At 68.3% G+C, this 115343-nt stretch carries 99 protein-coding genes, 1 tRNA gene and 3 pseudogenes (2 of these 103 only partly in view); 53 read left to right on the forward strand and 50 right to left on the reverse strand.

The window, feature by feature from the left end; all coding sequences use genetic code 11:
- Positions 1–313 carry the final stretch of an IS4 family transposase gene (locus C3K08_RS02895; protein WP_104991882.1) on the forward strand. Its footprint begins 650 nt before the window's first position, so 313 of the gene's 963 nt are visible here — the last part of the coding sequence; its start codon lies beyond the left edge, outside the window; the stop codon is at positions 311–313.
- 96 nt (positions 314–409) lie between these two features.
- Positions 410–1039 (forward strand): extracellular solute-binding protein, encoded by a 630-nt coding sequence (locus C3K08_RS02900; protein ID WP_234009214.1) that lies wholly within the window; start codon positions 410–412, stop codon positions 1037–1039.
- Here the strand turns inward: C3K08_RS02900 and C3K08_RS02905 are convergent.
- From C3K08_RS02905 to C3K08_RS02930, 6 genes and pseudogenes are all read right to left on the reverse strand, one after another.
- Positions 961–1185 (reverse strand): annotated as a pseudogene (locus C3K08_RS02905) (ATP-binding protein); the annotation flags it as partial. The gene C3K08_RS02900 and the pseudogene C3K08_RS02905 overlap by 79 nt on opposite strands.
- 2 nt (positions 1186–1187) lie before the next feature.
- Positions 1188–2171 carry a transposase gene (locus tag C3K08_RS18365; RefSeq protein ID WP_234009215.1) on the reverse strand — a complete coding sequence of 328 codons (984 nt, stop codon included), beginning with the start codon at positions 2169–2171 and terminating at the stop codon, positions 1188–1190.
- Complete coding sequence (locus C3K08_RS02915) at positions 2105–2875, reverse strand: ATP-binding protein (RefSeq protein ID WP_199776976.1); 771 nt, start codon at positions 2873–2875, stop codon at positions 2105–2107. Before C3K08_RS02915 ends, C3K08_RS18365 begins: the two co-directional genes overlap by 67 nt.
- Positions 2876–2882: 7 nt before the next feature.
- Positions 2883–3854: a hypothetical protein gene (locus C3K08_RS02920; protein ID WP_104989956.1), complete on the reverse strand. Its 972-nt coding sequence runs from the start codon at positions 3852–3854 to the stop codon at positions 2883–2885.
- Positions 3855–3858: 4 nt separating this feature from the next.
- Positions 3859–4922: pseudogene (locus C3K08_RS02925) on the reverse strand (IS4 family transposase).
- A gap of 39 nt (positions 4923–4961) precedes the next feature.
- On the reverse strand, positions 4962–5609 hold the full coding sequence (locus C3K08_RS02930) for a hypothetical protein (RefSeq protein WP_158679823.1): 648 nt from the start codon (positions 5607–5609) through the stop codon (positions 4962–4964).
- A 362-nt stretch (positions 5610–5971) separates the two neighbouring features.
- Between C3K08_RS02930 and C3K08_RS02940 the strand changes: the two genes are divergently transcribed.
- Entirely contained in the window at positions 5972–7270 is a 1299-nt protein-coding gene (locus C3K08_RS02940; RefSeq protein ID WP_104989851.1) for an IS701 family transposase, read from the forward strand.
- Between the two features lie 82 nt (positions 7271–7352).
- Entirely contained in the window at positions 7353–8150 is a 798-nt protein-coding gene (locus C3K08_RS02945) for an IS5 family transposase (protein ID WP_104989958.1), read from the forward strand.
- 36 nt (positions 8151–8186) lie between these two features.
- Here C3K08_RS02945 and C3K08_RS02950 read toward each other — a convergent pair whose 3' ends face one another.
- A complete protein-coding gene (locus C3K08_RS02950; protein ID WP_104989959.1) occupies positions 8187–9485 on the reverse strand; it encodes an IS701 family transposase in 1299 nt (432 codons plus the stop codon).
- A 122-nt stretch (positions 9486–9607) separates the two neighbouring features.
- On the opposite strand from C3K08_RS02950, the gene C3K08_RS02955 reads away from it, so the two are divergent.
- The 3 genes from C3K08_RS02955 (at position 9608) to C3K08_RS02965 (ending at position 12113) form a co-directional block, all read left to right on the forward strand.
- The gene (locus tag C3K08_RS02955) at positions 9608–10192 is read left to right on the forward strand and encodes a hypothetical protein (RefSeq protein WP_199776977.1); all 585 of its coding nucleotides are present in this window, start codon (positions 9608–9610) and stop codon (positions 10190–10192) included.
- A 158-nt stretch (positions 10193–10350) separates the two neighbouring features.
- On the forward strand, positions 10351–11277 hold the full coding sequence (locus C3K08_RS02960) for a carbohydrate ABC transporter permease (protein ID WP_104989960.1): 927 nt from the start codon (positions 10351–10353) through the stop codon (positions 11275–11277).
- A 17-nt stretch (positions 11278–11294) separates the two neighbouring features.
- The gene (locus C3K08_RS02965) at positions 11295–12113 is read left to right on the forward strand and encodes a carbohydrate ABC transporter permease (protein WP_234009141.1); all 819 of its coding nucleotides are present in this window, start codon (positions 11295–11297) and stop codon (positions 12111–12113) included.
- A 58-nt stretch (positions 12114–12171) separates the two neighbouring features.
- Here the strand turns inward: C3K08_RS02965 and C3K08_RS02970 are convergent, their stop codons facing one another.
- The 3 genes from C3K08_RS02970 to C3K08_RS02980 all read right to left on the reverse strand — a co-directional run bounded on the left by C3K08_RS02970 (position 12172) and on the right by C3K08_RS02980 (position 16115).
- A complete protein-coding gene (locus C3K08_RS02970; protein WP_104989962.1) occupies positions 12172–13623 on the reverse strand; it encodes a glycoside hydrolase family 13 protein in 1452 nt (483 codons plus the stop codon).
- A gap of 29 nt (positions 13624–13652) precedes the next feature.
- Positions 13653–14717 carry an IS4 family transposase gene (locus C3K08_RS02975; RefSeq protein WP_104989963.1) on the reverse strand — a complete coding sequence of 355 codons (1065 nt, stop codon included), beginning with the start codon at positions 14715–14717 and terminating at the stop codon, positions 13653–13655.
- 87 nt (positions 14718–14804) lie between these two features.
- Positions 14805–16115 (reverse strand): HDIG domain-containing metalloprotein, encoded by a 1311-nt coding sequence (locus C3K08_RS02980; RefSeq protein ID WP_104989964.1) that lies wholly within the window; start codon positions 16113–16115, stop codon positions 14805–14807.
- 62 nt (positions 16116–16177) lie between these two features.
- Here C3K08_RS02980 and C3K08_RS02985 point away from each other — a divergent pair.
- A tRNA-Ala gene (locus C3K08_RS02985) sits at positions 16178–16252 on the forward strand.
- 89 nt (positions 16253–16341) lie between these two features.
- Here the strand turns inward: C3K08_RS02985 and C3K08_RS02990 are convergent.
- The 5 genes from C3K08_RS02990 to C3K08_RS17810 all read right to left on the reverse strand — a co-directional run bounded on the left by C3K08_RS02990 (position 16342) and on the right by C3K08_RS17810 (position 19706).
- Positions 16342–17682, reverse strand: coding sequence for a site-specific integrase (locus tag C3K08_RS02990; RefSeq protein ID WP_158679825.1), 1341 nt, complete (start codon positions 17680–17682; stop codon positions 16342–16344).
- A 49-nt stretch (positions 17683–17731) separates the two neighbouring features.
- Positions 17732–17998: a helix-turn-helix domain-containing protein gene (locus tag C3K08_RS17805; RefSeq protein WP_158679826.1), complete on the reverse strand. Its 267-nt coding sequence runs from the start codon at positions 17996–17998 to the stop codon at positions 17732–17734.
- A 55-nt stretch (positions 17999–18053) separates the two neighbouring features.
- On the reverse strand, positions 18054–18299 hold the full coding sequence (locus C3K08_RS02995; protein ID WP_104989966.1) for a helix-turn-helix domain-containing protein: 246 nt from the start codon (positions 18297–18299) through the stop codon (positions 18054–18056).
- A gap of 283 nt (positions 18300–18582) precedes the next feature.
- Positions 18583–19071, reverse strand: coding sequence for an HNH endonuclease (locus tag C3K08_RS03000; RefSeq protein WP_158679827.1), 489 nt, complete (start codon positions 19069–19071; stop codon positions 18583–18585).
- Between the two features lie 65 nt (positions 19072–19136).
- Positions 19137–19706, reverse strand: coding sequence for a hypothetical protein (locus tag C3K08_RS17810; protein WP_158679828.1), 570 nt, complete (start codon positions 19704–19706; stop codon positions 19137–19139).
- A 187-nt stretch (positions 19707–19893) separates the two neighbouring features.
- On the opposite strand from C3K08_RS17810, the gene C3K08_RS03005 reads away from it, so the two are divergent.
- The gene (locus C3K08_RS03005) at positions 19894–20136 is read left to right on the forward strand and encodes a helix-turn-helix transcriptional regulator (RefSeq protein WP_104989968.1); all 243 of its coding nucleotides are present in this window, start codon (positions 19894–19896) and stop codon (positions 20134–20136) included.
- 477 nt (positions 20137–20613) lie between these two features.
- Here the strand turns inward: C3K08_RS03005 and istB are convergent, their stop codons facing one another.
- The gene (istB, locus tag C3K08_RS03010; RefSeq protein ID WP_104989849.1) at positions 20614–21372 is read right to left on the reverse strand and encodes an IS21-like element helper ATPase IstB; all 759 of its coding nucleotides are present in this window, start codon (positions 21370–21372) and stop codon (positions 20614–20616) included.
- Between the two features lie 7 nt (positions 21373–21379).
- Positions 21380–22944, reverse strand: a pseudogene (istA, locus tag C3K08_RS03015) (IS21 family transposase).
- 314 nt (positions 22945–23258) lie between these two features.
- Between istA and C3K08_RS03020 the strand changes: the two are divergent.
- A complete protein-coding gene (locus C3K08_RS03020; protein ID WP_104989969.1) occupies positions 23259–23519 on the forward strand; it encodes a helix-turn-helix domain-containing protein in 261 nt (86 codons plus the stop codon).
- Here the strand turns inward: C3K08_RS03020 and C3K08_RS03025 are convergent.
- Positions 23516–23989: a hypothetical protein gene (locus C3K08_RS03025; RefSeq protein ID WP_104989970.1), complete on the reverse strand. Its 474-nt coding sequence runs from the start codon at positions 23987–23989 to the stop codon at positions 23516–23518. The two genes, C3K08_RS03020 and C3K08_RS03025, sit on opposite strands and share 4 nt — an antisense overlap.
- Before the next feature lie 140 nt (positions 23990–24129).
- On the opposite strand from C3K08_RS03025, the gene C3K08_RS18880 reads away from it, so the two are divergent.
- Both C3K08_RS18880 and C3K08_RS03035 read left to right on the forward strand, forming a co-directional pair.
- Positions 24130–24300, forward strand: coding sequence for a helix-turn-helix domain-containing protein (locus C3K08_RS18880; RefSeq protein ID WP_104989971.1), 171 nt, complete (start codon positions 24130–24132; stop codon positions 24298–24300).
- A 46-nt stretch (positions 24301–24346) separates the two neighbouring features.
- Entirely contained in the window at positions 24347–25342 is a 996-nt protein-coding gene (locus C3K08_RS03035) for a hypothetical protein (RefSeq protein WP_104989972.1), read from the forward strand.
- Positions 25343–25775: 433 nt separating this feature from the next.
- On the opposite strand, the gene C3K08_RS03040 is transcribed toward C3K08_RS03035, so the two are convergent.
- The 7 genes from C3K08_RS03040 to hsdR form a co-directional block, all read right to left on the reverse strand.
- Positions 25776–26330, reverse strand: a complete 555-nt coding sequence (locus tag C3K08_RS03040; RefSeq protein ID WP_104989973.1) for a hypothetical protein — start codon at positions 26328–26330, stop codon at positions 25776–25778.
- On the reverse strand, positions 26327–26866 hold the full coding sequence (locus C3K08_RS17815; protein WP_158679829.1) for a restriction endonuclease subunit S: 540 nt from the start codon (positions 26864–26866) through the stop codon (positions 26327–26329). Before C3K08_RS17815 ends, C3K08_RS03040 begins: the two co-directional genes overlap by 4 nt.
- On the reverse strand, positions 26854–27945 hold the full coding sequence (locus C3K08_RS03045; protein ID WP_102128614.1) for a transposase: 1092 nt from the start codon (positions 27943–27945) through the stop codon (positions 26854–26856). Before C3K08_RS03045 ends, C3K08_RS17815 begins: the two co-directional genes overlap by 13 nt.
- A 350-nt stretch (positions 27946–28295) precedes the next feature.
- The gene (locus C3K08_RS17820) at positions 28296–28622 is read right to left on the reverse strand and encodes a hypothetical protein (protein WP_158679830.1); all 327 of its coding nucleotides are present in this window, start codon (positions 28620–28622) and stop codon (positions 28296–28298) included.
- Complete coding sequence (locus C3K08_RS03050; RefSeq protein ID WP_104989974.1) at positions 28615–30180, reverse strand: class I SAM-dependent DNA methyltransferase; 1566 nt, start codon at positions 30178–30180, stop codon at positions 28615–28617. The genes C3K08_RS17820 and C3K08_RS03050 overlap by 8 nt, the downstream gene beginning before the upstream one ends.
- Before the next feature lie 104 nt (positions 30181–30284).
- A complete protein-coding gene (locus C3K08_RS17825) occupies positions 30285–31079 on the reverse strand; it encodes a hypothetical protein (RefSeq protein ID WP_158679831.1) in 795 nt (264 codons plus the stop codon).
- Between the two features lie 77 nt (positions 31080–31156).
- Positions 31157–33526 (reverse strand): EcoAI/FtnUII family type I restriction enzme subunit R, encoded by a 2370-nt coding sequence (gene hsdR / locus C3K08_RS03055; protein ID WP_104989975.1) that lies wholly within the window; start codon positions 33524–33526, stop codon positions 31157–31159.
- Positions 33527–33727: 201 nt separating this feature from the next.
- Here hsdR and C3K08_RS03060 point away from each other — a divergent pair, with 201 nt between their 5' ends.
- From C3K08_RS03060 to C3K08_RS03085, 5 genes are all read left to right on the forward strand, one after another.
- Positions 33728–34558: a hypothetical protein gene (locus tag C3K08_RS03060; protein ID WP_104989976.1), complete on the forward strand. Its 831-nt coding sequence runs from the start codon at positions 33728–33730 to the stop codon at positions 34556–34558.
- Positions 34559–34831: 273 nt separating this feature from the next.
- Positions 34832–35503, forward strand: coding sequence for a VWA domain-containing protein (locus tag C3K08_RS03070; RefSeq protein WP_104989978.1), 672 nt, complete (start codon positions 34832–34834; stop codon positions 35501–35503).
- A 2-nt stretch (positions 35504–35505) separates the two neighbouring features.
- Positions 35506–36363, forward strand: a complete 858-nt coding sequence (locus C3K08_RS03075) for a PP2C family serine/threonine-protein phosphatase (protein ID WP_158679832.1) — start codon at positions 35506–35508, stop codon at positions 36361–36363.
- Positions 36360–38549 (forward strand): protein kinase, encoded by a 2190-nt coding sequence (locus tag C3K08_RS03080; RefSeq protein ID WP_104989980.1) that lies wholly within the window; start codon positions 36360–36362, stop codon positions 38547–38549. The genes C3K08_RS03075 and C3K08_RS03080 overlap by 4 nt, the downstream gene beginning before the upstream one ends.
- A 6-nt stretch (positions 38550–38555) precedes the next feature.
- On the forward strand, positions 38556–39050 hold the full coding sequence (locus C3K08_RS03085) for a hypothetical protein (RefSeq protein WP_158679833.1): 495 nt from the start codon (positions 38556–38558) through the stop codon (positions 39048–39050).
- Positions 39051–39405: 355 nt separating this feature from the next.
- Here the strand turns inward: C3K08_RS03085 and C3K08_RS03090 are convergent, their stop codons facing one another.
- From C3K08_RS03090 to C3K08_RS03100, 3 genes are all read right to left on the reverse strand, one after another.
- Complete coding sequence (locus C3K08_RS03090) at positions 39406–40683, reverse strand: site-specific integrase (protein ID WP_104989982.1); 1278 nt, start codon at positions 40681–40683, stop codon at positions 39406–39408.
- A 68-nt stretch (positions 40684–40751) separates the two neighbouring features.
- Entirely contained in the window at positions 40752–41327 is a 576-nt protein-coding gene (locus C3K08_RS03095; protein WP_104989983.1) for a helix-turn-helix transcriptional regulator, read from the reverse strand.
- 209 nt (positions 41328–41536) lie between these two features.
- Positions 41537–43021 carry a transposase gene (locus C3K08_RS03100; protein ID WP_104989984.1) on the reverse strand — a complete coding sequence of 495 codons (1485 nt, stop codon included), beginning with the start codon at positions 43019–43021 and terminating at the stop codon, positions 41537–41539.
- Positions 43022–43104: 83 nt separating this feature from the next.
- Between C3K08_RS03100 and C3K08_RS03105 the strand changes: the two genes are divergently transcribed.
- Positions 43105–44190: a zinc ribbon domain-containing protein gene (locus C3K08_RS03105; protein ID WP_104989985.1), complete on the forward strand. Its 1086-nt coding sequence runs from the start codon at positions 43105–43107 to the stop codon at positions 44188–44190.
- An 18-nt stretch (positions 44191–44208) separates the two neighbouring features.
- Here the strand turns inward: C3K08_RS03105 and C3K08_RS03110 are convergent, their stop codons facing one another.
- Positions 44209–44802, reverse strand: coding sequence for a recombinase family protein (locus tag C3K08_RS03110; RefSeq protein ID WP_104989986.1), 594 nt, complete (start codon positions 44800–44802; stop codon positions 44209–44211).
- Between the two features lie 1006 nt (positions 44803–45808).
- Between C3K08_RS03110 and C3K08_RS03115 the strand changes: the two genes are divergently transcribed.
- The 3 genes from C3K08_RS03115 (at position 45809) to C3K08_RS03125 (ending at position 47684) form a co-directional block, all read left to right on the forward strand.
- A complete protein-coding gene (locus C3K08_RS03115) occupies positions 45809–46666 on the forward strand; it encodes a hypothetical protein (RefSeq protein ID WP_104989987.1) in 858 nt (285 codons plus the stop codon).
- The gene (locus C3K08_RS03120) at positions 46663–47157 is read left to right on the forward strand and encodes a hypothetical protein (RefSeq protein WP_104989988.1); all 495 of its coding nucleotides are present in this window, start codon (positions 46663–46665) and stop codon (positions 47155–47157) included. The genes C3K08_RS03115 and C3K08_RS03120 overlap by 4 nt, the downstream gene beginning before the upstream one ends.
- A 170-nt stretch (positions 47158–47327) precedes the next feature.
- Complete coding sequence (locus C3K08_RS03125) at positions 47328–47684, forward strand: hypothetical protein (protein ID WP_158679834.1); 357 nt, start codon at positions 47328–47330, stop codon at positions 47682–47684.
- On the opposite strand, the gene C3K08_RS03130 is transcribed toward C3K08_RS03125, so the two are convergent.
- The 9 genes from C3K08_RS03130 to C3K08_RS03170 form a co-directional block, all read right to left on the reverse strand.
- Positions 47666–48826: a cysteine desulfurase family protein gene (locus C3K08_RS03130; protein WP_104989990.1), complete on the reverse strand. Its 1161-nt coding sequence runs from the start codon at positions 48824–48826 to the stop codon at positions 47666–47668. The two genes, C3K08_RS03125 and C3K08_RS03130, sit on opposite strands and share 19 nt — an antisense overlap.
- Positions 48823–50292: a BREX system Lon protease-like protein BrxL gene (brxL, locus tag C3K08_RS03135; protein ID WP_104989991.1), complete on the reverse strand. Its 1470-nt coding sequence runs from the start codon at positions 50290–50292 to the stop codon at positions 48823–48825. Before brxL ends, C3K08_RS03130 begins: the two co-directional genes overlap by 4 nt.
- Complete coding sequence (locus C3K08_RS03140; RefSeq protein WP_104989992.1) at positions 50289–52433, reverse strand: hypothetical protein; 2145 nt, start codon at positions 52431–52433, stop codon at positions 50289–50291. The genes brxL and C3K08_RS03140 overlap by 4 nt, the downstream gene beginning before the upstream one ends.
- Positions 52430–57676: a hypothetical protein gene (locus C3K08_RS03145; RefSeq protein ID WP_104989993.1), complete on the reverse strand. Its 5247-nt coding sequence runs from the start codon at positions 57674–57676 to the stop codon at positions 52430–52432. Before C3K08_RS03145 ends, C3K08_RS03140 begins: the two co-directional genes overlap by 4 nt.
- An 11-nt stretch (positions 57677–57687) precedes the next feature.
- Positions 57688–58179 carry a hypothetical protein gene (locus C3K08_RS03150; protein ID WP_158679835.1) on the reverse strand — a complete coding sequence of 164 codons (492 nt, stop codon included), beginning with the start codon at positions 58177–58179 and terminating at the stop codon, positions 57688–57690.
- Entirely contained in the window at positions 58169–59446 is a 1278-nt protein-coding gene (locus tag C3K08_RS03155; RefSeq protein WP_158679836.1) for a DUF4007 family protein, read from the reverse strand. The genes C3K08_RS03150 and C3K08_RS03155 overlap by 11 nt, the downstream gene beginning before the upstream one ends.
- Positions 59447–59460: 14 nt before the next feature.
- Entirely contained in the window at positions 59461–60315 is an 855-nt protein-coding gene (locus tag C3K08_RS03160; RefSeq protein WP_199776978.1) for a phosphoadenosine phosphosulfate reductase family protein, read from the reverse strand.
- A 98-nt stretch (positions 60316–60413) separates the two neighbouring features.
- Positions 60414–63770, reverse strand: a complete 3357-nt coding sequence (locus C3K08_RS03165) for a hypothetical protein (protein WP_104989997.1) — start codon at positions 63768–63770, stop codon at positions 60414–60416.
- A complete protein-coding gene (locus C3K08_RS03170) occupies positions 63767–64666 on the reverse strand; it encodes a DUF4007 family protein (RefSeq protein WP_199776979.1) in 900 nt (299 codons plus the stop codon). Before C3K08_RS03170 ends, C3K08_RS03165 begins: the two co-directional genes overlap by 4 nt.
- A gap of 159 nt (positions 64667–64825) precedes the next feature.
- Between C3K08_RS03170 and C3K08_RS03175 the strand changes: the two genes are divergently transcribed.
- The 6 genes from C3K08_RS03175 to C3K08_RS03200 are packed head-to-tail and all read left to right on the forward strand — an operon-like array spanning position 64826 to position 74215.
- A complete protein-coding gene (locus tag C3K08_RS03175; RefSeq protein WP_104989999.1) occupies positions 64826–66208 on the forward strand; it encodes a VWA domain-containing protein in 1383 nt (460 codons plus the stop codon).
- On the forward strand, positions 66208–67746 hold the full coding sequence (locus C3K08_RS03180; RefSeq protein WP_199776980.1) for a serine/threonine-protein kinase: 1539 nt from the start codon (positions 66208–66210) through the stop codon (positions 67744–67746). The genes C3K08_RS03175 and C3K08_RS03180 overlap by 1 nt, the downstream gene beginning before the upstream one ends.
- Before the next feature lie 29 nt (positions 67747–67775).
- Complete coding sequence (locus tag C3K08_RS03185) at positions 67776–68429, forward strand: FHA domain-containing protein (protein ID WP_104990000.1); 654 nt, start codon at positions 67776–67778, stop codon at positions 68427–68429.
- Between the two features lie 20 nt (positions 68430–68449).
- The gene (locus tag C3K08_RS03190; RefSeq protein ID WP_104990001.1) at positions 68450–70072 is read left to right on the forward strand and encodes a protein phosphatase 2C domain-containing protein; all 1623 of its coding nucleotides are present in this window, start codon (positions 68450–68452) and stop codon (positions 70070–70072) included.
- Positions 70073–70091: 19 nt separating this feature from the next.
- Positions 70092–73028 (forward strand): right-handed parallel beta-helix repeat-containing protein, encoded by a 2937-nt coding sequence (locus C3K08_RS18795; protein ID WP_104990002.1) that lies wholly within the window; start codon positions 70092–70094, stop codon positions 73026–73028.
- Positions 73028–74215 (forward strand): FHA domain-containing protein, encoded by a 1188-nt coding sequence (locus tag C3K08_RS03200; RefSeq protein ID WP_104990003.1) that lies wholly within the window; start codon positions 73028–73030, stop codon positions 74213–74215. The genes C3K08_RS18795 and C3K08_RS03200 overlap by 1 nt, the downstream gene beginning before the upstream one ends.
- 524 nt (positions 74216–74739) lie before the next feature.
- Here the strand turns inward: C3K08_RS03200 and C3K08_RS03205 are convergent.
- From C3K08_RS03205 to C3K08_RS03215, 3 genes are all read right to left on the reverse strand, one after another.
- Positions 74740–76146: a hypothetical protein gene (locus C3K08_RS03205; RefSeq protein WP_104990004.1), complete on the reverse strand. Its 1407-nt coding sequence runs from the start codon at positions 76144–76146 to the stop codon at positions 74740–74742.
- A gap of 129 nt (positions 76147–76275) precedes the next feature.
- Positions 76276–78033: an ABC transporter substrate-binding protein gene (locus tag C3K08_RS03210; protein ID WP_104990005.1), complete on the reverse strand. Its 1758-nt coding sequence runs from the start codon at positions 78031–78033 to the stop codon at positions 76276–76278.
- A gap of 284 nt (positions 78034–78317) precedes the next feature.
- On the reverse strand, positions 78318–79295 hold the full coding sequence (locus tag C3K08_RS03215) for a homoserine dehydrogenase (protein WP_234009142.1): 978 nt from the start codon (positions 79293–79295) through the stop codon (positions 78318–78320).
- Positions 79296–79444: 149 nt separating this feature from the next.
- Between C3K08_RS03215 and prfA the strand changes: the two genes are divergently transcribed.
- The 6 genes from prfA to C3K08_RS03245 all read left to right on the forward strand — a co-directional run bounded on the left by prfA (position 79445) and on the right by C3K08_RS03245 (position 85145).
- A complete protein-coding gene (gene prfA, locus C3K08_RS03220) occupies positions 79445–80551 on the forward strand; it encodes a peptide chain release factor 1 (RefSeq protein WP_234009143.1) in 1107 nt (368 codons plus the stop codon).
- The gene (locus tag C3K08_RS03225) at positions 80538–81038 is read left to right on the forward strand and encodes an NUDIX hydrolase (RefSeq protein WP_104990007.1); all 501 of its coding nucleotides are present in this window, start codon (positions 80538–80540) and stop codon (positions 81036–81038) included. Before prfA ends, C3K08_RS03225 begins: the two co-directional genes overlap by 14 nt.
- Complete coding sequence (locus C3K08_RS03230; protein WP_104990008.1) at positions 81035–81706, forward strand: diphthine--ammonia ligase; 672 nt, start codon at positions 81035–81037, stop codon at positions 81704–81706. Before C3K08_RS03225 ends, C3K08_RS03230 begins: the two co-directional genes overlap by 4 nt.
- The gene (locus tag C3K08_RS03235) at positions 81691–82173 is read left to right on the forward strand and encodes an AAA family ATPase (protein WP_104990009.1); all 483 of its coding nucleotides are present in this window, start codon (positions 81691–81693) and stop codon (positions 82171–82173) included. Before C3K08_RS03230 ends, C3K08_RS03235 begins: the two co-directional genes overlap by 16 nt.
- Before the next feature lie 18 nt (positions 82174–82191).
- Entirely contained in the window at positions 82192–83169 is a 978-nt protein-coding gene (locus tag C3K08_RS03240; RefSeq protein WP_104990010.1) for an RluA family pseudouridine synthase, read from the forward strand.
- 155 nt (positions 83170–83324) lie between these two features.
- Positions 83325–85145, forward strand: a complete 1821-nt coding sequence (locus C3K08_RS03245; protein WP_104990011.1) for a DEAD/DEAH box helicase — start codon at positions 83325–83327, stop codon at positions 85143–85145.
- A 76-nt stretch (positions 85146–85221) separates the two neighbouring features.
- Here C3K08_RS03245 and guaA read toward each other — a convergent pair whose 3' ends face one another.
- The 3 genes from guaA to C3K08_RS03260 form a co-directional block, all read right to left on the reverse strand.
- Positions 85222–86757 carry a glutamine-hydrolyzing GMP synthase gene (gene guaA / locus C3K08_RS03250; protein ID WP_104990012.1) on the reverse strand — a complete coding sequence of 512 codons (1536 nt, stop codon included), beginning with the start codon at positions 86755–86757 and terminating at the stop codon, positions 85222–85224.
- Between the two features lie 83 nt (positions 86758–86840).
- Positions 86841–87023, reverse strand: coding sequence for a PEGA domain-containing protein (locus C3K08_RS03255; protein WP_158679838.1), 183 nt, complete (start codon positions 87021–87023; stop codon positions 86841–86843).
- On the reverse strand, positions 86996–88063 hold the full coding sequence (locus tag C3K08_RS03260) for a hypothetical protein (protein WP_104990014.1): 1068 nt from the start codon (positions 88061–88063) through the stop codon (positions 86996–86998). The genes C3K08_RS03255 and C3K08_RS03260 overlap by 28 nt, the downstream gene beginning before the upstream one ends.
- 173 nt (positions 88064–88236) lie before the next feature.
- Here C3K08_RS03260 and C3K08_RS03265 point away from each other — a divergent pair, with 173 nt between their 5' ends.
- From C3K08_RS03265 to C3K08_RS03285, 5 genes are all read left to right on the forward strand, one after another.
- Positions 88237–88794, forward strand: a complete 558-nt coding sequence (locus C3K08_RS03265; protein WP_104990015.1) for a molybdenum cofactor biosynthesis protein B — start codon at positions 88237–88239, stop codon at positions 88792–88794.
- The gene (locus tag C3K08_RS03270) at positions 88791–89573 is read left to right on the forward strand and encodes a hypothetical protein (RefSeq protein ID WP_104990016.1); all 783 of its coding nucleotides are present in this window, start codon (positions 88791–88793) and stop codon (positions 89571–89573) included. The genes C3K08_RS03265 and C3K08_RS03270 overlap by 4 nt, the downstream gene beginning before the upstream one ends.
- 178 nt (positions 89574–89751) lie before the next feature.
- Positions 89752–90813 (forward strand): tRNA pseudouridine(13) synthase TruD, encoded by a 1062-nt coding sequence (truD, locus tag C3K08_RS03275; protein WP_104990017.1) that lies wholly within the window; start codon positions 89752–89754, stop codon positions 90811–90813.
- Entirely contained in the window at positions 90810–91187 is a 378-nt protein-coding gene (locus tag C3K08_RS03280; RefSeq protein ID WP_234009144.1) for a hypothetical protein, read from the forward strand. The genes truD and C3K08_RS03280 overlap by 4 nt, the downstream gene beginning before the upstream one ends.
- Positions 91184–91609: a DUF3293 domain-containing protein gene (locus C3K08_RS03285; RefSeq protein ID WP_104990018.1), complete on the forward strand. Its 426-nt coding sequence runs from the start codon at positions 91184–91186 to the stop codon at positions 91607–91609. Before C3K08_RS03280 ends, C3K08_RS03285 begins: the two co-directional genes overlap by 4 nt.
- A 67-nt stretch (positions 91610–91676) precedes the next feature.
- Here the strand turns inward: C3K08_RS03285 and C3K08_RS03290 are convergent, their stop codons facing one another.
- From C3K08_RS03290 to C3K08_RS03300, 3 genes are read right to left on the reverse strand one after another with little or no spacing between them, the layout of a single operon-like run.
- The gene (locus tag C3K08_RS03290; RefSeq protein WP_104990019.1) at positions 91677–92897 is read right to left on the reverse strand and encodes a zinc-dependent alcohol dehydrogenase; all 1221 of its coding nucleotides are present in this window, start codon (positions 92895–92897) and stop codon (positions 91677–91679) included.
- Positions 92894–93649, reverse strand: a complete 756-nt coding sequence (locus C3K08_RS03295; RefSeq protein WP_104990020.1) for an SRPBCC family protein — start codon at positions 93647–93649, stop codon at positions 92894–92896. Before C3K08_RS03295 ends, C3K08_RS03290 begins: the two co-directional genes overlap by 4 nt.
- Positions 93650–94066: a hypothetical protein gene (locus tag C3K08_RS03300; RefSeq protein ID WP_104990021.1), complete on the reverse strand. Its 417-nt coding sequence runs from the start codon at positions 94064–94066 to the stop codon at positions 93650–93652.
- Positions 94067–94212: 146 nt separating this feature from the next.
- Between C3K08_RS03300 and C3K08_RS03305 the strand changes: the two genes are divergently transcribed.
- The 8 genes from C3K08_RS03305 to C3K08_RS03340 all read left to right on the forward strand — a co-directional run bounded on the left by C3K08_RS03305 (position 94213) and on the right by C3K08_RS03340 (position 103007).
- Complete coding sequence (locus tag C3K08_RS03305) at positions 94213–94968, forward strand: SDR family NAD(P)-dependent oxidoreductase (RefSeq protein WP_104990022.1); 756 nt, start codon at positions 94213–94215, stop codon at positions 94966–94968.
- Positions 94969–95001: 33 nt separating this feature from the next.
- The gene (locus C3K08_RS03310) at positions 95002–95751 is read left to right on the forward strand and encodes a sulfite exporter TauE/SafE family protein (protein WP_104990023.1); all 750 of its coding nucleotides are present in this window, start codon (positions 95002–95004) and stop codon (positions 95749–95751) included.
- An 11-nt stretch (positions 95752–95762) separates the two neighbouring features.
- Entirely contained in the window at positions 95763–96638 is an 876-nt protein-coding gene (locus C3K08_RS03315; protein ID WP_104990024.1) for a hypothetical protein, read from the forward strand.
- Positions 96635–96913, forward strand: coding sequence for a hypothetical protein (locus C3K08_RS03320; protein ID WP_104990025.1), 279 nt, complete (start codon positions 96635–96637; stop codon positions 96911–96913). Before C3K08_RS03315 ends, C3K08_RS03320 begins: the two co-directional genes overlap by 4 nt.
- Before the next feature lie 17 nt (positions 96914–96930).
- The gene (locus C3K08_RS03325) at positions 96931–98013 is read left to right on the forward strand and encodes a hypothetical protein (protein ID WP_104990026.1); all 1083 of its coding nucleotides are present in this window, start codon (positions 96931–96933) and stop codon (positions 98011–98013) included.
- A 235-nt stretch (positions 98014–98248) separates the two neighbouring features.
- Positions 98249–100597 carry a 3-hydroxyacyl-CoA dehydrogenase/enoyl-CoA hydratase family protein gene (locus C3K08_RS03330; protein ID WP_104990027.1) on the forward strand — a complete coding sequence of 783 codons (2349 nt, stop codon included), beginning with the start codon at positions 98249–98251 and terminating at the stop codon, positions 100595–100597.
- Positions 100598–100603: 6 nt separating this feature from the next.
- Entirely contained in the window at positions 100604–101809 is a 1206-nt protein-coding gene (locus C3K08_RS03335) for a S9 family peptidase (protein ID WP_104990028.1), read from the forward strand.
- Positions 101802–103007, forward strand: coding sequence for a thiolase family protein (locus C3K08_RS03340; protein ID WP_104990029.1), 1206 nt, complete (start codon positions 101802–101804; stop codon positions 103005–103007). The genes C3K08_RS03335 and C3K08_RS03340 overlap by 8 nt, the downstream gene beginning before the upstream one ends.
- Before the next feature lie 57 nt (positions 103008–103064).
- Here the strand turns inward: C3K08_RS03340 and C3K08_RS03345 are convergent, their stop codons facing one another.
- Positions 103065–103970: an Ig-like domain-containing protein gene (locus C3K08_RS03345; protein ID WP_104990030.1), complete on the reverse strand. Its 906-nt coding sequence runs from the start codon at positions 103968–103970 to the stop codon at positions 103065–103067.
- Positions 103971–104068: 98 nt separating this feature from the next.
- On the opposite strand from C3K08_RS03345, the gene C3K08_RS03350 reads away from it, so the two are divergent.
- On the forward strand, positions 104069–105277 hold the full coding sequence (locus C3K08_RS03350) for a 23S rRNA (cytosine(2499)-C(5))-methyltransferase (protein ID WP_104990031.1): 1209 nt from the start codon (positions 104069–104071) through the stop codon (positions 105275–105277).
- A gap of 16 nt (positions 105278–105293) precedes the next feature.
- On the forward strand, positions 105294–106370 hold the full coding sequence (dinB, locus tag C3K08_RS03355) for a DNA polymerase IV (RefSeq protein WP_104990032.1): 1077 nt from the start codon (positions 105294–105296) through the stop codon (positions 106368–106370).
- Positions 106371–106420: 50 nt separating this feature from the next.
- Here the strand turns inward: dinB and ppsA are convergent, their stop codons facing one another.
- Entirely contained in the window at positions 106421–108790 is a 2370-nt protein-coding gene (ppsA, locus tag C3K08_RS03360; protein ID WP_104990033.1) for a phosphoenolpyruvate synthase, read from the reverse strand.
- Positions 108791–108939: 149 nt separating this feature from the next.
- Between ppsA and C3K08_RS03365 the strand changes: the two genes are divergently transcribed.
- The 4 genes from C3K08_RS03365 (at position 108940) to C3K08_RS03380 (ending at position 113450) form a co-directional block, all read left to right on the forward strand.
- Positions 108940–109749, forward strand: a complete 810-nt coding sequence (locus C3K08_RS03365) for a pyruvate, water dikinase regulatory protein (RefSeq protein WP_104990034.1) — start codon at positions 108940–108942, stop codon at positions 109747–109749.
- A gap of 96 nt (positions 109750–109845) precedes the next feature.
- Positions 109846–111123: a glycolate oxidase subunit GlcF gene (glcF, locus tag C3K08_RS03370; protein ID WP_104990035.1), complete on the forward strand. Its 1278-nt coding sequence runs from the start codon at positions 109846–109848 to the stop codon at positions 111121–111123.
- A gap of 235 nt (positions 111124–111358) precedes the next feature.
- Entirely contained in the window at positions 111359–112804 is a 1446-nt protein-coding gene (locus tag C3K08_RS03375) for an FAD-binding oxidoreductase (protein ID WP_104990036.1), read from the forward strand.
- Positions 112791–113450: an FAD-binding oxidoreductase gene (locus C3K08_RS03380; protein ID WP_104990037.1), complete on the forward strand. Its 660-nt coding sequence runs from the start codon at positions 112791–112793 to the stop codon at positions 113448–113450. Before C3K08_RS03375 ends, C3K08_RS03380 begins: the two co-directional genes overlap by 14 nt.
- Here C3K08_RS03380 and C3K08_RS03385 read toward each other — a convergent pair whose 3' ends face one another.
- Positions 113451–114863 (reverse strand): cyclopropane-fatty-acyl-phospholipid synthase family protein, encoded by a 1413-nt coding sequence (locus tag C3K08_RS03385; protein ID WP_234009145.1) that lies wholly within the window; start codon positions 114861–114863, stop codon positions 113451–113453. It abuts the gene before it with no gap.
- A gap of 131 nt (positions 114864–114994) precedes the next feature.
- Between C3K08_RS03385 and C3K08_RS03390 the strand changes: the two genes are divergently transcribed.
- Positions 114995–115343, forward strand: the 5' portion of a protein-coding gene (locus C3K08_RS03390; RefSeq protein WP_104990038.1) for an alpha-hydroxy-acid oxidizing protein. The gene runs 956 nt beyond the window's last position; 349 of the gene's 1305 nt are visible here — the first part of the coding sequence; the start codon lies at positions 114995–114997; its stop codon lies beyond the right edge, outside the window.

Consider the following 115343-nt stretch of genomic DNA (forward strand, 5'->3'; position numbering starts at 1 on the left):
CTGGTCGGTGGAGTGCACGTTCGCCAGCCTCAAGGTGCGCGGGTTTGACCTGGAGCGGACCGGTATCACTCGACCAGACCGACTAGAACGGCTGTTCGGGCTGGTCATCCTGGCCTGGGTCAGTTGCCTGCGGGTGGGCGTATGGCTCCAAGCGCACGTCCCGATCAAGGTGAAGGCTCATGGCCGCCCGGCCATGAGCCTGGTGCGGTACGGCGCAGAGCAGCTGTGCAATGCCCTGCGGTGGAATCTGCCCGAATTACCAGGGCTGATCAGGCTGCTGAGCATGCCGTTTCACGTGCCAGGCGCAGTTTAAAGGCAAGATGTCCGGTACAGAGCTGGTCAGGCCAAACCGCTCAAGGTCTTTCAACAGATCGCCGCCGAGTACGAGAAGAAGTACCCCGGCATCAAGATCAGGTTCCACACTGAGCCGATCCCCGATACCAACACCATGATCCGGGTCAAGGCGGCGGCGGGCGACCTCTTTGACATCTACTGGGCGCAGGCGTACAGCCTGAACTCCACCCTGCCCAAGGGCGTGGCGACCGACCTCGCGCCGTATTTCCGGCAGCCCAACCCCTATATTCCCGGCAACAAGGCCTGGCAGGATGCGATGGACAAAGCGCAGCTCGCGGAAAGCCGCAGCGCGAGCGGGGCTGTGTACACGCTGAGCGGCGACAAGGTCGTCTACGGCATCTATTACAACAAGAACCTGTTCAAAAAGGCCGGGATCACCAAGGTGCCCACGAGCTGGACCGAGCTGATCGCCGCCTCTAAGAAGCTCAACGCGGTGGGGGTCTACCCTATGCACGCCGTGCCCGCCTATCCGTGGTGGAGCCGCCACTTCCTCTCGGACCTGTATGCTGCGTATGCTGGCCAATCCGGCACCCGCTGCTGGAGTTATCCGGCCTCCAGGAATGGAGTTATCCGGCACCCTCCCAGCCAACGGACGAGCTGTCCCCATTATGAAAGGCTGACCGTCTCCGGGGTCAACTTCCTGCTCTTCTTTCTGAGGCTTTCTCCCCGAAGTTCGATCCGGTAGGCGTGATGCAGGACGCGATCCAAGATCGCGTCCGCCAGCGTGGGATCTCCCAGATTCGCGTGCCAGGCCGGGGTCGGGAACTGACTGGTAATGATCGTCGAAGCCCGTTCATAGCGGTCATCCAGAATCTCCAGCAAAATCCTTCGACTCAGGAGTTGCACCTCGCATAGCGCAGTGAATAGCCGTGCTGGCGGAGAAATTCCGAGTTTCTGCTGAACGTCAGGAGCAGGCGGTTCAAATGAACGTCTGGCATGACCGTCATCAGTGCCAGAGCAGCACACGCCTCCAGGGTCATCCCGGTCTCTCGGTGCAGGATGGCCAGTGTCCAGGCCAGGAACACCAGCAGGACCCAGCGATCCAGGCCCACAGCAGTTCGCAATGCGAACTGCGCCAGACCAAACTGGTGCTTGCCCTCCTTGAAGAACGATTCCTCACTCCACCGCTTTGCCCCCTCGGCGACCACCTCGTCGCCTTCCATCAGTTCCGAAGAAACCGCGTGAAACACCCGGTCTCCACGGTCGACGCGACCCAGCACCAGCGGGTCATGCGGCCAGTTCTTCAATTCGATGTAGCCTCCATGCGGACAGTCAGCCACCGTGACCTCGCCTGGGTGCATCGTCCGCCGGGTTGACCGAACGCCCACCACAAACTCGAAGCCCAGCTGCCTGACTTCATCCAGGAAGACAGCGGATTCGAATCCGCTGTCTGCTAACACGCGAATCCGGAATCGACGACGGATCGCGTCTGGGACGGTTCGCAGAAGTTCTCGTGCCAGAGTCACTGGGGTCGCTGTCCCCTTGCCCCGGTAGACCCGGTACCCCACGGGAAACTTCACCGCTCCGTATTCGGCGAACAACACGACCAGATGGATGCCGTGAACCTCGTTGTAGACGCGAACGAAGGGCAGCGTGCTGCCCTTTTTTTCGATGCTGGTCAGGTCGACACTCAGCCGCAGGAGTGGGCGGTGTTTTCGTCGGGCCGCGACAAGCAGCGCGTCCCACTGGGCGCGCTGCAAGATGGCCCAACCCTGTGCCGTATCCCAGGGGTACTCGTTCAGGAGGCGGCTCAGCGCACTTTTGCTGACCAACTCAGCGCGGTGCAACGCCGTTTTGGTGGCAGTGTCCAGGAACATCGACAGCGCAGCCTCCAGGCTGCGCTGTTGGTAGGACGTGGTTGGAACGGCCAGGAACTCATCTGCCAGAATGCGGACGCGCTCCCCCAGAATCTGTGACGTAGACACTCCCAGATTTTCTCGGCTGGGAGCGCTTCCCCGTCGTTATGCAGGTGCAACTCCTGAGTTCGACCTTCCGCTGTGGGCACATCCAGCCCCCAGTCATCCAGAATCAGGACGTTCACCCTGGCGATGCTCGCCAGGAGCTTCAGATACCGTCCATCCCCTTTCGCCAGGGTCAGTTCCTGCAACAGTCGCCCGGTTTGCGCATACAACGCCGTGAAGCCCTGACGGCAAGCCTGGTGCGCCAGGGCACACCCGATGAACGTCTTCCCGACGCCCGTGGGGCCGGTGATGATGACCCCCCTTTTTTCGGCGAGCCACTGACCCTGGGCCAGTGAACGCAGCAACCGGGCATCCAGCCCCCTCGGGTGTTTCACATCCACCTCTTCCAGGCTCGCATTGACCTTCAAACGCGCCGCCGTCAGGCGGCGCTGCAAGCCCCGGGTATCCCGGCAGGCCCGCTCACGGTCGACCAGCAAGGTGAGTCGTTCCTCGAAGCTCAGCTCGCGGAGACCAGGTTGTTCCTGTTGTTCTTGCAAAGCGAGCGCCATGCCATCGAGCTTCAGGGCGCGCAACTGTTGAATCACCGGATGGGGCAACATGTCAACCTCAATTCAGGGTGCGCTCGGCACCCGGTTCGTCGATCTCTGCGAAGTACCCAGGACCACGCAGATTGCTGTGGTCGGCTACAGGGAGTGCGGTGGGGGCATCGGGGAGTGGCGCTTCGTCCAGACGGTGCTTCAGGATGGATTTCACGCTCTGCAAGCTGTGCGCTTGCAGAGCCAACGCCCGCCGACAGGCCGCTTCCAGCCGCTCCCCGTACTCGCGGTGCAGGCGAAGCAGACCCGTCACGACGCGCTTTCTCTGTTCAGGATGTTGATCTCCGTCGAAGATGGCGCGCACCAGGGTCGTCGTGGCCTCCCCAATCTGCTGAGCCTGACCCAGGAGTTGGTCCGGACCCACCTCGCGGTAGTACCGGTGGTGGGCGGGCATGTGGTCCGGCACCGTGGTCTGTTGCCGGGCCGACGTCAGCGCGTCGGGGACCCGGTGATGAACCGCGATCCGTACGCCTGAACGGTAGATCTCGATCAACCGCGCGGTGAGTCGCAGATCCACCCGGGTCTTGACGTGGTGATGGGGCACGCTGTACGCGTGCCCCTGGACGACGACGTGGTAGTCCAGACCGACCGTGGCGTGCTTCCACTCGGCCACCTCGAAGGGCTGGGCGGGCAAGGGGCGCAGCAGGGGTTGATCCAGGGTTTCGAACTCACTGCGGCGACTGCCTGGCCTCTTCTGAAAGGGTTGCCCATTGAGGGTGTTCAGCAGTTCCCAGACCGCTTCGTTCGCCTCGGACAGGCTGAAGAACACCCGGTCGCGCAGCGGGGCGAGAATGCGGCGTTCCACGATCTGCACGTGCACTTCCACCAGGGCCTTGTCTTTGGGTTTGCGGACCCGGGCAGGGATGACGGCGACGTCGTAGTGCTGTGCGAATTGCTGATAGGTGCGGTTCAGCTCGGGTTCGTAGCGGCTGGCGTGGGTCACGCCAGCCTTGAGGTTGTCCGGGACGATGATCTCGGGCACCTGACTACCCTTCAAAACGCGGCATGAGAGTCGCGAGGGTGTGCCAAGACGACCGAGAGGGATGCAGCAGCAGATCTTGAAGATGGTCGAGGCCAAGCCGGAACACGGACACCGCACGGTGTCCGTGTTTCTTGATCCGTACGCCTTTCTCGGTTACCAGCAGCTCCCCAGTTACACAGGCCCAGATAAACGCCACACCGACCACCGTCAGCAGGGTGGAGACCCGTTCAGCACGGGTTAGCCCGGTGTCTTCCAGATTGAAGCCCCTCGTTTTGAGCGCGGAGTGCAAGTTTTCTGCCTGCCAACGCTGGGCATACCGTCGGAGATTCGGTCCCACGTGCCCCCGATAAGCGAGGTACAGCGTCTCCCCGGCCGCGTTCTTCGTCGCGGCCACCCGGAGTGACACACCGTAGATCAGGGTCTGGCGTCGCCAGACCCTGACTTCGCCCACTTGGAGCTTGTTGAACACAGCCCACACGGGCAGACGGTGTTGGCCGATGGTGGCGCGTGCAGGCAAGCGAATACAGGGAGCGATGCTGTGCTGATCGAGGAAACGAAACCAGTGCTGGCCGATGAATTCTCGGTCTGCCAGCAGGCACCGGACCTGCCGATCCGGGCAAAACGTCAGGAAGCGCAACACGAGTGATTCCCGAGTACGGGAATCACTCGCCCCACCATGTGGGAGCAATGCCCACATGAGGGGCAGACTGAACCCGTTCCACACAGCAGAAAGCAGCAGGATGTTCACGTCCTGCTGGCCGAGTCGCCAGTTGGTCCGGTCGAGGATCAGATCGACGGGACCGTCCGGCAGGAAGGACAGCGCAAATCTGGGAAACAAACCCTCGGGAAAGGAAATTGGACGAAGCGACAGAGTCGCTGGTAGCGAGCTGTGAGCGTACCTGGCAACGGAACATGGGTCTTGAGGGTGTAGAGGACGACCGTGCGAGCCTGAATGACCGCCAGGACCAAGGCGGTGAAGACCATCAAGCGGCGGGCATCAAGGGGGAAGGCAGACCGCAGAACGGTCTGCAAGGTATCGTGAGGGGGTCGGCTCTTGGGTGCTTTCATCGCAGAAACACCGTATAGGAGCCGACTTTCTGCTGCCTGTCATCCGTTTTGAAGAGTAGTCAGCTCGGGCACTCCACCGAAGAAGTCCAGCGCCCGGACATGCGACGCGATCCAATCGTGAATGCCCTGGGTTCGGGTCACTTCGGCGTAGGTGTAGTCGCTGGCACCCAGGGTGGCCACGAACACCTGGCCAGCCTGGACGACCCCATTCCTCGGGTCGGTCAAGGGCAACGTCAGTCCGGCGTAGTCGACGAAGAGCTTCTCACCTGCCCGGTGGGTCTGGCGCATGGTCAGGCCCGTTGTGGCCTTCCACTTCCGGTAATTCTCGTTGAAGGTTGCGTATTGCCAGCCGTCCGGATGGTGCCGACGGTACTCTTCCCACAGCAGTTGACGAGTGACGCCTTTGCGCCGCAGTTCCCGGTCAATGGCGGCCCAGTCGGGCTGGTGGGTGACACTGACGGCAGCCTGCTCACGGGTACGAAAGAGCAGCACTTCGAGCTGGACATCGTCCAGCTCTGGGGGGAGAGGCCAGCTCAGCCCCGCTTGCTGAGCGCGTGCGACGTAATCCTGCACGGTGCTGCGGGCGAGTTGGACGCTTTGTCCAATGAGGCGGTCACTGAGCTTCAGTTCCAGTTTCAACCGCAAGACTTCCCTGATTTTTCGCATGGACGCTCGCTTTCTGGTCATCCTGCAAGGATGACCAGGGGAGTCTCGTCCGCGACCGGAGGGTGCCGGAATCAACCAGCGCAGGGTGCCGGATTAGACCAGCGGAAGGTGCCGGATAACTCCAGCGACCCCCGCCGGATTACGCCAGCGTACGCATATGCCAAGGACTACGCGAAACTCACGGGGTATGACGGGCTGCCGGGCCAGTCCCCGCTGGACGAGGCGGTCGCCATCTCCAAGGGCATCCTGACGCCGAAAGACCCGCGCTTCATGTCGTGGTGGCCGGTGATGAAGCAGTTCACCGATACCTGGCCTAGCTGTACTTCGGGAATATTCAGGGAGGGGACACAGGGGCCAGCATCCGAGATGCTGGCCCCTGTGCTATGGCTCGTTCTCTGCCTCGCTGGACCCGACATTTCCCTACCTGGTTTGCGCCCTTTCTGGTGCATTTTCGCCACCGAGCCCAGCGGACCTGGGCGCCTCTGTACGTCCGTGGATTGTGCAGCACGGTCCACCGAAAAAGCATGCAGCCCTTGGCTGCCGTCGTGGCGCCCGGGAAAGAGGACCATCTCCAGCAGTTCATCACCGACAGCCCCTGGCTGACCGAACCCCTGGAAACCCTGCTCGCTCAGCGGGCTCAGCAGATGCTGGGTGGCAAAGACGCCGTGCTGATCATCGACGACACCTGCTTGACAAAGTTCGGCACCAAGTCTGTCGGCGTCGCCCGTCAGTATTCCGGGCAGGTCGGGAAGATCACCCCCTGTCAATGCCTCGTCTCCCTGACGTTGGCCCAGCACGACTTGCCGGTTCCGCTCGCCCTACGGCTCTTCTTGCCACAGGAGTGGACCAACGATCCCGCTCGGCTCAGGGCGGCTGGTGTTCCGTTGGAACACCAGCCGCCACAGACCAAGTGCGAACTGGCGCTGAAAGAGTTGGACCGGGTGCGTCCACACGTCACCTTCGGCATGGTTCTGGCGGATGCGGGGTACGGCGTGAACGCCCGGTTCCGGCAGGCACTCACCGAGCGAGGACTGCTGTGGTCGGTCGGCATCACCCGCACGCAGACGGTCTATCCCAGGGACGTTCGCTTGATCCCCATCCCTCGGATCTTCCGGGGCAGGAAACCGACGCACCCAACCCCATCCGAGGACCGACTGTCGGTAGAAGAAGTGCTGGCGGGTGCTGCATGGCAGCACCTGGTATGGCGACATGGAACCAAAGGCCCGCTCTCCGGACGCTTCGCGGCTGAATACGTTCGCCTGGCAGACGGGGAGGAGTACGCTCGCAGTCAACATCTGCCGGGTCAAGCCGCCTGGATCATCGGAGAACAGCGACGAGGTGAGGAGCGCAAATACTACGTCTGCAATCTGCCCCCTGACACGCCGTTGTCGCGGTTGGTGGAAGTCACCAAGCGCCGCTGGGCGTGTGAGCTGAGCCACCGGGAGCTGAAGGACGAAGTCGGGCTGGACCACTTCGAGGGCCGGTCCTGGCAAGGTCTGCATCACCACGCCGTGCTGTGTATGGTGGCCCTGACCTTCCTGCAATGGCTTCGCCTCACCCAGCCCGACGACCTCAGAGGCGACACCATTCCGGCCATTCGAGCGGAGGTGGCAGGGGACTTGCCCCTGCCACCTCCTTGCCGCCGATGTCACACCTGCACCGCCTTATTCAGCGGCCCCTGAATATCCCCGAAGTACAGCTAGAGGCTGCCAAGAACAGGGACGAACTCGAGGGGCGTGGCTCTGAGAACAGCAGAATGGGTGGGTGACGCGGCGAGGCTACCCCAGCGACGTTGACGACGACACCTACTTGTTCCTGCTCCCGTACCTGCTGCTCAGCCGTGCGGATGCAGGTCAACGGAAGTACCCCATCCGGGATGTCCTGAACGCCTTGCTGTGGATGGCCCGCACGGGGGCGCAGTGGAGCTATCTTCCAAACGACTTTCCTCCTGCGGAGACGGTGCGCCAACAGGCGCACCGTTGGTTCGTGGCAGGCTGCTTCGAGAATGCCGCCCACGACCTGCGAATCCTGGCCCGGGTGGAGCAAGGTCGAGATCCCGAGCCGTCCGCGGTGGTCATGGACAGCCGAACCCTCCAAAGCACACCTGAAAGCGGTCACCGTGCGGGCTATGACGGGGCCAAGAAGCGCAAGGGCACCAAGGTTCACCTCGCCGTGGACACCCTGGGACACGTGCTGGCTATCCTCACTTCCCCAGCCAACGAACAGGACAGGGCACAGGTCAAAGACCTGTGCCTAGAGGTGCAGGAAGCCACCGGAGCACAGGTGGAAGTCGCCTTCGTGGATCAAGGGTATACGGGAGTCCAGACCGCGTTAGACGCGACGGATGCGGGCGTCGAGCTGGTCGTCGTGAAGCGTCCAGAAGCGACCAAGGGGTTCATCCTGCTTCCGAAACGCTGGGTGGTTGAACGTTCGTTTGCGTGGCTGGCACGCTTCCGGAGGCTGAGCCGAGATCTGGAACGCCTTCCCTCCACATTGGTTGGGTTCCACTTCCTCGCCGCCTGCATTCTGCTCTGCCACAACCTCACGCCACTTTTTGCTTAGGGTTCTTGGCAGCCTCTAACTGTACTTCGGGGATATTCAGGGGCCGCTGAATAAGGCGGTGCAGGTGTGACATCGGCGGCAAGGAGGTGGCAGGGGCAAGTCCCCTGCCACCTCCGCTCGAATGGCCGGAATGGTGTCGCCTCTGAGGTCGTCGGGCTGGGTGAGGCGAAGCCATTGCAGGAAGGTCAGGGCCACCATACACAGCACGGCGTGGTGATGCAGACCTTGCCAGGACCGGCCCTCGAAGTGGTCCAGCCCGACTTCGTCCTTCAGCTCCCGGTGGCTCAGCTCACACGCCCAGCGGCGCTTGGTGACTTCCACCAACCGCGACAACGGCGTGTCAGGGGGCAGATTGCAGACGTAGTATTTGCGCTCCTCACCTCGTCGCTGTTCTCCGATGATCCAGGCGGCTTGACCCGGCAGATGTTGACTGCGAGCGTACTCCTCCCCGTCTGCCAGGCGAACGTATTCAGCCGCGAAGCGTCCGGAGAGCGGGCCTTTGGTTCCATGTCGCCATACCAGGTGCTGCCATGCAGCACCCGCCAGCACTTCTTCTACCGACAGTCGGTCCTCGGATGGGGTTGGGTGCGTCGGTTTCCTGCCCCGGAAGATCCGAGGGATGGGGATCAAGCGAACGTCCCTGGGATAGACCGTCTGCGTGCGGGTGATGCCGACCGACCACAGCAGTCCTCGCTCGGTGAGTGCCTGCCGGAACCGGGCGTTCACGCCGTACCCCGCATCCGCCAGAACCATGCCGAAGGTGACGTGTGGACGCACCCGGTCCAACTCTTTCAGCGCCAGTTCGCACTTGGTCTGTGGCGGCTGGTGTTCCAACGGAACACCAGCCGCCCTGAGCCGAGCGGGATCGTTGGTCCACTCCTGTGGCAAGAAGAGCCGTAGGGCGAGCGGAACCGGCAAGTCGTGCTGGGCCAACGTCAGGGAGACGAGGCATTGACAGGGGGTGATCTTCCCGACCTGCCCGGAATACTGACGGGCGACGCCGACAGACTTGGTGCCGAACTTTGTCAAGCAGGTGTCGTCGATGATCAGCACGGCGTCTTTGCCACCCAGCATCTGCTGAGCCCGCTGAGCGAGCAGGGTTTCCAGGGGTTCGGTCAGCCAGGGGCTGTCGGTGATGAACTGCTGGAGATGGTTCTCTTTCCCGGGCGCCACGACGGCAGCCAAGGGCTGCATGCTTTTTCGGTGGACCGTGCTGCACAATCCACGGACGTACAGAGGCGCCCAGGTCCGCTGGGCTCGGTGGCGAAAATGCACCAGAAAGGGCGCAAACCAGGTAGGGAAATGTCGGGTCCAGCGAGGCAGAGAACGAGCCATAGCACAGGGGCCAGCATCCGAGATGCTGGCCCCTGTGTCCCCTCCCTGAATATTCCCGAAGTACAGCTAAGGACTACCTGACCGCCGACCCGGCCAAGAACTACGACGCCTTTCAGGATTTCGTGGGGCAGAAGGAAGCGATGCTCTACGAGGGCAGCTACAAGGCCCGCGAGATGCAGGACGCTGGAATCAAGTTCCCGGTCGGGACTTTCAACTTTCCCAAGCTGACCAAGAAGGAAAGCCCCTACGCGACAGGGGCAAACACCGCCAACGCATATGCGGGCACGGGCGGCTTCCAGTACGCGATGAGCACTCCGCAGTCCAACAAGTCCCTGCGCGAAAAGGGCAAGCAGCAGGCAGTGCTGGACTGGATGCGCTACTTCGGGACGCCCAAGAACCTCCAGCGCCTGACCGCCGAGCAGGGCACCTACGTCCCGACCTGGCCGGGCACGAGCGCCAAGCTGGGGGGCCTAGGCAACTTTGACAGCGGAGCGCTTGCCGCGCAGGTGAAGCTGCCCGAGCGGTCCATCGGGGTGCAGACGGCCACCGCCAACCTGGGTTGGGTGGACATGCAGCGCATCTTCGGGCTCTACCTCAGCGGCAACATCACGCTGGATCAGGCCAAGAAGCAGGTGCAGACCACCCTGGACCGCGCTGCCGCCGACTTTGCCCGCAAGAACAACGTCGACCTGTCCAAGTACAAGTGAGCCGCGCCGTGGGAGAAACAGCGCCGTGAGTGACCGTCCCTACCTGCTGACCACCCTCAGTCACACCTGGCCCATAGGCCGGGCCGCCTGATGCCTGGGCCGGAAGCCTGCCGCCGCGCACGTTTCCGGCCCAGGCCTATTGCTCCCGGAGGACCCCCATGACTGCCCTGCCCGGCACCCGCTCTGCCCCTCCAGCCTCCCGGCGCGGTCCCCTCGCCCGGCTGCGGGAGGGGTGGCCCGCGTACCTCTTTCTGCTGCCCACCTTGCTCGTCATGGGTTACTTCTCGTACTACCCGGCTTACGTGGCCGTCACGCGGGCCTTTACCGACTGGGACGGGCTGAACCCGCCCAACTTCACGGGCCTGGAGAACTTTCAGCGGGCGCTGACCGACCCGGTGATGGGGCAGGCCGCCCTGAACCTGGCGATCTGGGTGGGGGCCGGGCTGCTGCTGGCGGTGGTGCCGCCCCTCCTGATCGCGGAGCTGATCTTTCACCTGCGCGGGCGGCGGCGGCAGTACGCCTACCGGACCCTCTTCGTGCTGCCCATCGTGATTCCGTCCTTGGTACTGCTGCTGGTGTGGGGGAGCTTCTACCGCAGCGACGGCCTGCTGAACACCCTGCTGAGCGCGGTGGGGCTGGAGGGGCTACGGCATGACTGGCTCAGTGATCCGGGGACGGCGCTGCCCAGCCTGATCTTCCTGGGGTTCCCCTACATCGACGCCTTCAACTTCCTGCTGATCTACGCCGGGCTCCAGAACATCCCCGACGAGGTCTTTGACGCCGCGCGGCTCGACGGGGCGACGGGGTGGCGGCGGGTGTTGCGGATTGACCTGCCGCTGCTGCGTCCGCAACTGGCGCTGATCGCGGTGCTGGCGATTATCGGGAACGTGCAGTACTTCATCAGCCCGCTGGTGCTGACCTCGGGCGGGCCGGGCTTTGCGACGACCGTGCCCGCGCTGCTGATGTACTACACGGCCACCCGCGACGGCGAGTACGGGTACGCGATGGCGATTGCCGTCCTGCTGATGGTGCTGGTGGTCGTCCTGACCGCCCTTTCGCGCCTGCTGAGCCGGGGGAGCCGGTGAAGCGGGGCGGCCTAACCGTGGGCGAGGTGATACGGCAAGGGCTGCTGCTGCTGTTCGGCCTGCTCGCCCTTTTCCCGCTGTATTTCAGCGTCGTCAACTCATTTAAGGACCGGGTGCAGTACGCCGAGAACCTGCTGAACCTGCCCTTCCCGGCCCACCCGGAGAATTACACGTTGGCCTGGGCACAGATTCAGGGGCCGCTGCTGAACTCGGTGGTCGTGACCCTGGCGAGCGTGCTGGCGACGCTGGTGTTCGCCAGCCTCAGCGCCTACGCCTTCGCGCTGATGGACTTTCCGGGGCGGCACCTGCTGTTCGGGGTCACCTTCGCGCTGCTGCTGGTGCCCGAGTTCCTGACCCTGATTCCGCTGTACGTCCAGATTCAGGCGCTCACGCTGCCCAGCAACTACCTCGCGATCATCCTGCCCACGGTCGCTGCCGGACAGCCCTTCGCCATCCTGGTGCTGCGGGCCGCGTTCGAGGCGATTCCGCGCGACATGCTGGAAGCCGCGCGGCTCGACTGGGCCGGGCACCTCGCGCTGCTGCGGCGGATCGTGCTGCCCGTCAGCCTGCCCGTCCTCGTCAGCGTGGCGATCATCCGGCTGATTCCGGTGTGGAACGAGTACCTGCTGCCCTCGCTGGTCCTCGACGAGCGGCACCGCACCCTGCCCGTCGCGCTCGTGGCCTTTCAGGGGGGCGGGGCGGCCACGGCGGTCACGCCGAACTACGGGGCGTTGATGGCCTCCTACGTGCTGGCGGCGGTGCCGCTGGTGCTGCTGTTCGCCTTCCTGATGCGCTACTACATCCAGGGGGTGACGAGCGGGGGGGTCAAGGGGTAAGGGGGCAGGGGAGAGGGCGGGGAGGTCGGTGGGCCTCCCCGCCCTCCCTTTGGCCCACTCAGGCCGGAAAGAGCACCACCCCGCCCCGCGCGGGCACGTCCAGCTCGGTGTCCCCCTGGAGGTCGAAGGTCTGCCCGCTCAGCGCGTCGCGGTACAGGCCGGGGCGCACCCCGGTCAGGGGCAGCCGGGCCTGCGTCTGCGCGGTGTTGAGGGCGACATAGGCCACCTGCTCCCCCAGTTCGCGGGCGTAGACGAGGCCCTCCCCTTCGGCATGGGTGAAGCGCAGCTCGCCCCGGCGCAGGGCGGGGGTGGCGTGGCGGGCGGCGGTGAGCCGCTGGAGCAGGCCCAACGTCTCGCGGTCCCAGCTCCCCTCGTCGTGCCAGGGGAAGGCGCGGCGGCAGTCGGGGTCGGGGCCACCGGGGAGGCCCACCTCGTCGCCGGAATAGATGCAGGGCGCTCCCACGTAGGTCATCTGGAAGACGCTGGCGAGCCGGAAGGCGGCTGCGTCCCCACCTGCCGCCGTCAGGAAGCGGGCCGTGTCGTGCGAGTCGAGCAGGTTGAGCTGTGCCCGCACGATCTCGGGGTGGTACATCCGGGTGACTTCCCCGATGCGCCGGGCGAAGGCGGCGGCGTCGATGGGGTCCACCCGGCCCATCCCGCTGACCTCGTTCACCGCGTGGTTGATCGTCCGCGCTCCGAAAAATCCCAGGCACGGGCGGGTGAAGTGGTAGTTCATCACGGCGTCGAACTGGTCACCCGCCAGCCAGCGGTGCGCGTCTCCCCAGATCTCGCCGACGATGTAGGCGTCGGGGTTGACCGCCTTGACCCGGCGGCGGAACTCGCGCCAGAAGTCGTCGTCGTCGATCTCATTGGGCACGTCCAGCCGCCAGCCGTCGATCCCGAAACGCATCCAGTACTCGCCCACCGAGAGCAGGAACTCGCGCACGGCGGGGTGGCCCGTGTTGAACTTCGGCAGCGCCCGGATGCCCCACCAGGCCTGATAGCCCGCAGGCTTGGCGTCGTCGTAGGCGTGCAGCGGCCAGCCGTCCACGTGGAACCAGTCGCGGTAGGCGCTCGCCTCGCCCTGCTCCAGCAGGTCGTTGAACTGGAAGAAGCCCCGGCTGGCGTGGTTGAACACGCCGTCCAGCACGACCCGGATGCCGCGGGCATGGGCCTCGTCCAGCAGGTGCCGCAGGGCGCCATTCCCGCCCAACATGGGGTCCACCTGAAAGTAGTCGTGGGTGTGGTAGCGGTGGTTGGACGCCGACTGAAAGACCGGGCAGAAGTAGATCGCGTTCACGCCCAGGCTCTGGATATGGTCCAGATGCTCGGCCACGCCCCACAGGTCGCCGCCCATGTAGCCGTGAATCGTGGGTGGGCTGCCCCACGGCTGGAGGTTCAGGCCCGTCATGCGGCCCGAGCGGGCGAAGCGGTCGGGGAAAATCTGGTAGAAGACGGCGTCCGCGACCCATTCGGGCGTGACGGGGTGGGGAAGTTCGGTCGGCGACATGCGGGGCCAGGATAGAGGCAAAGCGCTGACTACCCTTCAAAACGCGGCATGAGAGTCGCGAGGGTGTGCCAAGACGACCGAGAGGGATGCAGCAGCAGATCTTGAAGATGGTCGAGGCCAAGCCGGAACACGGACACCGCACGGTGTCCGTGTTTCTTGATCCGTACGCCTTTCTCGGTTACCAGCAGCTCCCCAGTTACACAGGCCCAGATAAACGCCACACCGACCACCGTCAGCAGGGTGGAGACCCGTTCAGCACGGGTTAGCCCGGTGTCTTCCAGATTGAAGCCCCTCGTTTTGAGCGCGGAGTGCAAGTTTTCTGCCTGCCAACGCTGGGCATACCGTCGGAGATTCGGTCCCACGTGCCCCCGATAAGCGAGGTACAGCGTCTCCCCGGCCGCGTTCTTCGTCGCGGCCGCCCGGAGTGACACACCGTAGATCAGGGTCTGGCGACGCCAGACCCTGACTTCGCCCACTTGGAGCTTGTTGAACACAGCCCACACGGGCAGACGGTGTTGGCCGATGGTGGCGCGTGCAGGCAAGCGAATACAGGGAGCGATGCTGTGCTGATCGAGGAAACGAAACCAGTGCTGGCCGATGAATTCTCGGTCTGCCAGCAGGCACCGGACCTGCCGATCCGGGCAAAACGTCAGGAAGCGCAACACGAGTGATTCCCGAGTACGGGAATCACTCGCCCCACCATGTGGGAGCAATGCCCACATGAGGGGCAGACTGAACCCGTTCCACACAGCAGAAAGCAGCAGGATGTTCACGTCCTGCTGGCCGAGTCGCCAGTTGGTCCGGTCGAGGATCAGATCGACGGGACCGTCCGGCAGGAAGGACAGCGCAAATCTGGGAAACAAACCCTCGGGGAAAGGAAATTGGACGAAGCGACAGAGTCGCTGGTAGCGAGCTGTGAGCGTACCTGGCAACGGAACATGGGTCTTGAGGGTGTAGAGGACGACCGTGCGAGCCTGAATGACCGCCAGGACCAAGGCGGTGAAGACCATCAAGCGGCGGGCATCAAGGGGGAAGGCAGACCGCAGAACGGTCTGCAAGGTATCGTGAGGGGGTCGGCTCTTGGGTGCTTTCATCGCAGAAACACCGTATAGGAGCCGACTTTCTGCTGCCTGTCATCCGTTTTGAAGAGTAGTCAGGGCAAAGCGTTCACCGAAGCCTGACTAGCGGGGCGCGGAATCCTCCGCCCGCAGCAGTTGCAAGAAGGCCCGTGCCTCCTCCGGCGTCCCCACCTCGCCCAGGGCCTGCGCCTCCGCGACGGCCCGCAGCGCCTCACCCACGGCCGGGCCGGGGGAGAGCTTCAGCAGGCCCATCACGTCCTCTCCGGTCAGGAGGGGCCGGGGGGCCTGGGGCTGTTCCTCCAGCGCGGCGAGCACCTTCTCAAACGCGTGGGCGTAGGCGTGCCGGATGGCGGGGTGGCTGTCGGGGCCGCGCGAGGCCTCGCGGTCGGCCAGCATCAGCCGCAGGAGGTCCGGCAGCAGGGGTCGGCGGCGGTGAACGAAGCGCCGGGCCTCGCGCTCGTTCGCCGGGAGTTGCGCCATATGCGCCCGCACCAACGCCCCCGCCCGGTCCACCGTGGCCGAGGGCAGCCGCAGCCGCGTCAGCATCGCGCGGGCCAGCTCCGCGCCCACCCGGTCGTGCCCGTAGAAGGTGGTGCGGCCCGAGCGCGGGTTGACTCCCCGCGTGCGCGGCTTGCCCACGTCGTGCAGCAGGGTCGCCCAGCGCAGCGCGAGGTCGGCGTCCGGAAAGCGGGCCAGAAGTTGGTGCAGCGCCTCGACCCCGTGGTGAAACACGTCGAGGTGGTGGAAGCCGCCCTGCACCATCCCGATGCCCTCGCGCAGTTCGGGGAGAGTCAGGGCCAGCAACCCCACGTCCTCCAGCCGCAGGATGCCGGACGCTGCGTCCGGGTGGGCAAGCAGGGCTTCCATCTCATCCCGGATGCGCTCGGCGGCGGGGAGGGGCAGCCCCCCGGCGGCGAGGTCGGCGGCCACCCGCTGCACGGCCATCTCGGTGGCAGCCTCCAGCCGGAACCCCAGGGTGATCTCGAACCGCACGGCCCGCCATGCCCGCAGGGGATCGGCGCGGAGGTTGGCCTCCGAGACCATCCGCAGCCGCCGGGAACGCAGGTCTGCCTGCCCGCCGCTGGGATCGATCACCCGCCGCTCCGGCGTCAGCGCCAGCGCGTTCACGGTGAAGTCGCGCCGCCGCAGGTCGTCCGCGAGGTCGCCCGGCAGCGGCACGAAGTCGTGCTGCACACCGTCCGGCGCATGGACTCGCCAGTACCCCCGCTTCTCGTCCAGGGCAAACGCCGAGCCTCCCACCTTCCCGGCGAGCGTCCCGGCGGCCGCGGCAGGATCGGGCACGGCCCAGTCGTAGTCGTGCGGGGTCACGCCGCGCAGCCAGTCGCGGGCGGCCCCGCCGACCAGAAGGCCCCCCGCAGGAAAGGGCGGCAGGGGCGGGCGGCGGCGAAACATGGTCGCCATGCTAGCGGGTGCTTGCTCCGGCGGGCGCACTCTGCTACCTTGAGCGGCGCTGAGGGGGCTTAGCTCAGCGGGAGAGCATCCGCTTTGCAAGCGGAGGGTCAAGAGTTCGAATCTCTTAGCCTCCACCAGAAGATGCCGTGTTATACGGCAAAAACGAGAAGCGCCCGAGGGAGAAATTCCTCGGGCGCTCTTCTTGTGTAGTGGGCGTGTAGTAGGGCTAGTTCAGCAGTGCCGGAGTGCTCGCCTGCACCGGAGGCGGCGGAGAGCTTGGGGCGAACACATCAACGGCGTGCTCACGTTGCTCGTTGTCGAGGACGTGACGGTAGATGTCCAGGGTAATGCTCACTCGGGCGTGTCCGAGCTTCTTGCTCACCACCTCCACGGGCACTTTCAGGCGTAGAGCGAGGGTGGCAAAGGTATGCCGCAGGTCATGGGGCGTGAGATCGGGCAGCCCCCCCTCCTCGCCTACCAGGGCCTGCAAGCGGGCCAGTTTCGCTGCCCCTACCCCACCCTGACCCGTCTTGCCCTTCCCCGGCCTCGACCAAGCGATCACCGACTCCAGCGCACGGTTGAGGTTGTCCGGGGAAGTCCAGTTGCCCAACTCGGTGGCGAACACCGCGTTCGTCTCGATCCAGGCTGATCCCATCCGGCGGCGCTCCGCATGTTGGCGTTCGCGGTGGGCCAGCAGGGCGACTCGCAGGCTGTCCGGCATATGAACGTCACGCCTGGAGGCCTTGGTCTTGAGTTCTTCTTCGAGCTTCACTCCTCCTTTGCTCTGCACGAGCTGGCGGCGTATCCGCAGAACCCCCCGGTCGAAGTCCACGCAGTCCCAGGCAAGGCCCATGACCTCGCCGCGGCGGAGACCCACGCTCAGGGCCGTGAAGAGGGCGGGCCACAGGCGGCACAGGCCCGCCGTGTGCAGGGCCTCGCCCAGCTCTCGGAAGCGGGCTGCCTGGTCAAAGTCGAGGACTCGGCCCACGGCCTCGGGTGCCGAACCCTTGAGGCGGCGAACGCCCTCCATGGGATTGGCGTAGATGATCTGGTCACTCACGGCTTCCTTGAACAGTGCTCGCAGTCGCGTCAACACCTTGCCCTGCGTCCGGGAGGCCATAGCCCGGCCAAGGCCACGTCCCCCCTTCATCTCCCGGCGCGAGAGGACGGCCATCAGATCCTTGATGTGGGTTGCTCGCACGTCCCTCACCCTCATGTTTCCCAGGTACTCCAGGGCGTAGTCGAGTTCCTGCCGGTAGAGTTCGGCGGTCCTGGCGTTCACGTGGGTATGGCGCATCAGCCACTTCTGGGCGTACTGGGCGACGGTGACTTCGCTCGGCTCGGCGAGAAGGCCTCGGCTGTGGTCCACCAGCGCCTGCGCCCGGGCAGTGTTTGCGGCCGACTTCGTTGGAGCCGTCCCGGAAGCTGTGACGCGGGAGCCGTTGGCCCGGTAGCCGAGGGTGACCTGCCAGCGCCATTTGTCGCCGGATCGGTAGACGGTTCCCTCGCCGTTACCACGCTGCTTGGTGGAGCGTTTGTTCTTGGTCGTGTCCCGCTGCTTAGTCATTGAGTTTTCTCCAAAAAGAAGAAAGGGGGCGTAGGCCCCCATCGCTTCGTCAGAAGGGCCAGCCGTCGAGATCGTCGTCTGAAACCGGGGGTGCAGGAGGGAAAGCAGCTCGTAGAAGTTTCTGGATGAGGCGTTCCCTTGTCCGCGCGTACCGCTGTTCCAGCAGAGCTTCGACAGCGTCACGGGCGAAGGTCTTGGTCTGGGGGTCGCGATGCAGGCGGCCCCGGGCGATTTCTCGGTCGACGGTTCGACGGTGGACGTTGAGCAAGCGAGCGGTCTGCGTGGCGTTGAGGCGGGCGGGAAGAGGCTGGATCATGTTGTTTTCCTGGTAGTGGGGACGAGAGGGGAGAGGACGCACTGCGTTTGGCCGCTTAGCCCTGAGCATGAGCACCCGCCTGAAGGTCGATCCACTCCAGCAACTTGCGGCGGGGAAAGCGGTAGCCCTTGCCCAGGCGGATGGTGGGAATGTGCTGGTGGTGGGCCAGTTCGTACACCCGGTTGCGGCCTACCCGCAGGAGGGCGGCGACCTCGTTCACGGTCAGCAGTTCGGGGAGGGGGGAGGCATGTCGCTCCTGCTGGAGGTCGGCATGCACGTCGGTCTGGGTCGGCTCGTTCATCTCTCTGTCTCCTCGCGCTCGTCTGGTTCTTCGAGCGCTCACCAGATCAGTCCTGGGACCGTCCGGGCCTCAGCGGGATGCCCCGCGAAGACGAGGTGAAGATCGGGAATGGGCCGGGCACGAGACTTTGAAGGGCTGTCCCGACCGCCCACTCTTGACGCGGGTGAGGGGTTGGGGTATCCTTTCGGTACTAGCCCCCGGTGTCCGCGTTCTGCGAGCCGGGGGCACCTTTTGCCCTATAGGGCACAGAAAGTAGGTACGTCAGATACCTACATAAAGAGCCTTAAGGGTGCTCGACGCCGATCAGGACGCGTAATCTCTCGATCAGTCGGACGTAACGCTCCCGGTCGAAGTTGGTGCGGGCGAAGTCCCCGGCGACGAGCAGCGAGACGATGTCGTAGACCCGTGCCGCATCCTTGGCCGTGTGGAAATCGCCCAGATGCAGCGACTCGTCCTTCCACCGCAGCTTGGCGTGGAAGCGTTCGCCTCGCAGACTGACCCCCCGGTACGGCACTTTCCCCCTGGGCTGGTTGCGGTTCATGGCGTTCTGGGAGCCGGTCGCCGGGCGGAGGTTGACGAGGCGGTTGTCCAGGGGGTTGCCGTTGATGTGGTCGACGACAAGGCCGGGGGGGGTGTTCAGGATCACCTGATGCAGCTTCACCGTCACGCGGCCGGGCTGTTGCCAATCGAAGGTCCTGACGTACCCCTTGTCGTTGACGTACCAACGGCACTCCAGAAGCGCGGCGAGCTGGGGCAGGGTGGCATCCACCACAGCGTGCCTTCCAGCAGCGTGACGGCCGCGGAGGGGCAGAAGGACAACCGCGTCCCCCGTCGGCGTCACTGCAACTCCCTTTTGCGGGGTGCGGGCAATACGTCGTGGGTGAGGTCGCTGAGCTGCCGCATGACCTCGGCGGGCCACGGTTGCGTCAAGCGGACGCCCGCATACCGGGCCAGTTGCACGGTCTGCTCGGCGTCGAAGTCTGGCTCGGCGGCCCCTCGGGTGAATGCCGGGTCATCAAGCAGGTCACGAAAGCCATCCACCCCTGCCCAGGCGTGGTGCTCCAGCAGCGAGAGTGCCAGCGCCCGCAATCGGACGGCGATGCGGCGCCGGGGTGCCGAGAGGACCAGGACCAGGTCCGCATGTTCACCGAAGTGATGATGGTGCGGGACGATCTCCCCGGCCGGGTAGAGGTCGTCCCAGGCGCTCTCGATCTGGGTACCCAGCCGGACGAGAAAGGTGTGTGCGAGCGCGTCGGCGAACACGCACAGTTGCGTGCTGGGCTGGCTGCCGGGGGCAAACCAGGTGGCGGCGAGCAGCGTGCTCTCGCGGATAAGGGCCTCGGTGAGTAAGGGCGGCGATAGAGGCTCCAGCGCCCGGCGATCCGGCGTCCTGATAAATTGATTCACGATCCCCTCGTTCAGATTGGATTCCGCAAGCGGCCAATGGTTCCTAGGCCGTCGGGCCGCTCGCGGGTGCCGAGTGTAACACTAGTGTTACAAAGTGGTCAACAGGGATGACGGGGGAGACTCGGGGCAGGCCAAAGTTGACTGGGGAAGAACGTGGCGCAGGCCGTATGATCCTGCACGAACTCTCATGGCCCTTATTCGCCTCCGCCTCTCCACCTACCTACAAGAGGCTGGCATCACGCCTGCTGCCCTCGCTGCTGCCGTCCACCCCACTCTGTCCCGCAACACCGTCTACCGACTCCTGCGACAGGAGGACACCATCACCCGGCTGGACTTTCCGACCCTGGCGGCCCTAATGACGGCGCTCCGGCAGCTCACCGGCAAGCCGGTGGACTTCGCTGACCTGCTTGAACTGGATGAAAGTGTGTAGTCAGCCCGACGTCACCCGGCCCTGACCTCCGGGGGGGAGGGGAGGAACGCCCATGGACTTGACCTGCTGGGGGAGGGGAGAGGACGCCGTACAAGCCCACGAGGGCCGACGGGAAAATTAACTTTGCTCTGTCGTCCCGCCCCGCCCGGATATGCCCCTGGACGCCAGCACACTGCTGTATGCCGTCCCAGCACATCCCCATCTACGGTCGCGCCGACCGTCGGAACAATCAGGTCGTTGCCCACGCTGTCGTTGATGCCGGGGACGTGACCCGGCTGTCCCACCACCGCTGGCACCTGGGTGGACGTGAGCGTCTGTATGCCGTCACCCGGCTGGACGGCCGCACCGTCCTGATGCACCGGGTTCTCATGGGTTGTCTGCGTATGCTGGCCAATCCGGCACCCGCTGCTGGAGTTATCCGGCCTCCAGGAATGGAGTTATCCGGCACCCTCCCAGCCAACGGACGAGCTGTCCCCATTATGAAAGGCTGACCGTCTCCGGGGTCAACTTCCTGCTCTTCTTTCTGAGGCTTTCTCCCCGAAGTTCGATCCGGTAGGCGTGATGCAGGACGCGATCCAAGATCGCGTCCGCCAGCGTGGGATCTCCCAGATTCGCGTGCCAGGCCGGGGTCGGGAACTGACTGGTAATGATCGTCGAAGCCCGTTCATAGCGGTCATCCAGAATCTCCAGCAAAATCCTTCGACCTTCCGCTGTGGGCACATCCAGCCCCCAGTCATCCAGAATCAGGACGTTCACCCTGGCGATGCTCGCCAGGAGCTTCAGATACCGTCCATCCCCTTTCGCCAGGGTCAGTTCCTGCAACAGTCGCCCGGTTTGCGCATACAACGCCGTGAAGCCCTGACGGCAAGCCTGGTGCGCCAGGGCACACCCGATGAACGTCTTCCCGACGCCCGTGGGGCCGGTGATGATGACCCCCCTTTTTTCGGCGAGCCACTGACCCTGGGCCAGTGAACGCAGCAACCGGGCATCCAGCCCCCTCGGGTGTTTCACATCCACCTCTTCCAGGCTCGCATTGACCTTCAAACGCGCCGCCGTCAGGCGGCGCTGCAAGCCCCGGGTATCCCGGCAGGCCCGCTCACGGTCGACCAGCAAGGTGAGTCGTTCCTCGAAGCTCAGCTCGCGGAGACCAGGTTGTTCCTGTTGTTCTTGCAAAGCGAGCGCCATGCCATCGAGCTTCAGGGCGCGCAACTGTTGAATCACCGGATGGGGCAACATGTCAACCTCAATTCAGGGTGCGCTCGGCACCCGGTTCGTCGATCTCTGCGAAGTACCCAGGACCACGCAGATTGCTGTGGTCGGCTACAGGGAGTGCGGTGGGGGCATCGGGGAGTGGCGCTTCGTCCAGACGGTGCTTCAGGATGGATTTCACGCTCTGCAAGCTGTGCGCTTGCAGAGCCAACGCCCGCCGACAGGCCGCTTCCAGCCGCTCCCCGTACTCGCGGTGCAGGCGAAGCAGACCCGTCACGACGCGCTTTCTCTGTTCAGGATGTTGATCTCCGTCGAAGATGGCGCGCACCAGGGTCGTCGTGGCCTCCCCAATCTGCTGAGCCTGACCCAGGAGTTGGTCCGGACCCACCTCTCGGTAGTACCGGTGGTGGGCGGGCATGTGGTCCGGCACCGTGGTCTGTTGCCGGGCCGACGTCAGCGCGTCGGGGACCCGGTGATGAACCGCGATCCGTACGCCTGAACGGTAGATCTCGATCAACCGCGCGGTGAGTCGCAGATCCACCCGGGTCTTGACGTGGTGATGGGGCACGCTGTACGCGTGCCCCTGGACGACGACGTGGTAGTCCAGACCGACCGTGGCGTGCTTCCACTCGGCCACCTCGAAGGGCTGGGCGGGCAAGGGGCGCAGCAGGGGTTGATCCAGGGTTTCGAACTCACTGCGGCGACTGCCTGGCCTCTTCTGAAAGGGTTGCCCATTGAGGGTGTTCAGCAGTTCCCAGACCGCTTCGTTCGCCTCGGACAGGCTGAAGAACACCCGGTCGCGCAGCGGGGCGAGAATGCGGCGTTCCACGATCTGCACGTGCACTTCCACCAGGGCCTTGTCTTTGGGTTTGCGGACCCGGGCAGGGATGACGGCGACGTCGTAGTGCTGTGCGAATTCCTGATAGGTGCGGTTCAGCTCGGGTTCGTAGCGGCTGGCGTGGGTCACGCCAGCCTTGAGGTTGTCCGGGACGATGATCTCGGGCACTCCACCGAAGAAGTCCAGCGCCCGGACATGCGACGCGATCCAATCGTGAATGCCCTGGGTTCGGGTCACTTCGGCGTAGGTGTAGTCGCTGGCACCCAGGGTGGCCACGAACACCTGGCCAGCCTGGACGACCCCATTCCTCGGGTCGGTCAAGGGCAACGTCAGTCCGGCGTAGTCGACGAAGAGCTTCTCACCTGCCCGGTGGGTCTGGCGCATGGTCAGGCCCGTTGTGGCCTTCCACTTCCGGTAATTCTCGTTGAAGGTTGCGTATTGCCAGCCGTCCGGATGGTGCCGACGGTACTCTTCCCACAGCAGTTGACGAGTGACGCCTTTGCGCCGCAGTTCCCGGTCAATGGCGGCCCAGTCGGGCTGGTGGGTGACACTGACGGCAGCCTGCTCACGGGTACGAAAGAGCAGCACTTCGAGCTGGACATCGTCCAGCTCTGGGGGAGAGGCCAGCTCAGCCCCGCTTGCTGAGCGCGTGCGACGTAATCCTGCACGGTGCTGCGGGCGAGTTGGACGCTTTGTCCAATGAGGCGGTCACTGAGCTTCAGTTCCAGTTTCAACCGCAAGACTTCCCTGATTTTTCGCATGGACGCTCGCTTTCTGGTCATCCTGCAAGGATGACCAGGGGAGTCTCGTCCGCGACCGGAGGGTGCCGGAATCAACCAGCGCAGGGTGCCGGATTAGACCAGCGGAAGGTGCCGGATAACTCCAGCGACCCCCGCCGGATTACGCCAGCGTACGCAGGTTGTCCGTCGGGACAGCAAGTGCGGCACAGAAACGCCGACCCGCTGGACAACCGCCGGGCGAATCTTTTTGTTCCCGGTTCTGAGTCAGAGGTTGCACGTCCTGATCGGCGTGGCATATCAAAACATGCAGGTTCCTCTGCCCTGGGTGGGTCGGCGTGACTCCCTACTTCTACGAGCCGCGGGAGCTGGCGGAGTTGCTGCGGGTTTCCGAGACCACCATCCGCCGCATGATTCGCCGGGGAACCCTGCGAGCTGTCGCCATCGGTCGCCAGCACCGCGTTCCACGCTCCGAGCTGGTGCGCCTGATTCTCGAAGCGGGCTTGAGCGTCAGCGCCCTGCCGCCGTCGCTTCAGGACTTGATCGACATGCTGCACTTCCCCGAGCGAGCAGGCGGTGAAGCCACTGCGGCCAGTTAATCCTCCTGCCGTTTGGGGGGGCGGAGATGGGGCGGTGCCACGCGCTTGGGCTTGGGCCGCAGCATCTCCGCCAGCGCCGTCGTAATTTGTGGCCGCGGGAGCGGCGGCTGACCCACAGCGGGTGTTTTGGGTGCCTCCTGAACCTCTTGCCGCTCGATAGCTGCCTCAGGGTCCAGGATGACCCGGTACCGGCTCGGGCCATGCCCCTTCCCCACCTTCACGTTGGTGACCTGGAGGACCTTGGCCTCTTCTAGCTCCTCGACAAACTTGCCCACCCGCTTCCGCAGCGCCTGATCCCCGAGATCGGATGGTTCGTGCGAGAAGCAGGCTCGGCCGAGTTTCAGGTTCGACAGCGCTACCTCTTCATCCAGTGCTCCCTCCGCGATCAGCGCCACCAGTAGCCGCATGGCCCCGGCGCTGATGGGAAGGGCAGTGAGGTACTGGAAGAGTGAATTGTCGGCCAGTGTCATGGCCGGAGGTTTACCACGCCACCATCACGACAGGTGTTGCCGGGTGGTTTGCTGAAGCTCGGTCGTGACGGCAACGTGATTTCGCACCGCTTGGCTTCCTGGTGGTCTGTCGTGCCCATGCGTCCGCCGAAGTTGGCGTCATGGAACTGCCAACCGAGAGCCGCTACATCTCCGTCGCCTACGCTGCACGCCATTTCGGCGTCTCCCCCCAGACCATCCGACGAGCCATCAAGGTGGGTCGCCTGGAATCTGTCCGTGTCGGTCGACTACTGCGCCTGCCCCGCTCGGTCCTGAGCCTCATGTCCATCTGAAAGGAGCGATGCGTGCGGCCTCGACTCCGCACGCATCGGATGAACTGTGGATACGGACATCATCTACGAATACCGGGCACACGACCTCGGGTACCAGACTGCCTTGGACGAGTTCGCGCTGGATCAGGCCATTGAGGATGATCTGAGGCGTGTCCTGCTCCCCCAGGCGGACAGTGTGGAACGCCTGGCGGAAGAGATCGCGGCGGCTTTTGGAGACGGCACCGATGGTTTGATAGCCCTCCAAGCCTTTCTTGACGACGAGGCGGAACATGCTTCGCCCTCCTCTGACTGCTGGGGGCGCGACCACTGGGGTGACCCCTTCCCAACACTGGGTGAACCAAATGAAGCAGAGTTGCAGCCCGACCCGGAGAGGCTGGCAGCAGCCTTGGAGCGCGGCAAGCAAGCCGCCACCCAGCAGAAGCGCCGCAAGAAGAGAATCCAACTGCCGGACTACGGCGGCGCGTTCCCCCTGAGTGCCGCTCATGTGTCCGCCAAAGGGTTCTGGCCGGATGCTCTGGAAGACACTCGGCACGCCCGCAAGGAGCGGGCCAAGGACTCCGGGCTGCTCACCGCTCTGGAAGAGCTCCAGGCGCACGCCCCCCAGGGTATGGAGTGGGGCAAGCTCACGCTCTCCAAGTTGAAGGACTCTCCCCTCTACAGCAAGGACACACTGCGGCTTGCACGCCTGGAAATCGCTCGCTACATGCGCTCGGTTGGCGAGACGGCCTGTGTCTGGAAACTGGAGCGTGGGCGCGGCGGGGGATTCCATGTGGAACTGGTCGTTCCTGCGGGAAGCGGTGGGGGTCTCAAGGGATTAAAAGCTGTGACCGATATTTACGGCCTCGCCGCCTATCTCAGCAAGCCTCCCGACGCCTGGAGCTGCACGCCGGATGAGAAGGCTCGTCAAATTTGGTCCTCGGAGGACCTGGAGCGCGGGCAAGTCGCGGCATGCGAGGAGTACCTAACCCGTGACCGCGGTCCCTCTGGCAAAGAACGCCTTCAGTTCTGGGGTTCTATGGGTCTGGGCAAGGGGAGGCGGTGAACTACGGGTTATAGCTCGCCTCCCCATTTCGCTCCCCCAGCTCATCGACGGGGCGATAGATGGAACTACGGTTTATAGATGGGAGAGGGAGGCACCGGGTGGCCCCCTGCCTCCCTCTCCCAGGAAGACATGTTGGGAAGGGCCTGGATGACCGCTATGTAGGAGGGTGGACAACGGGTAACCCATTACGGCCCTTTTGTCTCGCTGCTGCGCCCCGTCTCTATTCGTCATCCCTGGCGCGGACCACGACGATATTGCCCTATAGGGCAAAGTGGTCCCGCAGGCCATCCACGGTGGAATGCCGGAAAAACGACAACTTGCCCCAATGGGGCACTCTCGCTCGACGGTGCAGCGCCGGAAAAACGAGACTTTGCCCTATAGGGCAATCCTGAACTCCGGTGCGACGCACTGCGGGTTGGGCCAGGTGACGGGATCACACCCCGTGACTGGCCCTTGCGTGTCGCCGCCGCACCGCCCGGTCCCAGTCGGTCAGGCAGCCCACCAGCAACTTGCCGTCCTTGGCGCAGCCCTCGGCCGTCGCCATGAACTCCGCGAAGGCTTCGTCGTAGGACTTCAGGTCCGGCCGGGTGTAGGTGATGTTGTGCGTGATCTTGTTGCGGTCCTCGCGCCAACGGTTGAGGCGCTGCGGCAGGTCGCGGTGGCGGTCCAGCCCCAGGTCGTCGAAGTCCAGCCCCATCGCCATGATCAGCACGAACATGGAGCTGGGTTTGGTCAGGCTGATCTGCGGCGGACTCTTCCTGAACACGCTCTTCTGCGCGAGCCGCTCCACCACTTCCTCCAGTGTGCAGAGGCCTGTCCCCTCCACCCGCCAGTGCAGGTGCGAGTGCAGGCGGTCGGTGAGGATGCTCTCGCAGATCATCGCCGCCTCGATGTAGAAGCCGTGTTCCAGCGCCAGCGTCAGCCGCTCGTGCGCCCGTGCGTACCGCTCCTGCTTGACCCGGTTCGGCTCTGCCGCCCTGCCCGTCATAGTGCCCCCGCGAACGCCCGCGCCAAGATGGAAGCGGGGAGGGCATCGAGTTCAGAGGCAACCGTTTCATCGGCATCCAGGGCCGACGCAGCACGCCATGTCGCAGCGATCTTGTCCTGAGTTTGGCGGGTAGGCAGTGGAAACGGGTATGCGAGGAAATCAGACGGGTTCAGCCGACGGCGGCGGACATTGGTGCCTGTGCTTTCCCCAGCAATCAGGGGCCAGACCGCAGGGTTTTTGAAGTGGGCGTCCAGCACCTCCGGCAGTACGGCGTTCTCGTTCACGCGGAAAACAGGAAACTCGGTCGAGACCACCAGGCCATCGCACTCGGGCGGCACAAGGCCCAGAGCGCCCTCCCACGCCATCAATTTCGGATATGTAAAGTTGCCTGCCTCTAGCCTGGTTAACTTCGGGTAGGCGAAATCTGACCCTAGCTTGCTCTGCCCCACGAAGACGCCGCGCCCGAAGGAGTAAACGCCCGCAAAGTGATAAGTCTCCGTGGGCTGCACCTGAACGTCTGGACTCAGGAGTTGCACCTCGCATAGCGCAGTGAATAGCCGTGCTGGCGGAGAAATTCCGAGTTTCTGCTGAACGTCAGGAGCAGGCGGTTCAAATGAACGTCTGGCATGACCGTCATCAGTGCCAGAGCAGCACACGCCTCCAGGGTCATCCCGGTCTCTCGGTGCAGGATGGCCAGTGTCCAGGCCAGGAACACCAGCAGGACCCAGCGATCCAGGCCCACAGCAGTTCGCAATGCGAACTGCGCCAGACCAAACTGGTGCTTGCCCTCCTTGAAGAACGATTCCTCGCTCCACCGCTTTGCCCCCTCGGCGACCACCTCGTCGCCTTCCATCAGTTCCGAAGAAACCGCGTGAAACACCCGGTCTCCACGGTCGACGCGACCCAGCACCAGCGGGTCATGCGGCCAGTTCTTCAATTCGATGTAGCCTCCATGCGGACAGTCAGCCACCGTGACCTCGCCTGGGTGCATCGTCCGCCGGGTTGACCGAACGCCCACCACAAACTCGAAGCCCAGCTGCCTGACTTCATCCAGGAAGACAGCGGATTCGAATCCGCTGTCTGCTAACACGCGAATCCGGAATCGACGACGGATCGCGTCTGGGACGGTTCGCAGAAGTTCTCGTGCCAGAGTCACTGGGGTCGCTGTCCCCTTGCCCCGGTAGACCCGGTACCCCACGGGAAACTTCACCGCTCCGTATTCGGCGAACAACACGACCAGATGGATGCCGTGAACCTCGTTGTAGACGCGAACGAAGGGCAGCGTGCTGCCCTTTTTTTCGATGCTGGTCAGGTCGACACTCAGCCGCAGGAGTGGGCGGTGTTTTCGTCGGGCCGCGACAAGCAGCGCGTCCCACTGGGCGCGCTGCAAGATGGCCCAACCCTGTGCCGTATCCCAGGGGTACTCGTTCAGGAGGCGGCTCAGCGCACTTTTGCTGACCAACTCAGCGCGGTGCAACGCCGTTTTGGTGGCAGTGTCCAGGAACATCGACAGCGCAGCCTCCAGGCTGCGCTGTTGGTAGGACGTGGTTGGAACGGCCAGGAACTCATCTGCCAGAATGCGGACGCGCTCCCCCAGAATCTGTGACGTAGACACTCCCAGATTTTCTCGGCTGGGAGCGCTTCCCCGTCGTTATGCAGGTGCAACTCCTGAGCTGGAGACTTCAGCGTCACTAAATCACTCATGGGGATGTACTCGACTGGCTCGGTGTTGTGAATGGCCCAGGCAAGCATGGCAACGTCTCTACGAACTTCCCCCCGCAGCCCCCGCGCCTCCTCCACCTTCCCCAGCAGGCCCTTCACGCGGGCGACGATGCGCCGCTGCTCGGGCAGGGGCGGGAGGGGGATATCAATGGTCAAAAACTGTGCAGGTTTGATGCGGTTCTTTCCACTGGTGCCCTGCGAAAGCGCATCGCACCTCGCCCAAAAGTCCTGAGTTTTTGTCAGCTAGTGCAACCATTCAGGCAACACCCGTTCACGGTCAACCTCGAACGTTGGAAACTCGCTTGATGCCGCACAGCCGTCTACGTCTGCACCTGCTATCGCCGTCGAACCATGCCGTACCCAGATTTTGTTGATGATCAGGTCGCCTTCGCGGACTAAGGAGAGCGTCTTGGCAGCAGTCTGAGCACCATCAATAGTTTGCCGTTCGTAAGCCCCGCCACCCCACCAGCGCACACCAATCGTTCGGTAAGCCTGACCAGGCTCGACGTTGATTGTCCTTTGGACCGGCCTGACAACCTCCCCCAACTTCACCCGTTCCCACTCAGGCATGGGCCACTTCTTCCTTCCCGGCCTGCTGCCCCAGCTCGACCTGCAACTCCTCCAGCAAGGCCAGGATGCGCCGCTCCTTCCCCAGAATGTCGGCCAGCAACTGCTCGGGCGGCATGTGCTCGAAGTCCTGCGCCGCGTTCGGGTTCTTCACGTCCAGGTTGTAGTTGTTCGCCTTGATCGCGCTCGCATCCACCCGCCACGCCCGCTCGTTCTCCTCGCGGTTGCCCCACCACGCCAGCAGCGGCGCGAACTCCTCGAACTGCACGGGCTGGGTCTTGGAGTAGTTCTTCTTCCCGGCGGGCAGCGGGTGCTCGTAGTACCAGACCTCCCCCGTGGGGCCGCCCCGGTCGAAGAACAGGATGTTCGTGGGAATGCTGGTGTAGGGCGCGAAGATGCCGTTGGGCAACCGCACGATGGTGTGCAGGGTGAAGTCTTCCAGCAACTCCTGCTTGACCCGTGCCCCCACGCCGTCACTGAACAGGAAGCCGTTGGGCACGACCACGCCCGCACGCCCGCCCTGCTGGGTGGCGGTCTGACGGCGCAGGCGGCGCATGATCAATTGCATGAACAGCAGCGCCGTCTCCGAGGTGCGCTTGTCGGCGGGGAAGTTGTTCTGGATGCCCCGTTCTTCCTCCCCGCCGAAGGGCGGGTTGGCGAGGATCACGTCTACCCGGTCGCTGTCCCCCAGGCTGGTGAGGTTGTGGCGCAGGCTGTTGCCGGGGTCGATCTGCGGGGCTTCCAGGCCGTGCAGGGTCAGGTTCATCTGCGCCAGCAGGTAGGGAAGGGGCTTGGCCTCGCCACCGTAGATGGAGCGGTTCTGGAGGATGTCGTGGTCCTCGGTGGACTGCGCCTGGGCTTCCAGATGCTCGAAGGCCTCGACCAGAAAGCCGCCCGTGCCGCACGCGGGGTCGAGGACGCTCTCGCCCAGGCGGGGGTCCAGCGCCTTCACGATCAGGCGGACGACAGGTCGGGGGGTGTAGAACTCGCCCGCGTCCCCGGCGGCGTCGCGCATCTCCTTGAGCAGGCCCTCGTACAGCGCCCCCAGGGTGTGGCTCTCCTCGCTGGAGGTGAAGTCCAGCGTGTCGAGCTTCTGCACGACTTCCTTGAGTAGGACCCCGCTCTGCATCCGGTTCTGCACGCCGCTGAAGATCTCGGCGACGACCGTGCGGCGGTCGCGGGTGCCCTCGCCCTGAAGGGACCGCAGGTAGGGGAAAAGACCCGGCATGGAGTTCTCGTCCGAGAGCCGGAAGTTCTCGGAGCTGATGAACTGCGTGAGGTCGTCGCCCGTGAGGTTGCTCCGCGCCCAATCACGCCAGCGGTAGGGGGCCTCGATGACGGGACGGTAAGGGCGGCCCCCGAACTCGGCCTCGGCCTCGTGGTTCTGTTCCAGGTCATCGAGGAACTTCAGGAACATCAGCCAGGTGAGCATCGGCAAGCGGTCGGCATCACCGCTCAGGCCCTTGTCCTTCCGCATGATGTCGCGCACGGCCTTGATGACGCTGGATAAGCGCTGGGCGGTGGTCTGTTCGGCTTTGGGGCGTGGGGTACGGGGGGGCATCGGGGGTATTTTGGCACCGCTGGGGGCGGGGTCGCCCACGATGTTCACATATGCGGAAAATAAGGCGGGCCACCCCGAAGGATGGCCCACGAATCAGGGAGTGCTCAGTAGCCGATGCCGATGCCGATGCCACCCTCGGGGACGGTCAGGGTGGCAGTCACTGGTGCGTCGCCGTTATCGACACTGGGGGCGTAGTACAAAAAGTTGGTGTACGACTCGCCCGGTTGCACAAATCGCTCGTCAATCCAGCGCATTGCTTGGATATACATAGTCGCGTTCGTTTCGCTAGCAGGGGCATTCATTTCAAATGAGCTTTTGTAGCTTCCTCCTGAAAGACTCATATCGACAACCTCATCCTTGATAAAGGGCTTTGCGCTGAGTCGGAAGTAGACTTGAGGGTGGAGTGACCGCGGTTGGTCATAGGTCGCTGTAAACTTTTCGCCCGCCGTGACGGTGGTTGGAATCTTGATGCTCATAACGATAGGTTGCAACGTCATATTGATTTGCGTGGTCTGTCCGGCAGCAACTGTAATGTTCCCGGCTAGACCATCTTTCAGCACGCGCTTGTCGTACTGGCTCTTGATCAGATAAGAAAACGCTTCTACCTTGTAGCCGTCACGGGCAGGCACACGCGCCTCAACGGTAGCGCTCCCCGTGCCGACAGCGACATCCTTGATGACCTTAAAGCCCGTCGTAGGGTTGGACACCAGAACGCGAACGTTGGTCGGCGTAGGCAGGGCCTGGCCGCTCAGGCCCTGGGGGGCTGCGGCGGGCTTGAGAGTGAACGTGATGACGCCGCTCGTCGCAGGGTCAACGGTGACAGGCGGCTGGGTCTGAGCCTGGTTACAACTGGCGAGTAGTAGGGCAGAGCCGAGAGCGGCGAAGGTCAATCTCTTCATGTCGAGCGGGAGGCTATCAGGGATACCTCACCCCTGAGGCCGCAAATCCAGCAGCCTCCCCCGTATACCCCTACCGCTCAGGCGTAGATCAGGCGCGGCAGGGTATCCAGGGCCTGACGCAGGCTGGGCAGGCCGCCGAAGGCCCGCCCCACCTCGGCGAGGTTGAGGTGCCGCGTGGCGGGCAGCACCTTGAACACCTCGGCCCCGCCGCTTAGCTCGTCGATGCCGTGTTCCGCGTACTGGTGGAGAAGCTGATCCAGGATCGTCTGCGCGACGGGGCCGTACTGGGCGAAGGCGTCGGGCTGGCGCTTTTTGGCCGCCTCGGCGCGTTGCCTGCGGGTCAGAATGGGGCCGCCGAAGGCGACGTGGATCAGCAGGTCGAAGGGGTCGCTGTCCTCGCGGCCCATCACCCGTTCCAGATGCTCCAGCGCCACCCCGCGTTCCTCCAGAGCCTCGGTGATGCGCTGGCGCTCCCTGGGGTCGGCCCAGCGGTGGCGCAGGTCGTCGGCGGTCATGGAGAGGCTGCGAACCTGTTCGCCCGCGTAGGTCGTGAACTCCACCGTGCGGAGTTGTCTGCCGTTCGCGTCGAGTTCCTGCACCGTCTCGTGCAGCACCTGGACGCTCACGCCGCCCTGGACGAGGTACTTGCTGGGGCGCTCACTGTGCTCGGCCACGGTGTTCCAGGGATCGACCAGGACACCCTCCGGGTCAAGCTCGCCCCCGGCGTCCTCCTCTTCGGCCTCGACCTGACCCTCGGAGCCGATCTCGGTGACGGTGGTGCTGACCGGCACGCCGTCGAACTCCGGATCGGCGAACTTCTGGGTGGCGCTCCCCGTGTAGTCGAAGATGGTGAAGAACAACTTGCCGTGGTCCTCGCGCACCCGCGTGCCACGCCCGATGATCTGCTTGAACTCGGCCATCGCCCCCACCACGCGGAAGATGACGACGTTCTGGACGGTGGGAGCGTCTACCCCGGTGGACAGCAGCCGCGAGGTCGTCAGGACGACTGGACTGGCCTTCTCAGGGTCTTGAAAGGTCGAGAGGTGCCCCTTGCCGATGTCGCCCTCGTCCGCGACCACCCGCGCCACGTAGTCCGGGAACCGGGCCAGCAGGTCCGGCATCAGGCGGGCGATCTCGTTTCGCATCTGGAGGGCGTGCTCCTGATCCACACAGAAGACCAGGGTCTTGTCCATGACGTTCGTCGCCCGCAGGTAGTCCACCAGATGCCGGGCGACGGCCTTCGTGCGAGGCTCCAGCGAGATGAAGGTCTCGAAGTCCTTGGTGCCGTACACGCCGTCGGGAATTTCGCGCCCATAGGCGTCGGTCTGGCCGGGTATAGGACGCCAGCCCGCCGCGTCCGCGTCGGTGATGATTCGCCGCACCTGATAGGGGGCCAGGAAGCCGTCCTGAATCCCCTGGGCGAGGCTGTACTCGTACACTGGCTGGCCGAAGTAGGCGTAGGTATCGCGGGTGTCCTCACGCAGCGGGGTGGCCGTCATGCCGAGCTGGGTGGCCCCGCTGAAGTGCTCCAGAATGGCCCGCCAGGAACTGTCCTCGCCCGCCGACCCACGGTGCGCCTCGTCCACGATGATCAGGTCGAAGAAGTCCGGCGGGTATTGCCGGTAGAGGCCGGGACGGGCGTCGTCCTCGGCGAGCGCCTGGTAGGTGGCGAAGTACATCTGGCGGGCGAGGTTGACCTGCCCCCGCTCGATCTTGAAGCGCACGTCGCCGTCCGGCAGCGTCCCGAAGGGCGCGAAGGTCTTGTCCTTGGGGTCGTCCACCAGGATGGTGCGGTCGGCCAGGAACAGAACGCGGGGGCGACGGGAACTGCCGTCGAGATTCCAGCGGCCCTGCCAGAGCTTCCAGGCGATCTGGAAGGCGATCTCGGTCTTGCCCGTCCCGGTGGCGAGGGTCAGCAACACCCGCTTCTGGCCGCGCAGGATGGCCTCGCTGGCGGTCTGAATGGCGATGCGCTGGTAGTAGCGGGGCACCCGGTCGCCCCGGTGATAGGGGAGGAGCAGGCGGTCCTCGGCCTGGGGTGGGAGGCCCCGGTGCGCCCGGACCCGGTCGCGCAATTCGGCGGGGCTGGGAAAAGCACCGAGTTCGCTCTCCACCCCAGTCAAGAGGTCCCGCTCGACGATGCCGTGGCCGTTGGTGCTGTAGGCGAACGGCAGCCGGAGCACGGTGGCGTAGTCAATCGCCTGCTGGAGGCCCTGGGCAGGGCTGAGGTACTCGGCCTTGGCCTCGACGACGGCCAGGGGATAGTCCCGGCTGAGCGACAGCAGGTAGTCCACCCGCTTGGGCTTCCCGCGCTTGGCGGTGCGTCCCTGCACCAGGATGCGGCCGTCGGTGAAGGTCATCTGCTCGCGGATCTGCTCATCCGTCCAGCCTGCCGCGTACAGCCCCGGCAGGACGTAGGTGCGGCAGGTATCGGCTTCGGTTGGCATGGTGCCGGTACTGTAGCGGGTCGGTCAGCGCCCCGCCGCAGCAAGTGTGCGGCGACTGATCTCTGCCTATCCAGCCCTAGGCGCAGACGCTCAGTATGTGTTGGACCGATTATGAGGTCCCTTCGGAGGGCTCGTAGGACGAGGCGTCCTGGATGCAGATTTGTGGCCTTGAGGGGCAACCCACGCTCTTACACTCTGCCTATGAAGCGTTCCACTTCTGTAGCCGTGCTCCTCGCGCTGTGCTCCAGCGCAGTTGCGACTCCTGTGCTGGGCCAGCGGATCAATCTGTCACGGGGAGCTGCCACGGCACTCAAGGCCACTGGCCTTTGTCAGGAACTCTCCTGCAGGGACGCCGTGATTGCCAAGATTGACCCTCGCACCACCTACCTCGGAGTGCTTGACGGGGGGGCATTCACCTACTTGGTCGACGGCCGGGTCGCCATGATGGGGTGGATGGGGCGCCCGCACGGTGAGTACCCGCTTACGCCAAGCCCAGCCCAGTTCAATCGTCTGGCCGCAACCGGAGCAGGGCAGGCTATTCCGCGCAGTTGGCTCAAGCTCACCTGGACCAATTGGAACAACACCCTGGGCCTGGATCCGATGAAGGTGCCCCGCGCCGTGCAGGGCAGCACCGTCTATGGGGCGAAGACCGGCTCTTGGATGACGCTCTATATGGTGCAGGCGGCCCACGAGGTCAGGCTGCGTGCCCTGATCAACCGCGTGGAACCGGCCAACGCCAGGGCCGTGGCCGCGAGGTTCGTCGGAAGCATGAAGGGGCCTCTGAGCACAGCGCCCGGCCGTTGCAGCGCAAAAGAAACGCCCCTGATGGCCTCTGTGTTGCTGGACGACGCAGCTTACAAGCGGATGGACGCCTATTTCAAGAAGCTGGGTATGCCTGCCACTGGGTGCTGCGGCGCCCCCGCAACCTGGAACCTGCCCGGCCTGAGCAGTTCGAGTGTCTACGTGGAGACCCGCAGCTTCGACGAGCGGATGGAGTTGCCGAACGCTTGTGTCGGCGTAGGGTCCATGTAAAGGCCACTGGACGGACAAATACGACCGCGCTGGTGCGGGCTGATGGCAAGGCCCTGATCCTCTTCCCCCTCGTGATCGGCTCGTCTGCCTCGGCTCTGGTGGGACTGGGATCGAAGGCGAGCATCTTCACCACGACTCTCGGCCCCGATGGCGATCTCCCGGAGAGGGTGGACGGGGCCGCGCAACTCGAGGAGCGTCAAGGTACCGCCGTGGCGGCCCGTCGAGTCTCCAAAGTTTGACGGCGGCGCCCATCCCCCCCGGTACACTCAGGTCATGTCGCACAGCGATTTTGCGCAGCTTCCCTTCGACCTGGCCGAATTCGCGGACAACCCGGAACCCCGTTGCCCGGTGCTCTTGCTGCTGGACAACAGCGGGAGCATGCAGGGCAACAAAATTCAGCAGTTGAACGAAGGATTGATGCACTTTCGGGACGATCTGGCGAACGATGCGTTGGCGGCGGCCCGGTGTGAAGTGGCCATCGTCAGCTTCGGCCCGGTGCGTGAGGTCATGGATTTCACCTCGGCGGAGCACTTCGTCCCGCCCCAGTTGAAAGCGGAGCAGGACACCCCACTCGGTGCGGCCGTGCTGCGGGGACTGGAGATGCTCAAGCGCCGCAAGGAGGCCATCCGGCAGGGAGGCGTGGGGCTGTACCGCCCGTGGGTCTTCCTGATCACGGACGGGGCACCGACGGACAACTGGCAGCAGGCGGCGCAGGAGATCAAGCGCGGGCAGGAGAACAAGGCCTTCGCCTTCTTCGCGGTGGGCGTGCAGGGGGCCAACATGGACCTGTTGCGTCAGCTGTCTCATACGGACCCGCTAATGCTGGACGGGGTGAAGTTCCGTGAACTGTTCCAGTGGCTGTCGGCCAGTCTCAAGAGCGTGTCCCAGAGCACGCCGGGGGACAAGGTCACCCTGGCCAGCCCCAAGGGTTGGGCTGAGGTCTAATCTTGTCCGCGTGGCGCTACATACACGCCTCCGCGATGGGCACGGCGCACGTTGGCACGGGGCAGCCCTGTCAGGACAGTCAGGCCGTCAAGGTGGTGACCAACGGACAGGACGAACCCCTGTTGCTGCTGGTGACCTCAGACGGGGCGGGCAGCGCTCAGCACTCTCACGAGGGCAGCCGTGAAGTCTGCGAGGAAACCCTGAGGTGGCTGCAGCACCGTTTGAGTGACGGGGCGCAGTTCCTGGACGGGGGAGACGGACTCGCCCTCGTCCGCGCCCTGCGGCTCGTGCTGCAGAACTACGCCGAGGATCCTGAGCGGGAGTACGCCCTCCGTGATCTGGCCTGCACGTTGAACGTCGCGGCCGTCTTGCCGGACCGGGCCTGGTTCCTCCAGGTGGGCGACGGCGCGACCGTCATCCAGCAGGCCACCACCCCCCTCGAGGTCGTCTTCTGGCCGGACAACGGGGAGTACGCCAACCAGACCTACTTCATCACGGACGCCCCGGACGACCACATTCACACGCGGGTGCTGGAGGGAGCGGTCGACCGGGTGGCGCTCATGACCGACGGGCTGCAGACCCTGGCGCTGGCGCTGCAGCAGCGTGCCCCGCACGTCCCCTTCTTCGAACCTCTCCTGCAGGCTGTGGAGGCCCTGGACGGTGTGGGCACGGAGAACCATGGGCACCTGCAGGCGGGCCTGGCCCGGTTCCTGGATTCCCCCGGCGTGAACGCCCGCACCAGTGACGACAAGACGCTGATCCTGTGTAGCCGCCGGGAACGTCCTGCCCCCGGGGGTGAGGCCACACCGGAGGAGCCTGAAGTGACCGAGGTGGAGGAGGCCGTGGGAGAGCCTGTATGACGACCATGCAGCTGAGTGACATCGGCGGCAGACCCGTGCCGCTGGGCCGCGAACTCGGGCGCGGGGGACAGGGCGCGGTCTACGAGGTCAGCGGGCAACCGGACGCGGTGGCCAAGGTCTACTTGCAGCGCCCCTCGGGCGAAGTGGTCAACAAGCTCACCGCCCTGGCGCAGGCCAGTCATCCGGAACTGCTGGGGGTGAGCGCGTGGCCCCAGACCCTGCTGCGCGACCGAAGTGGGCAAGTGCACGGCTTCGTGATGCCGCTGGTGGACGAGTCGGAATACCACGAGTTGCACAACCTGTACCGCCCCTCGTCCCGTCGTCAGAAGTTCCCCACGGCGGACTGGCGCCTCCTCGTGCGCGTGGCGCGCAACGTCTCACGGGCGTTCGGTCTGCTGCACCACCACGGGCACCTGATGGGAGATGTCAGCGCCCGGAACATCCTCGTGTCCAAGCAGGGCATCGTGCGCCTCATCGACACGGACAGCTTTCAGATCAGGGTCGGGACGACGGTCTACCCCTGCCCGGTGGGCACAGCGGAATTCACGCCGCCGGAATTGCAGGGGCAGCGCTTCGGGTCCCTTGTCCGCACGGTCGAGCATGACCTGTTCGGGCTGGCCGCGCTGCTCTTTCACCTGCTGTTTGACGGCCGTCACCCCTACGCGGGCGTTCATGCCAACAGGGCGAGCCTGACTCCGGCAGAATCCATTGCGGCGGACAAGTTCGCGTATTCCCTTCAGTACAACCACGGCGTCACGCCGCCGCCGATGACCATGACGTTGCAGCATGTCCACGCGGACCTGCGCAGCCTGTTCGAACGTGCATTCTCCCCGCGTCATCAGGGACGGCCTACGGCGTCGGAGTGGGAGCGCGCCCTGGCGACCCTCGAGCAGAACCTCACGACCTGCCGCAAGAACGCGGACCATAAGCATGACCGGCGACTGCCCTGCCCGTGGTGCGCTCTGCTTCCGGCCAACGCGCAGGCGGCCACCGTGAAGACGGGGATCCCTGCGGGTGCCAAACGCCTGGATGTGGAGCGGGAACTGAACCGGATCTGGGCGGACCTCGGGGCCATCCCCGTGCCGCCTCCACCCCCAGCGCCCACCTTGAACGTGACGCCTACGCCGTTCCCCCTCCCAGCCCGCCCCGCGAGTGCACCGCCCGCTCCTTCTTTGCCCTCCGCGCCTCCCGCGACTGTCCCACCACCACTGGCGGAGCCGAAGGTCTTCTCCGGGCAGGCCCTCTTCTGGGCGCTGCTCCTAACTCTGGCGACGCTGTCCAACATCGCCCAGGGGGAGTTCTTCGGCGCGATGTTGACGGTGGTGCTGGCCCTCTACGCGTTTTCCGTGAATTCCGCGCCGAACCTCAAGAAGCGGCGTGAGCGAAAGCTGCAAGAGTTGGTCAAAGAGCAAAACCGTCAGTACGCCGCTCAGGTGCAGCAGCGGCAGTTCCAGTGGAAGCGAGAGGTGGAGTCCCTGGAGCGTCAGCACGCCCTCAGCGTGGAGCGGGTGAAGAGTGACTACCGGCTGAAGCTTGATCTGGCCTCCCGGGAGCACGCGCATGAGGCCAAAGAGCTGGAGAGAAAGATTGCGGAGGCTCGCTCACGGCAGATGGCGGCCAGCGCCGCAAAAGGCTACCGTGACGCCATTGCTCAGTTGAATGCGTTGCGAGAGGAGATCAAGCGCCTGGACCTCAAGGAGCACACGGCGGTGCAAGAAGCCGTCAACAGACAGCATAAGGTCATGCTGGAACGGCATCTGGAACGTTTTGTGCTTCAGCCTGGCGATATACCCGGTATCGGGGCCTCCATCATCGCCAACCTCAATGCCCGTGGGATCTACACGGCGAAGGACATCACGCCGGACGTGCGCTACATCAAGGGTGTGGGGCCGAAAAAGCAGCAGGAACTGATGGATTGGCGGGCGATGCAAGAACAGTTCTTCCAGTTCACTCCGGCGCACCTCCCGGCGGGCGCGCTTGACGCGGTGCGTGCGACGTACGACCAGCAGCGTGCCGCCAAACTCCAGCAGATCGAAGACCGGGTGGCGCAGCTGAAAAAGGATCTCCTGAGCTGCAAGCACAGGGAAGAAGCCATCGGTCAGGACATTCAAGAGCTGCAACTGAAACGGGCACGCCACGAGAAGACCATCGAGGTCATCCGGCAGGGCGCTACCTATCTGACTTGAGGTGTAATGGACAGTCCCCATGAACAACTGCGCCGCGTGCTTCAACTGGCGCTGCACAGCCCCTACGAGGGGGAGCGTGCCAAGGCAGTCGCGCTGCTGGTCCAAAGGATGGAGAGGGAAGGTGTGGATTTGCCTGACCTTGACCCCAGCTTTCGCGTCGCCGATGCCGAGAATGAACTCCGGCGGCGAGCCAACCTGCCCTACACCTTTGAAGTGACCCTCAAGAGCCACGAGGAAGCCCTCCTGTTCCAGGGTTTGCTGGAGCAGGCTTCAGCGTCGGCTACGCTGATTGAGAGCCACCGACTGCGTTGTGTGGCGTCTCCCGCGGCTAAGGCAGCGACGGAGGTGCAGTTTGAGCAGCAAGTCCTCCTGCTGCAACGGCGGCTGGCAGAGGCACAGAAGCAGGCTATGGCGGAGTATCAGGTGAGGCGGCGGATGCTGTTCATGGAGGTAGTAGAGGAAGTGATTTCCTCCGTCGCCCAGAAGACGGGGAAAATTTGAGATTGACGCGATGGTATGACCTGGTGCAGCCTCCATCCGGGTTCCGCTCTCCCCGCAGTGTGTAGTGGACGTGTAGTAAGCCTCGGAGCTTTCGGTGAACAAGAGGGACTACCAGGGAAAAGTAGGAGCAATACTCCCTCTTGGACGGGATGTACAGGGATCCTCGGCAAGCGCAAGGGATACGTAGATAAGCTCCAAAGGCCCTTTGCAAGCGGAGGGTCAAGAGTTCGAATCTCTTAGCCTCCACCAGACAGAACGCCGTCCTAGACGGCGTTCTTCTTTTTGAGGCATAGGCGAGGCTGCCTGCCCGTCACCAGATTCGTCACCAAGCAGGGGGGTCGGCGGTGCAGAACGGTCAGGTGTCGTCAGGCGTGATCGGGTCTTCGGGGTCCTCCCAGCCCTGAATTTTCGCTGTCTTCTCCAGCAGCTGCTTCTGCCGCTCCGGATTGGGCAGCACGTAGCGCAGGGTCATGACCGGGGACGCGTGGCCCACGATGTCCTGTACCGCCTTCAAGTTGTCCAGCCCGCTGTGAAGGGCTTTCGTGATGAAGTGGGCGCGGGTCTGGAGGAAGCTGCAGCCCTGGGGAAAGGATTCGTCCCGGGCGGCGCAGGCCGCCATGATCCGGCGCCACTCGGTCCGCACGTTGTTCGCGTTCAGTGGCGTGCCTCGGCTGGAGGGGAACAGGGGTTCATAGGGTTCGGTCAGCGGGGGTGGCGGAACCCATCCTTCGCGCAGGCCGCTGTTCCAACGGGCCCGCGCCCGCTGGCGCTGCTTCTCGCGTCCCTCCTCAGAACCCTTCTTGCGCTGGCCCCACTGCGAGCCCATCTTCAGCTTCTGCTGCTCCACCGCCGCCAGGTGCTGGTCCAGCGCCCGGCGCACCGCCTTGGGCAGGGTCAGCTGCCGGTGGGCCGCCTCGGTCTTGCCCTTGCCGCGGCCCCCGTGCCGCTTGGCCGTGCCGTTGATCGACAGGACGCCCGTCACCGGGTCGTAGTCCTGCATTCGCAGCCCGATCAGTTCCCCGATGCGTGCCCCCGTCAACAGCGCAAGCGGCAGCAACACTGGAATCTTCGAGTCCCTGCCGGCCTCCAGAATGGCCTTGACCTGCTGCTCGGACCACTCCGGCTGGCGCACCTTGGCCTTGCCCTTGGCCCTCACGGGCTTGACGTTCTCCGCAGGGTTCACCTTGAGAAGCCCGTCATCCACCGCCTGACGCAGGGCCGCCCGCAGCATGTGGAGGACTTTGTCGCAGGTGCCCTTCGACTTCTGCTCGTCGTCGCGCAGCGCCCGCAGGAGCCCGCGAATGTCAGAAGGCGACAACGTGGCGAGCTTGATGGAGCCCAGCCCCTTCACGATGATGGCCTTGATCCAGCCCCGGTCGACTTCGGTGCTGTACTCGCCGCGGGGCAACTCCTCCACGTATTTTTCCATCCACCCGCCCACATCAATGTTCCGTAGATCAGCGGGCACCCGAGCGAGTTGCTCGATGTCCAGATTCTCTATGTAAGCTTCGGCCGCTTCAGGGGTGCGGAAGCTCCGCTGAATGCGGTTGCGCTCTCCAGTGGGCTGCTTCGGCAATTCCACGCTCACGACCGTGCGCCCGTCCTTGCGCAGGCACACGGACACCTTTTCCATCGCCTGGCCGGCCCTCTTCCTGGACTTGGCCTTCGCTGTCTTTGCGGAGGCCTTGTGTTGAGTCGCGGTCACAGCGCACGCCCCTCGTGAACGACGCGGCCCAGCACCTGAACCTCGTCGGGCGCCAGAACCTGCGAGTTCTGGAGCATCTGCACCGTGCCCTCTACCTCGACGCCGACGCTCCGAACGACCTGACCGGTGGCCGGCACGAGGACAACGTAGTGTCGCCCCACCGCCAGTGCGCGTTGCGCCGGGTCGACCACCAGGACCGTCCCGGGCGCCTCGTCGAGCGTGTAGGCCCCCGCCTGGCTGCCCTGCCAGCCGCCCGCCACCACCGTCGCGACGTTGAGCCGGGTGGGCTGACGAACGTCCACCAGCGCCGACAGCATCGGTCGGCCGGTGACCCGCGCGAGGTCTCCCTCGCTCAATTCCAACGCGCGAGCCAGGCTCGGCAGGTGCTTGCTCTTCGCCACGTTGTTGCGTCCGGCCTCCAGGCTGCCCAGGTACGCGACAGTCGGCACCGTCGAGCGCGCTGTGACCTCCGTCAGCGTGAGCCCCAGTTCCAAGCGGCGGCGCTTCAGGAGCTGCCCGTTCTCCTGGGCCGAAGACGCTCCCTTCTCAGACAGATTGTCAAGATCCGACATACCCAAGATGTCACCTCCGGATCAGAGCGTACGGCATCGAACAGGCGTTGGTCACCCTGCGTAGAACGCGTTCTAGATGGCTTGACGGCGTCAAGGGGTAGACAGTGGGCTGCGCCGTGTGGTAGCTGCAGCCAGCTGGGGCTGAAGGCCCGAAGGTTCCCCGGCTGCGCGGTGCTTGGACATTCGTCTCCGGTCGGAAACCGCGCGGTTCAGGGGGCGGACCGAGGCGTAGGGAGCCCGGTCGGTGGGCCACGTGACCTTCTGGCCCGGACATGGCGAGCGCCCGAGAGGAGCCGTGGCGATGGTTCCGACCTGGAGCCGACCACTCGGACGGCCCATCCGGTCCACTGGAGCGTGGCCAACGACGGGGAACGACGTGAGCTGGGGCCGAGACCCTTTGCCCGAGGACCCTCGGCAGGGCAAAGTGCTTTGTCCTCGTCAGGGGCAGGCCGTGCCTCTCCGACGGTCTCGCTCTCGGGTGTGGAGAGCGGGGTGCCGTTGGATCTGCGGCGGGGGCTGAGGCGCGCTCTGACCTCGTTGATCTCCGCCTGCAGCCGTTGTTCCTCAGCCTGCAAGTCCACCGCAAGCGGGCGGCAGAGTAGCTTGGCCCGCATGGCGGCCTCGCCCAGGGACGCGCCATGTTGATGCAGGAGGGCCACGGATTTGTTCAGCGCCTCGGTCACGCCGTTGGTGAACTGGCCAGCCGCGTATTCGGCGATCTCGCCCGCCAGCCCGCGCAGCAGCGCGAGCAGTTGCTTGACGCGCTTGTCTCTCGCCACGCTGTCCGGGACCCGGGTGAGCCACTCCTCCAGCGCTGCCCGGAGCGCGGCCGGGGTCAGCGCGGTCTTGAACAGGGTGTTGATGGCGTTGCGCCAGTCCAGCAGCGCCTGCAGCGCCGGATCATCACCCTGCTGACCGCGGCCGCGCAGGGTCACGTGGTGGCCTGAGAACAGCCCGCGCTGAATGCTGTCGCGCAGGACGCGCTCGACGGTCACCCAGACCCGCTGTTCAACGTGAAATCGGTCCACCACCAGGCGGGCGCTCGGCCAGGCCGCACGGATCGCGGAGACCACCTGGCGTTCCATGTCACTGACGACGACCTCGGGAACCCAGGGGAGGGCCGCCAGCGCAGTAGCCAGGGCGCCCGGCGCTCCCAGCCGGCGAGCCTCAAGGCGCCGGCCGGTCTCCAGATCCACGATCAGCAGCCAGTGCCGACAGATGTCCACGCCCACGTACCGCGCGGCGGGGACAACGTAGCCCTCCAGCAAGCGCGGCAGCGTCTGGGCCAAAATGCCCTTGGCCGTCTGGGTGTTGATCCCTGCCAGCCGGGCCGCGTCGCTGTTGGTGTGCTGCAAGGCGAGGCGGGTGAGACGCTCGGTGAGACGCGTGGTCGCCTCCCGCTTGCCCAGGGCCTCGAGAGATTCAGGCATGCGGCTGCCCCCGCAGGCGCAGCGCCAGCGCACGTAGGTGACCTGACCGATCAGGGTGCGCCCCGCGACCTGCTCACCGCGGATGACCCGCGCCTGCTGGCCGCTGCGCTGCCACTGTTCGCGCCCACAGCGCGGGCAGGGTCCGGCCGGTCGTTCGTCGGTGCAGGCGGTCACCGACAGCACCTGGTCGCCCACCTCGTACCCGGTCACGCGCCAGGTCGCCGGGAGACCCAGCAGCGCGGCGGTGACAGGGGGGGCGGCCATGTCCCGAGCGTAGGGAGGGGGGGTGTGGTCACCAGACCAGAGAGAAGGCGCACGCAGGCGACAGAGCACATCTGGACGGCGAGGTGGAAAAAGCCCGCCAGAACGGAGAAAAAGTGCATATTACCTGCAACATCCGGGTGGCCCGCGCAAGCTACCCGCAGCTGGAAGGGGCCCTGGGCACCGGCCTGCGCCAGGACTATGGCCGCATCTCGGGCTTGCCTCGCGGGACGGTGTACATACCGGCTGAGCCCCTCCTGATCGATCAGCAGGGGCTTGACGACCACACCCTGCAGCTCGGTCCGCTGGTGGTGGGTGCCCAGCTGGGCCATCTCCCCTCAGTGGGCCAGGCCGCCGTCGTAGCCGCGTCCCCCGCGTACAGGCAGTTCGCGGTGGCCCCGTTGCTCGCGCCGCTGCGCGGCGCGCTGGGGCCTGCCGCGCAGCGGCGCTGGTGGGGTGAGCTGGAGGCCATCGCGGCACGGGGCGCGCAGCCTGGCCTGCCCCTGCAGACCGCGACGCCAGGGACGGCACCTGCACGCTGGCTGCGCGGGGAGACCCGCTTGGTGCAGAGTGGCCGCCACTGGTTCGCGGCGCTGGCGTTCGAACTGCCAGCGCGCATCCGCCCACCAGGCGAGCGCCCTGGAGCCGGCATCGACATTGGCCTGGCGACCCTCGCCACGGCCGCCCTGGGCGAGACGGCCGCCACCGCGTCGCGCGCTGCGGCGCCGGCCTGGACGCACGGTCCGGTGGGGCTGCGCTCTCCAGCCCACCGGGTGCTCTACGACGCGCTGCAATACGCGGCGGCCCGCGCTTCCCTCGAACAGCTCGGGGAGCGGCTGATCGCGGACGCGGGGTTCGTGGCCACCGAGGAGCTGGACCTGAGCTCGTTCCAGAGCCGGTTCCCCCAACGGGCCCGTCGGTTGGCCGTCATCGACTGGTGCTGGAGCACACTGCCCCAGATGCTGCACGCCCACACAATTCCGCTGGTGCGGGTCGATCCACGGGGCAGCAGCCGTGAGTGTCACGCGTGTCGCTCGCGTGCGCCGGGTCAGCGCCAGCGGCGCCGATTTGCCTGCCACAACCCGGCCTGCGGCGTCGTGATGGACGCCGACCTCAATGCCGCCCGCGTCATCGGGCAGCGCGGGGCAGCAGCGCTGCACCGAGGGGCATAGACACAGGGGAGGGGAGGGTCAGGGCACCGGGTGGTCCGGAGCGGGCAGCGTGGAGGGCGCATGCCGCTGCAACAGGCGCGTCACGGTCGAGGGATGGACCTCGAACAGCCGCGCGCATTGCGCGGCGGTGCGGCGACCGGACTGCACCATCTCGACCACCTCGCGTTCCTGCGCCTGGGTCAGCTTGCGTCGGCGGCCGCCTATCCGGCCCTCGGCGCGGGCCTGCTCCAGCCCGGCGCGGGTGCGCTCGCGAATCATCGCCCGCTCGAACTCCGCAAAGGCGCCCAGCATCTGGGCGAGCATGCGGCCGGCAGGGGTCGTGGTATCCACGTGCTCGGTCAGGCTCTTGAAGCCGGCTCCCTGCGCCTCGATGTGGTCGAGGATCTGGAGCAGGTCCTTGAGACTGCGGCTGAGGCGGTCCAGCTTCCAGACAGTGACCACGTCGCCGGGGCGCAACTGATCCATCATGCGCTGCAGTTCGGGACGGTCCCAGCGACCCCCAGAGGCATGCTCGGTGAAGATCCGCTCGGCCCCGGCGTCCTGCAAGGCACGCAGCTGGGCCGTGGTGTCCTGATCATGTTGCCTGCTGACCCTCGCGTAGCCGATGACCATTGCACAAAGGTATTGCCGTCCCTGGGAGAATCGCAACAGCTTTGTGCAACCCGGCGAGCGCCTGTTCACGGGCAGGGCTGTGGACTTGCACAGACGACCGATTACGCAAGCCCGGGCGCTCAGACATCGGGCACGGTTGCATCCTGGTGGCCACCGCAGGTTCTCACGTCACGTTGCTGCATGGCCAGTGACGTAATCCAACCCGGCCACCATGGTCGCGGCCTGACACTTCAGCCCATGACCGTCACGGAGCTTGGCCGAACCCACCGCGTGCCTGATCGGCAGCCGAGAGGTCATCCCGAGCGGCGGAGAGGGGGTGCGAACCACTCCGCGCCGCCTCTCATCTGGTGTTCCCCCGCCCGCCCCAGGTGTGTTCAGGATGGGCCGACCTGGCTGCTGCACAACAGCGCAACACTTGAAATGTCCTGAACTTCGGCAAGGCTAGGCTGAGGCGTGCAGATGGCCGCCCCACCAAGCCCAGTTCGTTGGCCTGCCGGTAAGCGATCACGGGTCATGTCGGTTCCGCTCCCCCACCGTGTCCCCCATGACGCGCACATGGGGGGAGCCTGGCAGGAGGTCGCCCCACGAGGCGCAGAGGTCCGCCAGAAGGCCCTCCGGCTTGGGCACCAGCGGACTCCCAGCGCCGTTGAGCCAGGTGCGACCAAGTCTTTCATATCGGCCGGCAGTCTTGAACTCCGCAGCGCCGCCTGGCCGCTCATTCAGCCGGTCGCCCGGTAGATCCTTCACGCGCTCCCGGACCGGGTTGGGAAGAGGGTCAAGGGGCCGGAGCAAGGCAGAGTCGGCAGGAGGGAAGAATGAACAGAACACCGAACCACAAGCGCCAGGAACCAGGGGGCGCTCGACGTCAAACGAGCCCGCCTCCCCTGGCCACAGAGACCGGGGCCTCCACTCCGCTCAAGCGGGATGGGCGCCTGCAACCCACGTCCGCGGAAGGCAGGAGTCTGGCCCATCGGCGGCACGCTCCCTGGCGCACCCGGCGACGGTTGTGACGGGGCGACTGCCCACCGCGTGGCAACTGGAGGCGGCCCTGCCCCCGGAGGTGCTGGCCCTGCGCTGGCTGCCCTGGCTCGCGCGCCGCCGGCCGGGTGGCGGAGTCGGCAAGGTGCCGGTCCGCCCCCATGGTGGCCAGCTGATGCCCGTGGACTACCGCCGCGCCGGGTGGCCCTGGCCGCAGGCACTGCGGCTCGCCGAGGACCACCTGGCCAGTGGCCTCGGGGTTGTGCTGGAGCCGGGTCTGGTGGTGCTGGACTTGGATGGGCCCCTGACTCCTGGGTGCAGGGCGCGTGTCGCCCGGATGGAGGGCTATGCCGAGCAGTCACCGTCTGGGCACGGCCTGCACGTGTGGTTGCGGGGGGCGCTGCCGCGCTCGCGGCGGGAATCGGGGACCGAGTGGCTTGCCCACGGCTACGTCACCGTTACGGGGAGAACCCTGTCGGGCCGCCCACGCACGCTGGGATCCCTCAGTCAGGCGCAGGCCGTGATGGGCGCAGGCCACGAGTCGCGCCTAACGCCGGCTCCCGAGGCCATGGCTCCACAGCCGCACCTGCTGCCGGACAGCGAGGTTCTGGCGCGCCTGCGGCGCGCGCGGAACGGGGCACGTGCCCTGCGGCTCCTCGCCGGCCACTGGCAGGAGGCGGGCTACAGCTCGCCCAGCGAGGCCGATTTTGCGGCGGTGCGCCTCCTGGCGTTCTACACGCGCGATTTGACGCAACTTCAGCGACTGCTGCGCGCCAGCGGCCTGGCCCGCGCCAAATACCGGCAGCCGGGCTACCTGACCCGTACCATCACGCGGGCAGTGGCCCTGGGCGGGCCCACCTGGTGCCCGCAAAGGGGAGGAACATGAGCCTGCACCTGTATGAACTCACCCTGTCGCCAACCGAGGCGCAGGCAGCGGAGCTGCTGCGCCTGGCGCGCGTGCGGCAGCAGCGGTTGGCCGGTTCGGCTCTGGCCCAGGCACGCACGGCGGCCACGTCCCGTCCATTGCCGGCGCTGAGCGGTCCAGGGCTGGTGCGGCCGCTCCGTCCGGGCTGGATCGAGGTGCCCGGGGTAGCAGGCCCACTGGCGGCGGCCACAGATCACCCGGGCCAGCTTCCAAGGTGGGCCCGCGAGGTCATCGGGCGCGAATACCGGCCTGCGCCCCCCATGGTGCTGGTGCGGCAGGTGCCGGCGCTGCGTCAGGCACGCCGCCTGGACTGGGCAGACATTCGGTGGGAACATGGCCGGTGGGTGCTGGAACTTAACTTCGAATGGCACGCCTTTCCATCCTGGGACTTGAGCTGGTGTGCCCTGCACGCCGAGCCCGACCATGCCCTGCTGAGGCAGCTCATGGGGTAAAGAGGCCCCCGCCGGCAGGCGCCGGACCGAAAGACAGACCTTGCAGCGCAGGTTGCTGTGCGGTCCGGCGGCGGGGACTACAACAGGGCATGGGAGGGGCCAACGGTCACGTGATGGTGTACCGCAACCGGCGTCTGGGCTGTTGGAGCGTGCTGCACCAGGGAAGGGTCGTGGCGCGCGTGCAGAGCATCGTGCTCGAAGAGGTGACGTTCCGGGTGCGGGCCGGGGGCCGCCTCCGGGCCTGGCAAATGGGGCAACGCAACGTGCATGCCTTTGCCTGTGGGCGCCCCTGCTCCTGGGAGGAGGTTCCGCCCCACGCGGTGCTCGTTCGGTACCGCCCGGACGGCCCCCCCACCTTTACCCTGGCCGACGGCACACCGGTCGTCGGGGCCTCCCGGGTGTACCTGGCGCCGACCGGCGCCTTTGTGGAGGCGCCCCAGCTGCAAGAGGCCAAGGCGGCTGTCACCCGTCAGCCGAGGAGAAGTCAGGGGACGGCCCTCCGGCCACCTCAGCAGGGCGGCGCGTAGGACGCGAGCCGGGCGTGGGCCTGCGCCACCGCCTGAACCAGGCGGGAAAGGTCCTCCTCCCGGGTGAACCGTCCCAGGCCGACCCGGAACGTCGCGTCCGCCTCTTCGCGGCTCAGGCCGATGGCCGTCAGTACGTATGACGGTTCCAGGGCACCGCTGTTGCAAGCCGAACCCAGGCTGAGCGCGTAGTCGGGGAGGTTAAGCAGCAGGGCGTCGGCTTCCACGCCGGGCAGGGTCACGCTGCTGTTGCCCGGCAGCCGCCGTAAGGGGTGGCCATTGATGCGCGCCCCCGGGAGCCGGGTCCGCAGGGCCTGCTCAAAGCGGTCCCGCATCGCCCGGACGCGCGCCGCCTCCTCCAGTCCTTCCTGCCGCATCAACTCGGCCGCGACGCCCAGGCCCACGATGGCCGGCACGTTGTGGGTTCCGGGGCGCAGGCCCCCTTCCTGGCCGCCGCCCCGCATGAGGGGCACCAGGCCGCCCCGGCGCAGAGCGCGGCGCATCAGCAGGGCGCCACTGCCCTTGGGGCCATACAGCTTGTGCCCGCTCAGGGAGAGCAGGTCGATGGGCAGGGCGCGCCAGTCGAGCGGGACGCGGCCCACCGCCTGCGTCGCGTCGCAGTGCAGCAGTGCGCCAGCGGCGCGGACCCGCTCGCCCACCTCCGCTAGCGGCTGCACCGTGCCGATCTCGCTGTTGGCCGCCTGAATGGACACCAGCAGCGTCTCCGGCGTGAGCAACTCCTCCAAGGCGTCCAGCACCACCAGGCCGTCCCGGTCGACCGGGGCATAGACGACCTCGAAGCCCTGCTCTCCCAGGTTGCGGCAGGGCTCCAACACCGCCTTGTGCTCGGTGGGCAAGGTGATGATGCGCCGCCGGGAGCCGTGCGCCGCGGCCCTGGCCACGCCGTACAGGGCAAGGTTGTTGCTTTCGGTGGCTCCGGCCGTGAACACCACGTCCGCTGGAGGGGCATGCAGCAGGGCCGCCACCCGTTCGCGGGCCTGCTCCACGGCATCGGCAGCCCGGCGCCCCGGCAGGTGGGTGGTGCTCGAGGGGTTGGCGAACTGCCCGGTGAAGTGGGGCAGCATGGCCTCCACCACCCGGGGATCGCAGGGGGTGGTGGCGTGATCGTCGAGGTAGGTGGTCATTGGACGCGGATGCCGTGCTCGTACTGCCGGTACTCGCTGTCGAGGGTGTACAGCTGATCCCAGATCAGCTGCCGCAGTTGCAGGGCCGGCTTGACGCAGTAGCGGTGGAAGTCCAGCGGGGTCAGCTCGCCGTGGGGGAACTGAATCTTCATCAGGCCGGCGGCGATCGCGCGCACCGATTCCTCGTTGCGGCGGTAGGGCTTGTCGCCGGCGAGGTGTACGTTGCGGGCGGCGTAGCTTTCGGCTTCCAGGTCGTCGCGCAGCGCGATCAGCGCGTCGCCGAAGAAGTCGGACTTCAGTCCCATGGTGAGCGCGGAGTCCGGGCCGACGAGCAGCTTGGAACTCAGCTTGGGCAGTTGCCAGCCGGGCAGCATCGCGCGGATGCGGTCGAGAAAGGCGGTCTCCTGCAAGAAGTCGGGCAACTCCTCGACGAGCAGCTCGCGCAGGGGGCGCTGCTGGTCGTCGAGGGAGATATTGGCCAGGATCACGAAGCCGCAGTCGCTTGCCGTCTCGTGCAGGCCACCGCGGGTGAGCTTGCCGTTGGCGAGGTAGCCCTTCAGCCCCCCGACGATCTCCTCGGGCTTCTCGAAGCGGGCCGTCTGCACCTCGTCGAGCACCACCACGCTGAAGCGGGCGAGCAGGCCCCAGGCACCATTGGCGTTGTTCACGAACAAGACAGCCGGAGAGATGTTGCCGCCGCTGATCAACCGAACCTTCGGGCTGATGTTCTCGAAGGTGAAGCTCTTGCCCGTCCCCTTGGGGGCGAGCTCCATCAGGTGCATGTTCTTCTGCACCAACGGCAGCAGGCGGCACAGCAGCAGGGTCTGCTGCCACTCGGTGAAGGCCTCCGGGTCAAAGCCCAGCGAGGTGAGCAGCAGCGCCCGCCACTCGTGAAGGGTGAACTGCCGCCGGGCCTCCTTGTAGAGCTTCAGGTTCACGCTGGCCTGCATGGGCTTGAAGGACAGCACGGCCACGCCGTCTTTCAGCGAGCCGAGTTCCACCACGCCCCACATGCCGTGCCGCAGCAGGTCCGGGTAGTCCTCCAGCAGCGCGTCGGCGATGTAGGCGTCCCCGATGCCCAACAGACTGAGCTGCGCGACGCGCTCCGGCTCCTTGCCCTTTTTCAGCCGCACCTCGGCCTGCAGGGGAGTCAGCACCTTGACGGTCTGGCCCTGCGCCAGGCGGTGCTTGATGATGTTCTGCTCGCCAGGGCCGGGGATCACCCGCGCGGCCCAGTCGCGAACCTTGGTGGCCTCCTCGGTGCCCAGTTCGCCCCGCCCCGGCACCACGCTCTCGAGCACCCACTCGGCCACGTAGGCGGGGATGCCGCGCTTCGTGAGCTGGCTGGCGGGCAGGCGGCGCTTGTCGATGGCGAGCGACTTGAAGACCCCCGCGACCTTGCCGTTCAGGTCGTGAAGGGCCTGCCAGTCCAGGGGAGAGGGAGCATTCAGGGCTTCGGCGTTCATGGCAGCAAGTCTCCCAGGATGTTCGCGGTGGAGGTGTACAGTTCTTCGGATTGCAGGTTCAGCGTCACGGCGACGTCCTGGATTGCGCCCTGGGGCGCGCGCACGCTGGCGCGTAGGGTGAGGGCACCGAGGGCAGCGGACGTCGGCCAGGACGCGAGAGCCAGCGTGACGCGGCCCTGGCTTTGCGGCGGCACCGTCCAGGCAGTCCAGTCCGTGACCTGAGCGCCCAGCGAGCCGCCCAGCCGCTCCACGGTCAGCGGCACCGAATTGGGGTTGGTCAGGGTGAGGGTGAAGGTGCCCGCTTCTTCGGCCTGGCCTGCTCCCTCGGCGCTCAGGGTGGGCAGGCGGAAGGCCAGGTCGCGCACGTAGACCACCCAGGGGAGCAGGACTTCCTCGGGGCTCAGGCCGCCGTGCGGGCAGATGACGTGTCCGCCCCGCCCGGCACTGTCGACGAAGGTCTCATCGCTGAACAGGGCCGCGGCGTCCTCGGCGAGGCCAAAGCGGCTGCGGCCCAGCAGGGCCAAGTTCTCCTCTAGCCGGAAGCCCTCGGCGGGAATATCCCCCCAAGTCCCGTAGGCGGCCCGGCCCTCCGGGGTAAAGCTGGCGGGCGGCGTGGCCGTGCGCGCGGAGGTGCGCAGCAGCCGCCCGTGGTCGGTGGTCACGACGAGTTGCACCGGGAGGCCTTCGGGCAGGGTGGTCAACAGCCCCAGCAGCCGCTTGGCGATCACGGAGAGCCGCGCCGCGACCTCGTCCCGCGCACGGTCCAGACTTTCGGCCTTGTGGTAGATCACGTCGGGCTCGGCGATGTTCCAGAACACCACAGTGCCGGGAGTTGCCTTCTGCAACGCTTCCGCAATCTCCTTCTCCCTGGTGGAGTGGGGGCCGAGCGGGGGCTGCGTCCCCGCCTGCGCGGGGGAGACGCCGCAAAACAGGGCCGGCTTGGCCCGGCTCGTGATGGTGGGCAGGGCGCCGAACGCGACGTCCTGCCCGGTGAGGGTCAGGCGGTGCCCGCTGTCGTGCCCGGCCAGCTCGCGCTGCAAGGTGGCGAGGTCATGCAGATGCAGGCCGTCGCAGACGGCGACCAGGGTCACGTAGGGCTGGCTTCTCAGGGCCGCGCTGCGCTGCCAGATCAGCCTCTCGGCGTGGGTGCCCCCATTCAACGCCGCCGCATAGACGGGCAAGAAGCGCTCCACGAACTGCCGCAGATGCGGCCGCAGTGCGCCGTGGTCGGCCCCGTCCCAACTGCGGTAGGGCAGGTAGTCGGCCGTCATCCAGCCCGCCCACGCGGGTACGTCCAGGGGCGGCAGGGGGGGGAGTGGGCGGGGAAGCCCGGCCAGCAGGGCGTCGTGCAGCCCTTTCGGGAGGTGATCTTGCACCTCGCGCAGCACGTCCCGGTTCAATTCGCCCGGATGGTGGCGCAGCCACTCGCCCGCCACGGTGCCGGCGAGCGCCAGCACCTGGGGGTCGGCCTGCTGCTCCCGCAGGTCGCGGTAGACCGCCAGACCGCGCTCGGCCGTGGCTTGCACCAGCGCTGCGCTGAACTGTTCGGAGACGGCCCCCGGCAGGGGCACGGGGAAGGGCCGCGGCCAGTCCGGGGCCTCGCCGTCCAGCCGCAGCCAGCCCCGCAGCAGGGCCTCGGCCGCCGCGCGGCCACCCTCGGCGGTGTCCTCGTAGACCTGACGCCAGCGCCCGTCCAGATCGGCGACCAGGGCCGTGCCCAGTTGGCGCATCAGGGTCTGCGCGGTGGGGTGCTCAGCCTCAGCCCCGGTCCACCACAGCAGCCACTGCGCGGCATGCCGGGGCTCGCCTACCGGCGTGGCCGTACCCAGCACGACCTGCGCGAGTTCCTCGGCACTTCCGGCTCGGGCCAGGTCCGGCCACCGCTCCAGGGCCGCCTGCGCGTCCGGCAGAGGCAGGTGCGGCAAGAACCCTTGCATGCGGGTGGTGGGGGCCACGACGTCCTGGATGGGGAGGCCCCGCCCCGCGCCATAGCGCCTGGCCCAGCGGCAGAGGGCGTCGCCCTGCACCAGCAGGGGACGCTCCTCCAGCGCCAGACGCAGGAACTCGGCTTCGCTGCTGACCGGGTGCGCTCCGGTGACCTCGGCGCCGCCTGCCGAGTCCAGGTAGAACCGGGTCTTCATGCGAGGGTCAGCCCGCTCAGTTGCCGCAGGCGTTCCAGACAGGCCTGACGGCGTTCCGGCGAGGTGATGCGGCTGAACAGCACCTCGATCTGAAGCACTTCGTTCTCCTCCAGGCGGCGCTCCACGTCGGCCTGCAGGGTGTGCAGCTTCTGCGTCCCCTGACCGTCCAGGAACGGCGGGGGCGTCCGTAGGGCCTGCTGCACCCTGGCGAGGCCGGCACCGTCTTCGGGCCGCAGCGCGTCGAAGTGCTCGCGCTGCTGCGTGAGCCAGCCCTCGGCTTCCTGGCGCTTGGCCTTGAGGCTGCCCAGCAACTGTTGCCGCAGCCCTTCGGCGTGGGCCTGCTGCGCAGGGGAGAGGGCCGGGTGGGCGGTCAACTCGCCCAGACGTTGCAAGACGACGTGTGCCTGGCCGAGATCGCGCAGGGGAGTGGCCCCCAGGCTTTCCAGTTCTTGCAGCACCGGCTGCAACGTCTCCCGCTGAACCTCCAGGGTCTGAAGCTGGGCTTGCAGCTCGGCAGGAAGCCACGGGCGGGGGAAGCGGCCCAGGTCCACGGCCTGAACCGCCCGCACGGTGGTCGCAGCGCCCAGAGCTTTCGCCTGTTGCTCCAGGTCGGCGGCGAGGCGCCCGAGCTGCTCGTCGGTCTGCCGCTGAACTTCCTGCACGTCCTGTTCGATGCGGGCACGCTGCCGCTCGCCCAGGGCCGGGTGGAGGAGTCGGTCTTCAAGCAGTTGCCGCCGCTCGGCCAGGTCGCGCAGGCGCGTGTCGCGGCGGCCGCGCTGTGCCTCGAGCTCGCGCAGCACCTCCTCGATCTGCTTGGCGCGCGCCGCCAGGGTCTGCACCTGCCCTTCCCATTCACTGCCCTGGTAGCGGGTCTCCTGCCGGATGATGTCCGCGTGCAGCTTGCCGGCAGCCTGGGCGGTGAGCAGCTCTTCGACCTGCGTGGCCCACCCGGCGGGCAGGGCCTCCAGACGGGCAAGTTCGTTCCGGAGATGTTCCTGCTTGGCCCGCGCTGCTTCCGCGACCGCCGGGGTGAGGGTGGGCCAGCCCTCCACTTCGGTGAGGCGCTCGCGCAGCTTCACGACTGGCCCGGTCTCGGGCACCGCCCGAATCCGCTCTAGAGCGCCCTTCTCCTGGGCCGCCGCGTCGAGCTGCGAGCGCAGGGCGTCCCTCAAGGCTTCCAGGGCCGGGCGGCTCGCTTCCGGCAGGAAGGCCGGCGGCGTCTCCAGTTCACGGGCGAGGGCCGCAGGTGCCGCGCCACTCTCCAGCCGCGCGCGCCGCTCTCCCAGCCAGGTCAGCGCCTGGGCCTCGCACTGGGCGATCTGCTCGTCCAGGGCCGCGAGCGCCCCGGCGACCAGGGCCTGCTGCGCGGGCGACAAGGCGGCGAACTGCCCGTCCAGCGCCGTGAGGCGCGCGCGGGTCTCTGTTGCTTCCTGGGGGGTTGCTGGGGGACGCCAGCTCGAAAGCGCCTCGAAGTAGGCCACGAGTTGACCGGCGCGGGACGTGGCGCTGGCCATCTGCTCGGCTTCCGGCGTGTCGCGGTACTGGTAGTTCTCCTGCAAGAGCTGCTGATGCAGCTTTCTAGCCGCGCCCGTGTCCGCGACGCTGTCCAGCAGGCTGGGGAGGTCATGCAGATGGGCTTCCAGCTCGCTGATGGCGGCCTTGATCTGGGTGTATTTTTCTTCGGCGAGGTCGGCAGCTCGATCCGACTTGGGGTCGAGCTTTTGAAGGCTCCTGAGGCTGTCGCGCAGGGTTGCCAGGTTCCCTTTGGTGGGGATGCTCCGGACGATGCTGACCTCCTGCTCCGCTGCCTGTTCGCCTTCCAGCCGTCCTTTGGCCGCCTTCAGCTCTTGAAGGGCCTGCTGGATGCGGTCGTTCGCTTCAGTCAGGTTGAGAGGCTTCAGGGTGCTCAGCAGGGCTTTGAGCTGCTGCTCGCGCAGCGCGAACTTGCCGAGGTCGGGCAGCTTGGAGAATTCAGCCGCTTGCTGCTCGGCCGCTTGCAGGATGCGCCGGGTGAGCTGCGTCCGGAGTTCGTCGACCCCAGGCTTCTCGGACACCACCACCGTCAGGGGGGGCATCTTGGTCAGGGTGCCCATCAGGGGCACCGCCGCTTCGACGGTGTTCGCCCGGCTGAGCCTGACCTCGAACTCGGTGACGGCTTTGTCGTAGGACTCGAGATTCTCCAGCCCCTGACGCAGCTTCCCAGCAGCGCGTTCCAGGGTCTCCAAGTACTCGCTGTCGTAGCGGGGGTTGTTGGTCTTGAACTCTTCCAGCGCCAGGCGGCCCTTCTTGGCCTCAACCTGGGTCAGGGGACCAGCCTCCAGTGCGCCCAGCACCGCCGCAACCTTGGCGAGTTCTTGCCCCATGTCCTTGCGGGAGATTTCGATGGCAGCCATGGCCTTCAGGAAGTCGGCGGGCTTCTTAAAGGGGCTCTGGGATTGCCCCTTGCTGTTCGTCGGGCGGCTGATGGTGCCGATGCCGCCCAGCTTGATCGCCGTGCGGTTCTTGCCGATCCAGGCCGCGAACAACAGTGCCAGCGTGTTCTGATCGTAGCCGTAGGGGGAGTGCAGCAGTTCCTTCAGCACTTCCGCTGGGGAGACTTTGCCAGCCCTGGGGGCGAAAGTCGCGTCGAGCCGTGCCCAGGCCTCCTTGATACGGCTGTGCTGCGGCTCTACCAGCTGCTTGCGAGGGTTGATGATGCCCCAATGGTCTCGGAGCATTTGAACCAGGTCTTTCTGGATGGCGGCACCGGCAGGCCACTGCACCGCGTCGAGACTGTTGTCGATCAGTTCATGAATCAGGTCGACGACAGCCTTGTTCAGATTGGTTCCGCTCAGCTTGTACTGGGTGAAGAAGCGGTCCGGGTGCTTGCTGTAAGCCGCGGCATAGACCACGCCCAGCGCTGTGCCCAGGCGGTTGGCCGTCGCCGCCGTGATGTTCTTGGCCGCCAGGCCACCACTGATGGCCGGGGGCACCACCAGGTCACCGCTCCGGCGGACTCGGTCGAGCACCACGTCCGCTTGGTCGCGCAGTCGCCCGGTCATTTCGTCATAGACCACACCGCCCACTTTGAGCCTATTCGCCGAGTCAAAAAGGGGGTCATGCAGCACGGCCAGCCGGTGCAGTGTGCCTGTCAGCTCGGCGTGCGGCTCGCGCGGGCAGACGAAGAGCATGGGGGCCGTCTCGTATTTGCTGGAGATGCTGAACATCTCCCGAATCTTGGCGGGGGCAGCGTCTGCCTCCGCCTGCGTGGACGGAATCACCAGCACCACCACGCCGCGTGCTTTTGGCCCTTTGTCGAGCGGCACCGCGTACTGCGCGCTCAGCGCGTCCAGCACCGTGGGCTTCAGGGCCGAAAAGGGCAGCAGGACTTCCTGCGCAGCCCAGTCGGTTGGGTTGCCCCACTCCACCGACACCTCGTGGCAATCCGTCAGACCCAGTTCATTCACCGCGTTGCCCTGCGCGGTGTAGGTCGAGAACAGGGTGTGCAGCGTGCCCTTCTGCTCGCGCAGCGTGACGCTCTCCCGCAGTTGCCGGTCGAGCTCCATCGCCCCGTTCGAGCCCACCCAGAAGGAGTAGGTCTTGTTGGCGTTGTCGCGGCGAATGTAGTGCTCGTCCTCCAAGGCCTTGAGGGTGCGGGCCGCGGTCGGCTCGTCCAGACCTGCGAGTTCCGCCACCGTGTAGGCGTAGCCCACTTCCCGCGTAGCGAGTTCGGCGATGTCGATTAGCAGCATCGCCTTGAGCACGGCTTTCTGCTCGTCCGAGAGGTCGGGCTTGAAGACGTTCTTGAAGTTCTTGAACTTGTCCTCGTCCAGCATTTCGCCGAAGTAGTCGACCAGCAGGGTCGGCAGGACCCAATTGGGACGGCCACCTTCGAGCTGGGCCGGCTCGTCGAAGTGACTGCGGACGCCGCCGTCCTCGTCGAGAACGAAGTTGAGCACCGAGCGGACGCTGGTTGACTTCTCCAGGTCCACGCTCGACAGCAGCGCCGTCGTCAGCGGGTGTAGGGGAAAGGCCTGCTTGGCGACCTTTTCCTGAAACAGCTCGAAATCCCAGCCCATCTGGCCGGGGCCGTAGCGCCGCTTGTATAGGGTGTAGGCCAATTCGCTGGCGTCGGCCACGCGGGTAGCAATGCCGCGCTGCGCCATGAACTGCGCCCAGGCCCCCTCGTCGGTGCGAAAGTACGCGCCGAGCACGTCTTCCAGCATGGTCTGCATCTTCTGGCGATTGGGCTGCGGGATGCGGTTGAGTTCCTTGAGGAGCTCCTCGCCTTCGGGGCCACCAACTCGCTCCGCAATGACATTGGGGTCATGTTGCGAAAGTCCCACGAATAGTGCTTTGCCCTGTCGGTTCGAGACGCCATTCATTAGTTCTTGAAAGGGGGCACCTGTCGGATTGTTCGTCTTGTAGTCGCGAATGAACATGCTGAACTCGTCGAAGATGATCAGCAGGCCTCCAAAGGGCTTGTCCGGCCCGCACAAGGTGTCCGCAACCCAGACCACTGCTTCATTTAGAGCCGTCTCAGCGCCGAAGTCAGGTGCGACTCCGTAGACTGCGCGGAAGACGTCCACCGCCAGGACGTAGGCAGCCGACTCGCGCCCCTGCACCATGTCCCGCAAGCTGAACAGGTCGAGGTCACGCCTCGCCAGGAACTCCTCGGCCCTTTCGGCAGCTTCGGGGCTCCCGGCGATGCGCCCAAGCGCCTTTTCCGCTTCGGCGAACCAGAAGGGGGGCTTCACGTTCCGGGTGGCCTCGTGCTGCGCGAGCGCATCGTCCAGCGCCCGGAAAAAGCCGTCGCGCATCCGGCCCGGCCGGTCGCCCCTCATGATGACTACCAAGAAAGGAGCGGTATGTTCGCGGTACTGCCGGAACATTGCCGCGCGGTCTTTAGGCAGCACGTGGTCAAGCTTGGCGAGTACTGTCTCTAGCTCAGGCGAGCCCTGGGGTTGCCCGAAGTAGTTAGCAGCAGCCAGGCCAAAGTGGCTTTTGCCGTGTCCATAAGTCGCCATGAACACGAATCGATTGTCGAGCGTGGGCGAGGTGGCCGTCTGTCGCAGCAGGTCGAGTAGTTCCGCCGTGCCCTTGCGCCCTTCGCGCCCGCCACTTCCACGCGTGAACATGAAGCGCCGGGTCAAGTCATGGTTCAACTCGCGGTTCTCGTAGAACGTCGACAGCTGAACGTCGCTGCGGAACTCGGTGTCGGTGTCGGGAACGCTGATGTCGCGGACAAGGACGGGGCCACTCATGTTCTCTCTCCTTACAGATTCCAGGTGCTCAGGCGGCCCTGGTCTTTCCACTGGGCAAGATCGGTATCCCACGGCAGCAGTTCCTCGGCTGCCTCTGGGAACGTTGCGAGCAGGGCGCGGGGGCGCTTGGCAAAGGCGCTGTGCAGGAATGTCCAGAACTTCCGGCGCTCCTCGCCGCTGAGGGCTGCCACGGGAAGGTCGAGGTTGGACAGCAGGAGATGGTGCGCCTCGTGCCGCTCGGTGCAGATCGCGTCGAGCTCCGCGATGAGTCGATCTGCGGAGTAGCGCAGCCGCCGCTCGCCCAGCCGGAGCCGCTCCACGCGCCAGGTCTGGTAGTCGAGGTGCCCCAGGTTCAGCCGGGCCGCCACTTCCTTCTCGCGGCCCAGCCAGAGCCGCGGCAGCAGCAGCAGGCCCGTCTTGACATACAGCCCGCCCCCGGTCAGGCGGCGCACCAGCGCTTCGGCTTCGGAGACGCCCACTCCAGGTGAGTCTTCAGTCGTCATAAATCTCTTCCAGGAGAGCAGTAGGGCTGGGGGGGCGAGTCACTTGATGGGGAGGCGCTTGCTGCCAAAGCTCCAATACACCTCGCCTCGTGAGTCCCCGGAGAGACCTGTTCAGCGCGAACTGGCTCAGGAAGAACAGGCTGCCAAAGCCGCCCGGCTCGGACAGGTCGGTGAGATTGCGAGTCTGCACATGTCCGTATCGTCCTTCCCAATAGTGCGAGAGCGCGTAGGCCAGCACGCCTAATGGCACCGGCTCCGGCTCGCCGAGGCTGTAGCCGTCAGCAGTCTCGCGGAGCAATCCCAACGCCCCCAGGCCTTCCGGCTTGGTATTGAGGTACGTTCCCGCGTACACCGTCGCGCACGTGCGCAGGCTGCGGTCGGCCAGCGTTCGCCCTTGCTCGGCCTGCACGCTGCGTCCGACTTCTTCTGTCAACTCGGCCCCGCCAAAGCTGGTGCCCAGTTCGGGCAGCCGCATCGTCAGGTCATGCCAGAAGCGCGGGCCGGGGCCATGCGGCGCACTCAGGTGGTAATGCATCAACCACTGGGTCGCGGGCAGCGACAGGGAAGCGTCATGCGCGAGCACATGCTGGCCGAGGGGGGTAAGTTGATTTTTTCCTGCCTCACGCAGTCCACAACCGGTGGCATAGCGGGGCATAGCTTTAACGTAATTGTTGCCAAGATTGGTTGTCTTGCGCAGGCTGGAGAAGAGGGCATCTTCACTTTCACCACGGCCAATGGATTGCAGGACTGCCGCGATCGCGGGCCTGTTCAGTGCAAAGCTTTCGTGGAACATTGGCCCACTTCTTGCGCCGTTCGACATCACCGCTGTTCTCTGTTCTGAAGTTAGGATGTCCACGATAGCTCTCCTCAAAGACTCTCTGTCGTTGGAGATGGCGAGGGCTTGAAATACTGCACTATCTATCTGGGCGTATTCAACGGATTGTTCCAGCCTTTTTGTCCCTCCTCCGGAGGTAGTGAGTGAGTTGTAGTATTCTTCCTGCCCAGATTTTATGACGTGATGCCATATCTCAGAGGAGCGGAGATGGAAGAAAGGCGGACCAATCTGCGGCAGATCGTCCCCCAGCGCAAACTCTTGGAAGATCCTTGAGAAGGTCTGCCGCAGCTCTGCGTCAAGATATACTCTGTTCTCTAGGATGTGACCGCGCTCGATCAATTCAAGGACAGCAAGCCAAAGTATGAGCTGGTGTGGCTTATCACGACCGCTCCACCTACCTCTTTTAGTGGAGTTCAGGACTTTGGTTGCCAAGCCAGTCATGTGTATTACAGGTGGCACACGAGACAAGACGTGTCGTCTTCCTCGTCAAGGAGATCAAGGAGTGCGCTGCTCGTAGAGTCCTTTGTGCGTAATTGGGAGAGCTTGATTTGCTCCACCCTTTGTGGACTTTGAAGCTCCTCTAAGCTCTCCGCTGCAGACCAAGTAAATCTCTGACCTGTCGCTTCATCGAACTTTTCGAAGGCTTTGGCTTTCTCGTAAAGCTCTGGGTGCTTTTCAAGAAGTCCCACCCATTCTCTGCGCTGCTGATAAAAGCAGAAGTAGCAGCCAGATCGGGAGCGCCACTGATAATATTCGGGAATACCAAGCCCGCTCTCTTCCAAGAGCTTGAAGACGTCTCGCTTGATAAGTCCGTCTTCGATAAAAGGATAGACTGCTTTGAGGTTAGGCTTGGTAGATATATAGCCTTTACGATGAGGTTCGTCAGCGCGAATAGCTATGTAGCTAATGGCCTCTTGATCACCGACATACTTCTCAAAAGGCTTGATTTTTAGCATTCTTGTGCACCATCGGGTGCGGCTGTCCGGTAGAACGCCTCGATAAATGTCCAAGTAATGCGAAAAGGGTCTGTCTGGATTAAGGCGAACTATGGGCTTGCCTAGGTATGCCTCAAGTCGATCAAGGTACTCGTAAGTCTCTGGCAATTCCTCGCCGGTGTCGCAGAAGATGTACTCCATCTCCGGAACCTTGTCGCGCATGTAGATCGCCAGCGCCGTGCTGTCCTTGCCGCCGGACAGCGACAGGATGTGGCGCGTGGGACGGGCCTGTGATTGAGTCATGATCCAGACCGAATCTACTGCGCAGCCGCTGCTCGTGCTGGCAGATTTGCGGATCAGACTCATGGGCGGCGCAGAAGGACACCAGCTGTGGCATTCCGCTGTGCAGGTCGTGCTCCACACCTATGTGCTGTACAGCGCGGTGCGCTTTCGCCAAAGCCGGGCTACTCGGCGTCCAGTTCCTGCAGCAGCCGCAGCAGCGCGAGCTTCATGGCGTCGCGGTGCTTGCCGGGCATACTCGGCCCCCCACCGGACAGGCCCAGCGAGGCCCTGAGGCTCTGGACGTAGCGCTCACTGGCCCGCTCCGCCTCGGGGCTGCTGTAGCCCAGTTGCCGGGCCGCCAGACTGTAGGTCTGGGCCAGGGCCTGCGCCTGCGTGGGGAAGCGGTCGGCGTCTGCATCCGTCCAAGAGCGCGGCGAGCGGCCCGCGACCAGCGCGAGCACGCCGTCCAGCACGGTCTCCGGCTTGCCGGGACTGCACAGGCGGCCCACCAGCGGCACCAAGGTGGCCGGCAGGGGGCGGCCCTGCAAGGTCTGCGCCTGCTCGGTCAGGGCCTGCCAGCCCGCATCGGTGGGCGGGAAGTCCAGGGCCCCCAGCAGGGTGGCGCGGGCCTGCGCCGTCTGCTCCGGGGCGTGGGCGGCCCAGGTGCGGATGGCCGCGTTCAGCGCGTCGAAGAACGCGGCGGTGCGCGTAGGGTCGCCGGGGCCGTCTCCGATGGCTGGCAGTCCCAAGGCGGCGGGAATGTCAGTGAAGAGCAGCTTCTCCGGACTGCGGGCCCGCTCGAAGGCGCCCCGCAGGGCCAGCACTTCGGCGGACAGGCGACCGGTGCGCCAGGAGGTGTCGGGCAGGCCCTTGACCATGCGAATGAGATGGCGCACGACCGGCACCAGGGCTTCGGGCGTCTTCAGGCTGGCCGCCAGGCGCACCAGCACGTCGGCCCGCTCGCCGCGCACGGCGCTCCCGGCGACCGCGAAGAGTTCGGGGCGGCGCAGCAGCACCTCGAAATCCGCGATGCCCGGCTCGGGCACAAAGGCCCCTTCCCGGTAGAGGCTGATCTCGTGGGGGTGCGCCTGCATGAACGCCGCGAGCAGCACGGGTTGCAGGCCTGCCGTCACGCCGTAGGGCGGAGCCGCGAGCTCCGCGAAGAGGGCATCGACGGCCAGCGGCTCCGCCGCGCCGAATACGCGCTCGGCCATTCGCGCCCAGGCTGGCGCGAGGTTCGTCGGGTGCCCTTCTTCGGGGTCCTGGAACTGCCAGCCGCCCTCCTCCTCCTCGGGGTCGAGGGGGGCATGCAGGCCGGTCGCCCGCAGAACGCTCTCGTACATGCTGCGTTCGGGCGGGTACCCCTCGATGCCCAGCAGCGGTTCGTCCGCCTGCGTCAGCATCCGCTCGATCAGGGTACGCCGCGCGGCCGCCGCCGCCGAGGACAGGGTGCGGCGGTTGACCAGCTCGTTGAGCACGCGGGGCGACTGCGGGTACACGGCGTCCATCGCCGCCGACAGGAGTTGCGTGACCTGCCGGGGGGTCCGCGCGGGCGCCCGCTCACCGAGGTGGTGGTAGGCGGCCTGGCTGCCCTGCGGGGCCGGGCGCGGGTCAAGCAGCTGCTCGACGGCGGTGACCAGCAGCGTCTCCAGGTGCGAGAGGCGCTCGGCCACCTCGCGCCGGGCGACGCGGTCGTCGCGCAGTTCCGGAGTGCTCTCGCGCAACCAGTGCAGGGCGCGCAGCTCGGTGGCGGCCTCACGCAGCGAATGGATTTGCTCAGGGACCACCACCACCAGCTCGGGGCGCTCCCGCAGCGCTTCGTCCTGCGCCCAACGCGCGAACGCCTCGCCCTGTTCCGGGCTGCCCGGCAGCGTGCACACCAGGATGCCGTCAGCCCCGGCCGCGGGGGTCAGGCGGTCGGGGTCGGTCGGCTCGTCGAGGTACCGGACCTCGAAGAAGCGCAGCGCTCCCGTGTCGAAGGAGTGCCGCCGGGCCACCAGCGGGCGCCGGGGCAGGTACCGCTCCAGGATCTCGGACAGGGCGAGCTGCGCCCCCACCGTGCGACGGCCCTCTTCCAGCCGCTCCTCGATGTCCACGTCACTGCCCTCCCACACCCGGAAGGTGCGGTTGAAGCGCCGGTAGACGATCAGCGAGCGGTGCTCGAGTTCCTGCAAGGTGCGCGCCACCTCGGGGTCATCCGGGGTGTCCCGCAGGGCCAGCGAGATCAGTTCCGCGCTCGGCACCAGCGTGCTGACGTCTCCCAGCACGCCCAGCAGCCCCACCGTCTTGAGGGTCTGCACCTGCACCTCGCTCAGGTCCGGGTGCCGCTCGACCGCGTCGATCACCTCCAGCCAGCGCCGCGCGAACGCCTGGCGCGAGAGGCTGCCCAGCAGGTTCAGGGCGAAGTAGTCGAACAGGTCCGCCAGGCGCACCAGCGCCGCGCGGGCGGGCCACAGGTCAGGCACCGCGTGCGGCTCGCCGCTGAGCAGGTACGCGAAGAGCGAGCGCTCATTTTGCGCGAAGCGGCGGAACAGGTGCGGCAGGGCGAGCAGCACGGTGGGGTGGAGAGGTGCGGCCGCGCGGGCCAGCGTCAGGAACTCTTCTTCCCCCAGGGCGCGGGGGGCCTGCCCCAGCGCGGCGATGCCCTCCGCCGCGCTTGCGGCCTGCGCGAGCAGGTCGCGGGCCGGGCGGGTAGGCAGGGCCTCCATCGCCTGCGCCGAGAGGCGCATCTGCTGCTCGGGGGGCTCCAGGAAGGCGATGTCGGCGAAGCGCCCCTGCACCTTGGCCCACTCCTTGCGGGCGCTGGCGATCAGGTGCTCGCCGTACTGCTCGAAGGCCTGGTGCAGGACCCCGACCACCAGCAGGGGGCGCTCGCCACTGCGGGCGGCCACCTCCGCAAGTTCCTGCAACAGGTAGATGTCCTCGCCCTCGAAGCGGCCCGCGTACTCCAGCGCCTTGCCCAGCTCGTCCAGCACCAGCAGCAAGCCCCCGTAGCCCTCCTCGGACGCCAGCGCCTGGAGGGTCTCGAACTGCCGCAGCAGTGCGCGGGTGTCGGGCGCGCCGCCCTGGGCCCGCGCACGTTCGAGGTCCAGCCGCCAGGCGTCCGCGGCCGCGCCGCGCAGGGGGAGCGCGGCCCCCTGCAACCCTTCCAGCAAGGCCGTTCCCAGGGGAGCCCGGCGCAGGGTCAGGGCGACGGGCAGGAAGGGCCGGGGCGCGCCGCGCCGCCACTCCTCCGCCAGGATGGGATCGGCCGCCTGCAACAGGGCCTGGCCTTCGCCAGCCGGGGCTTGCAGCAGCCGGGTCAGGAACAGCGCGAATGCGGACTTGCCGCTGCCGTAGGGGCCGGTCAGGGTCCAGGCGCGCTCGGTGCCCTGGGGCCCCAGGGCGCCCAGCATGCGGCGCAAGACGGCGCGGGCCTGCGTGGTGAGGGTGTAGCCTTCCAGGGCGCCCGGCGCCTGGGCGTCGCGCTCCAGGCGCACCGAGCGCAGGAAGCGCAGGGGGCCAGCAGCTGGGGCGGGGGGCAGGGACGCGGCGCTCACGCCTGCTCCTCGTAGTGACGGGCGAGCAGCTCGGCCGGGTCCAGGGACCGCCGCAGGTACAGCTGCTTAAGGCCTGCCGTGTCGTCCAGCTCGATGGCGCCGCCGGTCTGCTCCTGCACGGCTTCGATCAGCTCGACCAGCGCATTCTCCGAGAGCTTGAACGCCTGCCCCGGGCTCCCCAGGCCGTAAAGCGCGTCGTGCAGGGCGACGGTCTGGCGCTCGCCCCGCGTGCGCTCCAGGAACTCCAGCAGCGCCGCGCCGAAGATAAGCACGGGAAGGGTCCGCTTGTGCCCGATCACGAAGGCGTACCGGTCCCCGTCTTGCAGTGGCCGCAGCAGGCCGAGCTCGGCCAGCGGACAGTCGAAAGATTCCTCGGCCAGGCCCTTTTTGCTGCTCTTGCCGGGCAGGTAGGTGCGGATCAGGCAATCGATGTCGCGGTCGATGGTCGAGCGCCTGCTGCGCGCCTGCTGCCGCTCGGCGAGTTCGGTCAGGGCGTCGGTGAGTTCGCCGCGCGTGAACTCCTGCCGGGTCCAGCGAAAAAAAGCGTAATGCCACGCCGCGGCCTTTTCGGGACGGTTGACGAGCTGCCAGTGCAGCCACCACAGCGAGCCCGCGTCTTCGAGGTAGGGATCCCAGCGGCCCAGCAGCTGCTCGCCCAGCACCGTGATGGCCGTCTCGCCCCGGCCCATGTCCTCCAGCACGCCCGTCGCGACGCCCCAGTGCCGGATGCTCTGCACCATGTTCTTGCCGACGCCCAGGGTGACGAGCGCCGAGGGCTGCGAAAAGAACATGGCGTGCCGCTGCGCGCCGCGCAGCCCTTTGGTCAGCCAGCCGTAGCGGAAGGGGAACGTCTCGTGCCCGGCGAAGCCGAGCTTGGAGCCAGCGAAATCGGACACGGGGGCAGGGGACACAACCCGGCAACTATAGAGGAGTGGGGGAAGGGCCGCCCGCCACTTTGCGCGGTAAGACCGCTGCCACATGTGCGGCCCTAGGCTGGCCCCAAAGCTCGTAGGCTGAGCTACCGCCTTTTTCTCGTCGGTCAAGGAACCCACACCATGCTTGATGCCCAACTTCGGCCCCACCGTGACTACCTGCTGGCGCAAGCTGCCGGCCAGAAACTCTTCCTGATGCTGACCCTGCGCCCCGGCGCAGCGGCCCGCCAAGCCCGCCCGCCGCTGTCGGTCGCTTTTGTGGTGGACACCTCGGGTTCGATGCGTGAAGTCGTCACCGAGCCCACCGAGTGGACCGGTCAGACCTACCAGACCGATGGCAAGACCTACGAGCTGGTGCGCGGCGCCAAGACGAAGATGAACCTCGTCATCGAGTCCCTGCGCGGAATCATGGGTTCCGACCTGCTGCGCCCCGAAGACCGCCTGGCCCTGGTGAAGTTCGACGACACGGCCGAGGTCCTGGTGCCTTTTACCGGCACCTCGGAGCGTGCGCGCCTGCTCGCCGCCGCCGAGCGCCTCGACTGGTACTCGGGCGGCACCCACATGGGCGCGGGGATGCGCGCAGCCGCAACCCTGCTCGCCTCGGAAGTGGGCAGCCGCCGCGTGGTGGTGTTGACCGATGGCCAGACCTTCGACGAGGCGGTCGTGCAGGAGCAGATCGAGGCCCTGGCCCGCTTGCAGGTCCCGGTCACGACGGTGGGCGTCGGCGACGAGGTCAACACCGCCCTGCTGATGCAGATCACCGACCGCACCCAGGGCCAGCCCATCGACGTGGTGCCCGACACGCAGAGTCCGCAGCCGCCCGCCGTGCGGGCCTCCGAGCTGCCCGCCGCGCTGCTGGGCGACCTGAGGCACGCGGCCAGCGAGGTGGTCACCAACGTGGGGCTGTCGGTCCGCACCGTCAAGGACGTGGTGCTCGACCGCATCACCCGCGTGCACCCGACCCAGACCGAGGTCGACCGCGCCCGCGCGCCCCTGCCGCTGGGCAATGTCGAGGCGGGCGCCGGGGGCACCTACATCCTGGAATTCAGCCTGCCCGCGCGCCCGCCCGCGCGGATGCGCCTCGCGCAGCTCGGCGTGACCTACGAGGTGCCGGGCGCGAACTACCGCGGCGAGATTCCGCCCCTCGACGTGGTCGTGGAATTCACGGCGGACGAGGGCCTCGCCGCCCGCATCGATCCGGAGGTCATGCAGTGGGTGCAGCAGCGCAACGTCGAGGGCCTGGTCGCCCAGGCCACCCGGGAGGCGCAGACCAACCCGCAGCAGGCCCAGAAGACCCTGGAGCTCGCCCGCGCGATGACCCAGCGCCTGGGCAACGGGGCGATGACCCAGGCCCTCGACCGGGCGCTCGGGGAACTCGGCAGCACCAAGACCATCAGTCTGGGCACCGCCAAGACGCTCAAAATCGGGGCGAAGACCCAGACCATCAAGGTGGGCGGCAGTGACCTGCCCTCCGACGAGGACATCCGGAAGATGACTGGAGCGTAATGGGGGTCTGCACCGTCTGCGGGGCCCCGGTGCAGGGGGGAGAGCCGAGCTGCCGGACCTGCGGCGCGCCCCTCGCGGACTCGGTCACCCTGCCGGTCGGCACCCGGCTCAACCTCGGTCAGTACATCGTGCTCGGGGTGCTGGGCCAGGGCGGCTTCGGCATCACCTACGAGGCCCGCGACGCCCGGCTGGGGCACCGCGTCGCCATCAAGGAGCTGTTCATCAGCGGGTCGAACCGCCGAGGGACGACGGTGCTGGCCCCGAGCACCCTGGGTGCGCGCGAGTTCGCCGAGACCAAGGCCCGCTTCCTGGAAGAAGCCCGCGTGCTGGCGAGCTTCAACCATGCCGGCATCGTGCGGGTGCTGAACTTCTTCGAGGAGTCGGGCACGGCCTACCTCGTGATGGAGTTCCTCGAAGGGGAGACCCTGGGTGGGCACCTCGCCTCGCGCGGGCCGCTGGGCGCGGCGCTGACCGGGCGCATCGCTGTCTCGCTGGCCGAGACCCTCGCGGAAGTGCACCAGGCCGGGCTGCTGCACCGCGACATCAAGCCGGACAACATCGTGCTGGAGAAGAGCGGGCGGGTGGTCCTGATCGATTTCGGCTCGGTGCGTGCCTTCGCGCCGGGCCAGACTGTCCGCCACACCCGGCTGGTCACGCCGGGCTACGCGCCCCTCGAGCAGTACGGCACCGCGGCGAAGTTCGGCCCCTACACCGACGTCTATGCTCTGGGGGCCACCCTGCACCATGCGCTGACCGGCGTGATGCCGCCCGCCGCGACCGACCGCATGCTGGGCACGCCGCTGCCTCCGCTGCCGGCGGGCACGCCTGCAGGCCTGCGGCGGGCCATCGAGGCGGCGATGGCGGTCAAGGTCGCGGACCGCCCCCAGAGTGCCGGGGAGCTGCTGGCGCTGCTGCGCGGCGGGGCGGCCCAGCCCGCACCGAAATCGGAGGCCCGGCCGGCGGCCCCCAAGCCGAAGCCCAAGCCCGCCCCTCCCCGGCCCAAGCCGCCCCCGGATCCCCTCACGGCTTACCTGCAAGCGCAACGCCTGACGGAAGGCCAGCTGCGCGACCTGCTGTACGACGGCGACCTGCACGCGGGGAGCTTGCCCATGCCGGTGCGCCAGACCCTGGTGGGGCGGGGGTGGCTCGACAGCGCCGGGGAGGTGCCCGCGCCGCTGCGCCGCTGGTCCGAGCCGGCGCCTGACCCGCCGCCGGTGACCCGGCCCCGCCCGGCGCTGACGGTGTTGCGGCTGCTGGGTGCCGCGCTCGGCGCACTGCTCGGCATCGGTCTCGGGCTCGCCGAGGTGGGGGACGGGGCCGCCGTGTACCTGATCGGCGGAGCGCTCGGCGCGCTGGGGGGCTACCTGCTGGGCAACCTCGTGTGGTGGGCACTGCCCCTGCTGCTGCCACTGGTCGCGGGCGTGCTCGCCTACCGCTACAGCGTGCAGGCGGCCCTCGCGCCCCTGTACCTCGCCGGACTGCCGGTTCTGGCGGTCCTTGTCTCGTTCGGCCTGCTGCGGGCCGTGCGCCGCCTCTGATCCCTCTCTGCTGTTCTGAAAGGATTCCCATGACCCTTACCTGCACCATCTGCGGCACCGTCAACCCTCAGGGCACCACCTACTGCGACGGCTGCGGCGTCGAGCTGACCCAGCCCGCTGCGCCCGCCCCGGAAGCCCCCTCGTCCGCGAGTGAGGTCACCCTCGGCACCACTACTCCCGAGGCCTCCGTGTGGGACATGCCGCTGGAAGAAACGCCGCCGGCACCTGAGCTCACGCCCCTGCCTCCGTACACGTCGGTGCCAGACCTGAGCCCGCCCGAAGCGGTGCCGACGGCGCTGGACGCCTCTCCCTTGCCGGATGCGTCGGCCCCGGTGACGGGCGGCGCGGCGCGGCTGGCCCTCAAGAAGTTCGGCGCCCCCACCGGCGAGTTCATCCCGCTGGCGGGCGAGCGTCTGGTGGTCGGGCGCTTCGACGCGTCGAGCGGCCCGGTCGACATCGACGTGTCGGGGATGCCGGGGGCCGAGCACATCTCGCGCCGGCACGCCGAGCTGTACCAGGACGGCGGGCGCTGGGTCGTCCGTGACCTGGGCTCGACCAACGGCGTCTACCTCAAGCGGGCGGGCCAGAGCAGCTTCACGCCCCGTCTTCAGGAGCCCACGCCCCTGGCCGACGGCGACGAGCTGGCCTTCGGCAACCTGATGCTCACCTTCCACCAGGACTGACCATGACTGAGCCTCTCGATGTGACCAAGCCCGCAGACCTGTCCGGGGCCGTTCAAGACGTGCCGGAGGGCGCGCCGGCGGATTCCGCCCTGCCGGCGGAGCCTGAAGAGCAAGCCGCGCCTCTCTCGACCGGCCTCGACTTCCAGTTCGGGGAGGCCGCCGCACCGGACGTGACGCCAGCCGCCGTCTCCGACGACCTCGACGAGGAGGTCTACGCCACCACCGTGCCCGACGCGGGGCCGCGGCAGGGCGACGTGATCGGGGGCCTTCAGCTTGGGCAGGACCTGGGGCGCGGCTGGTTCACGGCCGCTGGGCCGGAGGGAAGCGAGCCTGGCCTGCTCTACGTGCGCCCCGCGCCGGGCTGGGTAGGCCTCGCGCCCCACCGCCTGCTGCCGCGCTGGACGGCGCTGGAGGGCGGCTACCTGGTGACCGACACGGCGGGTGAGCCGGTCACCGGCCCCCTGCCCGCGGCCGAGGCGCTGCCGCTGTGGACGGAGCTGGCCCGGCTGGTCTTCGCTCTGGACAAGCAGGGCTACGTGCTCACCGATCTGGAGCCGGGTGGGCTGCTGCGGACCGAGGCGGGCGAGCTGCGGCTGCGCTTTCCGCCGCGCGTCGCGCGGGTGGGGGAAGGGGTCGAGCCCCTCCTGCGCGAGGGCTACACGCCACCGGAAGTCCAGTCGGGCGGCCCCGCGCAGGCGGTCAGCGGGGTCTACCTGCTGGGCGCGGTGCTCTACAGCTGGCTGAGCGGTCAGCCGCTGCCGTCGGAGGGCGTCTCGGCGCTGGCCCTGTCGGGCCTGCGGGTGCCGGGCGTTCCCCAACTGCTGCACCAGGCGCTCGCCCCGGCCCCCGAGCGGCTTACGCCCACCGCGCTGATGGACGCCCTGCGGCGCCTGCAGCAGCCCGCTCCCGCGAGCTACCGGGTGACGGCGGCCACCACCGTGGGCCTGAACGTGGACCGCCCGCTCAACGAGGACGCCTTCGGGTACGTGCTGCGCCAGGTTGATGCCGAGGGCGGTCAGGTCACCGCCTTGCGCGCCTGCGTCGCGGACGGCATGGGCGGCATGGCCGCGGGCGAGGTCGCCAGCCGCGCGGCCGTCGAGGGCTTCCTGGCCTCGGTCGCCCCGGACATGGCCGCGCGGGTGTGGGACGCCAACGCCGCCCTGCTCCAGGCCCTGAGCGGGCAGGACGGCGGCTGCGCGTTCAGCGGCGTTCAGATCGAGGGGGCGGCCCTGCAGCTCGGCCACGTCGGCGACACCCGTGCCTACCACGCCTCGGGCGGCGAGGTGCGGCAGCTGACCCAGGACCACTCCTACGTCGCCGCGATGGTCGCGAGCGGCATGATGACGCCGGAGCAGGCCGCGACCAGCCCGGAGCGCAACAAGGTGCTGCGCTCCCTGGGCAGCGTGCGCCAGCCGCAGGAGCACTACGTCCACACGCTGGAAGCCCCGCTCCCCCTCGTGCCGGGAAGCCGGGTGCTGCTCGTGAGCGACGGGGTCTGGGGCGAGGTGCCTGAGGAGGAGCTGCACGGCCTGCTGCTTCACGAGCCCGACGCGCAGCGGGTGGTCGACGCCCTGATCGACCTCGCGCTCGACGTCGGGGCACCCGACAACGCGACGGCCCTCCTGATCGAGCGGGTGCGCTGACGGCCATGGGGGAACAGCGATGAACTGTCCGGCCTGCGGCAGCGTGACGCCGCCCGGCGCCGCGACCTGTCCCACCTGCGGCAGCCCGCTCGGCACCCAGACGTTGCCCCCCGGCACCGTGCTGGGGGGCAAGTACCGCCTCGACCAGGTTCTGGGGCAGGGGGGCTTCGGCATCACCTACGCCGCCACGCAGGTGCAACTCGGGGCGCGGGTAGCCATCAAGGAGCTGTTCCCGGCGGGCACCCTGCGCCAGGGGCAGACCGTGCGCCCGCCCGTCACCCTGAACCTCGCGGGGTGGGAACAGGCCAAGCGCGACTTCACCGAAGAGGGGCGCGTCCTCGCCCGCTTCGGGCATCCGGACATCGTGCGGGTGATGGACCTGTTCGAGGAGGCGGGGACGGCCTACCTCGTGATGGAGTTCCTGGAAGGGGAGACCCTGGGGGCCCGGATCGAGCGCGGCGGCGCCCTGCCGCCCGGCGAGGTCGAGGCGATTGCCCGCCGCGTGCTGGGCGCGCTGGGCCTGGTGCACGGGGCGGGCCTGCTCCACCGCGACCTCAAGCCGGACAACATCCTGCTGGAGACGGGAGGACGCGTCGTCCTGATCGACTTCGGGTCGGCGCGCGGCTATGCGCAGGGCCAGACGGTCAACCACACCCGGCTGGTCACGCCAGGCTACGCGCCCCTCGAGCAGTACGGAACGGCCGCCCGCTTCGGCCCCTACACCGACATCTACGCGCTGGGCGCGACCCTCCACCACGCGCTGACCGGGCAGGCGCCGCCTCCCGCGACCGACCGGATGCTGGGGACACCGCTGCCCCCCCTGCCCGCGAGCACGCCGCCGGGGCTGCGCCGCGCCATCGAGCGCAGCCTGGAGGTCAAGGTCGCCGACCGGCCCCAGACCACGGATGAGGTGCTGGCGCTGCTCGCGCCGCCGCCCGCTCCGGGACCCAAGCCGCCGAGACCGGCCCCGCCTGGTCCCCGGCCTCCGGCGCCCCCACCGCCGACGCCGCCCACGCCCTCCCGCAAGCGCGCGGCCGTCTGGCCCTGGGTGCTCGCGGCGCTGCTCGCGGGCGGGGGCTACGCGGTGCTGGGGGGTGGGCTGGGCGGCCTCACCGGTGGGGAGACCTCGACGCAGTCCGATGAAGCCGGGGCGGGGACGGTGGAACCCGACGGGGAGACGGCCGCCCCCACCTTCCCGGTCATGACGACGGCGCTCAACCTGCACCTGCGGGCCTCGCCCGCGCAGGGCGCCGCCTCGCTCGCGGTGCTGCCGGGCGGCACCGTGCTGCAGGCGATCCGCGAACAGAGCGGCTGGTACGAGGTCAACCACGGCGGGCAGACCGGCTGGGTCAGCGCGGGCTTCACCCTGCCGGTGGTGGGCGAGGACGCCCTGGCCGAGTTGCTCGCGGTGGCGGCCTCGGGTGGGGAACTGACGCTGGAACGCGGCGTCTACCTGCTGGACGCGCCCCTGACCCTGGACGCCGACACCAGCCTGATCGGGGCCGGGCGCGACCAGACCTGGATCGCGTCATCGGCGGGCGACACGGTGATCACCTCGCGCGGCACGGAGGCCCGCTACCAGGCCCTGTCCGTGTTGTGGACCGGGCGCTCGCCCGGCCGGGTGCTGCTCGCGGAAGGGGGGCAGGTCACCCTGCGCGACGTGCGCCTGAGCGGGGCGGTGCGCGACGAGGAGGCCAACCTCTACGGCAGCGGCCTGTGGCTCTCGAAGGGGGCGCGGGGCGACCTGCAGGGCAGCTACCTCACCGGCAACGGCTACGGCCTGTACCTCAGCGAGGACAGCGAGGTGAATGCCGTGAGCACCGGCCTGAGCGACAACACGCTGGCGGGAGCCATCTTCCTGGACTCGTCGGGCGGCCGGATCGCGGGCAGTTCCTTCGACCGCAACGGGGTCCACGGCGCGATGGTGATGGACAGGGCCGCCCCGACCCTCTCGGGCAACCAGCTGCGGGACAACCGGCAGCGCGGCATCACCGTGCATGACAATGCCGCGCCCACCCTGGAGGACAACACTGCCCAGGGCAACGGCTTCCAGGGGATCGGGGTGCAAGACGACGCCCGGCCCACGGTGACCGGCAACACCCTGCGCCGCAACAAGCAGAGTGGGCTGGCCTACTTCGGGCGTGGGGGCGGCACCGCCAGCGGCAACGTCATGGAGAACAACCGCACCGGGGTGGCTGTGACGGACTCCGCCGCGCCCACCCTGAGCGGCAACACCATCCGGGGCAACGCGGACGCGGGGGTCACCTTCGCCGATCAGGCGGCGGGCACGCTGACCGAGAACGTGATCGAGGCCAACGCCCATCCCGGTGTCTCGGCCTGGGGCGACGCCCGGCCCACCCTGACCGGCAACACCATTCGGAACAACAAGCAGAGCGGCATCGTCCTCGCCGAGCGGGCGGGCGGAGTGTGGCGCGGCAACGAGGTGCGCGGCAACACGCTCAACGGCATCGTGGTGACCGACGACGCGGCCCCCGAGTTGCTCGAGAACGTCTTCGCGGGGAACGGCAAGGCGGGCATCCTCTACAAGCGGGGCGCGGCGGGCCTGGCGGCCGCCAACACCTGCACGGGCAACGGCAGCGACGTGATCGGCCTGGAGCTGACCGGGGACGGCCCCGACCTGACGGCGGCCGGGTGCGAGTTGCCCTTTGTACCGGCGGCGGTCGCGGTGCCGGAAGACGTTGCGGTGGACGACAGCGTGGACTCCGCCGGGACCGAGGGCACCGACGAGGCCGTGGGGGCCGAGGCCCTCCCCGCAGAAGAGCCGGTCACGGTTGCCCCCGAGGAGATTCCGGATTCCGCCGCCGACTTCGGCCAGAGCAGTGACGACTTCTCCGGCGACGGCTGGAGTGAGGACACGACGGATGACGTCTACGACGATGCTCTGCCCGAGGACTACATCGAGCCCACCGACGATGTGGGCATGGGGGACTGGTGATGGGCAAACTGCCGGTGACGCTTCAGACGACGGTGGTGGGGGCCCTCGGGGGCCTGCTGGGGGCGCTGCTGTCGGAGGTGCTGGTGGGGTCGTCGGGAGGGGAGACAGCCCTGCAGGCCATCGTCTCGACCGGCGTCTGGACCGCGCTGGTGATGCTGCCGCTCACGCTGCTGCTCGTCGCGGCCGAGAACGTGCTGGGCCTGCGTGGGCGCTGGTGGCGTGATCTGGGGCGGGTGTGGCTCCCCGCGCTCCTGCTGGGCGCCCTGTCCGGGGCGTTCGCGCAACTGGCCTACGGCATCGTCACCAGCGCCAGTGACGAATTCGAGCGTCTGTTCCGCGGGCTGGGTTGGGGCCTGATGGGGATAGGGGTGGGGCTGGTGCTGGGTCTGGCCGACCGCTCGTGGCAAAAGGCCGGGCGCGGTGCGCTGGGGGGACTGGTGGGGGGGACCATCGGCGGGCTGGTCTTCGACAGCTTCTTGGGTCTCAGGCTGGGCGAGAACGACACCGGCACCTTCGCCCGCCTCGTGGGTCTCACGGTGCTGGGCGCCGCGATCGGCTTCATGCTGCGGCTGAGCCAAGAACTGTTCAAGAGTGCCTGGCTGCTGGGGACCACCACCGGTCCCTACGAGGGCAAGCAGTACGTGCTGTCCAAGAACACCGTGACGGTGGGCCGCTCGGACGCCCAGGACATCTCGCTGTACCACGACCGCGACGTGCCCCTGAAGGCCGGACAGCTGGTTCGGCGGGGCAGGGAATGGGTCTGGCAAGGCGAAGCGGTCGAGATCAATGGGGAGCGGGTGACCGGAGGCCCGGTGCGCGGCGGGGACCGCCTGCGTCTGGGCAACACGGTCTTTGTCTTCCAGGAAAAAGGCCAGACGCCGGGAAGTGCCGCGCAGGAGCTTCACGAGCGGCTGCTGCTGCACGGCGACGCCCAGGTCATCGAACTTCCGGTACCGCTGAGCCGGGTGACGCTGGGCAGCCAGGGGCCACAGGCGGTCCAGGGGGCCGATGTGCTGCCGCGTCACGCCGAACTGCGGGTGCAGGGGGGAGAACTCACCCTCAAGGCGCTGGGGCCGCTCTCGGTCAATGAGCAGCCCATGGCCCCCGGGCAGAGCCGACCCCTTCGGGCGGGGGACCTGCTGGAACTTGGTGGAGTGTCGCTGGCGCTGCTGCGCGCCGGGGGGTAAGAACCAGCGAATCTGGGGCAACACCGGCACGCTGCGGTGTTGCCCCAGATTCATTGAAAAGAGGCGCCGGGCTCGTCCGAGGGCTTTAGAGCCCCGTCACCGGGGTTGTCACCACCGTCCCAGCCGCCGGTATTCATTCACCAGGAGCCTTGTTGTGGCGTTCAAATCGGTCCGGTGTGGGACCGAATCTGTTGAGACGCATGCAGTCACCCAGTCGTCACCAACCCGTCACCAAAGACCTCTGAAAAGTCAGGTTCCAAGGGCGAAGAGGAACCTGACTCAAAAAATAGATTCTGTCCAGAACGGGAGAAAATGACGTGCTAGACGGCTTTTTTCAATTTGCAAGCGGAGGGTCAAGAGTTCGAATCTCTTAGCCTCCACCAGACAGAACGCCGTCTAAGACGGCGTTTCTTCTTTTCCCCCACAGCGAGGGCGTTCAGCCGTCATTCAGCGGGGGGTGGCGCACGGTGGGCAGAGAGCTGTTGCCCCGATCCGGAGCTGCCGCCGATCTGGGCCGGGGTGCTTCACCGGGTCCCAACCGAGGCCCGCAGCCGCTGGTAGTGGCGCACGACCAGAGGATCGTTGGTCCGGGCACCACGCACGCAGGCGGCGGCCTGAATGGCCCAGTGTCTGGGGTCACAGGTCAGGGCCGCCACCGCCCACTCGAAGCGGGCGCGGCCATCCTCGGTCACGAGGGCGAGGGGCAGGGTGCGCCGCAGGTGGCCGTGGGCCTGGTCCCGTTCGCCCAGGCGGTGGTGGATTCGCGCGGTCAGCGCCCCGGCGATCACGGCGAGGCTGGACACCGCGTGGGTGCAGTTGGCGGCCAGGGTCTGCCGCGCCTCCTCGGGGTCACCCAGCCGAAACTGGGCCGTGCCCAGGGACTGCTGGACATACGCCGTCATGCTGAATTGCCCCTGCTCCAGCGCCTCGGCGGCCAGCAACTGGGCGCGGGCACTGTCCCCAGTCGCGTTCAGGTGCCACAGGAAGAAAGTCAGGACGCCGCAGTGCTGTGCCCGCGACGGGTGGCTGCGGGCCGCCTGAAGGGCCAGTTCGTGCCACAGGCGGGCGGTGCGGAAGTCCTGGCGCGAGTCGTAGGTGCTGGCGATGGTGGCGTACCACAGCGCGGGGGAGGTTCCCGGCGGCAGATGCGCCAGTCCCAGCAGGGCGAGCCGCTCGCCGCCCACGGGATCCCCCAGCAGGTCGGCGAGGTAGCCCGCCGTGTAACAGAGATCGGCCAGGGGCGTCGGGGTGGCCCGCAAGGCCTGCTGACAGTAGTGCTGGGCCAGCGCGTACTCGTCCCGCTCGATGGCCTGATGGATCAGCACGTCCAGGGCCAGGGCCGCGCCCTCCCCACGCTCCGAGAGGGCCAACGCTTCCCGCGCGGCGGCGGCCGCGAGTTGCGGCTGATCCTGGGCGGCCCAGCGGGCTTCCTCGGCCCGGTCGCGGGACCGGCGAGCTGGGCAAGGGGAAGGGGGGCGGCCTTCGCGGGGCGGGGCAGGCGCGTGGGCCAGCAGCCGCGCTTCTGTCCGCTCTGCCCACTCCAGCCACGCCTCCGGGCCGCCCGTCCGGTGCCCCGCCATGAACTCGCGCCAGGTGCCTTCCAGCGCGACTTCCGCCGAGGTCAGGCGCAGGACGTCGACCTCCAGTTGCCCGAGGTCGAGCCTCAGGTGGTGGCCCTGGTCCTGCAAGAGACCCACGTGCTCGCCCAGCAGGCGGCGCAGCTTGACCAGCAGCATGCGCAGGTTGTGCAGGGCGCGGGGGGTGTCCGTGGCCCACAGCAGGTCCGCCAGCCGCCCCCGCGACTGCGAACCGTCCAGCGCGAGGACGGCCAGCAGCCGCAGTCCGTGGTCCGGACAGCGGACCCAGCTCTGGCCCACCCGCAACCGCACCTCTCCCAGCAGGCGCAATTCCACCGGCCTGTCCTCGGGCATGTGAGATTCCCCTCATTCAGAGTACCCAGCCCACGGGCAGGGCACAAGAAGAGGAGGGGAAGCCTGACAGATGTGGGGCCAAAAGGCTCTGGCCTGCGCGGCCTGCGCCCCCCGCCGGGAGGCCGGGGCTTATCGGCGCAGCCAGGTCAGACTGAGCCAGCGGGGGCCGTAGTGGCTCGAGGCGAGCGTCGCGGGGTACTCGCCCTCCACCCGGTCCCGCCACGCCGTGCTCACGCGGGGCGAGACGAGGTACACGAAGGGTTGGTGCTGGGCCTCGGTGGCCTGCAACTCCCGCCCGATGGCGATGCGGCGGGTCCGGTCGGGTTCGCGGTCCCCCTGCACGTACAGGTCGGTCATCTGCCGTTCCCAGTCGAAGAGGCACGCGCCGCTGCGGTTATAGGCGTGCAGGTTGCCGCTGCACGGCACCACGTTGGGGCCGAAGGGCCAGACACTCGATCCGCCCGACAGCCCCAGCAAGATGGCGTCGAAGGGTCGGTCCGGGCCGCTGCTGCTCAGGCGGGTGACCAGGTCGTTGAACGGGACGGCCCTGAAGTTCACCTCCACCCCGGCCTGCCGCGCACCTTCCACGAAGATCCGGGCCATCGCCTCGCGCTGCGGGTTGCCCTCGTTGGTGATCAGGTCGAACTCCAGCACCCGGCCCTGCGCGTTGGTGAGGTTTCCCGCGCTGTTCAGGGTCCCGTAGCCCAGGGTCGTCAGCAGGCGCCGGGCTTCCTGCAGGTTGAAGTCGAACCGGGGCAGGTCCGGCGCGAGCCACTCGCGGAACACCGCGTAGACGTTGCTGTAGGCGGGCTCGGCGGCCCCGCCGTAGACCTCGCGCACGATCCGCTCGCGGTCAACGAGGTGGCTCATCGCCTGCCGGAAGGCCGTCTCGCGGAAGAGGCGCTGCTTTTCGGGGTCGGACGCGCGGTTGAAGTTCCAGACGATCCAGGAGCTGCTGGCCGCTGGGCTGTAGTTCTCGCGCAGGTCGGTGCCGGGCGTGCCCCGCAGGGTCTCCAGCTGGGTGGGCGTGGGACTGGCGGGCAGCAGGTCGAGTTCCCCTTGCCGGAAAGCCTCGAAGGCCGCGTCCGTACTGGCAAAGCGGCGGACCTCGATGCCATCGAGGTAGGGCAGAGGCTGCCCGGTGTGGTCGACCACCCACGCGCCGTAGTGCGGGTTGCGCTCCAGGGTGCCTGACCCGTCCGCATTCAGGGCGGTGGGGCGAAAAGGGCCAGCAGTCACGACATCGGCGGCAGCCAGGGTTCGCGGCCACAAGGCCCGCACGGCGGCCGCGCCGCCCGCACGGTACGCCGCCCCGAAGACGTGGTCGGGCCAGACGCCAAAGGCCAGCGTCGCCTCGGCGGAAGCCCGCGCTTCGGCGAAGACCACCCGCAGGCTGCGCTCGCCCGTCTTCGTGACCGTGACCCCCCGCAACGAGTCGTAGCTGTTCGACTCCACCGCCGGGTCGGCATGGAGCTGAGCGGTGGACACGAAATCTTCGGGGCGGATGGGCTGGCCGTCACTCCAGGCGAGGTCCGGGCGCAGCACGAAGTCCCAGGTCCGTCCGTCGGCCGAGCGGGTCGAGGACTGCGCCATGAAGGGCAGGAATCCGCCGTCCACCGGATTCTGGATCAGCAGGCCGCCGGGCGCACCGAGCCACGCCAGCAGCCCCCCGCTCGAGGCGTTCACGAAGGGGTTGAGGGTCAGGGTGTCGGAGACCTCCGCGACCCGGAGCACGCCCCCGCGCTGCACTTGCTGCGGGACATTCACCGTCCAGGCAGCGGGCGCGGCAAAGTCGCGGGCGTCGGCCGTGGGCTGGGTGCGGACGCAGCCCGCGAGCAGGGCGAGTGAGAGAGCCGGAATCAGGGCGAACGTCCTCTGGGTCTTCATGGCAAGCCTCCCTCTGCCCCGGCCTGGCCGGACCGCGGAGGGATGCGGTCACGGTCCGGCAGGCAAGGGTACGCGCAGCGTGAACGGGGAAGCGTCAATGAAGCGTCAACGGCCGGGCTGGGACAGGGGTCAGGCTGGGGCAGGGTCTTGAGGGCCTTTCTGGCCGCCGTGGCCGGACCCACCGAGCGGCTCCCCAGCTTGTCCGGTGTCCGCGCGGTCAGAAGGGTGGGGACGGAGGGGCAAGGCTGGCGCCCCATGCCCCGCGCCCCAAGTCGCTCGGTCGCTCAGTGCAGCGGCACGTGCCCCGGAAACCCGATCACCCAGTCGAGCAAATCCCCCACCATCGCCGACGCCGTGACCATCCCGCCCGCCCCGCCCCCCGCGAAGATCAGCGGGCCGCACTCCTCGCCCTCGTAGACCAGCGCGTTGCGGCTGGCGCCCTCGTTGCACAGGGGGTGGGTCAGGGGCAGGCGCTGGGGCGCGACCTGGGCGTGCCAGCCGTCCCCCTCCCGCCGCAACTCGGCCACCAGTTTGATGCGCTGCCCGGCCGCCCTCGCCTCCTGCACGTCCTCCAGCGTGACGTCCTCGATGCCCCGGATGTCCACCGCCGAATACGGAAAGTCCCCGTGGGCGCAGAAGCGGGCCAGCACCGTCAGCTTGTGGGCGGTGTCGAAGCCGCCGACATCCAGGGTGGGCGGCTCCTCGGCGTAGCCCAGGGCCTGCGCCTGGGCGAGGGCGTCCGCGTAGGGGTTTCCGGCCTCCATCTGCGAGAGGACGTAGTTGCACGTCCCGTTCAGCACGGCCTGAAGTCGGGTGAAGGTGCTCGCCCGCAGCACGGTGCTCATCGGGCCGATCACGGGCGTCCCGGCCATCACCGCCGCCTCGTAGTACAGCCGCCCGGCGAGGGCGTGCTCGCGGAGTTCGTCCCAGCGCTCGGCCAGCAGCGCCTTGTTCGCGGTGATGACGGGCCGCCCGGAGCGGAGGTAGGGCGCGAGCAGCGCCAGCGGCGTTTCGATGCCGCCCAGCGCCTCGATCACCACCGCGCACTCCTGAAGGAAAGCGGGGTCGTCCCGCAGCGGCGTTCCCGGCGGCACGTCCCGCTCGCGGCCGAGGTCGCGCACGAGGACGCCCGTCACCTCCACTTCCACGCCCATGCTGGCGAAGATGTCGCGGCGGCGTTCCAGCAGCCGCAGCACGTTCTGCCCCACTGTGCCGCAGCCCAGCAGGCCCACCGTCACCCGGCGCGTTTCCCCATCTCTCACTGTTGCAGTCTGCACCGCTTCAGTTTGCACCCCCGAGTCGTATGGGGCGGGCCTGTTGCCTGCCTTCCGGTCAGTGCCAGGGGGCAAGGGTAGACTGCCCCCATGAAGCCTGTGTCCACCCCTGTTCTCCCTTACGCTGGGCCGCCGTGGTGAGCGGTGCCCAGGGAGGCCGCCTGGAGGAGCTGGCGGCCGAGTTCTCCCATATCGAGCGGGCGCTGGGCGACCCGGCCGCGCTCGCCAACCCCGCCGAATACACCCGCCTGACCCGCCGCCACCGCGAACTGACCCCGGTCGTGACCCTGCACCGCGAGCGGGCCGAAGTGCTGGGGGCGCTCGCCCAGGCCCGCGAGCTGCTGGCCGACCCCGAACTGCGCGAACTCGCCGCCGGGGAAGTCGAGAGCCTCACCGCGCGGCTGGCCGAACTCGACGCCGAGCTGGAGGTACTGCTGCTCCCCACCGACCCAGACGACGCCCGCGACGTGATTCTGGAACTGCGGGCCGGGGCCGGGGGCGCGGAGGCGGGCCTCTTCGCGGTGGACCTCCTGCGGATGTACACCCGCTACGCCGAGGGCGCGGGCCTGAAATTGAACGTGCTGGAGGCCTCCGAGAGCGACCTCGGCGGGGCGAGCCGGGTGGTCGCGGAGGTGACGGGCGACTATTCCTTCCGTGCCCTGAAGTGGGAGCGCGGCGTTCACCGGGTGCAGCGTGTCCCCGCCACCGAGTCGCAGGGGCGCATCCATACGAGCACGGTGACGGTCGCGGTGCTGCCGCAGGTCGAGGCCAGCGAGGTCACGCTCGACCTCTCGGAGGTCCGCATCGACGTGTTCCGGTCGCAGGGGGCGGGCGGGCAGGGCGTGAACACCACCGACTCGGCGGTGCGGGCGGTGTACCGCGCGGGGACGCCCGACGAGATCGTGGTGGTCTGTCAGGACGGCCGCTCGCAGATCAAGAACCGCGAAAAGGCGCTGCAAGTGCTCTCCGCCCGCCTTGCTGAGCGAGAGCGGGCCGCGCGGGAAGCGGAGGAGCGCCAGACCCGCGCCGCGCAGGTGGGCACGGGCGAGAGAAGCGAGAAAATCCGCACCTACAACTACCCCCAAAACCGCGTCACCGACCACCGCCTGGAGGGGGAGGTCAAGAATTTCGCCCTCGACAGCGTGGTCGCGGGGGGCCTTGCGCCCGTCGTGGCGGCCCTCGCCCGGCAGGAGCGCGAGCGGCAGCTGCTCGACCTCGCGGAGGCCCCCGATGGCGCGGCGTGACCTCCTCGTCGCCGCCGGGGTGCTGCGCGACCGCTTCGGACGGGTGCTGCTCGTCGGCAACGACTGGCAGGGCCTGGGGCGGGTACGCCACACCCTGCCCGGCGGCGTGGTCGAGCCCGGCGAGACGCTCTTGGAAGCCCTCTACCGCGAGATCGTGGAGGAGACCGGCCTGAAGCTGACCGGCATCAAGCACATGGTCTACACCGTTCATATCGAGGACGAGCGCCGGGGCGAGCGGGCCATCGCGGTCGCGTTCGAGGCCACCTGGGAGGGGCTGCTCAACCCCGCCGACCCCGACGGCTTCATCGTGGAGGCCCGCTTCTGCACCCCCGACGAGGCGATGGAGCTGCTGGAATCCCCGCCCATGCGTGAGCCGCTGCTGGACTACCTCCGCACGGGCGAGCCGGGCCGCTTCTACGCCTTCAAGGGCTGGGACGGGCGCGGCGGGCTGCGGGTGCCGCCGCTGAAGGCGGAGTCGTCGCGGTGAAGGGCGTCCCCTTCGCCATCTCGTGGAGTGGGGGCAAGGACAGTGCGCTGGCCTTGACGCGGGCGCTGGAGGCGGGAGGCCGTCCCCTCGCCCTGCTGACCGTGCTGGACGATTCGGGCACCCGTTCGCGCTCGCACGGGCTGCGGCCGGAGGTGCTGGCGGCGCAGGCGGAGGCGCTGGGGCTGCCGCTGTGGACCGCCCGCGCCTCGTGGGCCACCTACGAGCGCGAGTTCGCCGCGCTGCTGACCCGTGCGGCGGAGGCCGGAGCACGGGCGGTCGTCTTCGGCGACATTGACCTGCAAGACCACCGCGACTGGGAGGACCGGGTCTGCGTGGCGGCCAGGGTGGAAGCGGCCCTTCCCTTGTGGCAGGAACCCCGCCGGGCGCTGGTGGAGGAAGGGCTGCGCCGGGGCCTGCGTTCCCGCATTGTCGCCGTGCGCGAGGACGCCCTGCCCGCCGAGCTGCTGGGCCGGGAGCTGGACACGGGGCTGCTGGATGAGATCGAACGCCTGGGGGCCGACCCCTGCGGTGAGGGCGGCGAGTTCCACACGGTCGTGGTGGACGGTCCAGGCTTCCGCTCACCCCTGACCCTGCACGCGGGCGAGGTTCACCGCGAGGGGGGCGTGATGGCGGTGGACCTCTGGCCGGGCGGATGCGGCGCGTCCTGATCACGGGCATGTCCGGCACCGGCAAGTCGTCGGTGATCCGCGAACTCGCCCGGCGGGGCTTCCGGGCCGTGGACACCGACACGGACGAGTGGTCGGAGTGGACGACCGACGCCGACGGCCAGCCCGACTGGGTGTGGCGAGAGCAGCCCATGCGCGAGCTGCTCGCCGGGGAAGCGCGTCCCCTCTTTGTGAGTGGTTGCAAGTCCAATCAGGGCGCCTTTTATGATGGGTTTGACCGGGTCGTCCTTTTCAGCGCCCCGGCCGACATGCTGCTTTCCCGGCTGCGGACGCGCACCGACAATCCCTATGGAAAGACGGCGGCAGAGCAGGCGGAGGTGCTGGGCTATCTGGAGACGGTGGAGCCCCTGCTGCGGGCTGGGGCCGACCTCGAATTGGATTCGGGCCGCCTGTCGGTCACGGAACTGGCCGACGCGCTGGAAGCCCTGGCAACGGCCCGTGAAGGCTGACCCCTCCCAGGATTTACACTGCCCCGCGTGACCGAGCCCCTGCACCTCACCGCCGCGCCGGGCCGTCTCGACGCGGTGCTGGCCGATCTGACCGGAGTGAGCCGCTCGCAGGTCGCCGGATGGATTGCGGGCGGGCATGTGGAGGTGGGGGGCCAACCCGCGACCAAAGCCAGCCTCAAGCTGAAGGGCGGCGAGGCCCTGACCGTGCGCCCGCCCCCACCCCCCGACGCGACCGTCGCTCCCGAATCGGTGCCCCTCGACGTGCTGTACGAGGATGACCACCTCATCGCCGTGAACAAGCCGCCCGGAATGGTCACACACCCTGCGCCCGGCGTCACCTCCGGCACGCTCGTGAACGCGCTGCTGGGCCGCATGACCCTCCCCGAGCAGCCCGGCGCCGAGGGCCCCGACGGCTACCGCCCCGGCATCGTGCACCGACTCGACAGGGACACCAGCGGCGTGATCGTGGTCGCCAAGACGGTGGAGGCGCACGCCCGGCTGGCGGCGGCCTTCAAGGACCGCGATACGCGCAAGACGTATCTGGCAATCGCGGCCGGAACGTGGAAGGCGGAGGGGCCGGTGAACGTGAACGCCCCCATCGGCCGCCACCCCACCGCCCGGCAGCGGATGACGGTGGAGGGAGCCAATCCCCGCGAGGCGCAGACCCGCTTTACCCCGCTGGAGGCGCATCCGGACGGCCACGGCCGCACGCTGGCCCTCGTTCGCGCCCAGCCGCGCACCGGCCGCACCCACCAGATTCGCGTTCACCTCGCGCACCTCGGCAGCCCGATCCTGGGCGATCCGGTGTATGGCCGCGAGAGTGCCGTGATGCCCCGCCACGCCCTGCACGCCCACTTCCTGACCCTGCCCCACCCCGCGACGGGCGAGGCGCTGCACCTGCACGCGCCCGCGCCCGACGACCTGCTCTCGGCGTGGGTGGCGCTGGGGGGAACCCTTCCGGCCACCCTGGAAGCTCCGCCGCCCGAGCGGGCCTAACCCCTTGCCTTACTTCGGCGTATGGTGTACACTTTCTCTTCGTGCGCCGACCGGGACATCCCCGGCGGCTGGAGAGTGCCCCTCACTCAAAGGACGAGCTTTCAGGGTTGAAGGCGTTTGGAGTTCTTAGGGGAAATCTCCCGAAAGGACTACAAATGAACTTTGATCAACTGATCGCGCCCGAACTCGCGGCGCGTCTTGCCGAGCGCGGCATCACCGAAGCCAGCCCCATTCAGGCGGAAAGCCTGCCCCAGACCCTCGCCGGGAAGGACCTGATCGGCCGCGCCCGCACCGGGACGGGCAAGACGCTCGCCTTCGCGCTGCCCATCGTTCAGAACCTCGAACCCAGCCGCGAGCGGGGCCGCCTGCCCCGCGCGATCGTGCTGGCCCCCACCCGCGAACTCGCCAAGCAGGTCGCGGAGGAGTTCTCCAAGAGCGGGGCGCACCTCACCACCGTCACCGTGTACGGCGGGGCTGCCTACAGCCCGCAGGAAAACGCCCTGCGCCGGGGCGTGGACGTGGTCGTGGGGACGCCCGGCCGCATCATCGACCATCTCGAGCGCGGCAACCTCGACCTGAGCGCCGTGCAGTACGCGGTGCTCGACGAGGCCGACGAGATGCTCAGCGTGGGCTTCGCGGACGCCATCGAGACCATCCTCCAGAAGACGCCCGCCGAGCGGCAGACGATGCTGTTCAGCGCCACGCTGACCGCCGACATCAAGCGCCTGGCCCGCAACTACCTCAAGGAGCCCGTCACCGTGGACATGGTGGGCGAGGGCAAGAGCCAGGCCGCGCAGACCGTCGAGCACCTGAAGGTGAAGGTGGGCCGCACCCGCACCCGCGTGCTGGCCGACCTGCTGACCGTCTACAACCCCGAAAAGGCCATCGTCTTCACCCGCACCAAGCGCGAGGCCGACGAGCTGGCGAACGAGCTGATTCACCGCGGCATCGAGAGTGAAGCGTTGCACGGCGACCTCGCCCAGACGCAGCGCGAGCGGGCGCTGGGGGCCTTCCGCTCCGGGCGCGTGGGCGTGCTCGTGGCGACCGACGTGGCCGCCCGTGGCCTCGACATCCCCGAAGTGGACCTCGTGGTGCAGTACCACCTCCCGCAGGACCCCGAGAGCTACGTGCACCGCTCGGGCCGCACGGGCCGCGCCGGGCGCACCGGCACCGCCATCGTGATGTACGGCGACCGCGACGGCCGCGAGATGCGGAACCTCGAGTACCGCACGGGCGTGCAGTTCAAGGAACGCGCCCTGCCCACCCCCAAGGAAGTGCAGGAAGCCAGCGCCCGCTCCAGCGCCGAGATGGTGCGCCGGGTGGACGGGGCGGTCGCCTCGACCTTCCAGGCCGAAGCCGAGCGCCTGTTCAGCGAACTGGGCCTGGAAGCCCTGGCCCGTGCCCTCGCCAAGATCAGCGGCGTGACCGAGCCCGTCAAGGCGGCCAGCCTGCTGAGCGGGGAAGAAGGCCTGACCACGGTCGTGCTGCACGGCGAGCGCCTCAGCGTGCCGCGCACGGTCGCGCTGCTGGCCCGCAACAGCGACGTGGACACCCGCCGCCTGGGCAAGGTCCGGCAGTGGCGCGGCGGCACCGTGGCGGACGTGCCCAGCGAGTTCGTCGAGAAGCTGCTCGCTGCCAATCCGCTGGAAGGCGAGGTGCAGGTCGAGGTGGCCCAGGAACTGCCCGAGCTGTTCGAGGCGCCTGCCCGCGAGGGCCGTCAGGGTGGCGGCTACGGCGGCGGCCGGGGCTACCGCGACCGTGATGAAGGCGGTTACCGTGGCGGACGTGGCGGCTACCAGGGCCAGGGCGGCGGACGCGGGGGCTACGGCTCGCGCGACCGCGACGGCGGCGGCTACCAGGGTGGTGGCCGGGGCGGTCAGGGCCGCTGGAGCCGCGACGGTCAGGGCACCCGTGACCGGGGCGAGGCCCGCCGCGAGGACTTCGCCGACCGCGAGTTCGTGCCCGCCGGGCGCTGAACTTAGAAGCCAAGAGAAGACCCCCCGCCTGTGATGGGCGGGGGGCTTTCTTATGCCCTGAGGTGACCTTTGCCGCTCATTCCCACTCGATCGTCGCGGGCGGCTTCCCGGTGATGTCGTACACCACCCGGTTGACCTCGTGCACCTGATTCACGATGCGGTTGCTCATGGTCGCCAGGAAGTCGTAGGGCAGCCGCGCCCATTCGGCCGTCATGAAGTCGTCGGTGGTCACGGCCCGCAGCGCCGCCGTGTAGGAGTAGGTGCGCCCGTCGCCCATCACGCCGACCGACTGGATGGGGGTCAGCACGGCGAGGGCCTGCGAACATCCGTCATACAACCCGAACTCGCGCAGCCCCGAAATGAAGATGTCGTCCACCCGCCGCAGGATGTCCAGCTTTTCCTCGCTGATCGCCCCCAGGCAGCGGATGGCGAGGCCGGGGCCGGGGAAGGGGTGGCGCATCCGGATGTGGTCGGGGAGGCCCAGCAGCCGGGCGATCTCGCGCACCTCGTCCTTGAACAGGGTGCGGAACGGCTCGACCAGCCTGAAGGCGAGGTCGTCGGGCAGGCCGCCCACGTTGTGATGGCTCTTGATGTTCGCCGCGCCCGACTTGTCGCCGTGCCCGCCCCCCGCCGACTCGATCACGTCGGGGTAGAGGGTGCCCTGCGCGAGGAAATCGAAGGGGCCGTACTCGCGGGCCTCGCGCTCAAAGGCCCGGATGAACTCGCGGCCGATGATCTTGCGCTTCTCCTCGGGGTCAGAGACGCCCGCCAGAGCGCCCATGAACTCGGCGCGGGCGTCCACGGTCACGAGGTTGACGCCCAGCGGTTTCAGCGCGGCTTCCACCTGCTCCCGCTCCCCAAGCCGCAGCAGGCCGTGGTCGATAAAGACGGCAGTCAGCCGCTCGCCGATGGCGCGGGCCAACAGCAGCCCCAGCGTGGAGGAATCCACCCCACCGCTGATGGCGAGCAGTACCCGGCCGTCCTCGCCGACCTGAGTCCGCACGCCTTCAATCAGGTCGTCGATGATGTGCTCGGCGTTCCAGTCGCGGGCGACCCCGCAGATGTCCAGGAAGTTGGCGAGGAGTTGCCCGCCCTTGGGCGTGTGGACGACCTCCGGGTGGAACTGCACCCCGTAGCGCCGGGTCAGCGGGTTCTCGATGGCGGCGACAGGGGTGTCGGCGGTTTCGGCCACGACCTCGTAGCCTTCGGGCAGCTGGGTCACCGAGTCGGCGTGGCTCATCCAGGCGACGAACTCGCCCTGAATTCCGGCGAAGAGTTGCCCACCGTAGCGGGTCAGGTCGGCCTTGCCGTACTCGTGCTTGCCCGCCCGCGCGACCTCGCCGCCCGCCTCGTGCGCGAGAAACTGCATCCCGTAGCACACGCCCAGCACCGGCACGTCCAGCTCCAGCACGCCGGGCGCGGGGCGCGGCGCTCCGGCGTCGTAGACGCTGCTGGGGCCGCCCGACAGCACAATCCCCTGGGGGTTCTCCTGCGCGATGCGCTCCAGGCTTGCGGTGCCCGGCAGGATCACGCTGTACGCCCCCAACTCGCGGAAACGCCGCGCGATGAGGCGGGTGAACTGGCTGCCGAAGTCCAGAATGACGAGGCTCACGGGCGTGATTGTGGCACAGCGCCCGCTGAGGCGGGGAAGCAGTGTCCAGCCACGCCGGTTGCGTGGGGTAAGGCGGGTTCGCCCTACGGCGCGAGGTCGATGGTCACCGGCACCGCGCTGGGGGCCGTCACGGTGACCTCGGCGGGGGCGTACCCCTCGGCCGCCACCCGCAGGACATACTCGCCGGGCGTGGGCAGGGTGACCTCGCCGGGGGCGGTGCCCACCTCGGTGCCTGCCTTCAGGTTCGCTCCGGCAGGCGCCCGCACCACGCCCAGGCGGACCGGGCCGGGCGCCTCGCCCTGCACGGCAAAGGTGAGGGTGCAGCAGGCAGGGGCCGAGGCCGCCGTCCGGGTGGCGGTCGTCGCGTCCGCCCCGCCCCCGACCGCCACGCCCACACCGCCGCCGCCAGCGCCAGCACCGCGAGCAGCGCCAGCAGGGGCCACAGCCACGCGGGGCGCCGGGTCTCGCGTCGGGGGGCGGTCGTGGCCTCCTTGGCCTCCTGCCCCGGCTTGATCACCCGCCGGGTCCCGTCCGGGTTCCAGGTGATGCGGACATCTTCCCCCAGTCGCCGCCGGGAGGTGGGGGGAGGTGGGGAGGGCGCGACCCTGGACGGCTCGGGAGTGCTCTTGGGGGAAGGCTCCGGGGCCACCTCGGTCGGAGCCGCCGTCAGGACGATGGATGAGGGGGCGTCCGGCCCGTCGGCGGGCGCGGGGTCGGGGTCCGGCGTCGGTTCCGCCTCGGCCTCGGCTGGCGAGGTTGCCCGCAGCGGTGGCGCCTCCTGGGGCGCGTCCAGCCGGGCGATGAGGGCCTGGGCGGTCGCGCCTTCAGGCTGATCACGTAGGGAAGGCGGAAGTTCGCCCAACGTTTCCAGCGCCCCCAGCAGCGCCCGCACGTCCTCCTCCGGCGTGGGGTCGCCGCCCCAGGGCAGCGCGGCCCCCGCCAGCGCGACCTGCCCGTCCACGCTCCACAGTTGCGCGGCGCTCACGCCCCCGTGGGTCAGGCCCGCCGCGTGCAGCGCCGCGAGGCCTTCCAGCCCGCCCCGCGCGGCGAGGAGAGGGTCGCGGGCCGGGTGCGCGTGCGGCGGCAGTTCGGTGACGATATAGGCCGTGTCACCGTCCATGCCGCCCTCGGAGGGGCGCAGCAGGGCGGGCGAGTCGGGCAGTTCGGGCAGCGGGGCCGCGTGGGGCAGCACGTGCAGCAGCACCGGCATCCCGGTCAGGCGGTCGGTCGCGCGCAGCGTCCGCACCGCCGCCGTGGGGTCGCCGCCGAGGTCACGGGCGGCCACGTAGGGGCCGATGGGCTTCATCGCGGGCCAGTATAGGGCGGTGCCCCGGAAGGTGGCCGAACCTTTTCGGGCCGAAGGGCGTGAGCACCCCTGATGCGGGCGGCGCTGCGTTCTGTGGACGCCCCGATACCCCCCCCGGACCGTGAGCCTGCCCCCGCCCGCCGGGTCATCCTCCGGCGTATGGTGCGGGCGTCATGGCCGACCCTGCCTACCCGCCCTCTGCCCCCGCCGGACACCGCGCCGCCGCGCCCCGGCGGGTGCGGGCCGCCGTCCTCACCATCAGTGACACCCGCACGGGGGCGACCGACACCAGCGGCGCCTACCTGCGGGCCGAGCTGGAGGCGGCGGGCCACGAGGTCACCGCCTCCCGCATCGTCCGCGATGAGGAAGGAGCGATCCGCGCGGCCCTGGCCGAGCTGATGGCAGGGGCCGACGTGGTGCTCACGAGCGGGGGCACCGGGATCACCGGGCGGGACGTGACGGTCCCCGTTGTGGAGTCGCTGCTTACCAAACCGCTGCCCGGCTTCGGGGAGCTGTTCCGGATGCTGAGCTACCGCGACGTGGGCGCCGCCGCCATGCTCTCGCGGGCGGTGGGCGGCCTGGCGGGGGAGACGCTGCTGTTCGCCCTGCCAGGTAGCCGGGGCGCGGTGCAGACCGCCTGGGAGGGCCTCTTGCGGGATGAACTCGGCCACCTCGTCTTCGAGGTGCGGCGGCACGGGCAACCGGGTCCGGTGGGGGAGGGGGAGGCGTGACCTTCGCCGCGTACGTGACGCCCCTCTACGCCTTAGCCCTCGCCCTGATCGCGGGCTACTGGCTGTGGCGGATGGGGCGGGAGGCTCGGCACCGCTACGAACCGCGCGTGGCGTGGTGGGCGGTGCCGGGGTGGGTCTCGCTGCTGCTCGCGCCGCTGCTGGAAGTCCCAGCCCTCTTCGGACTGGGGGCGGCAGCCTTGCTGCTGGCCGAGTTCTGGCCGGGCGCCTTCCGGCCCACCCGCACCCGGCCCGGCGGATCGTGGCCGCTGGTGGGCGTGCTGCTGGGCCTCGCGCTGCTGGCCCTGCTCGCCGCGCAGGGGGGTGGGCGGGTGGCGGACGTGGCCGTGCCGCTGGCCGCCGCGCTGGGGCTGCTGCTGGCCGGGGCCGGGGGCCTGATCGCCCGCGCCCTGTTCCGCCCCCTCCCCCCGGCACGTCGCCTGCCGGGGCTGGAGGTGCGCTTCGGCCCCACCCAGCTCCCCGAGTGGCCCCACCTCAGCCTCGCGCTGACGGGGCGCGGTGCCCGCCTCACCAACGTCTCGGACGGCCCGCTGTGGCTGGCGGGGTGGTCCCCCAGCGGCACGAACGCCTGGCTGCGGGTGCGCGACGAGGGCGGCGCTCCGCTCAACGTGCTCCCCAGCGGTGGGCACGCCGTCCTGCCCCTGCGCGGCTGGGAGCGCGGCGTGCGGGTGTGGTACGTGCGGGAGCTGGGGCCGGGGCCGTCGCAGCTCTTCCGGGCCGACTGGACGCCGCCGGGCGGGGGCGAACGGGTGCTGAATTGAGGGGGTTGGTGGAAAGACCCCTCACCCCCTCGCGGCGCGAGGCCCTCTCCCCTGTGGAGAGGAGCCTTTTTGTGCCCAGCCTCCCAACCGCTGAAGGTTGCTGAGCGGCCTTCCCTCCCATGCCCCCCAGCGCCCTCTCACCCCCCAGGCCCGCCGCAGGGCGTAGGGTGGAAGAATCGTGAGTCTGGTGTTTGATTGGACGGCGCTCGCCACGCGGACGGAGACGCCTGGAACCGGAGGCCGATTGCGGACGGTGCCGGGGGACTTCCGGGTGGAGGAACTCCCCGCCTATGGGCTCTCCGGCGAGGGCGAACACCTGTACCTGCGGCTGGAAAAGACCGGGCACACCACGGCCCACGTCCTGCGCGAACTGACCACCCAACTCGGCGTGCGCGACCGCGACGTGGGCGTCGCCGGGCTCAAGGACCGCCACGCCGTCACGACCCAGTGGATCAGCCTGCCCGCCAAGTACGAGCCCCGGCTGGAGGGATTCGCCTTGGACGGCGTGCGGGTGCTGGAGGTGACCCGCCACGGCAACAAGCTGGGGCTGGGGCACCTGCGCGGCAACCGCTTCGTAGTGCGGGTGCGCGGGGCGGAGGGCACGGCGGAGACGGCGGCGGCGACCCTCGCGCTGCTCACGGCGGGGGGCGTGCCCAACTATTTCGGCCCGCAGCGCTTCGGACTGCACGGGCTGAATGCCGAGGAAGGCCTGCGCGTCCTGCGCGGCGAGTCGCGGGTGCGCGATCCCCGCGTGCGGCGCTTCCTGACGACCAGCGTGCAGAGCCTGCTGTTCAACCGCTTTCTGAGCCTGCGGCTGGAGCGTGGTCTCTTTGACCGCCTGATCGCCGGGGACATGGCGAAAAAGCACGACACCGGCGGCGTCTTTCTGGTCGAGGACGCGGCGGCCGAGTCCCCCCGCGCCGAGCGGGGCGAGGTGAGCGCCACGGGCACCCTGTTCGGGCGCAAGGTCAAGCCCCTCTCGCTGGACGCGGGGGCGCTGGAGGCCGAAGCCCTCGCCGCCTTCGGCCTGACCCCGGAGGTGTTCGCCTCCCGGCGGGGCGACCGCCGTCTCACCCGCGTCTTTCCGGAGGGGGCCGAGGTGCAGCCTGAGCAGGACGGCTACACGGTGGCCTTCACGCTGCCCAGGGGCAGTTTCGCCACCAGCGTCCTGCGCGAGCTGACCAAGATGGCCGTGGACGCCCCCGACGAGCCGGACGTGGCCGAGGAGGAGGAAGCGTGAGGCTGGGGCGCGGCGCGGTCCTCCTCCTGCTGGCCGGGCTGGGAATGGCGCTGGCTGCCCGGCTGCCCACCGCCGACCTGGGCCTGCGGCCCGCGTTCGGGGGTGCGGTCTTGCAGGGGCGGGTCACGGTGGCCGGGGGCGACGAACTGACAGGCGTGTGGAGCGGCGCGGGCCGTGCCCGGCTGCTGCGCTGCACCCCGCGCTGCGAGACGGTGGAGAGTATCCCGGTGCCCGGCACCCTGCTGCTGGGCGAGGGCACGCCCTACCGGGTGGTCCTCGCCGGGGAGTTTCGGCCCGGCCAGCGGGTGCGGCTGGCTCTGCGCTTCCGGGGAGCTGCGGTCCTCAACGCCGAAGCCGCCATGCTGCGCCCTTGAGGGAGGACCTGCGGGCCGCCTTCCTGGGTGCGGGCTACGGTCCGGCCGGGGAAAGGGGGCACCTCTCGCCCACGCCCGGTGCCCCGCCGCGCTGGCCTCACGGAACGTGGGCCATCGTCACCGCCTGGAATCCGGGTGGGGAGCGGGCGTCCGACGCAGTGAACGAGCGGGCACAGGTTGACCTCCTCGCGCTCGTGCAGGGCAGTGGATTCGCCCCAGCGCCCGCCGTCAACGGCGAGGGGGACTGGGCCGAGGCCGCACTGCTGGTTCACGGAGCGCGGCTGAGGCAGGCGGCGGAGTGGGGCCTGCACTTCGGGCAAGCCGCTGTGCTGTGGGGCGTCGGCGCACGGGCGGCGCTGGTGTGGCTGGAGGGTGGGAAAGTGACGGGAGTGGAGCGGCTCTGGGTGGTGGAGCAGGACTGACGGCTCTCCTTCCACAGCAGCGGGCCGGAGGGGGAAAGTCCTCCGGCCCGCCGTGCTTGCCCTTTCCTCAGCCCTGCGGCTGCGGCGCGGGCGTCGGCTCGTGGTCCCCTGGGTCAGCCCAGGGGTCGAGGACGCACTTGATGCAGCCGTCGTGCTTGTGCTTGAAGATCTCGTAGGCGTGCGGCGCCTCCTCCAGGCTCAGGCGGTGGGTGATGATCCGGGTGGGGTCGATCTCGCCGCGCTGGATATAGCCGGTCAGCCGGTCGAGGTAGCGGTGCACGTGGGTCTGCCCGGTCTTCATGGTCAGGCCCTTGTTCATAAAGGCCCCCACCGGAATCTTGTCGGCGAGGCCGCCGTACACGCCGGGCACGCTGACGGTGCCCCCCTTGCGGCAGGCCATGATCGCGGCCCGCAGCGCGTGGGGGCGGTCACTCTCCAGCACGCGGGTGGTCTGCTTGACCGCGTCGGCCACGCCCAGCATGCCGTGGGCCTGCGCCTCCAAGCCCACCGCGTCCATCACGCTGTCGGGGCCGCGCCCGCCGGTCATCTCCTTGAGGAGTTCGAAGACGTTTTCCTCCTCGTAGTTGATCGTCTCCGCGCCGTAGGTCCGGGCCATCTCCAGCCGCTCGGGGAAGCGGTCGATGGCGATCACGCGCTCGGCCCCCAGCAGGAAGGCGCTGGCAATGCCGAAGAGGCCCACCGGACCCGCCCCAAAGACGGCCACCACGTCGCCCGGCTCGATCTGGCAGTGCTCGGCGCCCATGAAGCCGGTCGGGAAGATGTCGGTGAGGAACAGCACCTGCTCGTCGGTCAGGCCGTCGGGCACCTTGAACAGGTTGGCGTCGGCGTAGACGGTGCGGGCAAACTGGGCCTGCCCGCCCGCGTACCCGCCGGTAATGTGCGAGTAGCCGTACAACCCGGCGGGCGAGTAGCCCCAGAACTTCTCGGCCAGCCCCGGATTGGGGTTGGAGTTGTCGCACAGCGAGGTCAGGCCCTTCTGGCAGTACCAGCACTTGCCGCAGGCGATGGGGAAGGGCACGATCACCCGGTCGCCCACCTTGACCTTGCGGACCTCGGAGCCGACCTCCACGACCTCGCCCATGAACTCGTGGCCCACGATGTCGCCGTGGACCATGCTGGGGACATACCCGTCGAGCAGATGCAGGTCCGAGCCGCAGATCGCGGTCTTGGTCACGCGCACGATGGCGTCGGTGGGCTGCAGAATTTGGGGATCGGGCACCGTCTCCACGCTGACGCGGTTGACGCCCTGCCACACGACGGCCTTCACGAGGTCCTCCGGTTGTCGTACATCCTGGCCTCCGCCTTCATCGCACCCTTGCGGCCACTGGACTGGCCCTCGGTGGTGGGAATGTGCCCGACCTCCAGCAGCCGTTTGAGCCGCCGCAGGTCATGCTCGATCTGCACGTTGGGGTCCTCGCCCAGCAGCCGGGCCACGGTCGCCCCCAGGGTGCCCCCCGGCGGGCGGTAGGTCAGCGAGACGTGAATCTCGGTGCCCCGGTCACCGGGCGCGGGGCGGAACTCGACCTCGCCCTCGTTGGGTACGTTCGCCCCCTCCAGCGAGCGCCACGCGATGCGGCGCCCCGGCTCGTCGGCAGTGATCTCGGCGTCCCACTCCACGCTGGTGCCCACCGGGGCCTTGGCAACCCAGTGCGAGCGCTGGCCCTCGCCGTCCTGAACCTTCACCGACTCGAGGTGGTCCATGAAGCGCGGCAGGTTCTCGAAGTTGCGCCAGAAGGCGTACAGTTCGTCCGCGCCCATGCCGATCGTGATGGCCTTTTCCACCTTGATCTGGTCGTCCTCGGTGCGGCGCACGCCCGTGACCGTCTCGCCGAGGCCCTGGCCCATCGCCGCGCCCGCGACGAGCAGGGCTCCCCCGGTGGCGAGCAGGGTGCCCACCTGTCCGCGCTGGCCCAGGCTCAGGGCGATCAGCCCGGCCCCGATGCCGCCGAACAGCACGCGCTCGGCCGGGCTGGAATTCCGGCCGCTCTGGGGCCGTTGCTCGTGGTCTTTGCGGGTCATCTAGCGTCCTCCCTTTCCGGTGAGGTGGCCCTTGACCTTTTCAGCCAGGGTGGGCGGATTCATGCTCAGTGCCCGCGCGGTCAGCACGTCCACCACCAGCACGCCCGAGAGCATCAGCAGGCTGTTCGCCATGCGCTTGCGCCCGTGCGGGTCGTTCGGCCCCGCGTGGCCCACCGTGGCGATGTCGATCACGTCCCCGACGGCCCGGCCCCACACCCAGGTGGCGGCGGCGGCCGGGTGGGTCAGCAACCCGACCCCGGCCACCACTTCACGCACCCCGTAGGAGCGCACCAGTCCGTTCTGCTCGCCGTCGCGCACGCCCACCAGACGGCTGATCTGGCCCGGCATGAGGAGCTCGGCGACGCCCAGCCCCAGGCTGAACCAGCCCAGTCCCCTCGCCACTTGCTGTGCATCCATGTGTCTGCCTCCTTCAGGGTCAGGCCCTGCGAACAGTTCCCAGCGTCGCAGAAGACCCCCGGCCTTGTCGTCCGGCGGGGCTAGAGAGTTGCTTCACGCGGGGCAGCCGCTCGCCCCACATCCTCGCCAGGCGGTCTAATGCCCCCATGCTCGACCTGACAGGCAAGGTGGTGCTGGTGACCGGCGGCTCGCGCGGCATCGGCGCGGCGACGGTGCGGACGCTGGCGGCGGCGGGCGCCGACGTGATCGTGCATTACGGGCGCGGGGAGGCCGAGGCCCGCTCGCTGGTGGCCGAGGCGGGGGAGGGCCGGGCTATTGCACTGGGCGCCGACCTTGCCCAGCCGGGGGCCGGGACCGCCCTCTTCCGCGAGGCGCTCGCGTGGCGCGGACGGGTGGACGTGCTCGTGAACAATGCGGGCATCGCTCCTACCGTCACCGTGGATGACCCGGAGGATGCCTGGGCGGGGACGTGGGCGCAGACCCTTCAGGTCAACCTCGTGGCGGTGGCCGACCTGTGCCGGGAGGCCGTCCTGCACTTCCGCACGCGGGGCGGCGGGACCATCATCAACGTGGCGAGCCGCGCGGCCTTCCGGGGCGACAACCCGGACGCGATGCACTACGCGGCGTCCAAGGGTGGCGTGATCGCCCTGACCCGCTCCATCGCGCGGGGGTACGCCCGCGAGGGCATCCTGGCCTACGCGGTCGCGCCGGGCTGGGTCCGCACCGACATGGCGGAAGAGTACCTGCGCGAGCACGCCGCCGACCTCGCCCGCGACATTCCGATGGGCGACGTGGTCCCGCCCGAGGAGGTCGCGCACACGGTCGCCTTTCTCGCCTCCGGGCTGGCCCGCCACATGACGGGGGCGACGCTGGACCTCAACGGGGCCTCCTACGTGCGGTGAGAGCCGTGTTAGCCTCCTTCCCGTGATCCCAACATGACCCTCGCCGTGATCGCCGTCGGCCTGCTCGCCGGGGTGCTGGGCGCGATCCTGGGCCTGGGCGGCGGCGTGGTCGTCGTGCCCGCGCTGGAATTCGTGCTGCCCCTCTTCGGGCGCGACATCACCATCGCGCAGGCGGTGGCCGTATCACAGATCGGGGTGCTGGCGGTGGGCCTCAGCGGGGCGGCGAGCTACCTCCAGCAGGGGCTGGTGCGGGCGCGGACGGGGTACCTGCTCTCGCCCTTTACCATCCTGGGCGGGGCGGTCGGTTCCTTCCTGGGGCTGGTGCTGCCCGCCCGCGCGGTGGCGACGGTGTTCGCCCTCCTCCTGCTGTACTCGGCCTACAACCTGTTGCGGGGCCTGAAGCGGGTGGAGGTCGAGCGGCCCCCCAGCCGCCTCGTGCCCCCCGCGATGACCTTTGCGGGCGTGATGAGCGGGCTGCTGGGCATCGGCGGCGGCACGGTGCAGGTGCCGGTGCTGAACCTGCTCGCGGGAGTGCCCATCCGGCAGGCGATCGCCACCTCCACCTTCATCATGGGCCTGACCGCCGTGGGGAACGCGCTGGTGTACCACGCGGGGGGGCTGCTGGACCTGCGGCTGGCCGCCGGGGTCGCCCTGGGCGTCTTGATCGGGGCGCGGGCGGGGGCGGGGCTGCAAAGCCGGATTCCGGCGGCGCAACTCAAGCTGTTTTTCAGCGTGCTCTTGATCTTCACGGCGGGGCAACTGCTGTGGAAGTACTGGGGCTAGAGGAGGAGGCCATGACGAGAAAGCAGGGGCGCGGGCGGCAGATGCACGTCTTCAAGGTGGTCAGCCGGGTCAAGGTGGAGGGCGAGCGCCGATACCCCTTCCGGGTGCTGGGGGTGCCGGAGGACGCGGACCTGGACGCGTTGGCGGCGGCCATCGTGTCGGCCTTTGGCTTCGATCTGGACCACGCCTACGGCTTTTTCGACGGCAAGAATCCCTACCGCTCACAGGTGGCCTACGAGCTGTTCCGGGACTTGGAACGCGGGGGGTCGCCCCTCGCTCCCGCCGCCCCGGACGGCCCCGGTGACCTGCCCGACGAGCTGGCCGACGAGGCCGATCTCGCGCTGACGCTGGCGCTGGACGGCGTGAGCCAGTCGGCCCTGCTGCGTGAGGCCGCCGCCTTCCTGACCCGCCGTCTGGAGGAGGAGGTGCTGCCCCGCGTGCCCGAGCGCCTGCGGGGGGCGGTGCGCGAGCGGCTCGCGGCCTTCGCCGCCGAGGCCCTCGCGCTGGAGGAGGGGGAGGAGGACGGCTCCTTCGAGGTCCTCATGCCCCCCGAGATGCGGGCCATGCTGGCGCAGCCGGACGGAATGGAGCAGGTGCTGGCGACCCTGGCCCCGGCCCGGACGATGCTGGGACAGGGCGGCCTGCCAGGGCTGGCCGGATTGGACCTCTCCCTCAGCGGCGGGCGCGAGGAGCACGGTGTGCGGGGCGTGCCCGTCACCGAACCCTTCGGGCGTCAGGAGAAGTGGACCTTCCTCTTCGACTACGGCGACGACTGGACCTTCGACGTGACCTACCAGGGCCTGCAAGAGGCCCCGCCCCGCGTGCGGCTCCCGCGCGTGCTGGAGAGTGTGGGCACCGCCCCCGAGCAGTACCCGGAGTGGGAATGACGCCCCCCCGGCCTGACACCGAACTCGCGGGCCTGCCCGACTGGCTCTATCCCCTCGGCTTCTGGGTGGCGGTCGGTCTGCTCGCGCTGGGCGTGCTCTTTCCACGCCTGGCGCCCCTCGCGGTGGGCTGGGTGGGGTTGGTGCCCGTGCTGGCGGCCGTGTGGGTGGCCGTGACCGCGTGGGGGCGGGACCGCCGCCTCAGCCTCGCGGCGCTGGCGGCGCTGGGGGGACTCGTTGTCGTGTTCGTGGTGAAAGAGTTCCTGCCGGGCGCGTAGGCCCGTTACCCTGAGCCATGACCCTTCGCGCCGCCCTCCTTGCGGGGCTGATGCTGTGTTCGCCCGCCCTGGCCCAGCGCACGCCGCAGGAATTGGCGGGGGCACTTCAGGCTGCTGCCCGTGCCGGGAATGCCCCCGCCTACCGCGCCCTGCTCGCCCCCGGCGGCACCTTCACGGTGGAGGGGGCCAACTTCGCCGCCGACCTCGCCCGGCGGCCTCCCCGCGACGTGACCTATGCGTTCCGGGACGTGCGGGTGGAGGGCACGGGGGCGACGGCCACCCTTGATCTCGTGTGGACCCGGACGCCGGGAGAGGTGCGGCGGGTCAGTCTGCCCGTGCGCCTCGTGCGGGTGGGGGAGGTCTGGCGCTACGCGGGCGAGGCGTTCACCCCGGTGAAGACTGAGACGGGCAGCCTCCTCGCCCTGAATGTGCCAGGCTTGGCGGAAAAGGCCGCCGTCCTCGCTCCCCTGCTGCCCCGTGCTGCCCGCGAGGTGCAACGGGTGCTGGGGCTGACGGTGCCGGGGGACGCCGTGGTCAAGGTCTATCCCGACGCCGAGCGCCTCAGCGCCACCGTGTACCCGTCGCTGCAACCCGTTTCCGGCTGGAACGAACCCGGCGAGGCGATCAAGCTGGTGCTGCCGGGCGGCCCCCCGGCCCAGGCCGAGGCGTCCGCGCTGCGGGTGCTGACCCATGAGTTCACCCACCTCGCCGTGGGGCTGGCGGCGGGGCCGGGGGGCGACAAGCGCATTCCCTGGTGGCTGCACGAGGGGCTGGCGAACTTCGCCGCCCGCAGCTTCACCTCCGAAGCGAGCTGGGGGGCGTGGCAGGCCCGTGCCAATGCCTACGCCCGCGCCGGGTGGGTGCCCCTCGCTGATCTGGCTGACTTTCCCGCCGTACCCGAGGACCGCTGGGACCATGCCTACCGTCAGGGCCTCGGCGCGGTGGAGTTTCTGGCCACGCGGCCGGGCGGGGACGCTCCCTGGCGGCTCGCGCAGGCCTTCGCGCAGGACGGGGATCGGGACCGGGCGGCCCGCGCCCTGGGGTTTGCCTCCTTCGCTGCGTTGGAAGCGGCGGCGCGGGCGTGGCTGGCGGCCCGTTGAGAGGCGTTCCGGTGGAACAGTTCGTTCAACCGTTCCACCCGAGCGAAGCGGGAAGGAAAAAGACGGTTGCCGGGAAGGGAGTGACCAAATCGGCGTCTTCCCGGTTCGGGAACGGATTGGACGGCAGCCGCCCAGGCCCCGGCGTTCTGTGTCATGGTCGGTGGACAAACGCCCCGGCTGACCCTAACCTTTGGACCGAGTTCAATATTTGAAGCTGCTCACCGCAGGAGGTCGCATGAAGACACAGCCTTACCGCATCCAGAAGGCCGCCGTGATCGGCGCGGGCGTGATGGGCGCCGCCATCGCCGCGCAGCTCGCCAACGCGGGGATTCCCGTCACGCTGCTCGACATCGTGCTGCCCGACAACCCCGACCGCAACTTCCTCGCCAAGCAGGGCATTCAGCGTGCCCTGAAAGCCCGCCCCGCCGCCTTCATGGACCCGGACCGCGCCGCGCTGATCACGCCGGGGAATCTCGAAGACGACCTGAAAAAGCTTAAGGACGCCGACTGGATTCTCGAAGCGATCATCGAGAAGCTCGACGCCAAGCGCGACCTGTGGGCACGGGTGGAGGGCGTTGCCAAGAAGACGGCGATCATCTCCAGCAACTCTTCCGGCATCCCCATGCACCTCCAGATCGAGGGCCGCTCGGAGGACTTCCAGCGCCGCTTTGTGGGGGCGCACTTCTTCAACCCGCCGCGCTACCTGCACCTGCTCGAAATCATTCCCACGCCCAAGACCGATCCGGCCGTGCTGGAGGCCTTCAGCGAGTTCGGGGAAGGGGTGCTGGGCAAGGGCATTGTCGTTGCCAACGACGTGCCGGGCTTTGTCGCCAACCGCATCGGCGTGTACGGCATCGTCCGCGCGATGCAGCATATGGAGCGCACTGGCCTGACCCCCGACGAGGTGGACCAGCTCACCGGCCCCGCGCTGGGCCGCGCCAAGAGTGCGACCTTCCGCACCGCCGACCTCTCGGGCCTGGACATCATCTACCACGTCGCGAACGACCTCGGGAAAGCCACGCCCGCCGACGAGGACTTCACCCTCACCGACACCTTCCGCAAGCTCGTCGAGGAGAAGAAGTTCCTGGGCGACAAGACCGGCAGCGGCTTCTACAAGAAGACCAAGGACGAGAAGGGCAAGACCAAGATTCTCTCGCTGAACCTCGACTCGCTGGAGTACGAGGACCGGGGCAAGGTCAAGGTGCCCGCCGTCGAGGCGGTCAAGAGCCAGCCCCTCGCCGCCCGCGTGAAGGCGCTGTACGGCGCCGAAGGCAAGGAAGGCGACTTCCTGCGCGGGGTGATGAACGACGGCTTCTGGTACGCGGCGAAGATGGCCGGGAATGTGTCCAACCGCCTTCAGGACATCGACAACGCGCTGAAGTGGGGCTTCGGCTGGGAGGAAGGCCCCTTCGAGACGATGGACACCATTGGGGTGCAGACGGTGATTCAGAACCTGGAAGCCGAGGGCCGCACGCTGCCGCCTCTCCTCCAGGAGATGAAGGACTCCGGCCGCGAGCGCTTCTATGAGGGCGACACGACCGTCACGCCGACGGGCGAGGCGACGCCGTACCAGGCCCCCTACTTCATCCTGACCGACCTGAAAAAGGACGCCACCAAGGTCGTCAAGAAGCGCCCCGGCGCGAGCATCGTGGACCTGGGCGACGGCGTGCTGCTGGTCGAGTGGCACGCCAAGATGAACGCGCTGGGCGAGGACCAGCTCCGCGCCGTGCAGGACGCGCACAAGCTGGTGGGGGAGCTGGGCTACGCGGGATTGGTGGTGGGCAACCAGGGCGAGAACTTCTCCGCCGGGGCGAACCTGCCGCTGATCCTCTCGCAGGCGCAGGCCGAGGAGTGGGACGAGCTGGACGACGCGATCAAGCAGTTCCAGCAGGTGACGACCTCCATGCGCTTCAGCCCGCACCCCACCGTCGCGGCCCCCTTCGGGCTGGCGCTGGGCGGCGGCTGCGAGTTCTCCATCCACGCCGACCACATCGTCGCGAGTGCCGAGACGTACATGGGGCTGGTGGAGGTGGGCGTGGGCCTGATCCCCGGCGGCGGCGGCACCAAGGAAATGCTGCTGCGCTTCACCGACCAGCTTCAGCCGAACCAGCCGCTGCTGCCCGCCGTGCAGCGGGCCTTTGAACTCATCGGCACGGCCAAGGTCAGCACCTCGGCCCTGGAGGCCCGCAAGCTCGGCTTCCTGCGCGACCACGACACCGTGGTGATGAACAAGAACCACGTCATCGAGGAAGCCAAGCGGATGGTGCTGTCCCTGGCCCCCGGCTACGTGCAGCCTACGCCCCGGCAGGACATCCCGGTGATGGGCGACGCCGCGATCGCCGCTGTCAAGCTGGCCCTCTACGGCATGACCGAAGGTGGGTACGCCACCCCCTACGACGCCGAAGTGGGCACCCAGCTTGCCCGCGTCCTTTCCGGCGGCACCGGCAACAACCGCAATGCGAAGGTGTCCGAACAGCACCTCCTCGACCTCGAGCGCGAAGCGTTCTTGACCCTGCTGGGCAAGAAGGGCACCCAGCAGCGCATCGAGCACATGCTCAAGACCGGCAAGCCGCTGAGGAACTGACCGACCGTGACCCCGCGCCCCCTGACCCGCCTGAGGGCCGTGCCTCCCCAGCGTCTGCTGGGCTGGGCCGCCCTGGCCTATGCCGGACTGCTGGCGGCGGGTGCGGTCGTGGGGTCCGAGGTCGCGCTGCGGTCCAAGACCCGGCGGGTCAAGGGCGCCTTTGTGCCCGTGCGGCGGCAGGGCGACGCCCTGTGGCTGCCCGCGCTGCCCGAGACGCTGGCCCGTGGGGTGGTCGGGGTGGTCCCGCTGCGGCCCGGTGGGGGCCACGCCCTGCTGGGGCCGGGCCGGGTGATGGGCACCCTGGTGCGGCGCGAGATTCGTGGGGAGCGCGGCTTGCGTCCCCAGGGCGCCCTCGCCTGGGTGTCCTCCTTCGTGTACAACGGCACGCCCGCTCAACTCGGCGTGGCCTACGAGGACACGGCCGTTCCCACCCCGGTGGGCGACATGCCCGCGTGGCACATCCCCCCCACCGGGGGCGAGCGCGACGGGATCGTCATCGTGATTCACGGGCACGGCGGCCAGCGCTCGCAAGCCCTGCGGATGCTCCCCGCACTGCGGCGCACCGGGACGGGTGCCCTCTTCGTCACCTTCCGCAACGCTTTCGGCGCCCCCCGCGTGGGCCGGGGCTACCACACCCTGGGCGACGAGGAGGCCGAGGACGTGCTCGCCGCGCTGGCGTGGGCGCGGGAGGCCGGGTACCGCCGGGCCGTCCTGTACGGCTTCTCGATGGGCGGCAACATCGCCCTGAGCGTGCTGCGGCCCCGGCACGAGCCGTTCCCGCTGCCCGTGACCGGGGTGATGCTCGACTGCCCCGCGCTGGAGTGGCGCGGCGTGCTGCGGGCGCAGGCCGGTCGGGCGGGCCTGCCTCCCTTTCTGGCCCGGCAGGTCGCGCGGGGGGTCGAGCGCCTGCTCGCGTGGCGCAGCGGCCAGAACCTCGACACCGTCGACCAGCTCGCTGCCGCCGGGCGCTTCAACGTGCCCATCCTCCTGTGGCACGGCACGGGCGACCGTACCATTCCGGTGGAGCAGGCCGACGCCCTCGCGGCCGCTCGCCCCGATCTCGTGGAGTACCACCGGGTGGCCGGAGCGCGGCATATCCGGGTCTGGAACCTCGATCCGGAGGGCTACGACCACGCCCTAGAACAGTTCATTCACCGGGTGCTGCCCGGTTCCCCTTCCTCCCAGCTTTCCCAAGGAGACTTCCATGCGTGACGCTGTCATCGTTTCCGCCGTCCGGACCCCCGTGGGCCGCGGCGTCAAAGGCACCCTCGCCAACACCCGCCCCGACGACCTCGCCGCCCTCGTGCTCAACGAAGCCGTCAAGCGGGCGGGCGTGGACGCCTCGGTCGTGGAGGACGTGTATCTCGGCTGCGCGATTCCCGAAGCCGAACAGGGCCTCAATGTGGCCCGCATGGCTGCCCTGCGGGCCGGAATGCCCGACACGGTCGGCGGGGTGACCATCAACCGCTTCTGCTCCAGCGGCCTCCAGACCATCGCGATGGCCGCCGCCGCCATCCAGACCGGGCAGGCGGACGTGATGCTCGCCGGGGGCGTGGAGAGCATGAGCATGGTGCCCATGACCGGGCACAATCCCAGCCCCAACCCCGACCTCGTGGACGAGCGCCCCGGCGCCTACATCGGCATGGGCCTGACCGCCGAGAACGTGGCCGCCAAGTACGGCGTGAGCCGCGAGGATCAGGACCAGTTCGCCCTGGCGAGCCACCAGAAGGCCGCCGCCGCGCAGGACTCCGGCAAGTTTGACGAGGAGATCGTGCCCGTGCCCGTCCGCGTGGACAAGGTCAAGGGCACGAAGGTCAAGTCCGAGACCATCCTCTTCGACAAAGACGAGCTGATTCGCCGCGACGCCAACCTCGCGGACATGGCGAAGGTGCGCCCCGCGTTCAAGGCGACCGGCTCGGTGAGCGCCGCCAACTCCAGCCCCTTCTCGGACGGCGCCGCCGCCGTGCTCGTCATGAGCGGCGAGAAGGCGCAGGAACTCGGCGTGAAGCCCCTGGCGAAGTTCCTCGGCTTCGCGGTGGCGGGCGTCGAACCCGAGCTGATGGGCATCGGCCCCGTCAAGGCCATTCCCAAGGTGCTCGCGCAGACCGGCCTGACCCTGGACGACATCGACCTGATCGAGCTCAACGAGGCCTTCGCCGCCCAGAGCCTCGCGGTCGCCCGTGAGCTAGGGCTGCCCCAGGACAAGATGAACGTCAACGGTGGCGCGATTGCGCTGGGGCACCCGCTGGGCTGCTCGGGCGCCAAGCTTACCACGACCGCCATCTACGAGCTGCGGCGGCGTGGCGGCGGCAAGGCGCTGATCACCATGTGCATCGGCGGCGGCATGGGCGCGGCGAGCGTGATCGAGGTGTTCCCGGCCGAAGCGGAAGGCGAGCAGGCCGCCGACTGAGGCTGAGGCATGGAAAGAGGGCGACTCCAAGCACGGAGTCGCCCTCTTCGCTGAACTTTAGCGGCGTTCGAGGAGGTTCAGGGCTTCCTGCCGGATGCCCGACACCTTCGCGGCCTGAGCCTGGAGGCTCGCCCCGCTGCGGAACTGGCGCTGAACCGCCTGAGCGGCCAGGGCGCGGGCATCAGCCTTGGCGGCCGCCTGCGCTGTCAGGTCCTCGGGGACTTCGCTGGTGACTTGCAGCAGGGCGACATAGACCGCCCGGTTGGGCTGCTGGGTCGCCCGGTCGAAGAGGGCACCCGTGCCGAAGAAGGCGGGATCGCCCTCGTAGTCCTCCAGGCGCCCATCGTCGTCACTCGCCGCGAGGTAAGGGCGAACATTTTCTGTCAGGTCGTAGGAAAAGAAGGTTTCCAGTTCGCCCACTGCGGTGATGGGTCCGAGCAGGCTGAGGCCCATCTGGGTCTGAGCCTGGTTGGTATAGGCTCCAGCCGCCACCTTGCGGCCCTCGTTCTGGGCCTCGTTGAACAGAACCATGGCCCCCTGCTGGATGATCTGCCCGGTGCTGAGGTCCGCCGCAGCCCAGCCCCAGACGCCCTGGTACAGGGTGGGCGTACGGGCGACGTTCACAGTGACCTGGGCTCCGGCCTGGCCCTGGTTGCCCGCCGCGTCGTAGGCCCGCGCACTCACATTGAGCTGGCCGTTGTCACTGCTCGTGACGGCGAAGCTGGCGGTGTACGGCAGGGTGGTGTCGGTGGCGATCAGGGTCTCGCCCCGGTAGAACTCCACCCGCGTGACGCCCACGTTGTCGCTGGCGCTGGCCGTGAGGTTGACGGTCGTGCCGCTCTGGGCACCACTGAGGCTGACGGTGGGTGCCGTGCGGTCCACGGCGGGCTGCGGAGTTCCCCCGCCGCAGGAGGCGAGCAGCAGGGCAGAACCGAGGAGAGGCAGGCAGAATTTGGTCTTCACCTCCCGAGCCTAGGGAAAAGTCCGCTCTCATGTGGCGCATTTGCGCGGAAGGTGAAATCCCCATTCCCATCACCCCCCCTGCGCTACCCTGCCCCCCGATGTCGCAGCCCCCAGTCCCCCCGCGCTCCCGCCTCCGCCTGCGTGTCTCGGCTCCCGTCGAAGCGCACCTGCGTGCCGGGCACCCCTGGCTCTACGAGGGCAGCGTGCGCGAGCAAAATCGCGAGGGCGAAGCCGGGGAACTCGCGGTGATTTATGACCGCCGCGACCGCTTTCTCGCCATCGGTCTGTACGATCCGCACTCGCCCCTGCGCCTGCGGGTGCTGCACACGGGGCTGCCCGTCACCGTGGACGAGGCGTGGTGGGCTGCCCGGCTCGACGCCGCCCTGCACCGCCGCGCGGCCCTCTTCGGCCCCGACACCGACGGCTACCGGGTGGTGAACGGCGAGTCGGACGGCTTTCCCGGTGCGGTGATCGACCGCTACGCGGACACGCTGGTGCTCAAGCTGTACACGGCAGCCTGGTTCCCCCACCTGCCGTTGCTGCTGGGCCTGCTGGAAGACCGCTTCCCCGGCTTCCGGGTGGTGCTGCGCCTCAGCCGCAACATTGAGGCGCTGGCGGAGGGGGTCGGCCTGGGAGACGGCCTGACCGTCGTGGGCACGGCCCCGGACGGCCCGGTGGTCTTCCGCGAGACGGGCCTGAAGTTCGAGGCCGATGTGGTCAAGGGCCAGAAGACCGGATTTTTCCTCGACCAGCGCGAAAACCGCCGCCGGGTGGAGGCGCTGAGCCGGGGGCGGCGGGTGCTCAACGCCTTCTCGTTCTCCGGGGGCTTCTCGCTGTACGCGGCCAGGGGCGGCGCGAGCGAGGTCGTCAGCCTTGACCTCAGCGCCCACGCGCTGGCGAGTGCGGGGCGGAACTTCGCCCTCAATCCCGGTCTGGGCGCGGCGCACGAGATGGTGCAGGCCGACGTGTTCGAGTGGCTCTCGCAGACCCGGCGCGAGTTCGACCTGACTATCCTCGACCCGCCCTCGCTGGCACGGCGGGAGGCCGAGCGGGCGGGGGCGATTCGGGCTTACGGCAAACTCGCCGCCGATGGCCTGCGCCGCCTCGCACCGGGCGGGGTGCTGGTCAGCGCGTCGTGCTCCGCGCACGTCAGCGCCGAGGAGTTCTGGGAGGCGGTGCGGGGCGCGGCCCGGCGCAGTGGCCGCCGCTGGCGCGAGCTGCGGACCAGCCGTCACGCGCCCGACCACCACGCCTCCTTCCCGGAGGCCGAGTACCTCAAGGCGATCTACCTGCAACTCGAACCCTGAGCCTAGACTTGGCGGCGTGGGAGAGCCGCCGCGCAAGATCATCCACGTGGACATGGACGCCTTCTACGCGTCCGTGGAGCAGCGCGACGATCCCCGGCTGCGCGGCCAGCCTGTCGCGGTGGCCTGGGGCAGCAAACGCAGCGTGGTCCTGACGGCGAGCTACGAGGCGCGGCCCTTCGGCGTCCGCAGCGCCATGCCGCTGTACCGGGCGCTGGAGCGCTGTCCAGGGCTGGTCGTCGTGGAGCCGAGGTTCGAGGCCTACCGCGAGGTGAGCGCCCAGGTCCGCGAGGTGTTCCGGGGCTACACCCCCCTCGTCGAGCCGCTCTCGCTGGACGAGGCCTACCTCGACGTGACCGCGCCGCTGCGGGGTGGGCCGAGTGCCACCCGCATCGCGCAGGGCATCCGCGCGGAGATTCGCGCAGCGACCGGCCTGACCGCCACGGCGGGCGTCAGCGTGAACAAGTTCCTCGCCAAGCTCGCGAGCGGGATGAACAAGCCCGACGGCCTGACCGTGCTGCTGCCCGCGCAGGCGAACGCGCTGCTGGCCTCGCTGCCCACCGCCGCCTTTCACGGGATCGGCCCGGCGACCGCCGCCAAACTCGCCGCGCACGGCATCCACACCGGTGCCGACCTGCGGCGCACGCCGCCCGCCCACCTTGCCGCGTGGTTTGGTCGGGTGGGGGAACACTTCGCCCGCATCGCGCGGGGCGAGGACGACCGCCCGGTCGAGCCAGGCCGCGCCCCGGTGTCGGTCGGCACCGAGGAAACCTACGCGGACGACCTGCGCGGGGTAGAGGCGGTCCGCGCCGCCCTGCCGCCCCTCGCGCGAGCGGTCGAGGAACGGCTGACGCGGGCGGGCCTCGCCGGGCGGGTCGTGGTGCTGAAGCTCAAGCTCGACGACCGATCGGTGGTGACCCGCCGGGTGACGCTGCCCCATCCGGTGCGCGACGAGGCGACCCTCACGCGCACCGCCGCCCGCCTCGTGACCGCCGAGCTGATGGGCGAGAAGGGCGTGCGGCTCGTCGGCATCACCGCCTCCGGGCTGGGGCCACCCTCCGAGCCGCCACCGACGCTGTTCGGGGAGCCTGGATAGGGAAGAGGACGGCCCGCCGACCGTCCCCGCCCCCGTTCAAGCTGGAGGGTTCAGGCCCGCGCCGCCTCCGGCTCGCCCGCCAGCGAAAGCCAGGTGGACAGCACCGAGTCGGGATTCAGGCTCACCGAGTCGATGCCCTGATCCATCAACCACTGCGCGAGCGCGGGGTGGTCGCTCGGTCCCTGCCCGCAGATGCCGATGTACTTCCCGGCCCGCTTCGCCGCCGAGATCGCCTGACTCATCAGCACGAGCACCGCCTCGTTCTGCTCGTCGAACAGGTCGGCCACCAGCCCGGAGTCGCGGTCGAGCGCCAGCGTGAGCTGGGTCAGGTCGTTCGACCCGATGGAGAAGCCGTCGAAGTGTTCGAGGAACTGGTCGGCCAGGATCGCGTTGGAGGGAATCTCGCACATCATGATGACCTTCAGGCCATTCTCGCCCCGGCGCAGGCCATTGCGCTCCAAGACCTCGATCACGGCCTGCGCTTCGCCCACCGTGCGGACGAAGGGAATCATGACCTGCACGTTCGTCAGGCCCATGCCGCCCCGCACCTCGCGGATCGCCTCGCACTCCAGCGCGAAGGCGGCGGCGAAGTCGGGCGAGCGGTAGCGGGAGGCGCCCCGGAAGCCGATCATCGGGTTCTCTTCCTGCGGCTCGTAGGCGGGGCCGCCGATCAGGTGCGCGTACTCGTTGCTCTTGAAGTCCGAGAGGCGCACGATCACCGGCTTGGGCGCGAAGGCTGCCGCGATGCTCGCCACGCCCTCGGCCAGCTTCTCGCGGAAGAAGTCGCGTGGCGAGGCGTACCCGGCGGTCTTCTCCTCGATCTGCGCCCGCACGTCGTCCGGCACGTTCGGGTAGTCCAGCAGGGCGCGGGGGTGAATCCCGATCACGTTGGAGATCACGAACTCGACGCGGGCCAGCCCCACACCCTCGTTCGGCAGCGCCGCGAAGGAGAAGGCACGGTCGGGCGAGGCCACGTTCATCATGATCTTCATACCAACTTCCGGCATCGCGTCCAGCTCAACGCGGTTGACGCGGAAGGGGAGCTTTCCGTCGTACACGAAGCCGGTGTCGCCCTCCGCGCAACTGACTGTCACGGCCTGCCCGCTGCGGAGTTCACGGGTGGCATTGCCGGTGCCCACGACCGCCGGAATCCCCAGCTCACGCGCGATGATCGCCGCGTGGCAGGTACGCCCGCCCCGGTTGGTCACGATGGCCGACGCCCGCTTCATCACCGGTTCCCAGTCGGGGTCGGTCATGTCGGCGACCAGCACGTCGCCGTCCTGCACCTGGTCCATCTCGGCGGGATCGCGCACCACCCGCACCGTCCCCGCGCCAATGCGGTTGCCCACCGCGCGGCCTTCGACCAGCACCTCACCTTTGCCTTGCAGCTCGAAGCGTTCCAGCGTGCGCCCGGCGCGGCTCTGCACCGTCTCGGGCCGGGCCTGGAGGATGTAAATGAGCCCGTCGCGTCCGTCCTTGCCCCACTCGATGTCCATCGGGCGCCCGTAGTGCTCCTCGATGGTCACGCACTGGCGGGCGAGTTCGGTGAGGTCGTCGTCGCTGAGGCAGAAGCGGCGCTGCTCGGCTTCGGGCACGTCCACCGACGCAACGCCGCCGCCCTCGGCATAGATCATCTTGCGGGCCTTACTGCCCAGGGTGCGGCGCAGCACCGCCCGCTTGCCAGCCTTCAGCGCGGGCTTGTACACGAAGTATTCGTCGGGGTTCACGGCCCCCTGCACGACGAGTTCGCCCAGCCCATACGCCGCCGTCACCAGCACCGCGTCCCGGTAGCCGCTCTCGGTGTCCAGGGTAAAGGCCACCCCCGACACGCCGAGGTCGGTCCGCACCATCCGCTGCACCCCTGCCGAGAGCGCCACGTCCGCGTGCTCGAAGTTGTGGTGAACGCGGTAAGAGATTGCCCGGTCGTTGTAGAGGGAAGCGAAGACGAGCCGGACGTGGTGCAGCACCGAGTCGATGCCCCGCACGTTCAGGAAGGTCTCCTGCTGCCCCGCGAAGGAGGCTTCGGGCAGGTCTTCCGCCGTCGCGCTCGACCGCACGGCCACGTCAGGGTCCACGCCCCCGGACTCCTGGGCGAGCTGCGCGTAGCCGTCCCGAATGGCCGTTTCCAACTCGGCGGGCAGTTCGCCGCCCTCCACCCAGCCGCGAATCTCGCGCCCGGCGTCCGCGAGGGCCACCACGTCGTTCACGTCGAGGGCCGCGAGGCGGGTGTTGATGCGTTCCTCAATCCCGTTCTGGGTCAGGAACGCGCGGAAGGCGTCGGCGGTCGTGGCGAAGCCGCCGGGCACCCGTACCCCAGCCCCGGCGAGGCCCTGGATCATCTCGCCGATGGAGGCGTTCTTGCCGCCCACGACCTCCACGTCGGTCATCCTTAGTGTCTGGAACCAGCGAATCATGTCCATGCGCGTTCTCCGTTGTGGTGAGGCTCCCCGGCGTGGAAGCGGCGGGGGTTGGTGTTGCGGAACCTCCCCAGCTTACCCTGCCCGCGTCCGGCGGGGCGTTCCGTCCGGGGTGACAGCGCCCCCGCCGCCCGGCGTGTCACCCTGCCCCCATGACCCCGTCCCGCACCGTCCTGATCGTCTCCGACCACACCGGACTGACCGCCGAGACCACCGCGCGGGCGCTGCTGGCGCACTTTCCGGGGCAGCCGCTGCGCTACTTGCAGCGCCCCTTCGTCGCCACGGTCGAGGCGGCGCGGGGCGTCGCGCGGGAGGTCTCGGCGCTGGCGGGGCGGGGCGAGCGGCCCCTGATCTTTACCACCGTCACCGACGCCGCCGTGCTGCGCGAGCTGGAGGGGGCGCCCGCCCACCTCTTCGACCTGCTCGGTCCCGGCCTCACGGCGCTGGAGGCCGAGTTCGGGATGCCCGCCGCCCGCAGCGTGGGCCGCTACCACGACATGCACGACCAGACCGGCTACCTCGCCCGGATGGACGCCCTCGACTTCGCCCTCGCCACCGACGACGGGGTGGGCGACAAGCAGTACGGCCTCTCGGACGTGATTCTGGTCGGCGTCTCGCGGGCCGGAAAGACGCCCACCAGCCTCTTTCTGGCCCTCCAGCACGGGGTCCGCGCGAGCAACTACCCGCTGGCGGAAGACGACTTCGAGCGCGAGTCGCTGCCCATTCCGCTGGAGGGCCACCGCACCAAGCTGCACGGCCTGACCATCGACCCCCGCCGCCTGCACGCCATCCGCACCCAGCGCCGCGCCGGAAGCCGCTACGCCAGCCTTGAACAGTGCGAGCACGAGGTTCGGCGGGCCGAGCGCCTCTTTCAGCGGGCCGGGATTCCGGTGCGCGACACCACCTCCGCCAGCGTGGAGGAGATCGCGGCGGGGATTCTGGCGCAGATTCGGCGGGGGTAGGGGGAGCGGTCAGCCGTCAGCGCCAAGCGGCTCAGGCCATGCGCTTTGGCATCTTGGGCCTGATTGCTGACGGCGGAAAGCTGCTACCTTCCCCCCATGCAGCACGACATCCCCGTCCCCGCCCTGGGGCCGCAGGGCGAGGTGATGGCGCACGCGGTCGACGCCTGCGTGCATTGCGGCTTCTGCCTGCCCGCCTGCCCGACCTACGCGCTGCTGGGGGACGAGATGGACTCTCCGCGCGGGCGCATCGTGCTGATGAAGGAGGTGCTGGAAGGCACGCTGCCCCTCGCGGATGCCGCCCCGCACCTCGACCGCTGCCTGGGGTGCCAGGCCTGCGTGACCGCCTGCCCCAGTGGGGTGCCCTACGGGGAACTCATCACCAGCTTTCGCGGTTGGAGTGAGCCGCAGCGGGAGCGCTCGCCGCTGGACCGGGCGAAGAGGGCAGGCATCCTGAAGATTCTTCCAGCGCCGAAGGTCTTTAGCGTCGCCGCGAGGGTCGGTCAGTACGCCAAGCCCCTCGCGCCGCTGCTGCCCGCCGCCCTGCGAGCGCCCCTCGACCTGCTGCCGGAGCGGGTGCCCGCGATGCAGCCTCAGCCGCCCGTCACCCCGGCCAGGGGCAAGCGCCGGGGCCGGGTGGCCTTTCTCGCTGGATGCGCTCAGCAGGCCCTGACTCCCAACTTCAACGCGGCGACCCTGCGCGTGCTGGCCCGCAACAGCATTGAGGTCGTCCTCCCCGAAGGACAGGGCTGCTGCGGGGCCGCTGCCTTGCACACCGGGGCGCGGGAGGAGGCGCTGCGGCTGGTCCGGCAGAACCTCACCGCCTTTGACCCCGGCGAGTACGACGCGATTCTCTCCAACGCGGCGGGGTGCGGGGCGGGCCTCAAGGAATACCCGGTGGTGCTGCACGGCCTCCCGGACGAAGGGCAAGCGCAGGCTTTCGCGGCAAAGGTGCAGGACATCTCCGAGTATCTGGCGGGGCTGCTGCGCGCCGGGGAACTGGAGCCGTTCCTCCCCACGCCCCGTCCCCTCACAGTGGCCTACCACGACGCCTGCCACCTCGCCCACGCGCAGGGCGTCCGCGCCGCGCCCCGCGAGCTGCTGCGGGCCATTCCCGGCGTGACGGTCGTGGAGGTTCCCGAAGGCAACCTGTGCTGCGGCTCGGCGGGAACGTACAACCTCGAACAGCCGGAGCTAGCGAATGAACTCGGTGTCCGCAAGGCGCGGAACATTCTGTCGACCACGCCCGACCTGATCGCCAGCGGGAATATCGGCTGCCACACGCAGATTGGGAGTCATACCCGACGGCAGGGGAGCCGGGTGCCGGTGCTGCACACGGTGGAAGTGCTGGATTTGGCTTATCGGGGGGAACTGTGACGCCACACGCCGATAACCGAGCCTGCACCCATCAGGGCGTAAAAGGCCACCATCCACCAGGCACTGGCGTTCTCGGCCACCTGCGCCGCGAACCAGCCAAGCCCTGTGCACGAGAGAAACAGCAGGATGACGAGCCATATGTGCGCGGTTCTTCTCGAAAGGGGACTCATGGGGCCTCCGGGAGCAGCATACGTTCCTGGCCCTGCGAGACGGCCAAGATTGCAGAGGTGCGGGCATGACCCCCCGCAAGACCGCCCTCACTCCCGGTTCCCGTGCCCCCAAACCCCGCTCTGGCGGCACGCCTGACAATCCTCTGGCCGCCGAGCTGACCCGCAGCCTCGGCCCCCAGAAAGTCCTTTCCAACCTCTCCGAGCGGCGGAACTACCGCTACGACGCCATCCAGTTCGGGGCAACGCCGCTGGCGGTCGTGCTGCCCGAATCCACGGCGGACGTGGTGACGGCCGTGCGGGCGGCGCGGGCGGCGGGCGTGCCCATCGTGGGGCGCGGTGCGGCCAGTGGCCTGAGTGGCGGCGCCGTGCCCATGCAGACCGGGCTGGTCATCTCCTTTACCCGCATGATCCGGCTGGAGGTTTTCCCCGAGCGGCGCGAGGCGCGGGCGCAGGCGGGCGTGGTGACCCTCAGCGTGACCGAGGCGGCGCGGCCCTACGGCCTGATCTACCCCCCTGACCCGGCGAGCTTCCGCACCAGCACGGTCGGCGGCAACCTCGGGGAAAATGCGGGCGGGCCGCTGTGTTTCAAGTACGGGGTGACGGGCGACTACGTGCGGGCGCTGGAGTTCGTGGACGCGGACGGCGAGGTGCACGAACTCACCCGCGACGCCTATGACCTCGCCGGGCTGCTGATCGGCTCGGAGGGCACGCTGGGCCTCATCACCGAAGCCACCCTGCGCCTCACCCCGCCGCCGAAGTACACCCGCACCCTGCTGGCGAGTTTCGCGGAGGTGGGCGAGTGCGCCGAGGCGGTGAGCCGGGCCATCGCCACCGGAGCCGTCCCCGCCAAGCTGGAATTCATGGACGCAGCCTGCGTCAGCGCGGTGGAGGACTACCTCGCCCTGGGACTGCCGCGAGACGCCGGGGCCGTGCTGCTGGTGGACACCGACGGCGACGACCTGGACACGGTGGAGGAGGAAAGGGCGCTGGTGGAGGCCGCCTGCCGGGAGGCCGGGGGCACCGTGCGCCGCGCGGCGACCGACGCCGAGGCCGCCGCGCTGTGGCAGGCCCGCCGCAGCGTCAGCCCCGCGCTGGGCCGCATCCGCCCGCAGCGCATGAACGAGGACATCGTGGTGCCCCGCTCCGCGCTGCCGGAGGTGGTGCGCGAGATTCGGGCGCTGGGCGACGCCTCCGGGCTGCCCGTCGTGCAGTTCGGCCACATCGGGGACGGGAACCTGCACCCCAACATCCTCTACGACCCGCGCCGCGAGTCCCCGGAGGCGGTGCACGACCTCGCCCACCGCATCGCCCTCGTCGCCATCCGGCACGGCGGGGTGCTCAGCGGCGAGCACGGCATCGGCACCATGAAACGGCCCTTCATGCGCGAGGCGGTGGACCCCGTGACCCTGGGGGCACTGCGGGACGTGAAGCGGGCACTGGACCCGGCGGGCCGCCTCAATCCCGGCAAGATTCTCCCCGACGAGGAAGGGGAGACCCATGCCCATCCTTGACCTCTCACCCGGCGACCAGACCGTCACGGTCAGCGGCGACACCGCGCTGCTGGAGGTCTACGCGGCCCTGCCCCCCGGCCTCTACCCGCCGTTCCCGCCCGTGGAATTGCCCGGCGGCGTGGGCGGGCTGGTGTCACGCGGGGGCTTCGGGCAGACCTTCCCCTTCGCCTCCGACGTGCTGGGGGTGACCTTCCAGGCACCGTCGGGCCGGGTAATACGCGCAGGCGGGCGCACCGTCAAGAACGTGCAGGGCTACGACCTGACCCGCCCCTTCGTGGGCAGCTTCGGGGCGCTGGGCGAGGCGCTGGAGGTCACGTTCAGGCTGCGGCCCGGTTTGGTTGCACGGCATGTGACCGCTCACGGCTCGCTGGACACATTGGGTCACCTGACCGCCCGCTTCGCCTGGGAGGACGGCGGCGAGGTCCACCTCTTCCACTTCGGCCACGCGCGGGAGGTGGAGCGGGCGCTCGCGGTGCTGCCCGGTGGCCGCGAGCTTCAGGCCCCCACAGACCTGCGCCCCCGCTTCCCCGATGGAATGGGGGTGGGGGAGGGGGCCACCCTGCGTGACCGCCGCTTCGGGTGGGTGAATGGGGGTGGGGTGCCGCCGATGCCCCCCCTGTTCACCCGGCTGGTGGCAGCCCTCTAACTAGACTCGCCCGTCCGCGTAAATATCCGCCCGGCTCGGCGGAATCGGCACCTGCCGCCGCTCGTCCGGCTTGGCGAGCAGCGTCTGGAAGATGCTGAGGTGGCCGTGGGAGAAGTAATACCCGCAGGCGTTGAGGTAGATGCGCCACAGCCGGTAGCGTTCCTCGCCGAGCGCGGCCAGGGCCTCGTCCTCCCGCGCTTCCAGCCGCCTCGCCCACTGTGCGGTCGTGCGGGCGTAGTGCTCGCGCAGGTTTTCCACGTCGCGCACCTCAAAGAGGGCGGCGTCGGCGTATTTCAGCGTCTCCCAGATCGGCAGCAGCTCGCCGTCGGGAAAGACGTAGCGCCGGGCGAAATTGCCCGACTGGATCACCATCGGCACCCGCGCCTGCCCCAGCCCGTCGGCAATGGCGTGGTTCATCATCAGGCCGCCCGGCTTCAGCACCCGGTAGGCGGCCGCGAAGTACTCGGGCATGTTGCAGCGGCCCACATGCTCGGCCATGCCCACGCTGCTGATCTTGTCAAACTCGCCCGTCACGTCCCGGTAATCCCGCAGCTCCAGCGTGACGAGGTGCTCCAGCCCGGCGGCCTTCACCCGCGCCCGCCCCTCGTGCAACTGCGCTTCGGAGAGGGTCACTCCCAGCACCGAGACGCCGTACCGCTGCGCCGCGTAGATCGCCAGTCCGCCCCACCCGCAGCCGATATCCAGCAGACGCTCGCCTGCTTGCAATCTCAGCTTGCGGCAGATCAGCTCCAGCTTAGCCTCCTGCGCCGCGTCCAGTGTCTCGGTGCCCGTGGGAAAGTAGGCGCAGGAATACACCATGCGGTCGTCCAGCCACAGCTTGTAAAAGTCGTTGGACACGTCGTAGTGGGCCTGCACCGCCTGCTTGTCCCGCTCGCGGCTGTGCGCCTCGCCGTGGAGCTGGGCCAGCGGCTTAGGCGGCTTCGTCCCCACCCCCCGGCGCAGCAGGGCCACGTCGCGCAGAAGACTTGCCACTTGTGCGGGCGTGAACTGCGGGTTCAGCGTGTCCGCCAGTCCCACGACGGCTCCAAAGTCCCCCTCGATGTCGAAGTCGCCGCGCAGGTACGACTCGCCCAGTGCCACGTCTAACGGGAGGTTCAGCATCCGCCCCAGCGACTCGGGCGAGTTCAGGGTCAGGCGGGCGGTGGGGTCAGGTACGCCCGCAGGCAGCTCCTCGCCGTTCCAGAACTGCACGGCGAAGGGGCGGTCGGACGGCAGGACGGCGCTCAGCACGCGCCGGGCCGCGTCCAGCAACTGTTCTTCGCTGGGGCGCACGCGCGAGCGGGCCACCACGACCGCGCCGAGCATGGTCAGCACGGCCGCGAGGCCCATCGTCTGCACGGAGGTCGCGGGGGAGGGGTCGGGGCGGCGGGCTTGCGGGGTCTTGGGGGGCATGGGGCCTCCTGGGGGTGAATCAGAGATGGGGGAACTCGGCCCAGCATAGGGAGGGCAGGCGCGGCTTCGGCCCGCCCCGCCTTCACCGGGGGCTATGCTTTGCCCCACATCCCCACTCCCGGAGGCACCCCATGACGAATCCCCCAGCCGGACCCGGCCGCGCCCGGCAGACGCGCCTGTACGTGCGCGGCCTCGGCGGCGAGCGGCCCGCCGTCCCCGTGATTCCCGAACGCCTTCAGGCGGCGGCCAAGGCCAGGATGAGCCCCGCCGATTTCGCCTACGTCGCGGGCGGGGCCGGGGCCGAGCGCACCATGCGGGCCAACCTCGCCGCCTTCGAGCGGGTGCGGCTGATGCCCCGCCGCCTCAGCGGAACCCGCGAACGCGACCTCGGGGTGGAACTGCTGGCCCTCTCGCTGCGGTCGCCCCTGCTGCTGGCCCCCATCGGCGTGTTGGAAGCGGCACACCCGCAGGCCGACCTCG

This window comes from Deinococcus sp. NW-56, assembly GCF_002953415.1.
Taxonomy (GTDB): domain Bacteria; phylum Deinococcota; class Deinococci; order Deinococcales; family Deinococcaceae; genus Deinococcus.

Excerpts from the sequence above, each read along its gene's own strand:
- C3K08_RS18365 (WP_234009215.1), bottom strand. The coding sequence starts at position 2,171 with ATGTTCCTGGACACTGCCACCAAAACGGCGTTGCACCGCGCTGAGTTG.
- C3K08_RS02915 (WP_199776976.1), bottom strand. The coding sequence starts at position 2,875 with ATGTTGCCCCATCCGGTGATTCAACAGTTGCGCGCCCTGAAGCTCGAT.
- C3K08_RS02930 (WP_158679823.1), bottom strand. The coding sequence starts at position 5,609 with ATGACCAGAAAGCGAGCGTCCATGCGAAAAATCAGGGAAGTCTTGCGG.
- C3K08_RS02940 (WP_104989851.1), top strand. The coding sequence starts at position 5,972 with ATGGCTCGTTCTCTGCCTCGCTGGACCCGACATTTCCCTACCTGGTTT.
- C3K08_RS02950 (WP_104989959.1), bottom strand. The coding sequence starts at position 9,485 with ATGGCTCGTTCTCTGCCTCGCTGGACCCGACATTTCCCTACCTGGTTT.
- C3K08_RS02960 (WP_104989960.1), top strand. The coding sequence starts at position 10,351 with ATGACTGCCCTGCCCGGCACCCGCTCTGCCCCTCCAGCCTCCCGGCGC.
- C3K08_RS02970 (WP_104989962.1), bottom strand. The coding sequence starts at position 13,623 with ATGTCGCCGACCGAACTTCCCCACCCCGTCACGCCCGAATGGGTCGCG.
- C3K08_RS02975 (WP_104989963.1), bottom strand. The coding sequence starts at position 14,717 with ATGAAAGCACCCAAGAGCCGACCCCCTCACGATACCTTGCAGACCGTT.
- C3K08_RS02980 (WP_104989964.1), bottom strand. The coding sequence starts at position 16,115 with ATGTTTCGCCGCCGCCCGCCCCTGCCGCCCTTTCCTGCGGGGGGCCTT.
- C3K08_RS02990 (WP_158679825.1), bottom strand. The coding sequence starts at position 17,682 with ATGACTAAGCAGCGGGACACGACCAAGAACAAACGCTCCACCAAGCAG.
- C3K08_RS17805 (WP_158679826.1), bottom strand. The coding sequence starts at position 17,998 with ATGATCCAGCCTCTTCCCGCCCGCCTCAACGCCACGCAGACCGCTCGC.
- C3K08_RS02995 (WP_104989966.1), bottom strand. The coding sequence starts at position 18,299 with ATGAACGAGCCGACCCAGACCGACGTGCATGCCGACCTCCAGCAGGAG.
- C3K08_RS03005 (WP_104989968.1), top strand. The coding sequence starts at position 19,894 with ATGGCCCTTATTCGCCTCCGCCTCTCCACCTACCTACAAGAGGCTGGC.
- istB (WP_104989849.1), bottom strand. The coding sequence starts at position 21,372 with ATGTTGCCCCATCCGGTGATTCAACAGTTGCGCGCCCTGAAGCTCGAT.
- C3K08_RS03025 (WP_104989970.1), bottom strand. The coding sequence starts at position 23,989 with ATGACACTGGCCGACAATTCACTCTTCCAGTACCTCACTGCCCTTCCC.
- C3K08_RS18880 (WP_104989971.1), top strand. The coding sequence starts at position 24,130 with ATGGAACTGCCAACCGAGAGCCGCTACATCTCCGTCGCCTACGCTGCA.
- C3K08_RS03040 (WP_104989973.1), bottom strand. The coding sequence starts at position 26,330 with ATGACGGGCAGGGCGGCAGAGCCGAACCGGGTCAAGCAGGAGCGGTAC.
- C3K08_RS17820 (WP_158679830.1), bottom strand. The coding sequence starts at position 28,622 with ATGCCTGAGTGGGAACGGGTGAAGTTGGGGGAGGTTGTCAGGCCGGTC.
- C3K08_RS03050 (WP_104989974.1), bottom strand. The coding sequence starts at position 30,180 with ATGCCCCCCCGTACCCCACGCCCCAAAGCCGAACAGACCACCGCCCAG.
- C3K08_RS17825 (WP_158679831.1), bottom strand. The coding sequence starts at position 31,079 with ATGAAGAGATTGACCTTCGCCGCTCTCGGCTCTGCCCTACTACTCGCC.
- hsdR (WP_104989975.1), bottom strand. The coding sequence starts at position 33,526 with ATGCCAACCGAAGCCGATACCTGCCGCACCTACGTCCTGCCGGGGCTG.
- C3K08_RS03060 (WP_104989976.1), top strand. The coding sequence starts at position 33,728 with ATGAAGCGTTCCACTTCTGTAGCCGTGCTCCTCGCGCTGTGCTCCAGC.
- C3K08_RS03070 (WP_104989978.1), top strand. The coding sequence starts at position 34,832 with ATGTCGCACAGCGATTTTGCGCAGCTTCCCTTCGACCTGGCCGAATTC.
- C3K08_RS03080 (WP_104989980.1), top strand. The coding sequence starts at position 36,360 with ATGACGACCATGCAGCTGAGTGACATCGGCGGCAGACCCGTGCCGCTG.
- C3K08_RS03085 (WP_158679833.1), top strand. The coding sequence starts at position 38,556 with ATGGACAGTCCCCATGAACAACTGCGCCGCGTGCTTCAACTGGCGCTG.
- C3K08_RS03090 (WP_104989982.1), bottom strand. The coding sequence starts at position 40,683 with ATGGAAAAGGTGTCCGTGTGCCTGCGCAAGGACGGGCGCACGGTCGTG.
- C3K08_RS03095 (WP_104989983.1), bottom strand. The coding sequence starts at position 41,327 with ATGTCGGATCTTGACAATCTGTCTGAGAAGGGAGCGTCTTCGGCCCAG.
- C3K08_RS03100 (WP_104989984.1), bottom strand. The coding sequence starts at position 43,021 with ATGGCCGCCCCCCCTGTCACCGCCGCGCTGCTGGGTCTCCCGGCGACC.
- C3K08_RS03110 (WP_104989986.1), bottom strand. The coding sequence starts at position 44,802 with ATGGTCATCGGCTACGCGAGGGTCAGCAGGCAACATGATCAGGACACC.
- C3K08_RS03120 (WP_104989988.1), top strand. The coding sequence starts at position 46,663 with ATGAGCCTGCACCTGTATGAACTCACCCTGTCGCCAACCGAGGCGCAG.
- C3K08_RS03130 (WP_104989990.1), bottom strand. The coding sequence starts at position 48,826 with ATGACCACCTACCTCGACGATCACGCCACCACCCCCTGCGATCCCCGG.
- brxL (WP_104989991.1), bottom strand. The coding sequence starts at position 50,292 with ATGAACGCCGAAGCCCTGAATGCTCCCTCTCCCCTGGACTGGCAGGCC.
- C3K08_RS03140 (WP_104989992.1), bottom strand. The coding sequence starts at position 52,433 with ATGAAGACCCGGTTCTACCTGGACTCGGCAGGCGGCGCCGAGGTCACC.
- C3K08_RS03145 (WP_104989993.1), bottom strand. The coding sequence starts at position 57,676 with ATGAGTGGCCCCGTCCTTGTCCGCGACATCAGCGTTCCCGACACCGAC.
- C3K08_RS03150 (WP_158679835.1), bottom strand. The coding sequence starts at position 58,179 with ATGACGACTGAAGACTCACCTGGAGTGGGCGTCTCCGAAGCCGAAGCG.
- C3K08_RS03160 (WP_199776978.1), bottom strand. The coding sequence starts at position 60,315 with ATGAGTCTGATCCGCAAATCTGCCAGCACGAGCAGCGGCTGCGCAGTA.
- C3K08_RS03175 (WP_104989999.1), top strand. The coding sequence starts at position 64,826 with ATGCTTGATGCCCAACTTCGGCCCCACCGTGACTACCTGCTGGCGCAA.
- C3K08_RS03180 (WP_199776980.1), top strand. The coding sequence starts at position 66,208 with ATGGGGGTCTGCACCGTCTGCGGGGCCCCGGTGCAGGGGGGAGAGCCG.
- C3K08_RS03185 (WP_104990000.1), top strand. The coding sequence starts at position 67,776 with ATGACCCTTACCTGCACCATCTGCGGCACCGTCAACCCTCAGGGCACC.
- C3K08_RS18795 (WP_104990002.1), top strand. The coding sequence starts at position 70,092 with ATGAACTGTCCGGCCTGCGGCAGCGTGACGCCGCCCGGCGCCGCGACC.
- C3K08_RS03200 (WP_104990003.1), top strand. The coding sequence starts at position 73,028 with ATGGGCAAACTGCCGGTGACGCTTCAGACGACGGTGGTGGGGGCCCTC.
- C3K08_RS03205 (WP_104990004.1), bottom strand. The coding sequence starts at position 76,146 with ATGCCCGAGGACAGGCCGGTGGAATTGCGCCTGCTGGGAGAGGTGCGG.
- C3K08_RS03210 (WP_104990005.1), bottom strand. The coding sequence starts at position 78,033 with ATGAAGACCCAGAGGACGTTCGCCCTGATTCCGGCTCTCTCACTCGCC.
- C3K08_RS03225 (WP_104990007.1), top strand. The coding sequence starts at position 80,538 with ATGGCGCGGCGTGACCTCCTCGTCGCCGCCGGGGTGCTGCGCGACCGC.
- C3K08_RS03235 (WP_104990009.1), top strand. The coding sequence starts at position 81,691 with ATGCGGCGCGTCCTGATCACGGGCATGTCCGGCACCGGCAAGTCGTCG.
- C3K08_RS03245 (WP_104990011.1), top strand. The coding sequence starts at position 83,325 with ATGAACTTTGATCAACTGATCGCGCCCGAACTCGCGGCGCGTCTTGCC.
- C3K08_RS03260 (WP_104990014.1), bottom strand. The coding sequence starts at position 88,063 with ATGAAGCCCATCGGCCCCTACGTGGCCGCCCGTGACCTCGGCGGCGAC.
- C3K08_RS03265 (WP_104990015.1), top strand. The coding sequence starts at position 88,237 with ATGGCCGACCCTGCCTACCCGCCCTCTGCCCCCGCCGGACACCGCGCC.
- C3K08_RS03295 (WP_104990020.1), bottom strand. The coding sequence starts at position 93,649 with ATGACCCGCAAAGACCACGAGCAACGGCCCCAGAGCGGCCGGAATTCC.
- C3K08_RS03300 (WP_104990021.1), bottom strand. The coding sequence starts at position 94,066 with ATGGATGCACAGCAAGTGGCGAGGGGACTGGGCTGGTTCAGCCTGGGG.
- C3K08_RS03305 (WP_104990022.1), top strand. The coding sequence starts at position 94,213 with ATGCTCGACCTGACAGGCAAGGTGGTGCTGGTGACCGGCGGCTCGCGC.
- C3K08_RS03310 (WP_104990023.1), top strand. The coding sequence starts at position 95,002 with ATGACCCTCGCCGTGATCGCCGTCGGCCTGCTCGCCGGGGTGCTGGGC.
- C3K08_RS03315 (WP_104990024.1), top strand. The coding sequence starts at position 95,763 with ATGACGAGAAAGCAGGGGCGCGGGCGGCAGATGCACGTCTTCAAGGTG.
- C3K08_RS03320 (WP_104990025.1), top strand. The coding sequence starts at position 96,635 with ATGACGCCCCCCCGGCCTGACACCGAACTCGCGGGCCTGCCCGACTGG.
- C3K08_RS03325 (WP_104990026.1), top strand. The coding sequence starts at position 96,931 with ATGACCCTTCGCGCCGCCCTCCTTGCGGGGCTGATGCTGTGTTCGCCC.
- C3K08_RS03330 (WP_104990027.1), top strand. The coding sequence starts at position 98,249 with ATGAAGACACAGCCTTACCGCATCCAGAAGGCCGCCGTGATCGGCGCG.
- C3K08_RS03340 (WP_104990029.1), top strand. The coding sequence starts at position 101,802 with ATGCGTGACGCTGTCATCGTTTCCGCCGTCCGGACCCCCGTGGGCCGC.
- C3K08_RS03350 (WP_104990031.1), top strand. The coding sequence starts at position 104,069 with ATGTCGCAGCCCCCAGTCCCCCCGCGCTCCCGCCTCCGCCTGCGTGTC.
- ppsA (WP_104990033.1), bottom strand. The coding sequence starts at position 108,790 with ATGGACATGATTCGCTGGTTCCAGACACTAAGGATGACCGACGTGGAG.
- C3K08_RS03365 (WP_104990034.1), top strand. The coding sequence starts at position 108,940 with ATGACCCCGTCCCGCACCGTCCTGATCGTCTCCGACCACACCGGACTG.
- glcF (WP_104990035.1), top strand. The coding sequence starts at position 109,846 with ATGCAGCACGACATCCCCGTCCCCGCCCTGGGGCCGCAGGGCGAGGTG.
- C3K08_RS03375 (WP_104990036.1), top strand. The coding sequence starts at position 111,359 with ATGACCCCCCGCAAGACCGCCCTCACTCCCGGTTCCCGTGCCCCCAAA.
- C3K08_RS03380 (WP_104990037.1), top strand. The coding sequence starts at position 112,791 with ATGCCCATCCTTGACCTCTCACCCGGCGACCAGACCGTCACGGTCAGC.
- C3K08_RS03385 (WP_234009145.1), bottom strand. The coding sequence starts at position 114,863 with ATGCCCCCCAAGACCCCGCAAGCCCGCCGCCCCGACCCCTCCCCCGCG.